This is a genomic window from Micromonospora sp. NPDC023966 (genome assembly GCF_040639095.1).
Classification (GTDB): domain Bacteria; phylum Actinomycetota; class Actinomycetes; order Mycobacteriales; family Micromonosporaceae; genus Micromonospora.
Genome location: NZ_JBEZZJ010000001.1, coordinates 735,832 through 828,057, shown reverse-complemented (window position 1 = coordinate 828,057; position 92,226 = coordinate 735,832). Strand labels below are relative to the sequence as shown.

Below are 92,226 nucleotides of genomic sequence, written 5' to 3'. Positions count from 1 at the left end.
CAGGTCGAACGCTGGTTCGGCTACCTCACCCAACAGAAGATCCGCCGCGGCGCCCACAAGAGCGTCCAAAGTCTCGAGGCCGACATCCGGGCGTGAATCGCCGACTAGAGGGTTTTGACCTGGCCGCCGTCGAGGGTGAATTCGGCGCCGGTGGTGTTCGCGGACCGGGCCGAGGCGAGGAACAGTACGAGGTCGGCGACCTCCGCCGCTTCGCTGATCCGGCCGCTGCTGATTCCCATGCTCTGCGGTACGACCTCGTCGAGCGCCTGCTGCACAACTGTGGCCCGCGCCTCAGCCGCAGTGCATACCGTCCCGCCGCAGTGGGCGACGCCAGCCGGCTCAGCCTCGAAGGAAGCCCTGCAACAGGGCGATAAGCTCGCTCGGCCGCTCCTCGAACAGCCAGTGGCCGCAGTCCTCCACCACCTTGCCGGTGACCGTGTCGGCGTACCCGCGGACTTGGTTGGCCACCTGCTCGCCAAGGCTCGCCCGGGCACCTACGGCCAGAACCGGCATCGACAGCTTCGTTGACCGGTATGCCGCGTTGTCCGCCACGTCCTGCCCCAGCGACCGGAAGTAGGCGAAACTGGCCCGTAGGTGATCGGGGTCGCGCAGATGCCGGGCGAATTCCTCGATGTCGTCCGGGCCGATGCTGCCCTTGTTGACCATCTGCGAGTCGGTGAAGCGCTCCACCCAGAGCGCCTCCCGGCCACTGACCAACTGCTCCGGCAGGCCGTTCGTGAGGCTGAAGAAGCCGAAATTCCACACACCCGGCCCAGCGGCCGTCAGGGCCGGAATCGTGTAGATGCTCTCGTCCGGGATCGGCGCCTCGGTGAGGACCAGCCGAGATACCGCCTCGGGGTAGGCGGCGGCGTAGGCGTAGGCGACCATCGTCCCCAGGTCGTGCCCGACCAGCCGGATGTCGTCGGCCACGCCGAGGCCGGTGAGCAAGCCATGCAGGTCCGCAGCGAGGGTCTTCTTGTCGTACCCGCCCGGCGGGGCGTCGCTGTCGCCGAAGCCGCGCAGGTCCGGCGCGATCACCTCGAAGGAACGGCCCAACTCGGGCAGGACATGCCGCCACATCCGCCAACACTGCGGATAGCCATGCAGCAACACCAGCACCGGCCCGCTACCACCCCGTACATAATTCAGGCTGACCTCGCCGACGCGCGCCCGCCGCTCGGTGAACCCACCCGAAACCACACCCTCGCCCATCGCCGCTCCCTCCGCCGTGAGACGCCTCGACTACCCGGCGGCGGCAGGGCTACCCGTCAACCGTCGCCGATGACCCGCGCCCGCCATGCACTCACCACCCTGCTGAGCCTCACCGACGCAGCCGAGGAATCCCGTGGCCACCTCGCCGTGCTGATCACCGAGGCGTGCGCCAAGGCGGTGATGCATGACGATCCCGAAGGCACCGTCGACATCACCATCGTCATCGACGACGATGCCTGCCTGCTCGAGGTCGGCAACCGCGGCAGTACCCCAACGGCGCGGGACTCGACGCCGAGCTCTCCCGGCGGCCGGGGTGGAAAGGGATCCGACGAGCAGGAGTACGGCTGGCAGGGCCGAGGTGGTTCGCGTTGGCGGGCCAGCGGCTCACCGCCCGCCGGCGACCTCACCCGTCAGTGGTCCGGTCAGTCGCGTTGCCGGGTCCCATCCTGCTGCTTCTGGTTCTGTCGCAGAGCTTCCTCGAGTTGGTCTTCGAGGATGATGATCCGGCAGGCGGCCTCCAGGGCGGTGCCCTGGTCGACCATCTCCCGGGCCCGGGCGGCCAGGCGCAGCTGGTAGCGGGAGTAGCGGCGGTGCCCACCGGCAGAGCGGTGCGGGTTGATCAATTTCGCCTCGTCCAGGCGGCGCAGGAAGTCCTGCGTGGTGCCGAGCATCTCCGCGGCCTGGCCGATGGTGTAGGCCGGGTAGTTCTCGTCGCCGAACATGTCGTCGGGGTTCTGCCCCATGCCACCTCCACGTCGAGGGCCCCGGCGCGTATGCGCCGGGGCCCAGGGTTACGGGTCAGAACACCATCTACCGACAGGAACGTCGGCTTGTCGTATCCGCACCAGCCGCAACCGGCGGTTTCGGGTGCGGGGATCGCATATGCGTGACCGGAGACCACCTCTCGTTCGATGGAAACTGCGGTGTCCGCCCGGCCTGACATGACGGCCGACGGCGGGCGATCCAACGGTGTACGGCCCTCCCTTTCCTCTGCCACTTCTTTCCCTTGCTGACGTACGGTCCGCCGGTGCCGGAGCCCACGCGACTTCATGGCCCCCACACGTACGGCGAACAACAGCTGGAGCCCCGCAAGAGCATTGGCCCCACCTGCACCCCGGGCGCGCATGACGCCGGGACTGACATGCTCCTACTGCCTCTCGGGAGGGAACGATGAAGACTGTTCCTCTCCTGCCGCCTGTCGTGACCTCACGGCCGGACGGCCCCGTCTGCGTCTTGACGGATCTTTCCTCTCGACTCGAAGAAGAGTATGCCACACCGCAGAGGATGTCTAGCCGTGACAGCCCAGATTTACTGGTCGCCGACCGTCAGGATGGCTGACCCGTCGCATGGCCGTGACGGCTCTTCCGCCCGCCGGGAATCTGCGTGGAGCCCGAAGCGGCATGGGTGGCGATCAGAGCAGGCCCGCAGGTCCACCTGCTGATCTCTAGCAAGCGGCCACAGCAGTTGGCCGGTGCGACCAACACCAGAACACGGACACCGAGTGGTCGCAGGTAATCGCGCTGCGACGGCACGCATTTGCAGAGAGCGAGCGAGTGGCCCGGGACGCTCCAGCCGTCTCCTGTGGTCAGGTCCTCGGTGTGTTAACGGTGCCGGACCGGTCACGCCAGGCACAATCAAGAACCTTGATGTGAGCAAGAGGTGCTCCTTCGGAGGTGCCCGTTGTCGCGGTGTCCAGGCCGACTGGCTCGGTGGGCGCTGCGCGGCGCGCTCCTGTGCGGCGGCTTCGTCGGCGCATGGGGCCTGTGCAGCGCCGTTGCGCCTGACGCGGCTCAGGCTGCCGAACCGACTCGGCCCCGCGTGTTGGACAACCTGCTCGACGATGCCAGGACGATCGTCGGGGAAACCCTGATCCGTCCGATCCACCTGTCGACGACTTCGACCGCCGGGAGCGATGGCGCACCCGGCATCGGTGGCGGCACGCCGGCGGCGGATACCGACCGGCCGGCTGCGGGCGGGCAACCGGTACGCCGGGCGGTGCCCCCGTCGGACGGGACGGGGATCGCCGAGGCGATCACCCCGGTGACCCGTTCGGTCGGGGACCTGGCGTCTCCGGTCCTGGCGAAGGTCGCCTCGGCACCGCTCGTGGAGCCGGTCGTCGAGGCCGTCCGGCCCGTGGCCGAGCCCATCATCGACCTGCTGCCTCCCGTGCTGGCCCCGGTGCTCGACCTGACCGAGCCGGTCTTCGGCGAGCCCGAGGCGCCTTCCGCTCCTCCCGCCGGGCCGGTCGTCGGCACGCCCGCGCCGGCCGGTGACGCGCCGGCGACCGGCGGCACGTCCCCGGTGACCGCCCGCCCTGCCCCGCCGATCGTCGGGGTCCCCCCGCAGGCCACGTCACCTCGGCTGACGCACCGTGCGGCAGGTCGCGATGTGGTGCCACCAGGGGCCGCCGCATGGCGGAGTCCGTGGCCGGGCGAGCCCGACCACACCTCCGGCGTGACGCCCGCCGCACCTGCCACCACGGCGGGTGCTGGTGCCAGTGCCGGCGCACCCGGCGGCCCCGCCGAGGGTTCTACCGGTTCCTGGGAGCCGGAGCTGCGGGTTCTCGGCTGCCACCCGGCTCGCAGCGACGAGCTGGTGGACCGTTCGAGCCGGCCGGACCCCAGACCCGCCTGACACCGCTCGGTCTGATGGGCGAACGGGCGGAACCCCACCGGGAACGGCGAAAACTTCGCCTGCGCCCCCGGCCGATGACCGCGGCGAGGGCCGTCACCCGGCCGGCTGACCCGCCATCGCCGCTGGCTCCCTGACCCGCCACCACGACGCCCGCCCTCGGCCTGCGTCCTCTCCCCGCGCACCCGGGCATCGCCCGGGCTGCGGGAGGTCCCGCCGCTGGCGCGATGACGCCACTGCGGGGCCGACCCTGCCAACCCTCGGCACCAGCCGTCCACGAACCAACCGCATCCGTCACCCAGGAGCACTCCGTGAACCACGCCCTGCCTGTCTGCCGTGCGAGATGGCACGACATCGCCGACATCGTCGATCTCGTCGTCGGTCCCTTCGCCGGCAGCGCCACCGGCGCATGGCTCGTGCCCGACGTACGCCGCCGCCGGGACGTCCTCACCGCCGTCATCCGCCTGTGGATTGAACACGCCCTGCTCTCCGGCGAGGCGTATCTCCTGCAGGATCACTCCGCCGCCGCCGTCTGGCTGCACCAGTACGGCCCCACGCACGCGCCCACCAACTACGGCGAACGCCTCGCGGTCGCCTGCGCCGACTACCTGGAGCGCTTCCTGCACCTCGACGACGTCCTGGCGGCACACCGGCCTGCCACCCCGCACAACCACCTGGCATTCTTCGCGGTCACCCCGAAGCCCCACCGCATCAGACGCGCCAGTTCCCTGCTCGCCGCCAGCAACGCCCGCATGGGTCAGGCCCTGCTCCCCACCTACACGGAGGTGACCAGCACGGCGGATCGAGACCTGTACGCCCGCCACGGCTACGTCACGCATGAGCCCTTCGAGCTCCCCGACGGCACCACGACCTACCCGATGTGGCGAAGCCCGGCGCTGCGCCAACCCGGCCGCGTCCCGGCCAGGCCGGCGATCTGCCCGTACGCGGCGATGTCGGCGTAGGTGGACGTCTCGCAGGGACGCAGCGCAACGCCCGGGGCTGCGGGCCGCGGCGGAACCGGCGGCGGGGGAGGTGTACGGCCGGCTCACGGAGGTAGGAATTTCCGCGGGTCAAAAGGTGCCGCGCTACGAGTTCCCCCAGCTACGCCAGCACGTGCCGGCCGAGCGGCTGCGGAGCGCCGCGCCGTACGCGCCGCGGAGGCCACCGCGCCGACCCGGCCGCATCCGAGCGCCCAGTCGGCCAAGGGCAACCTGGCCGCCGGTCCCGCGCTCGCGGTCGCCGACCGGGTCCGCGACGCGCTCCGCAAGCCGTCCGCCCGTTGACCAGACCACGCGCTCAGGAACCAGGAAGGACAGGACGTTGAGCGGCGACCAGTACGAGCAGCAGGACCCCCGGGAGCAGTACCGGGGACCGGACGAGCAGACCGGCGGCCAGCAGTCGGCGCCCGGCACGACCCGCGAGATGCCCGACGAGCCCGACCACGGCGAGGAGAGCTACCAGGGGAGCGGCCGGCTGACCGGGAAGCGGGCGGTGATCACCGGGGGTGACTCCGGCATCGGCCGGGCGGTCGCGATCGCCTTCGCGCGGGAGGGCGCCGACGTGCTCATCGCGTACCTGCCGGAGGAGGACGACGCGCGGCAGACTGCGCGGCTGGTCGAGAAGGCCGGCCGCAGGGCGGTGACCGTCCCGGGCGACATCCGCGACGAGGCGCACTACGGCGAGATCATCTCCCGCGCGGTCAGCGAGTTGGGTGGCCTGGACATCCTGGTCAACAACGCGGCGTACCAGATGGCGCAGCCGGGCGGCATCACCGACATCACCACCGAGCAGTTCGACCGGGTCCTCAAGACCAACCTGTACGCGATGTTCTGGCTCTCCCGGGCCGCCGTGCCGCACATGCGGCCCGGCTCCACGATCATCAACACCGCGTCGATCCAGGGCTACCAGCCCTCCCCCGACCTGCTCGACTACGCCACCACCAAGGCCGGCATCGTGGCCTTCACCAAGGGCCTCGGCGAGGGCCTGGCCGAGAAGGGCATCCGGGTCAACGCCGTCGCGCCCGGACCGGTCTGGACCCCGCTGATCCCGGCCACCATGCCGGAGGAGAAGGTCGAGTCGTTCGGCAAGGACGTCCCGCTGGGTCGGGCCGGCCAGCCGGCCGAACTCGCCCCGGCCTACGTCTTCTTCGCCTCGCAGGAATCCAGCTACATCACCGGCGAGGTGCTCGGCGTCACCGGCGGCAAGCCGCTGGCCTGACGCTCGCGCCACGATCGGACCGTCCACGCCTCGGCGTGGGCGGCCCGATCGGGTTGCCGGTCAGGAGAGACGGCCGCTCCTGCCCCGCCCGCGCAGCCTCCGTGCGACATCCAGAGCCAGCGCGCGGGCCCCGGACACCGTCCGGGCGAGGTGGGTCCGGTTCTGGTGGACGTACGCGGAGATCAACGCGACGAGGAAGCCCAGCCCGGTGAGCCAGGCCAGCCACTCCCCGACCGAGGCCAGGAGCGGAAGGGTCACGAACAGGCACACGAACCCCGACAGCGGGAAGACCAGTTGCAGCCCGAATTCGTACAGTAGCGACCGGGAGCCCTTCTGCTGCGCGTAGAAGTCGTCCCACCGGAAGACCCGATCGTCGCCGGCGCACTCCACGGCGACCGGCCGGAGCACGTCGCGGATGTAGCTGTTCGCCGCATCCCGGTCCCGCCGGCGCCGGAGGATGGTGATCCCGGAGATCGCCGCCAGCACCGGCACCGCGAGCAGCAGGCGGGGGTCGGCCCGGTTTGCGACCACGAACCCCAGGATCACCCCCACCACGGTCAGGTAGGCGCCGACGAGAGCGTGCGACGCCGAGGATTTCTGCGCCATGACGCCTCGAATCGCGTTGTATTCCGCGACGAGCAGGTTCGTGCGGTTGTCGGCGTGAGCGGCCGCCACGGGATGGGTCGGATGCGCCGCTTCGCCGCCCGGTGGAGCACCTCGCTGACGAATCACGTCATTCCACGTCACGCATCGATGATGGCAATCCTCCACAACCATCCGCCCGACGGGCCCGAGGAGACCTTCGTGCGAAGCCCGGCGTGGCGGGACCACCGGAGCCCGGTGGTCCCGCCGGTTTCTACGCGGGCACCACGTCGAGCCGTGGGCCGGCGGGTTGCCCGGCCCCGGCCAGGGCCAGCAGGGTCTGCCCGGTGGCGTCGTCGACGACGGCGACCCGTACCGCTTCGGGTTCGGCGTCGACCAGCGGAACCGCGAAGACCGCGGTGGCGGGCCGGCCCTGGTAGCGGGCGGCGTGGCCGACGAAGCGCCACTCGCCGTCGTCCCAGTGCTCGCGGACGTCGGAGCGGAGCAGCGGCGCCACCCGCCGGTAGGAGTCGCTGAGCTGGACCTGCTGCACGGTGGCGAGCAGCGGCAGCCCGGTCCCGCCGCGCAGCGGGTTGGTCAGCCGGGCACGCAGCCGGCGCAGCGGGAGCAGCCAGGCGGCGTCCAGTTCGGGCGAGAGCACCACCAGGGCCGCCGCCTCGGCCAGCAGCGCGGCGCCGCCGGCGAGCGGGTGGTCGGCGAGCGCGGCGGGCCAGGCGCCGGGCACCAGGGTGGCCAGCCCGGCCGCCGCCACCAGCAGCCCGGCCCGGCCGAGGCTGCGACCGGAGATCGGGGTCGGACGGCTGCTCAGGCAGCCGCACGAGGAGGTGGGTGCGGCCCGGCGGGCGTACGCCAGGTAGCCGAGGAAGCCGACGGCCAGGGCGGTCGCGGCGGCGGTCTCCAGCCGCAGGGCGGGCGGCAGCACGAGGAGCGCGCCGAGGGTCAGCTCGACGCCCCCGAGCAGCCGGTACGCGGGCAGCGCGCGGCGTTCCCCGAGCAGGGGGACGAGCCCGGAGCGCCGGGCGGCCGCCGCGGCGTGCCGGTGGAGAAGTTTGACGCGGGCGGACCAGATCAGCACCGCGCCGACGACCAGCGGTTGCAGCGCCGCGATCAGGTCGATCATGGGTTCTCCCCTCGGGTGGGGCCGACGGGTGACGCCCGGGCGGCACGGGTGGCGCGCCGCCCGGGCGTGACCCGGTCAGGCGGCGGCGTAGACGGTGGCGATGTCGATCTCGTTGGTGTCGGGGTGCCAGGCGCCGAGCACCTGGACGTGCCGGCCGACCCGGAGCAGGGACAGGTCGCTGATGGCCGGGGTGCCGTTGTAGACCGCGGCGGACCGGCCGGGCACGACGTGGGCGACGATGCGCTGGCCCTTGTGGTCGAGGTGCAGCAGGTTGCGGCCGACGGCGGCGATGTGCGCGTGCAGGTTGACGATGTTGACCCAGACCGAGTCGGCGGCGAGCGTGCCGTCGGGCAGGCGGACGCCGCGGGCGTAGAGCCCGTCGCCGATGGCGACCTGGTCGAAGGTGGTCGGGTGCAGTTTCCAGATGCTCGTGCCGTCGGTGATCCGGATCGAGTGCAGCACGGTGTCGGAGCCGGTGACCAGCAGCAGGTGGCCGGAGATCTTGCTGATCCGGCCCTCGACGAAGTTCGGGTCGGGCGCGCCGGGTTCGACGGTCGCCGGCTCGGCGGCGAAGGCCGCCTCGGGGGCGAGCGAGCCGAGTCCGGTGGCGCCCACCACGCCGCCGAGCGCGGCGGTGGCGAGGAGGCGGCGGCGGTCCAGGGTCTGGGGCATGGCGGAACCCTCCCGTTCAGACGGTGTCGACCGAGCAGGGCCGCAGCCCCACGGAGAGACTGCCGATCGCACTGAACGCCGCGGGCGTCAGGTCGATGATCCGGTTGCTGCCGCAGGCCGAGCCGCAGCAGGTGCGCTCGCCGCAGAACAGGTCCGTCTGCGGGCCGCAGTCGGCGATGGTGGTGCCGACCCGGGCGCCGTTGCAGAGGTTGGTGGTGTAGTGCCGGAAGCCGCAGCCGCGCCGGCTCATGCTGAGGCCGCAGGTGTCCGGATGGGTGATGGCCCAGCACGCGTCCGAGGTGTTCGGCCAGGCGTGCTGGTAGTTGCCCGACCTGCAGGTGCCGCAGGCGCCGCCCCCGGCGGTGCCGCACGGTCCCCAGGCGGTGCCGCAGCAGAACCACGACACTTCGCCTCGTATGGCCGCCATGGATACCTCCTTCCCGATCGTTGATCTACAACGATGGATGTCGATATAGATGGCGATTGTTGTGACGAAAACCATCCACGTCAACAGGCGGGCCGAAGATTTCCTACGGGCGGAATTCCTCCGCCGGGTCAGCGTCCGGCGGGAACCACGTACGGGAAGGAGGTGGCGCGGGCGTCCTTGGTGACGTCGGAGGTGAGGCCGGAGGTTATCCCGGTGTTGAGCACCAGGGAGAACATCACCTCGGGCGCGTTGTCGGCCATGGTGCGCCCGTTGCGGGCGGCGAACCCGTAGTTCGCCGGGGTGCCGACCTGGTAGGACAGCAGGTCCGGGTAGACCTCGCGGGCCACGCTCCAGCCGTACGCCCCCGGGTCCGGCGCGGTGCCGTTGGCCGCCACCACCCGGGCGACCGTCGAGGCGATCTCCTCGCCGTCGGCCCGCAGGTCCTCACAGGGGTGACGGGTGTTGGCGGGGTTGGAGAAGTCGGTGTCGGTGGGCCAGAAGATCGGCCACATCATCGGGTGGCCGGCGCGGTTGATCTGCCGCCACCCCCCGGCGTCGGTGGCCAGCTTGGTGGCCGCCCAGACGCCGATCCGGGTGCCGTCGCCGAGCATCGGCTCGTCCCGGGACACCTCGAGCACGATCGAGTCGACGGTGGTGCCGGCGAAGCTGTTCTTCGCGTTCTCCGGCCGCCAGGCGGAGCGGTCCAGCCGGGCGCCGTTCTTGAAGGCGTCGTTGACGGTGGCGAGCTGATCCAGGTCGATGTAAAAGGGGTCGGTGATCCGCCCGGCCCAGACCCGGAGGTTGCCGCCGGTCACCTCCTCACCCGTGCGCCCCTGGGCGACCATCGTTCCGGTGGCGCCGTCGTCGCGGGCCTCGGCGCCGGTGAGGGCGTGCACCGTGAGCTCCTGCCGGCCCTGGCCGTCGAGTTCGCCGAAGGCCACCCGGTAGGTCAGCTCCTCCATCTCGCTGCCGTCGACGTGGACCTTGAACTCGTACCGCGCCTCGTGGTGGAAGCCGGGCTTGATGTCGGCCCGGGTCACCGAGCTGTTGACGTCCATCACCAGCACGGTCCCGCGCTCGCCGTCGAAGACGAAGAGGTCGTTGAGGTAGAGCTGGCCGCTCTGGGCGGCGAGCGGGGTGTCAAGGTGGTGCGACATGGCTGTCTCCCGGATCAGCGGCTCGGCACGGCAGGCCCGAGCCTATCCGGGCAGAACAACCCAAAAGCTCCAATCCGAACTTTCTGTCCGGACCGTCGATGGGTTACCGTCGGCGGGTGACCCCGGTGGAGGCCGCGGCGGCCGCGTACGCCCAGTGGCTCACCCCTGCCCTGCCGCTCTACGGCAACGACCACGAGCGGGCCGACTTCGCTCCCTGAGGCGCCCCGGCACCGGACGCCTCCTTTCCCCGTCACGTCGCACCGGGAGCGATGCCTCATGTCCGTCGACCGTTCCGGGATCCGGGCGGTGCTGCGCGCACCCCAGGTCCTCCGGGTCCTCCTCAGCAGCCAGGTCGGCCGGCTGCCCACCGCCAGCGGGCCGCTGGCCCTGCTCCTCTTCGCCCGCCAGTCGTTGAGTCTGGCCGCCGCCGGGCTGCTGGTCGCCGCGTACACCGCCGGGATGGCGGTGGGCACGCCGCTGCTCGCCCGGGCCGTGGACCGCTGGCGGCAGCCGCCCGTGCTGTGGGGCGCGGCGATCCTCTCCGGCCTCGGGTTCGGCGCGGTGGCGCTGACCGGCGGCCACGTCACCGGCGCCGTGCTCGGCGCGGCCGTGGCCGGACTGGGCACGCCGCCGCTGGAGGCGTGCCTGCGTACCCTCTGGCCCGCCCTGCTCCCGCCCACCACCGTGCCCACGGCCTACACGCTGGACATCGCCGTGCAGGAGGTGATCTTCGTGGTGGGCCCGCTGGTCACCCTCCTCGCGGTGACCCTGGCCGGCCCGCCCGCCGGCCTGGTCGCCGCCGGGGTGTTGCAGCTCGCCGGCACCGCGGCGTACGCGCTCAGCCCCGCCGTCCGCGCCTGGCGCGGCGTGCCGGCGGCCCGGCACTGGGCGGGCCCGCTGCGCGTACCCCGGTTCACCGTGCTGATGGCCGGCGTGGTCGGCGTCGGCGCGGCGGTCGGCAGCATCGCGGTGGCGGTGACCGGCTACGCCGAGACGGCCGGCGACCGGCGGCTCAGCGGGTGGCTGCTCGCGGCGCAGGCGGCCGGCGCGCTGGCCGGGGGCCTGCTCTACACCCGGGCCCGGCCGGGCGGGCCCGGGCGGCTGCCGCTGCTGGCCGCCGGGCTCACGGTCGGCTACCTGCCGTTGCTGCTCGCCCCCGGCCCGGCCCCGATGGCCGGCCTGCTCGTGGTCAGCGGGTTGGCGCTGCCGCCGGTGCTGACCGCCATCTTCCTCACCGCCGAGCGGCTCGCCGAGCCCGGCACGGTGGCCGAGGCGTTCGCCTGGGTGAGCACGGCGTTCGTGGTGGGCAGCGCCGCCGGCTCCGCGCTCGCCGGCCCGCTGGTGTCGACCGACCTCCGGTACGGGCTGGCGATCGCCCCGGCCGCCGCGCTGCTCGGCACGGTGGTGCTCTGGGCGGTGTCGCGCGCCGACGGGTCGCGACGGCCGGAGAACGGTCCCGAGCCCGGAGCCGAGGTCTACGCTCGGTCCTCATGAGACCCGCGCGTCCGGGGACCGGCAATCCGGCGCCGGCCGACCGGGTGACCGCTGTCGAGGTCTTCTTCGACCTCGTGTTCGTCTTCACGTTGACCCAGCTCACCCGGGTGCTGGAGGAGGATCTGTCGCCGGACGGGCTGGGCCGGGTGCTGCTGCTCTTCGGCATCCTGTGGTGGATGTTCGACGGGTACGTGTGGCTGGCCAACCACGTGCCGCCCCGGGTGCCCGCGCAGAAGTTGCTGCTCTTCGTGGGGATGGTCGGTTTCCTGCTCGCCGCGGTCGCGGTGCCGGACGCCTTCGACGGCACCGGGCTGCTCTTCGGCGTCGGTTACCTCTTGGTGATCACCGTCCACCTGCTGCTGTTCACCCGGGCCGACATCGGTCCGGCACTGGCCCGGCTCGCCGGGTACAACCTGGGGTCGACCCTGCTGGTGGTCGTGGGCGGCTCCGTCGACGGCGTCGCCCGGTACGCGTGCTGGCTCGCCGCGCTCGCGCTCCAGTCGGTCGTCCCGTACCTGGTGCCCCGGTTCTCCTGGGTGCGCGTGCTGCCCGCGTTCCGGCTCCAGCCGGGACACTTCGTCGAGCGGCACGGGCTCCTGGTGATCATCGCGCTGGGCGAATCCGTGGTGGCCATCGGGATGGGCGTGGACACCAACCACCTCGCGGTCGGCTTGGTGGCCGTCATCGCCCTGGCGCTGGCGCTGCCGGCCGCCCTGTGGTGGACGTACTTCACCGACACGCCGGCGGAGGAGGTGCGGTTGGCGGCGACCGGCACGGAGCGCGCCCGGCTGGCCCTCCGGCTGGGCTTCGCCCACGTTCCGCTGCTGCTGGGCATCGTGGTGGCCGCGGCCGGCATTCACGCCGCGGTGGCCCACCCGGGGCAGCCGGCCGACCGGGGCTCGGCGCTGGCGCTGGCCGGCGGCGTGGCGCTGTACCTGGCCGGGATCGTGGCCCTGCGTCGCTCGCTGCACGCCGCTCCGGTGCTCAGCCGGCTGGTCACCGGCGCGGCCGTGCTCGCCACCATCCCGGTCGGTACGCGCCTGAACGCCGGCGTGCAGCTCAGCGCAGTGGTGCTGGTGCTGGTCGTGATGCTGGTGGTCGACCGGCGGCGGCACGCCATGGCGACCGAAGCTCCGCCCGGTCGGTGAGTGCGGCAGGTCAGGCCGCCGCGCGGCTGATCGCCGGGTCCGCAGCCTCCGCTCCGGCAGGGCTGTGCGTTGTCCGGCTGGTCGGCGTAGTGTCGCTGCCGGGTCAAGACATGCGCCCTCCGCCCGCTCGCGGCACACCCGCCAGGAGCGAACACTGAGTGTCACCACCGGAGCGCCATGTCAGAGCACCTCCCACCCTGCGGTCACCACCGCGTCCCCATCGCGGCCGGATCTTCGCGCCCGGACGAGGCCGTCCTGTGGCTGGCCTGCACCGCGTCGGGAGCCGTCACCCGGATCAGCGTCGCCGGTGAGATCGACATGAGCAACGCCCATCTGCTCGTCGAACTCGTGGAGTCCCTCGTCCGCCCGCCGCCGGTCGCGGTGGAGGTGGACCTGTCGGAGGTCACCTTCTTCTGCGCCCACGGCATCAGCGCCCTGCTACGGGCCCGGCGACTGCTGGCCGACCGGGGTGGGCGGTTGACGGTGCGGAACCCGTCGGCGATCGTCCGCCGCGTCCTCGGCATCACCGATGCACTGAGGGAGTTGGAGGTCGTCCCGGCCGTCGTCCGGCCACGGGCGGACGGCCACGCGAGGGCACCCGGCGCGGGTCACGCCATCGGCAGCAGCGGCTCGGCGACCGGCACCTCGCACCACACCACCTTGCCGGGCGGTTCCGGGTAGGAACCCCATTCGACGCTCAGCGTGTCGACCAGCCACAGGCCCCGGCCACCGATCGCGGTCAGGCGCGGCCGGGTGAGCAACGGCGGGCGCGGACTGGAGTCGGTCACCTCGAGGCGTACCCGTTCGCGGTGCAGCCGGAGTGCCAGGCGCAGCGGCGGCCGGCCGTGCCGCACCGCGTTCGCGATCAGTTCGCTGGCCACCAACTCCGTGGTGTCCGCGACCTGGAGCCCCACCTCCCACCGCCACAGCTGTTCGCCGACGAAGCGGCGCCCCTCGGCGCAGGCCGTACCGGCGTTGGGCAGGTCGGCGAGGACGGCGACGCGCAGGGCCGGTCCGGACGGCGGCGGGTCTGACGGCAACGTCGGTCCAGAGGCGGAACGTGGCGGTGGGCGGCCTGCCTCGACGGCGCTCAGCGCATTGCCACCAAATGGTGGCCCACCCGACAAGTGTGGCACGTCGCGGCCGGGCCCGCCGTCGGCCGCCGCTCCGGCGGTCGATGGGTACACCCCGGCACAGGTGCTCGGCGGAGGAGGTGTTCGCCATCCTGGCGCGGGTGTCGCAGGACTCCAACCGGAAGCTACGGGAGGTCGCCGAGTCGCTGGTCGACCGCGCGGTGAACGGGCCGCGGGACTGACCGCGGCACCAGGGTCAGCGCCGCACCTCGCGCCAGCCCGTGCCGCTGCCGCGCCACGCACCGGCCAGGATGCTCGCCGAGCCCCGGCTCGGGCACTCCTGGATCTTCGACCGGCCGGCGGCGCCGCCGATCTGAGCCTGCACTTCCCACCGGTGCCCGTCCGTGCGGATGTAGACGTCACGGCGCCCACGCGGGGCGCTGACCCCGTTCCACCAGTGCTCCTCGACCATCACGTGGTGACGGTATCTCAGCAGCCGACCGGCCCGCATCTGCCGGTACGGGCCGGATTGCCGGCTCAGCCGTCGAGGCGGCGGACCATGTTCATGATCGTCTCGACCTGGGCGCCACCTTTGATCGGATAGTTCGAAGCGCCGAGGTAGCCCCACCAGTCCCAGCAGCCGTTCGGGTTCACCCCGCTGGCGACCGCCTGCGGATAGAGCACGATGAGTCGATTGGTGTCGGCGTACTGGTTGAGGTTGGCCCGGTCGACGAAGGCCGTGCCGACCTTCGCGTACCCCTGAGCGCAGCCGTGCAGGGCGACCAGCAGCCGGCAGGTGGTGCCGGCGGCGCAGGCGCTCGGCACGTACGCGAAGCCGTTGGCGTCCATGCTGAGCCCGTTGGCCCAGCCGTTGGTGGCGAAGGTGTCCTGACCGAACCGGATCAGGGTGCCGCCCAGCGGGCCGGTGTTCGGCGGAGAGACCGAGCCGAGCAGCTTGCCGAGGAGGGCGCCCTGCGGGTCTGTGCCGCAGTCGGCGAGGAACGGCGAGGCGGTGGCCGTGCAGCCGACCGTGCCGTACGGGGTGACCCACGAGTGGCCGGCCGCGCCGCCGGAGTCGTAGCGGACGCTCGCCCCGAAGTCCTGGTAGTAGCGGACCAGGTCGTCGGTGACCGATTTCTTCACGGTGCTGTCGTTGTTGCCGTGGTAGACGTACACCGGTTGGCCGGCGAGGTTGCCGGTGCCGTCCACCCAGCCGTAGGACGCCCAGGTGCGGGTGTAGCTCTCCAGCGTGGCGACGTGGGTGGGGTAGAGGTTGTCGCCGCAGCCGTAGAGGGCCTGGGAGACGTTGTTCTGGGCGCAGTAGTAGGGCCCGGCCGCGAAGATCGCGGCGCCCCGGATCCGCGCCGAGTACGCGACCTGGAGCTGGGTGGCCAGGTAGCCCCCGGAGGAGACCCCGGCGACGTACACGGCGGAGATCGGGTAGGTGCGCAGCGAGCCGGTGACCGGGGTCCTGGTGTAGGGCGTGCCGGCGGCCCGGGCGGCGACGCCGCCGGGCAGGACCAGGAGGAGGGCCGCGGCGAGGATGGTGGCGGCTTTCCACGGTGTCTTCATGGCGTTCTCCCGTCGGAGCGCCGGCGGGACGGCCGGCATGCCGGCACGTTAACGTGACATAGACCACAGCAGATATCCGGGCGCCCGACACCTCGCGGACGGCGGCGGTGTGGCCGGCCCACGGTCGTTTCCGCCCCCGCTACGTCGGGTACGCGCCGACCATGCCCGAGGGCCACCTCATCCACCGGTACGCGCGGGAGCAGCACGACGCGCTCGCCGGAGCCGACGTCACGCTCTCCAGCCCGCAGGGCCGCTTCGACCCGGCCCCCTACGCGGGCCGCCCACTGCGGGCCGTCGAGGCGGACGGCAAGCACCTGCTCTACCACTTCCCCGACGCGCCCCTCCTGCACGTGCACCTCGGCCTGCGCGGACTGTTCCTGCGCTACGACGACCCGACGGTGCCGCCGCGCCCCGGCACCCGGCTGCGGCTGGCCGGCCCGGCGGTGGCGTACGACCTCATCGCGCCGATCCGCTGCGAGCCGCTGCCGGCGGACGCGGAGCGCGCGCTGCGGGCGTCGCTCGGACCGGACCCGCTGCGCGCCGACGCCGACCCGGCCGAGGCGGTCCGCCGGCTGATCGCGACCGGGGCGCCGGTGGGCGCCGCGCTGCTCGACCAGGCGGTCTGGGCCGGCATCGGCAACGCCTGGCGGGCCGAACTGCTCTTCCTGGCCGGGCTGGACCCGGACGCGCGGTCGGTCGGCGCCGCGGCGGCGGAGCGGCTGTGGCGGCTCGCCGTCGTTCACCTCGCGCTCGGGCGGGACCTGGGCCGGGTGGTCAGCGATCCGGCCGCGCCGGACGAGCGGTGGGTGTACAAGCGGGAGCGCTGCCGCCGCTGCGGCAGCCCGGTGCGGAGCTGGCAACTGGCTGGCCGGACCGCGTACGCCTGCCCGGTGGACCAACCCGCCGGTTAATTCGGTTGGCGGCCGGCGGGCCGGTGGCTAGCCTCGCCGCCAATGTCACTCCGACTGCCTAAAGAGGGTGTTCTGGTGCCCGTGCCGAGCCTCCACCGTCTCGTTCCGACATCCGCACCCTTGTTCTGGAGTGACCGCATTGGATCTGCCACGTAGCTTCACCATCCGCGAGGGCGACCTCCGGATCCTCAACCCGTTCGACGACGCCAAGCTCGCCACCCTGGGCCGGGCGATCAAGCTCCGACCCGGCGCGTCGATCCTCGACCTGTGCAGCGGCAAGGGCGAGCTGCTCTGCACCTGGGCCCGGGACCACGGCGTGACCGGCACCGGGGTCGACCTGAGCAGCGCCTTCACCGCCGCCGCCCGGGCGCGCGCCGCCGAACTGGGCGTCGCCGACCGGGTCCGGTTCGTGCACGGCGACGCCGCGACCCACGTACCGGAGCAGCGCTACGACCTGGCCGCCTGCGTCGGGGCGACCTGGATCGGCGGGGGTGTCCCCGGCACCCTGGACATCCTGGAGCGCGGCCTGCGCCCCGGGGGGATGGTCCTGGTCGGTGAGCCGTACTGGCGGCTCGACCCGCCCGACGAGGAGACCGTGGCCGGCTGCCACGCCCGCTCGCGGGAGGAGTTCCAGGACCTGCCGGGCCTGGTCGGGCTCTTCGGTGAGTGCGGCTGGGACCTGGTCGAGATGGTCCTCGCCGACCAGGACAGCTGGGACCGGTACGCCGCCGCGCACTGGCTCAACCTGCGCCGCTGGCTCGACGCGAACCCCGACGACGAGCTGGCCGGGGAACTGCGCCGGGAACTGACCGAGGATCCGCTGCGGCACGTCCGCTACCAGCGGGAGTATCTGGGCTGGGGCGTCTTCGCCCTGCTCCGCCGCTGACCGGCCGGACCGGCTCCCGCCCCGCGGGCGGGAGCCGGTCCGGATCGGCATAGCGGACGGCTACGCAGGGTAGAGGCAGATCATGGGACAGCTGCGCACGTCGCCGCCACCGCCGCGGGCCGCCGAGCTGGAGCAGTGGGTGCTCGCCACGGCCGAGGAACTGCGCGAGCTGCGGGCCCTGCTGCGCGACGCGCTGACCCGGCACGGCCTGGTCCAGGGCGAGGACCTCGACGAGGTGCCCCACCTGGTGGTGCTCGTCGCCACCGAACTGGCGACCAACGCGCTGCGGCACGGCCAGCCGCCGACCATCGTCACCCTGCTCGCGGCCGACGACTACTTCCTGCTCGACGTGGCGGACCACGACCTGAGCACGGTCCCGGGGTTGGACGACATCCACCCGCTCGACTCGGGCGGGCGCGGGCTGATGCTGGCCCAGTCGGTCTCGCTGGACGTCGGCTGGTACGCCACCGACGAGACCAAGAACATCTGGGCCTCGTTCCCCCGCTGACCGTTCACGAATTGCTTAACAAATTGTTCTCCACTTAATGTGAGCTGCTTTACACCGTCCGCAGTGGACGGGCCGTAGGGTCCTCTTCGAACCGCCCGGGAGAAGACCCTCCCGCCGGTTGTCCCGAAAGACCGCGGGAGATCCCCGCGACTATTCGCAAAGGACCTGAACAGATGCGTAAGCTCACCCGATCCGTCCTGCTGGCCGGCATCGCCGGGGCCGTCCTGGCCCCGTCCACCGCCCACGCCGCGACCCCGGAGCCCACCACCGCGCTGCTGGGCACGTACGGCTTCGGCCGCGCCGCGGTCATCGGCGAGGCCGGCCGGACCGCCGGCACTTGGGAGGCGTTCTCCGTGCGGTCGGGCTTCGCGGGCGACGACCTGATCGTCACCTACCGGCCCCGCACCACGGCGTACCCGACGGAGAAGCAGGTCTACACCGCCGCCTTCGACCAGGTGCCCGACGCCCAGGCCGAGTGCCGGCAGGTCGGCGCCGAGGGCGTCGCGCGCCGGGTCTGGGTGTCGTTCCGCTGCCGGACCGGCTTCGCCCCCAGCTACACCCTCTTCGTGCGCTGACGCCGCCGCGTCAATTCCTTCCCGTAATTTCGCCGGCCCCCGGCGAATTGCGCCGGGGAATCGTTCCGACAGCCGCCGGCACACCCACCGGCGATGCTTTTCCCCAGCGCCACCACAAAGCCGGTGGCACCATCAGGAGTAGTTGATGAAGCGCATTTTCTCCCGGACCCTCGGTGCCCTGGCGGGCACCGGCATCGCCCTGGTCGTGGCGGCCCCGCCCGCCGCCGCCGCGGACGACACGTTCCAACTGGCCGCCGGCAGCGCCACCGCCTACGGCACCTACCAGCTCATGATGAGCATCCCCGAACGCCCGGTCCCGCCCGTCGCGGTCGACGGGACCCTCGCGGTCAACCACCGCGGCCGGTGCGCCGTCGTCCAGATCGCCTACAACGGTCCGGCGGACGGCATCGAGTGGCGCACGGTGAACAGCCTCTGCGGCCGCGGCAGGACCACCTTCCAGGGCCGTGCGGACCACCTGCGGGGTGGCTTCCTGCCGAGCCTGCGGCTCTGCGCCGGCCGGACGATGGCGCAGGCCGAGCGGGGTGACCGCTGCGACGTCCACGCTCCGGCGTCGCAGAGCTGACGTCTCAGTGCCAGGGCCGTTCCGCGCCGCCGCCACAGGTGCGGAACGGCCCTGGCCGGGGGTGGTTCCCGCCTCAGGCTCGCGCGGACGCCGACGACGGGCAGTCGAGCCGGCTGCGCAGATCGCTCATCTGGTGGGCGAGCTGACGGCCCGTGGGGGTCTGCGGCGGCGTGGCGCGGTAGGTGTCGTCGAGCGTCACCACCAGATCACACAGGTTCTGCACCGAGTGCCGGGCGACCGCGTTCGCGTACACCATGGACGAGATGGTCGCGACCAGGGCGAAGAGGAACGACACGATCATGACCCGCGTGGTACGGGATCCCAGGTGCCACTGCTGGGCCGTCATGTCACTCCCCCCTTCCGCAGGGCGGCGGCGATGGCGATGGTGGCGGCCGTGAGTCCGGCCAGTGAGATGGTGACGGCGAATCGGTCGTATCGCTGACGCCATTGCGCCGCAGCGACAGGAGCCCAACCCCCGCGGGAATCCCGAGGATGGTCACGTACGTCCCCAGGAGAACGGCGTTGGCCTGACCGGGCGGCACGATCGTCGTCTGATGGACGATTCCGCCGAGCCCCACGAGGATGCAGCCGCCATCGAGGAACATCCTCATGGCTCGCTCTGCTTTCATCTTCCACAGCCCTTAACCCTTCCGTCGCCACCGCTGCCGTACACCCGTCGGCACGAGACGGGACGAACGGCAGCCGGCTCACCGGAGCTGGTACGCCTGGCGCTGTCCCGCTGCCGCTGAGGCCAGCCGGCGACGGTGGACTGTCCCAGGCGACGCACTGCGTCGGGCGCTCCTCAACCGTAGCCACGGTGGCGGGTAAAACCCCAGGTCAGAGGCACTATCTGCAATTTGCGTCCGATGGTGCGGGGGCCGTCTGGCCGCGATTTCCCCCGGTCAGTTCTCCGCCGGGATCGGGTCGTCGTACTGGCCGGACGGGCCACTGTGCAGCGTGCCGTCCACCCGGGGCCACGCGTTCGGGGCGCAGCCGTGCAGGCCGAGCGTCTGCTGCTCCATCACCGGCGCTGGGCCGCCGGCCCGTGGGCAGAGTTCGTGGCCCCGACCGAGCCGGTGCCCCACCTCGTGGTTGAGCAGGTACTGCCGGTAGAGGCCGAGGTCGGGGAAGTACGGTACGCCGTGCACCCAGCGGGCCACATTGATCACCACCTGGTCGCCGTTGCGGCAGGAGGTGTAGTGGTCGGTCGTGTCGGCGCAGAGCCGGCCCCGGGTCACCGGCGTGGTCAGCAGCACGGTGAAGTCGGCCCGATCCTCGCGCCCCACCCGTTGCAGCCGCCACCGGCCGTCGCCGGTCCAGCCGCGCGGGTCGGCCAGGTCGCCGCCACCTCCCGGGCGAAGCGCTCCACGTCGACGTTGCCGATGCCCTCCTCGACGGCCACCCGGTAGCGGAGCAGCTCGCCACCCCGGCCGGCCACCGCGCCGACCCCGGTGGCGGTGCGGAAGCCGCCCGTACCCCGGGCCGGGTAGCTGATGCCGGGCGGCACCCGGCCGGCGGCCGGGACCGGCGACGCGACGGGCGTGGCCACCGCCGGGCGGGCGGGCCCGGCGGCCGGTGCGCTCGCCCGCACGCCGGCCGCGACCAACAGGTCCGGATGGCGCCGGGCCGCGTACCCGGCGAGGCCGGCCGCGACCAGCAGCACCACCACGAACAGGGTGCCCGCGCGGGACGCCCGCCGCCGACGGTGCAGACCCCGGTCCCGCCCGCCCCGCCCGCCCACGCCGATCTCCGTCCGTCGCGCCGCCCCGCTCGGTCAGGAGTACGGACGCCGGGTCCGGACGGATGAACGGTGAGCGCGCTCACCGGTCGCGGCAGGGCCCGCGCCGGTACCGTTCGTTCCCGGGTGCGCGACCCGCCACCTGCCGCCAGAGAGGGAGCTCACCCGTGCCCGATGCCGAGCAGGTGCTCGCCGACGCCCTCGCGGCGGCGCGCGGCACCGACGTACGCGCGGCCGAGCGGGCCCTGGACCGGCTGGTGGTCGGCGACCCGCCGGCGGTGGACGCGGCCCTGCTCGCCCGGCTGACCCGCGGCGTAGCGCGGCTCTGGTCACGCGGCTGGCAACCCGTCGACCTGGAGCGGATCGCCACCCGCCGGCTGACCCTCCGGGGCGCCCGGCTGCTCCGGGACGTGCTGGCCGCGCAGCGGCGTGCGATGCCCGAGCCGGTCCCGTCCTGGTTCGACGACCAGCTCGCCGAGCTGGGCGCGCGGTGGGACGGCGACCCGGGCTGGCTGGACCGGCGCGCCGAGGGCGACCGGATCAGCGCGCTGCGGGACGCCGTCGACGCGCTCGCCCTGGTGGCGGGGCTCCCGCCCATCGCGGTGCTCCGTCCGCCGCCCGGCGGACCGGCCGCCGCCCCGCGCGCCGCCGCCCCGGCCACCGGGTCACGGATGCTCGACCGGGTACGCGCGCTGCTGGCCAAGGCCGAGTCGACCACCTTCCCCGCCGAGGCGGAGGCGCTCACCGGCAAGGCCCAGGAGCTGATGGCCCGGCACAGCATCGACGCCGCCCTGCTCGACGCCGCCGCCGAGCGACCCGACCGGCCCAGCGGCGTGCGGCTCGGCACCGACGCCCCGTACGCGGCGGCGAAGGCGCTGCTCATCCAGGAGGTGGCGGCGGCCAACCGCTGCGAGTCGATCTGGTCCGACGACCTGGGCTTCGCCACCGTGCTCGGCTTCCCGGCCGACCTGGTCGCCGTCGAGCTGCTGCACACCTCGCTGCTGGTGCAGGCCACCGCCGCGATGCTGCGCGGCCGGGGCGAGCGCCGCGCGGGCAGCGGCCGACGGACCAAGAGCTTCGACGAGTCCTTCCTCAACGCGTTCGCGCTGCGGATCGGGGAGCGGCTGCGGACGGCCACCGCGGCGGCGGCCGAGGAACGGGCCGACGACCGGCTGCTCCCGGTGCTCGCCGCCCGCTCCGACGCCGTCCGCGAACGGATCGACGAGCTCTTCCCCGGCGTCACCCGGCACCGGCTCCAGGTCCGCGACGCGGAGGGCTGGACCTCGGGCACCACGGCCGCCGACCGCGCCTCGCTCGACGCCGGCGCCCCGACGCGCCGCCCGCTGCGCGGAGGCCGCTGACATTTTCCTCGGGAAAGATGTCGGATCAGACGAGCCGGCTCCGACCCGTCTGCGAGAGGCGCCACCGCCGGTGGCCCCGACCCGAGGAGTTGACCGTGAAGTACATGCTGCTGATCTGGAACCGGCCCGGCTTCGTGGAGGAGCTGTCCGAGGAGGAGCGGAACGCGATCTTCGGCGAGGTCGACGTGATCATGAAGGAGCTGACCGAGTCCGGCGAGCTGGTCGGCGGGGAGGCGCTGGCCCACCCGTCGCAGACCCGCACCGCCCGGCCCGCCGCCGGGGGCGTCGAGATCACCGACGGGCCGTTCGTGGAGAGCAAGGAGCAGTTCGCCGGCTACCTGACGGTCGACTGCGAGACCCCGGAACGGGCCGCCGAGATCGCCGCGAGCTGGCCGGACGTGCGGCACGGCTTCGGCGTGCTGGAGGTGCGGCCGGTGATGGAGCAGGCCGGGACGGAGATGTGACCGAGCGGGCGGTCGAGGACCTGCTGCGGACACTCGCGCCGCAGGTCCTCGGCGTGCTCGTGCGCCGGCACGGCCAGTTCTACGCCTGCGAGGACGCCGTCCAGGAGGCACTGCTCGCCGCCGCCACCCAGTGGCCGGCGCAGGGCGTGCCGGACCATCCCCGCGCGTGGCTCGTCACCGTGGCGACCCGCCGGCTCACCGACGAGTGGCGCAGCGAGCGCGCCCGCCGGGACCGCGAGGTCGCGGTGGCGGTCCGGGAACCGGCGTACGCGGCGGTCGCCCCGGCCGCCGACGAGGAGCCGCCGAGCGGGGACGACACGCTGAAGCTGCTCTTCCTCTGCTGCCACCCGGCGCTCACGGTCAGCGCTCAGGTGGCGCTGACCCTGCGGGCGGTGGGCGGGCTGAGCACCGCCGAGATCGCCCGGGCCTACCTGGTGCCGGAGGCCACGATGAGCCAGCGGATCCGCCGGGCCAAGCAGCGGATCGAGGCCGCCGGAGCCCGGTTCGCCATGCCCTCGTCGGCCGACCGCGACGCGCGGCTGCACGCCGTGCTGCACGTCCTCTACCTGGTCTTCAACGAGGGCTACACCGCCTCCAGCGGGGCGGAACTGCACCGCGCCGAGCTGACCCGGGAGGCGATCCGGCTGGCCCGGGAGCTGCGCCGGCTGCTCCCCGACGACGGCGAGGTGGCCGGGCTGCTGGCCCTGATGCTGCTCACCGACGCGCACCGGGCGACGCGCACCGGCCCGGGCGGTGAGCTGATGCCGCTGACCGAGCAGGACCGCACCCGCTGGGACCGGGCCGAGATCGAGGAGGGCGTCGCCCTGGTGACCGAGGCGCTGACCTGGTCGGCCCCCGGGCCCTACCAGGTGCAGGCCGCCATCGCAGCGGTGCACGCCGAGGCGCCCACCGCGGCCGACACCGACTGGCGGCAGATCGTCGCCCTCTACCGGGTGCTGGCCCGGCTCGCCCCGAACCCGATGGTCACGCTCAACCAGGCCGCCGCGGTGGCCATGGTGGACGGCCCCCGGGCCGGGCTCGCGCTGCTGGCGCCGCTGGACGCCGACGAACGCACCGCCGGGCATCACCGGCTCGCCGCGGTCCGCGCCCACCTCCTCGAACTGGCCGGCGACCGCGACGACGCCCGGACCGCCTACCTGGCCGCCGCCCGGGCCACCACCAGCCTGCCCGAACGGCACTACCTGGAGGTACGCGCCGCGCGGCTGGCCACCGACCGATGAGTTACGCCGACCGGAAGGGTCCACCGGACATGGGACAGGTCACCAGTCAACTGTCGGTGTCGCTCGACGGATACGTCGCGGCGCCAGGGCAGAGCCGGCAGGATCCGCTCGGTCGGGGCGCCCTGCGCCTGCACGAGTGGTTCTTCTCCACCGAGAGCTGGCGCGAGCAGCACGGGCTGGCCGGCGGGGAGCGGAACATCGACGCCGAGGTGGTCGACGAGATGACCGCGGGCATCGGGGCGTACGTGATGGGGCGTCGGATGTTCGGCGGCGGCGAGGGCCGCTGGGATCCGGACTGGACCGGCTGGTGGGGCGAGGACCCGCCGTTCCGGGTGCCGGTCTTCGTGCTGACCCACTACCCGCGCGAGCCGCTGGTCATGCGGGGCGGTACGGAGTTCCACTTCGTCAGCGACGGCATCGAGGCCGCGCTGGCGCGAGCCCGGGCAGCGGCGGGCGACCTCGACGTGGCCGTGGCGGGCGGGGGCGGCGCGGTGCGGCAGTATCTCGCCGCCGGGCTGCTCGACTCGCTCTGGCTGCACGTGGTGCCGATCGTCCTGGGCGGCGGCACGCCACTCTTCGACGGTCCCCTCGACGTGCCCCTGCAACCGGCGAAGGTGGTGGCCGCCCCCACGGTCACCCACATCCGCTACCAGGTCACGCGCTGACCCCTCTCGCTGCTCCGCTCCTCGGCCGGCTGCCGACCGTCCGAGAGCTCAGAACAGCCGCCCGCGATAAGGGTGGGCCCTGCCCCACTTCTCCTCCCAGCGCAGCAGCGCCGCCTGCCACTCCGGCAGGTCCGGCCGGTACTCGCGGACCAGCGGACGCTCGGGAAGAGTCACCAGGAAGGACCAGTAGTCCTCCAACGCCTGCTTCACCTCGTCGACCGGGTACTCACCGTGCTCGTGCTCCAGCCAGGAGTTCTGAATCACGATGCCGGATGAGGCGAAGGAGACCTCGTAGTTCTCACTGCTCCACTCCTCGAACGGCGGGCGGCCGTTCGACACGTCGTCAATCATCGCCAAGCCGTCGAGACAGACGAGGAAGTGCCGCGAGACGTCCGCGATCAGCCAGGCCCCCAGCGTCTCGTGGCGCTTGTCGTCCACGCGGAACACCGGGAGGTTGAACTGATCGAGCGAGAACGTGATGAAGCTCAAGGTATTCCTTCCGCAGATCAGACGACGGGCCACCCGTGGGTGAACCCACCGGCGCCATCGTAGAAGCCTTCGATGGTCAGGCCGCGGTACGTGCCACGCCACATGTTCCCGCCCGCGGGAACCGCGTTGTTGAAGGCTCCGGGGACCGCTGCGTCCACCTCCGCCGGAGTCCAGTGGTCGGGATAGAAGGAGCTGACGCCGTTGTTGCCCGCCTTGGGCTTCCACTCTCCGTGTGGTGGGTTCCGCGTCGGGTCGAAGAACTCGGGTTCCGCCTCGTACGCCCCGGTTCGCGGATCCCGGTTGACGGTGCCGGGCTTGAGCCGGCGGCCCGGGAAGTCCTGGCCGCCCGGCCGGTAGTGATAACCCGACCCCTTCGGGTGCCCGGGCTTCACGTGCCCGCCGAAGACGTGGTCCCGGAAGTGGGCGTTCATCCGCCCCGGGCGATTGCGCTTGTTGGCGCGCTTCAGGTATTTCAGCGCCGCGCGCATCAGGCGGCCGCTGGCCTTCCCCGATCCCTTGGCCATCAGCCCGTCACCCGTCGAGGAGTTTCCAGATGACCTCTTGGACGAGGTTGCCGACGATGGTCCGGGCCAACTGCTGGAAGATCGGGATTTCCAGGAGCGAGGCGCCGAAGGTGACCGCCGCCGTGGCGATCGCCTGGGCGATCTCGATGGCCAGGATGACCAGTTGCACGATCACGGCGATCTTCAGGGCGAGCACGATCGCGCCGCAGATGATCAGCCCGGTGCCGGTGAGCACCGCGGCGGTCACCCCGTCGCGCAGGCTGTCGGCGGGGCTGTCCTCCCGGTTCCACCAGGACTGGAAGGCGGTGATGTCCTGGCCCGTGTGACTGGACCAGACGGTGGCGGCCCCGGTGTTCGCCTCGGCCACCACGCCGGACAGGGTGCCGGAGAAGCGGATCCAGGCGTTGCCCATCTCGAAGAGCTTGACCTCGTCGGCCTCCGGCCAGGTGTAGCCGAGGATGCCGAGCAGCGAGCGCAGCTCGCCGGGTAGTTCGAGCCCCACCGTCAGCCTCCCAGCGCCTGCCGCAGCCCGTCGAAGCCCTGTTTGATGGCGGCCTCGACCTCGGCGTACCGGGCGGCCATGTCGGTGAGGTCGGTGCCGGCGGCGGCGATCTCCTCAAGGGCGCTGTCGAAGCACTCGAAGGCGAACGCGGAGACCTCGTCGTGAGCGGCGCCGATGAGCGAACCGATGTCGTCGGAGCCCCAGGGCCGGCCGAAGGCGGCCAGCTCGGCCTGGAACGCCGTCATGGCCTGGCTGAACCGGGTGGCCACGTCGCCCAGCGCGCGCCCGGAGCCGCCCAGCCCGTCCGGGTCGACCTCGATGGCCATCACCGGCCGCCCTGACGGGACAGCCGGTCCTGGGCCTCGACCAGCGCGTCGGTGAAGGCGGTGAGCTGCCGGCCGGCGTCCTCCTGGATCCGGCGCAGCTGCTCGCCGAGCGAGCCCAGGTCGACCTCGCCGGACACCGCGGCGGTCGCCTTCTCCTGGAGGTCGGCCAGCGCCGCGTTGACCGCCCCGCTGATCTCCTCGGCCAGGGATTCACTCGGCAGCCGCATCACCCGAGGATCGAGGATCAGCCCGGTGATCCGCCCGGGCGGACCGGCGGTCACCCGGACCAGGCCATCGGCCGCCTCGCCGACCCCCTCAGGGGGCGGGGGCGCCTCGCCGTCGGCGCCGGCCGTGAATCGCCCCAGCGCGGACATGGTCTCGGACAGCACGCGGCCGAGACCGGACGGATCGACGGGGTGGGCCATGCCGAGCTCCTCCGGGGTCGAGGTCGTCTCGCATGCTACGCACTCCGCGCCAACCACGGTGACCCGTAGTGCGCGACTGTGGACAGTGTGATGTGGACGACCCCGGCCGTCAGGCGCGGCACTCCCGGGTGAGCCGCTGCGGGATCTCGACGAACGTGGAGCTGAGCCACTTCACCGGGGTCGACGACTTCGCCCCGGCCTCGATCCGCCGGGCGGCGTCGCCGACCAGCGCCTTGATCTCCGGGTCCTCGGCCCGGGTGGCCTGCCGGCGTACGTCGTCGGCCAGGTCCGCGAGGTCGGCCTTGACCTCGTCGTTGATCTGCTCGGGGGTGAGCTGCCGGCGGGTCGCCGCCGCGGAGTCGGCGGCGATCTCCTTACTCTTGGCGATGATCAGTTTGTCGACCTCGGCGCAGACGGCGGCGGTGTTCGCCGCGGTGACCGGCGAGGGCGCGGCGGTGGCCGTGGGCGCGGGCGTGGGCACGGCGGTGACGGTGGGCGCGGCGGTCGGCTCGCCGGCCGGCGCCGCGCTCTCCTCCCCCGTGGGCTGGCAGGCCGCGGCGAGCGCGGTCATCGTCACCAGGGCGGCGGTGCGAATCGCGGTGGTACCGGACATCGTTCTCCCGTGCGTTCGGCGGCCGTTGTCCCGGCCTGCTCCGGCGGTGACGGCGCGCGGCGGGGGATCACCGCCACGCGCAGCACGCCGGGCCGGCAGGGCTCTGCCGGCCCGGCGACACGTACGACAGTAGGTCAGCTCTTGAACGCGTCCTTGATCTTTTCGCCGGCCTGCTTGATGTTTGCGGCGGCCTGGTCGTTGCGGCCCTCGGCCTCGAGGCGCTCGTCGTCGGTGGCGCGGCCGACGCCCTCCTTGACCTTGCCGGCGGTGTTCTCGGTCGCGTTGTCGATCTTGTCGTCGATACCCATGGGAACCTCCACTCAGCAGTTTCCTGACCAGGTGGAGGTACCCGGGCCGCCACCCGCTCAACCACACCGCCCGGGTGAACGGACGGCGCCGCCGGCCCCGGGGAGACCGGGACCGGCGGCACGCGACCGGTCAGCCGACCGGGCGGAAGCCGCGCAGCCGGAGGCTGTTCGCCACCACGAAGACCGACGAGAAGGCCATCGCGGCGCCGGCGATCATCGGGTTGAGCAGGCCGGCGGCGGCCAACGGCAGGGCGGCCACGTTGTAGGCGAAGGCCCAGAACAGGTTGCCCTTGATGATCGCGAGGGTCCGCCGGGAGAGCCGGATGGCGTCCACGGCGGCCATCAGGTCGCCCCGGACCAGGGTCAGGTCGGACGCCTCGATGGCCACGTCGGTGCCGGTGCCCATGGCCAGCCCCAGGTCGGCCCGTGCCAGCGCGGCGGCGTCGTTGATCCCGTCGCCCACCATGGCGACGGTCCGCCCCTCGCCCTGGAGCCGCTCGACCACGGCCACCTTGTCGGCCGGCAGCACCTCGGCGATCACCTCGTCGATGCCGACCTCGGCGGCCACCGCCTTCGCCACCGTGGCGTTGTCGCCGGTGAGCAGCACCGGGGTCAGCCCCAGCTCGCGCAGCCGGGCGACGGCCGCCCCGCTGGTCGGCTTCACCGCGTCGGCCACCGCGAGGACGCCGCGGGCCCGGCCGTCCCAGCCGGCCAGGACCGCCGTCCGGCCGGCGGCCTCCGCGCCGGTCGCCGCCCGCACGACCTCCTCGGGTACGTCGAGACCGCGCTCGCGCAGCAGCCGGAGCCGTCCGACCACCACCTCGCGGCCGTCGACCGTGCCGGTGACGCCGAGGCCCTCGGCGTTGGCGAAGCCGGTGACCGCGGGCAGCGGTCCCGCCTCGGCGGCGCCGTCGGCGACGGCGCGGGCGATCGGGTGCTCGGAGGCGCCCTCCAGCGCGCCGGCCAGCCGGAGCAGCTCGGCGGCGTCCGTACCCTCGGCGGGCAGCACGTCGACCAGGGTCATCTTGCCGGTGGTGACGGTGCCGGTCTTGTCCAGCACCACGGTGTCGACCTGGCGGGTGGACTCCAGCACCTCCGGCCCCTTGATCAGGATGCCGAGCTGGGCGCCCCGCCCGGTGCCGACCAGCAGCGCGGTCGGGGTGGCGAGGCCCAGCGCGCACGGGCAGGCGATGATCAGCACCGCCACCGCGGCGGTGAACGCGGCTGTCGTCCCGGCCCCGCTGCCGAGCCACCAGCCCAACGTGCCGGCTGCCAGGGCGATCACGATCGGCACGAAGACCCCGGAGATCCGGTCGGCGAGCCGCTGCACGGCCGCCTTGCCGGTCTGCGCCTGCTCCACCAGCCTCGCCATCTGGGCGAGCTGAGTGTCCCCGCCGACCCGGGTGGCCCGGACGACGAGCCGGCCCCCGGCGTTGACGGTGGCGCCGACCACGGTGTCGCCCGGCGCCACCTCGACCGGCACGGACTCGCCGGTGAGCATGCTGGCGTCGACCGCCGAGGTGCCCTCCTCGACCAGGCCGTCGGTGGCGACCTTCTCCCCCGGGCGGACCACGAACCGGTCCCCGACGACCAGCTGGTCCACCGGGATCCGGGTCTCCTGCCCGCCGCGCAGCACCGCCACGTCCTTGGCGCCCAGCTCCAGCAGGGCGCGGAGGGCGGCGCCGGCGGTCCGCTTCGACCGGGCCTCGAAGTAGCGGCCGGCGAGGATGAACACGGTCACCCCGGCCGCGGCCTCCAGGTAGATGTTGCCGGCCCCGTCGGTACGGGTGATGTCGAAGCGGAACGGGTGGGTCATCCCGGGCATGCCGGCGTCGCCGAGGAAGAGCGCCCAGAGCGACCAGCCGAACGCGGCCAGCGTGCCGAGCGAGACCAGGGTGTCCATGGTCGCCGCGCCGTGCCGCAGGTTGATCCAGGCGGCCCGGTGGAACGGCAGCCCGCCGTACGCCACCACGGGGGCGGCCAGGGTCAGCGACAGCCACTGCCAGTAGTCGAACTGCCAGGCCGGCACCATGGCCAGCACGATCACCGGCACGGTCAGCACGACCGACACCCACAGCCGGGTACGCAGCCCGCGCAGCTCGTCCACCGGCTCCGCGGTCGCCTCGGTCATCGCCTGGCTGGGCGGCGGCGGGACGACGGCCGTGTAGCCGGTCTTCTCCACAGTGGCGATCAGGTCGGCCGGGGCCACCTCGTCGGCGTAGCGGACGGTGGCCTTCTCGGTGGCGTAGTTGACCGTGGCCTCGACGCCGTCCATCCGGTTGAGCTTCTTCTCGATCCGGGCGGCGCAGGAGGCGCAGGTCATGCCGCCGATCGCGAGCTCGATCAGGTTCGGCGCGACCGGCAGGGACTTCGCGGTCGATGTCATCGCGGCACCTCCGGTCAATTGTGCCCGTGCCCCGGGGTGCCGTGGCCGGCATCCGGGGTCGGTGCGGTCGTGGGGGCCGGCGCGGTGGGCGCCGGCGCGGTCTGGTCCCCGGCCACAACGGTGAACTCCGCGGTGTGCACCGCCTCGCCGTGCCGGAAGTCCAGGTAGAGACGGTACGTGCCGACCGAGGGCACCTCGGCGGCGAAGGTGACCGCCGGCCCGGCCGGGGTCCGCCCGTCGCCGGGCGTGCCCTCCGGGTGCACGTGCAGGTACGCCAGGTCGCCCTGGCGCAGGGCCACCAGGTGCCCGTACGCCCCCAGGTAGGGCTGGAGGTCGGTGACCGGTCGGCCGTTGCGGCTGACGGTCAGGGTGAGCCGGCTGGTCCGGCCGGGCTGGGGCGCGCCGCTGAGGGTGACCGTGTAGCCGTCGACCGTGGTGCTGGTCGCCGGCGCGGGCAGCGGCCGGGAGTCCAGCGCGCCGGGGACGGTGACGTCGACCCCGAGCGTGAGCGGCTCGCCGCCGGTCGGGGTGAAGTCGGCGAACGCCCGCCAGACGCCGGGCCCGGCGAGCGGCGAGGCGACCCGCCAGGTGCCGTCGGCGGCCAGCTCCGGGTGGACGTGCCGGAAGCCGGAGAGGTCGCGGCGGGCGACGATCAGGTGCATGCGCTTGTCGTGCGCGACGTCGTAGGAGGTGACGGGCCGGCCGTCCGGGCCGGTGATCCGGAAGGCGAACTCGCCCGCCGGTGCGGTCACCGGCTGGAGCGTGTAGCCGCGCTCGGAGACGAGCAGCCCGCCGGGCAGGTGGGGGGTGGCGGTGGCCGCGTGGCCCCCGTCGCCGTGGTCGGATCCGGCGGAGTCGTGGCCGGCGTCGGTGGCGTCGTGGCGGGTCTCGGCGGCCGGGGTGACGGGGCCGGCCAGGTGACCGACCCCGTACGCCGTGCCGAACACCGCCGCGAGCCCGAGGGCGAAGCCGCTCAGCTTCGTCGCCGTGTTCATCGTGGTACCTCGGTTTCTTCGGGTCCGCGGACCCGTCACGCCCCGACGAGGTCGTAACCGGCCTCGTCCACGGCGGCGCGGACGGTGTCCGTGTCCAACGGGCTCTCACTGGTGACGGTGACCCGGCCGGAAGCCAGGTCGACCTGGATGTCGGTGACGCCCGGCAGCGCGCTCACCTCGGTGCTGACCGAGTTGACGCAGTGCCCGCAGGTCATGCCCTGCACCTGGTACGTGGTGGTGAGCATCGTGCATCTCCCTTCCCGCGCCTCTCATCCTATACCCCCGGGGGGTAGTCGGAGGAGAGACGGCTCCCACTCTGGCGTTACCGTTACCCGGTGGGGGTATCGGCCACAGCGAGGACCGTACCATACCCCCGAGGGGTACGCTATCCTTGGCGTCATGACCGCACCGACGACCCCGACCCGGGGCTACACCGCCAGCAAGGACCAGCTGCTCGCGCGGCTCCGCCGCATCGAGGGCCAGGTCCGCGGCATCGAGAAGATGGTCGAGGACGACCGCTACTGCATCGACGTGCTGACCCAGATCTCCGCCATCCAGGCCGCGCTCGACAAGGTAGGCCTCGGCCTGCTGGACGGGCACGCCCGGCACTGCATGCACGAGGGCGCCGCCGAGGGCCGCGCCGACGAGATGGCCAGCGAGATGATGGCCGCCGTCGGCCGCCTCATGAAGCGCGGCTGACCCGCACCCGGTAAACCGGCCGGCCCGGTGACACGTATCCCGTCGCGAATCGTTGGGAGAGACGCCATGGGCGCCGACCACACCCGTCCCGCTCCGTCCGCCCCGCCGGGGGTACGACGGATTTTGGTCGCGACGGTGGTGCCGCTCTTCGTGATCACCGTGGTCGCCGCGCTGGTGCTCTGGCCCCGGCAGGACCGGGACCCCGCGGACGCGCCCGCCCTGCCCCGCTACCACGGCACCGTGACCCGGGTGGTGACCGAGCCCTGCCCGCCGACCCCGGAGGCGCCGGAGGGCGGTCCGGGTGGCTCCGCCGGGCCGTGCGGGACGGTGACCGTCGCGGCCGAGCAGGGTCCGGACGCCGGCCGGCAGGTCGAGACGCCGCTACCGGCCGGCCCCGGCGCGCCCAGGGTCGAGGTCGGCGACAAGGTCGTCCTGGTCGAGCTGACCGACCCGGCCGACCCGGCGGTCAAGAGCTACAACATCGCCGAGCACCAGCGCGGCACACCGCTGGTCTGGCTGGCGGTGCTCTTCGCCGTGGCGATCGTGGCGTTCGGCCGCTGGCGCGGCCTGGCCGCGCTGGGCGGGCTGGTGGCGAGCTTCGCCATCCTGCTCGGCTTCGTGCTGCCCGGGATCGGCGCCGGCCAGTCGCCGCTGCTGATGGCGATCGTGGGCGCCGCGCTGATCATGTTCGTGGTGCTCTACCTGACCCATGGCGTCACCACGCAGACCTCGGTGGCGGTGCTCGGCACGCTCGGCAGCCTGGTGCTGACCGGGGTGCTCGGCACCCTGGCCACGGCCGCCACCCACCTGACCGGCTTCGGCAGCGAGGACGCCACCACCCTGTCGATGTTCCAGCGCGACGTGGACCTGCACGGCCTGCTGCTGGCCGGCATCGTCATCGGCTCACTGGGCGTGCTGGACGACGTGACGGTCACCCAGGCGGCCACCGTCACCGAGTTGGCCCACGCCAACCCCGCGTTGTCCCGTCGGCAGCTCTACCGGGCGGCCACCCGGGTGGGCCGGGCGCACATCGCCTCCACGGTCAACACCATCGTGCTGGCGTACGCGGGCGCCTCGCTGCCGCTGCTGCTCCTGCTCGTCGCCGACTCCCGACCGGTGAGCGAGATCCTCACCAGCGAGTTCATGGCCCAGGAGATCGTCCGCAGTGCGGTGGCCACGCTCGGCCTGATCGCCGCCGTACCGCTGACCACCGGACTGGCCGCGGTGGTCACCGCCGCCGGGCGGCGCGGGACCACCGCGCGGCCGGCGGATCCGCCCGCGCCGCGGCCGCCGGCCGGGCGGGACGAGGCGCTGGAGGCACTCGGCGGGACGCCCGGGCCGCGCGACGGAGGGTGGCCCGGCGGCGACAGGAGCACGGAGGCCGCATGGTGACACTCCGCAGCGTGACGACGGATCCCAAACGCGATCCTGGTCACGCTGGGCGAGGACGAATTCTCGCTATTGGTCGGCTTCCGGACGTAGAACACCGGGAGGACTCTCGGGTAACCTCGCTGCCGGTCACCGCTGAAGGCGCGCACCGGCGCCAGCGGTGCCGCCGCCCAATCGCCCGCGGGCGAGCCGGGGAACCAGGTACATGGGGTGAATCCGCGCGAGCGGTAGGGGCCACTTCCGTCCCGAACCCGGCAGCTAACCCGGTCGGCGGCCGACGGAAGGGAACACTGTGACGGCACCCCTGCGCCGCTGGCTGACTCCCGTGGTGGCCGTGCTCGCCGCGCTCACCGTGCTGGCCGGGCCGACCCCGGCGACGGCGGCTCCGACCACCCCCACCCCCTCGGGCCATTCCGAGGACGACGACGACCCCCTCATCACCGAGGCCATCGACACCGCCAACCGGGCCTACCTGCAGGCCAAGGCGAAGCTGGACAAGTCGCGCAAGCGCCAGCTCCAGCTCGCCCTCGAGGTGAAGGCGGCGCAGAACGACCTCGACGCGCTGAGCCCGCAGGTGACCCAGATCGCGGCGCAGTCCTACCGGACCGGCCGGATGGGCGCCATGGCCATGCTGCTGGAGAGCAACTCGCCGGACTCGTTCGTGCAGCGGGCGTCCGCGCTGGACGAGCTGAACCTGTTCAACGCGCAGCGGCTCGCCGCCATCAACGCCGCGAAGACCCGCGCCGAGCAGGCCAAGATCGCGCTCGACGCCGAGGTGCGCGAGCAGGAGAAGCAGAAGAACGCCATGGCCCGCGAGAAGGCCGAGACCGAGAAGGCGCTGAAGCTGGTCGGTGGGCTCGGCTTCACCGGCGGCCTGGTCGCGGCCACCTCACCGGTCGCCCGGGTCGGCCCCGGCCGGACCGCCGACGGCGACTGGAAGCCGGAGTCGTGCAGCGAGGACGACCCGACCACGTCGGGCTGCATCACTCCGCGCACGCTGCACGCGTACAAGGAGGTGAAGCGGGCCGGCTTCAACCGCTTCGTGGGCTGCTACCGGCCGGGCGGGCCGTGGGAGCATCCCAAGGGCCGGGCCTGCGACTGGTCGCTGCAGAAGAGCGGCTTCTCCTCCTGGCGCACCAAGGACCAGCGGATGTACGGCAACAACGTCGCCGCCTTCCTCATCCGCAACGCCGACCGGCTGGGCATCTACTACGTGATCTGGAACCGGCAGATCTGGTTCCCGGCCACCGGTTGGAAGTCCTACAGCGGACCCTCCGACCACACCGACCACGTGCACATGTCGCTGCTCTGACGACGTACGCCGAAGAGGGCCGGCCCGCGACGCGCGGGCCGGCCTCGACGTTTTTCCGAACCGGTCAGCCGGCGAGCGCCGGGTCGGCGGGCGCGGCCGGGGCGGGCACCGGCGCGGCCGACGTGCCGGCCGGGGCCTGCGCCACCGTGCGCACCTCACCGGCACTGAGCCGGTACGACAGGCCGACCACCGTGCACCGCCCGGCGGACACCTCCTCGGCGAGCACGGCGGACCGGGCCAGCAGCGCCTCCACGGTCTGCGCGATGTGGATGTCGACGATGGCGTCGAGGTCCTCGACACCCTCCCGGGTGGCCCGGAGCAGGCTGGGCGCGACGGCGTCCACCACCGCGCCGAGGTGCCCGGGCGGCGAGTTGCCGGTGCGGACCGCCTCTCGGGCGGCCTGGACCGCGCCGCACGAGTCGTGGCCGAGCACCACCACGAGCGGGGTGCCCAGCACGGTCACCGCGTACTCCACGCTGCCGAGCACCTCGGGGCCGGCGGTGTGGCCGGCGGTGCGGACCACGAAGAGGTCACCGAGGCCGCGGTCGAAGATGATCTCGGCGGCGAGCCGGGAGTCGGAGCAGCCGACGATCACCGCGAAGGGATGCTGCCCGTCGGCGACCGCCGCCCGGTGGTCGGCGTCCTGGTTGGGATGGCGCGGGACGCCGGTGACGAACCGGCGGTTACCGGCGTAGAGCTCGGCGAGCGCCTGCTCGGGAGTGGTCAGCGGCACTGAGCCTCACCTCGTCCTCGCGCGAAAACGACCTGGTCAGCCGGCCGGCGACGGAGGCGGCCTCGCCACCCACGGTCACACGCAGCCCAACCCACGTCAAGATTTACGTGATACGCATTTCATACGTCACACCACCCTTGACGGCGGCTCCTGCCCCGGCCCCGCCGCGCACGCCCGGCCCCGCGGCGGACGCCGGCCCCGGGCGGGACCGGGAGGCGGGGCCATACCATGACCACCATGGCGACGACACCGGGCCAGAACGGGAGCGGCCGGAACTGGACGTTCCTCACCAACCACGGGCACGTGCTGCTGGCCATCGCCCGCAACCCCACCGCGCGGTTGCGGGACGTGGCCGACGAGGTGGGGGTGACCGAGCGGGCCGCCCAGGCGATCGTCGCCGACCTGGAGGCCGGTGGCTACCTCCGTCGTACCCGGGTGGGCCGGCGCAACGAGTACACGATCAACCCCAACGGGCACTTCCGGCACCCGGCCGAGGCCGATCAACAGGTGGGTGCCCTGCTCGCCCTCTTCACCGCCGACCAGGTCGCGGAGCCGGCGGCCGAGAGCTGACCGCTCCCCGCGTACGCCCGTCACCGCACGGACGGCGCGGCGACGGTAATCTCACCGCGTGCGCGACAGCTTGCGGCCGGACGGGACGACTGAGCACGTCCGTACCGGGCACCGGATCCGATCCGTCCTCTTCGGAGCGGCGGTGGCCACCCTGCTCGGCGGCACGCTGGCGGTGCCCGCACCCGCCGTTGCGGCCCCGAAGTGCGGCGGCCCGTCCGGCGGCCCCGCTCCGACGGCGGCGCCCTGGGCGCTCAACCGGCTCGACCCGGCCGCGGCCTGGCGGGTCACCAAGGGGCAGGGCGTCACCGTCGCGGTCATCGACTCCGGCGTCTCGCCCGACCACCCGCTGCTGCGCGGCCGGGTGCTCTCCGGCGAGGACTTCAACCAGCTCGCCAAGCGCGACGGGCAGTGCGACCTGGTCGGCCACGGCACCATGATCGCCGGCATCATCGCCGGGCGGGAGGGCACCGGCGCGCCGTACACCGGGATCGCGCCGGAGGCCCGGATCCTGCCGGTCCGGGTGCTGGCCGACAACCAGCGGGCCTTCGACGAGTCCATCCCGGCGGAGATCGGCCACGCCATCCGGTGGTCGGTCGACCACGACGCCGACGTGATCAACCTGTCCCTGGTGACGCTCGACGACCCGGCGCTGAAGGAGGCCGTCGACTACGCCCTCGACAAGGGCGTGATCCTGGTGGCCGCCGCCGGCAACCGGCAGGAGAACCAGCAGGACCAGCCGGCGTACCCGGCCGCGTACCCGGGGGTCATCGCGGTCGCCGGGGTGGACGAGAACGGCGGGCACGTCGGCAGTTCGGTCACCGGCGACTACGTGGACATCGCCGCGCCCGGCCTGAACATCGTCGGCCCCGCCCCGCAGGGCGCCGGCTACCGGGCCGAGCCGCAGGGCGGGACCAGCTTCGCCACCGCGTACGTCTCCGGGGTCGCCGCGCTGGTGCGGGCCGCGCACCCGGAGATCACCCCGAAGGACGTCGCGTTCCGGCTCACCCGCACCGCCGACAACCCGCCCGACGGGCACAACCCGCTGGTCGGATACGGGGTGGTCAACCCCTATCGGGCGGTGACCAGCCTGCTGGGCACCCGCACCGACCCGCCGCTGGGTGCGATGCCGGCACCGGCACCGCACGCCGACCCGCTGGCCTGGCAGCGCACCGTGGCGATCTGGGCGGCCCTGGTCGGCGCGTTGCTGGCCGGTGTCCTGCTGGCGCTGCGGCCGATCCTGGTCCGGGGTCGCCGGCGGGGCTGGCGCCCGGGCCGCCGCACCGCGCCGCAGGACGCCTGACCCAGCCGGCCCGGAAAAGCACCACGGCCCCGACCCCGGCGTGAGCCGGAGCGGAGCCGCAGCGGGTCGGTCGGGTCAGCCCCAGACCTTGGAGTTGCTCATCTCGGTGGTCATGTAGTTCTCGCGGGCGATGCCCACGGCCCCACCGATCTCGTTCAGGACCTTGTTGATGTCCCGCACGGCGACGTCCCACTGAGCCTGGTGCTGCTCGTAGGCGACGCGGTCCTGGCCCTCCCACTCGAGCTTGGTCAGCATCGAGCGCAGCGTGTCAAGCTTCTCGTCGATGGTCCGCGAGATGGCCTGCATCTGCTGGTTGCTGCTTTCGAGGACAGCGTAGTCAACCTTGATGCTCATCGATTCCTCCTCTGCCTGTCTTCGCGGATCACGGGTTGAGAGCAGAGTGGAACTTGTCCAGCATCTGCTGCTGCTCTTCGTCGTTGACCTGGTGCGTCGTGCCCGACTTGTCAAGCAGGTCGGCGATGTTGTCCATCGCCGTCAGCAGCTTGTTCGTGTCCTCGTTCCAACGCAGCATCAGGTTCTGGAAACCCGTGGACGCCCCGCCCTTCCAGGCCATGGCCAGGTCGTCGACGACGTTCCACAGCTTCTTCAGCTCACCGTCGACGTCGCTGCGCGTGGACCGCACGTCACTCGCGGCGGTGTGCAGGCTCGCTGCACTGACCTCGAACGCCATGCTTCACACCCTTCCGTCATCTCTGTGGCGGCGGATCCGCCGCGCCCCTCCCCCGCGGCAAGGCGTCACACCCCACCGACGGACACTTCAACCGAACCGTAGCGGACGACGTCCAATCCGCGCAGCCCTGCTTCCCCATGGCGCACAACGCCGTCCGACGCACCGGACCGTACGACGTGGACGGTCGCCGGCGCCAGCGGCGGCTCAGGACGGCCGTCGATACGACCTGACGTGCATCACCGCGCCGAAGACCAGGACCACCGCCAGCAGCGCCACGAACAGCCAGAGCACCGGCTTGTCGAGCGCCCGGTCGAGCACCACCGGAATCAGCGCGGCGACGCCGGTGAGCAACACCACTTCGCTGGCCCGCTTCGCCCACGCGGCGCGGGACAACTGGGCGACCAGCGCCAGCCCGATGAAGACCGGCACGGCCACCAGGAAGTACACGAAGAGCACCAGGGTCATCTCGGGCCCCTTCCCGTCACTGGTAGAACTTGGAGTCCTGCACCCAGTCGATTTTGATGTCCTTGATGTCCGGGTCCTGGCCGGTGGCCGCCCAGCCGGGTCGGGAGTCCGACACGAAGGCGAACCGGTCGTTGCCCTGGAAGCCGGCCATGACGGCGGAGAACACCGCGCTGATGTCGCCGAAGACCAGCGCCAGGATCGCCGCGCTCGCCACCATCCCGGCCACGCCGATCGCCTCGGCGATGGGCGCGGTCGGCGGGAACGCCTGGAGGGCGACCGACACGATCACCGCGATCAGGATCGGGATGAGCGCGTCGACCAGCGCGTTCACCGCGTCGTTGAAGGCGTCCCGGGCCGAGGTCAGGGTGTCCTTGTTGGCGTTGAACGCCTCGGCCAGCGAGTTGATCTCCGCACTGAGCTTGCGCAGGAAGAGGTCGAACGCGTCCCGGTCGTCGAAGTCCCACTCGCTGTCCGACGGCGGCACCTGCTCCAACGCCGCGCCGAACTGGTCGCCGCCGAGCAGCCGCGCCGCGTCGCCCCACTCCTTGATGGACTTGTTGACCTCGTCGTTGTCGAAGGTCTCCAGGTAGGCGATGGCGGCGCCCAGCGCGCCGGCGAAGACCAGCCACATCCAGTTGGCCCGGGCCGCGGGCAGCAGGCCGCGCACCGGCGCCGTCGCGGCGGCGACCGTGTGCGTGCCGGTCACCGTGCCGGCCGCGTTGGCGATCAGGATCTCTGACATCAGCTGCCCTCCCCGTCCACCCGGCCGGTCACTTGACCACCCACGGCTGGTCCGACTTCTCCCAGTTCTTCGCGGTCTGCTCCAGCTGCTCGGCTGCCCTGTGCAGGTGCTCGATGCCGGTCCTGACGTTCTTGAGGTGACCGTCCACCGAGGCGTTGTGCGCCTGCACGGTCGCGCCGCCGAAGAGGGTCAGCGCGCCGTCCGGCAGCTTCACGCTCTCCAGCAGCGTCTGCACGTTGCGCAGGTACTGGATCGGGCCGTCCGGGGCGTCGAGCTTCTTGCTCGCCTTGCGAATCGCGTCGACGTCGACCTTGTTCGCCACCGCGTCTCCTCCCTGGTCAGCGGCGCAGGCCGCGGGTCGGGTCGGTCAGGTCCACGCCGAACTGGCGGAACCAGTCCTCCGGCGTGAGGGTGCCCTCCTGCGCCCGGCGGACCAGGTCCGAGCCGCCGAGCATCTCGGCCGTCAACTCCTGCTGCCGCTCGGCGAAGGTCGCGTACGCCGCGTCGATCGCGGCCTGGAGCGACTCGGCCAGGGTGAAGCTGTCCAGCCGCATCGCCCGGGCGTTGATCTCGATGCCACCGACCTTCATGTCACCGTCGACCGTCACCCGGACCAGGCCGTCCGGGCTCTCGCCGGTGACCCGCAGCTCGGCGCGCTGCTGCTGGAACTCCGCCAGCCGGCGCTGCTGCTCCTGCGCCTGGCGCAGCAGATTCTCCATCGCGCCGCCGGCGCCGCCGTAACCCCACGAGGTGCTCACGACTGTCCTTCCCTCAGCTTGACGGTCGGGCCGACGCTACCGGACCCGGTCATCCGACGTCCGCCCCGTCAGGCCGGCTCCGTCCAGGCGGTCTGGATGAGCTGCTGGCCGTCCCGGCGGCGGACCAGGGTGCCCCGGCCCGGCGGTTGCGGGCTCGGCCGCAGGTTGCCGAAGACGGCGCCCTCCTCGCGGCTGCCGGACATCAGCAGGCCCGGCGAGTCCAGCTCGCGCAGGCGTTGCAGCACCGGCTCGTAGAGGGCCCGGGCCACGCCGCCGACCCGGCGGGTGATGATCAGGTGCAGGCCGATGTCCCGCGCCTGCGGCAGCAGCTCGTGCAGGGCGCTGAGCGGGTTGTTGCCGCCGGAGGCGACCAGGTCGTAGTCGTCCACCAGGATGTAGAGCTCCGGCCCCTTCCACCAGCTCCGGTCGCGCAGCTGGGCGGTGGTCACGTCCGGCCCGGGCAGCCTGTTCTGCAACGCGCTGCGGATCGAGCCGAGGCCCTGGCTGAAGACCTGGTTGGACGGCGCGTAGTCGAGCAGGTGGTCACCCTCCACCGCGCCCAGCAGGCCGCGCCGGTAGTCGGCGATGACCAGCCGGGCCTGGGCCGGGGTGTAGCGCTCGGCGATGCCGCGGGCGATCAGCCGCAGCAGGTTGGTCTTGCCGCACTCGGCGTCGCCGAACACGGTCAGGTGCGGCTCGGTCGTCAGGTCCAGGTAGACCGGGGCGAGCGCCGACTCGTTGACGCCGATCGGGATGCCCGGGACCGACCGGTCCACCACCTTGGCCAGCTCGCTGACCGCCAGCTTGCGCGGCAGCAGCCGCACCTTCGGCGCCGGGCGGCCCGGCCAGTTGGCCGCCACATGCCCGGCCAGGGCGACCGACGCCTCGGTGAGGTCCTCGATGTCGCGCTTGCCGTCGATCCGCGAGATCCCGGTGAGGAAGTGCAGCTTGTCGCGGGTCAGGCCGCGACCCGGCGTGCCGCCCGGCACGTTCTGCGCGGCCCGGCGGTCGATCTCCGACTCGGCCGGGTCACCGAGCCGCAGCTCCAGCTTGGTGCCGAGCAGGTCCCGCATGTTGATCCGGATCTCCGCCCACCGCACGGCGGTGACCACCACGTGTACGCCGAAACCGAGCCCGCGGTTGGCCAGGTTGGTGATGGTCTGCTCCAGCTCCTCGTACTCCTGGCGCAGCGTGTTCCAGCCGTCGACCACGAGGAAGACGTCACCGAACGGGTCGTCGGCGAACTCGCCCGCCGCCCGGCGCCGGCGGTAGCTGGCCACCGAGTCGATGCCGTGCTGGGTGAACCGGTTCTCCCGCTCGTCGATGACGGCGACCACCTCGGCCACCGTCCGGCGGACCGCCTCGACGTCCCGCCGCCCGGCCACCCCCGAGGTGTGTGGCAGCCCGTCCAGGCTGCGCAGCGCGCCACCGCCGAAGTCGAGGCAGAAGAACTGCACCTCGCGCGGGGTGTGGGTGAGCGCCAGCGAGGCCAGCATCGTGCGCAGCATGGTGCTCTTGCCGCTCAGCGAGGCGCCGACGATCACCACGTTGCCGCCGGCCCCGGAGAGGTCCACCATCATCGGGTCGCGGCGCTGCTCGTACGGGCGGTCGACGATGCCGACCGGCACGGTGAGCCGGCCGCGCCCCGGCCAGTTGGCGGTGGTCAGGCCGAACGTCGGGTGCACGGTCAGCGGGGGCAGCAGCTCGGCCAGGGCCGGCGGCTCGGCCAGCGGCGGCAGCCAGACCTGGTGTGCCGGGCGGCCCCGACCCTGGAGCCGGTCGATCAGCACGTCCAGCATGGCCACGGCCTTGCCGTCGCCGGTCTGCTCCGGCTCGGGCGCGGTCTCGGCCGGGCTCGGCAGGGCCGGCGCCGGCACGTAGTCGATGCCGTACGGGACGATCCGGCGCTGCACCTGCGCCCGGGTGGACCGCTGCACCTGCCCCGGCGCCCGGTACGGGCCGGAGACGTAGGCGGCCCGGAACCGCAGCATGGTGGTGGTGTCGGTCTTCAGGTAGCCGTGGCCCGGCGCGTTCGGCAGCTCGTACGCGTCCGGCACGCCGAGCACGATCCGGCTCTCCACCGCCGAGAAGGTCCGCAGGCCGATCCGGTACGACAGGTGGGTGTCCAGGCCCCGGAGCTTCCCCTCCTCCAGCCGCTGGGAGGCCAGCAACAGGTGGACGCCGAGCGACCGACCCAGCCGGCCGATCATCACGAAGAGGTCGATGAAGTCCGGCTTCGCGGCGAGCAGCTCGGAGAACTCGTCGCAGATGATGAGCAGGCTGGGCATCGGCTCCAGCGGCTCGCCCGCGGCCCGGGCCTTCTCGTAGTCGTAGCGCGAGACGTAGTTGCCGGCCGCCCGCAGCACCTCCTGGCGGCGGTTCATCTCACCGGCCAGCGCGTCCCGCATCCGGTCGACCAGCGGCAGCTCGTCGGAGAGGTTGGTGATCACCGCGCTGGTGTGGGGCAGCGCGTCCAGCGAGGCGAAGGTGGCGCCACCCTTGAAGTCGACCAGGACGAAGTTGAGCTCCTCCGACGAGTGGGTCACGGCCAGCGCCGCCACCACCGTGCGCAGGAGCTCGCTCTTGCCGGAACCGGTCGCGCCGATGACCAGGCCGTGCGGGCCCATGCCCTCGTGCGCCGACTCCTTGAAGTCCAGCTCCACCACGTTGCCGTCCGGCCCGAGTCCGAGCGGGATGCGCAGCCGGTCCCGGTGGCTGCGCGGCCGCCAGGTCTGCTGGATGTCCACCGTGGCCGCGTCGCCGACGCCGAGCAGGTCCGGCAGCTCCATGCTGCGGGCCAGCGGCTCCTCGGTGCTGGCGCCCTGCTGCTGGGAGAGCCGGTAGGGGGCGATCTGCCGGGCCAGCCCCTCGGCGGCCGCCATGCTGAGCCGGTCCGGCCGGCCCAGCCGGGAGGTGGCCGTGCCGCGGACCAGGTCCAGCCCGCTGCCGTCGCCGGCGTCCAGGCAGAGCAGCCAGCGGCCGGCGTCGCGGGGCACCGCGCCGGAGAGGTCGATCACCGTGGCGCCGAGCAGGCCCGGCCCCATCAGCGCGCAGGTCGACGAGACCTCGCCGCCGTCGAGCACCACCACCAGGTGCGGCGCGGTGGTGAGGGGCTTCGCCTCCGGGGCGAACCGGGGCCGGCCACCCAGCTCGTTGGCGAGCGCCGCCTCCGCCTCGGCGAGGCTGGCGAAGACCATCCGGCGCGCGCCCGCCGCGTCCGTACGCCCCGGGTGCTGGGCGTGCGGCAGCCACTTCACCCAGTCCCACACCGGCTGCCGGTCGGGCGCGGCCACCACGGCCACGAGGAGGTCGTCCGGGGCGTGGAAGGTGACCAGCTGGCCCAGCGCGGCCCGGGCCAGGTCGAGCACCGGCTCCCGGTCGCCGCGCAGCGCGACCCGGCTGAACGCGCGCAGCGACAGCGCGGTGGGCAGGTCCGGCACGCTGGAGTGGGCCCGGACGAACCGGCGCAGCGCGATCGCGCTCATCGGCTCCAGGTCCTCCACCGGCTTGGTCTCCGGCGGCACGATCTCCACGGCCAGCCGCTGCGGGCCGAGCGCGATCCGGGCCTCGCCGAAGTCGTCCTCGGTGATCCGCCGCTCCCACAGCCGGCGGGAGGCGGCGACCGACCAGAGCGCGTCCGGCTCCGGGTGCCGCCAGGTCATGGCGGCGCGCTGCTGCTCGGCGGCCCGCCGGGTGCGCTTGCGCATCTGGGCCAGGTAACGCATGTAGTCGCGCCGCTGGGCGTTCAGCTCGGCCTTGTCGTTGCCGCCGCCGAGGGTGCCGACGGCCATGCCCAGCATGGACACGCCGAACAGGCCACCGGCCACGTACGTCATCATGCCGCCGCCGCGACCGGCGTAGAGGAAGGCCATCGCGCCGACGCCGCAGAGCATCGGCAGGATCATCAGCACCTGACCCATGCCCTTGGCCTGCGGCTCCGGCAGCTCGGGCGGGGACTCCAGCAGCACCTCCCCGCGCGGCAGCGCGGGCCCCGGTTGACGCGGAAGCCGGCGGAACACCACCGTGCTCAACCTTGTCTCCTCCCCAGAAGCGGCCCTGCTCGTGTTCAGCCGACGCACCCGAGTCGTCGGGTGGGCAACCTGTGCGACCGCCATCGTAGGTAATCTCCCGGGGGCGCCGTGGACCCACGGGGGCGGCGCGGGCGGCCCGGGTGGATCGTAGGCGAGCACGAGGAGGCGACTTGTTATCGGTTTTCGCCGCAGACCCTCCTGCGTCTGTCTGTCGCCCAAAAGGGCTTGTCGGGGCGGGCTTGACGACGCCGACGTCCATAGGATGCTGCAGCCGGGCATTGAAGTGGAGCGGTGAAGGCGACGTTTTGAGACGGACTCACTTGATGGGCCTGATCCTGGAGGGCGACCGTTGCAGGTGACCCGGATCGCTTACTCCACCGGCCTCAACCCTGGTAAGTACGCAGCCTTGCTGGAGCAGGTCCGGCGGCTGGGTCGGGTACGCAGCGAGGTGTGGCAGCTGTACGGCTCGGTCGCCGGTGTCGGTTCGGGTTTGAGGGATCGGCAGGTACGCGACCAATGGTTGGCCGACGGTTCGCATCTGCAGTTCGGTGTGTTGGCAAATGCTTGGAAGGAAGCTGTTCGCGACGCGATGGGCGACATCGCGGCGAACCTGGAGGCGGCCAAGGTCGATGTGCGCCGGGCAGTCTTTCGCAGCAGGAGTGATCCAAGCGAGCGCAGACGGCTACTGGCCGCGTTAAGGGCTAACCGTTGGGCTGCTGACCCCTTTCTGACTCGCCAGCTGCGCAAGCATTGGAGGCGTGGGAAGAACCGCACGCACGATCAGATTGTGGTGCGCGCCGACCAGCACAACAGCTACTTGGACGGATACGGCCGGATGTGGTTGGCAGTTCCCGGCCTCAAGCGTCGGCAGATGGCCAGGATCCCCTTGTCCACGAGCATCGCCCCGACCGGCACACTGCGACTGATCCTGCGCGGCGGCCGGGTCGAGGTGCACTACCAGATGGACGCTTCACAGATGAGGTCGTCACAACGGCCTTGCGGCGACCAGACAATCGGCGTGGACAAGGGCTACACCGAGGCCTTGACCGACTCCGAAGGCGCTCACCACGGTGATCGGCTGGGCGAACTCCTGAGCAGCGAGTCCGACCGGTTGAAGGAGCGGAAGCGGCGTCGGGCAAAGCTGCGCTCGATAGCGAACACCGCCGCAATGCGTGGCGACCATGCGAAAGTGTGCCGAATCAAGGCCAACAACCTCGGCACCGTGAAGCGGAATCGGCAGGCCGCCCAACACCGGGCGCGGGTACGCACGGAGATCTTCACCGCGGCGCACCGGGTCGTGGACAAGGCCGCCACCGTCGTCGCCGAAGATCTCACCAAACGCTTCGCCGGGCGCAAGACGCTCGGCAAGAACATGAATCGGCGCCTTGCCGAGTGGACCCGAGGGGTCACCGCCGAGGCCCTGGCAAGCGTGTCGGAGCGCAGAGGTTCTGCGCTCGTCCACGTCAACGCTGCCTACACCTCACAAGCCTGTCACCGCTGCGGCCGGCTCGGCCGACGCAGCGGCGACCGGCTTCACTGCACCTCGTGCGGGGTGGTGTGGCAGGCCGATGTGAACGCCGCGATCAACATCCTGCAGCGAGCTGGCGACCCCGACATCGCCCTGCATACCCCGTACCAGAAGGTGAAGCAGATCCTGAAGGATAGGACCGATCGCCACCGGACCAGACTGCCGGTCCAGGACTCCAGCTCGGTGACGGCCAAGCGGAGAGCGAATTATCCGAACCGCTCAGCAAAGAGCGACTAGTAGGAAGCAGGCCACAGTGGCGACGAAGACCGCGACCGGCGGACTGAGCCGGATCACCATCGTGGCGCCGCGGACCAGGATGGATCTGGCGTTGCCGTCCGACGTGCCGCTGGCCGACCTGCTGCCCACGTTGCTGCGCTACGCCGGCGAGGACCTCGCCGACGAGGGCGTACGGCACGGCGGCTGGAGCCTGTCCCGGCTCGGCGGGCAGCCGCTCGACGGCGGCCGTACCGCCGCGCAGCTCGGCGTCCGCGACGGCGAGGTGCTCTATTTCAACCCGCGCGCCGCCGCCGCACCCGAGATCGTCTTCGACGACGTGGTGGACGCGGTCGCCACCGCGACCAACCAGCGGGCCGGCGTCTGGCAGGTCGGCACCACCCGGGCGTTCTCGGTCCTGCTCGCCGGGGCGGCGCTGGCGGCCGGCGCGGTGGCCGCGCTGTTCGCCGGGCCGCCGCAGCTGCCCGGGGCGCTCGCCGCGCTGGTGGTCGCGGTCGCGCTGCTGGTCAGCGCCGCGGTGCTCTCCCGGGCAGCCGGCGACAGCCGGACCGGCGCGGTGCTGGCCATGGGCGGCCTCGGCTACGCCGCGATCGGCGGCCTGCTGGTGCTCGCCGGCGACCGGAAGCTCACCGAGCTGGCCAGCCCGCACGTGCTGCTCGCGGCGACCGCGGTGGTGCTCTTCGGCGCGGTCGCCGCGCTGGCCGTCGGGGACCGGCTGCCGCTCTTCCTCGGCGCGGTCGGGGTGGGCGTGGCGGTCGGCTTCGGCGCCGCGCTCTGCCTGGCCTTCAGCATCGGCGCGGCGGCCGCCGCGGCGGTGGTGGCGACCGTGGCGTTCGGCGCCCTGCCCGCGCTGCCGATGATCTCCTACCGGCTGGCCCGGCTGCCGGTGCCGTCGATCCCGACCGGCCCGGACGACCTCAAGAGCGACACCGAGTCGGTGGACGGCCCGCAGGTGCTGCGCAACAGCGAGCGGGCCGACGCGTTCCTCACCGGCCTGCTCTGGACGGTCTCGGTGCTGGTGCTCGGCGGCGAGCTGGTGCTCGCCGACAACGGCCGGCTGCCGGCGGTGCTGCTCTGCCTGGTGCTGGCCCTGCTGGCGCTGCTGCGGGCCCGCCCGTTCCTCGGCCGCGGCCAGCGCACCCCGGTGCTCCTGGCCGGCACCCTCGGTCTCGGGCTGGCCGCCGCGGCCACCTTCGGCGCCGGCTCGCTCCCGGTCCGGCTCGGGCTGATCCTGGGCGGCCTGCTGGTGGTGACCGTGATCAGCCTGATCTACGGGCTCAGCGTCGCGGGCAAGCGGATCTCGCCGGTCTGGGGACGCACCCTGGACATCGTCGAGATCCTGCTGATCGTCGCCCTGGTGCCGCTGGCCGTCTGGGTCTGCGGCCTCTACGGCTGGATCGTCAACCTTCGGCCGTGACCGTGCCCATGGCGCTGCCCACCGGCGCGGTGGCGTAGACGCCCGGGCCGTGCTGGCCGTCCAGCGGGCGGGCCGGCACGCCGGAGCGGCGGGCCACGTCCCGGACCACCTTCACCAGCGCCTCGGCGTGGCCGTCCATGGCCGCCACCCGCAGCAGCGGCGGGACCTGCCGGCCGCCGGGGAGCACCACGGCCGCGACCGTGTGCGACGGGGCGGAGGTGGCGGTCACCGCGTCCACCAGCGCGCCCAGCGAGCCGTTGGGGCGGACCCGCAGGGCCAGGCAGCGCTGCGTCCAGCCGCCGCCGCGCAGGCTGGTCCAGCTCTCCACCTGGGACTCCGGGGCCAGGTCGAGCCCGGCGCCGGAGACCACCGCGGCATGCAGCTCGTCGCGGCTGAGCACCCGGTGGCCGAGCCCGGCGGCGTTGAGCGCCTTGCCGAGCCGGCCGATGCCGGCCGCGACCGTGCGGTGCACGCCGCGCATGCCGCCGCCCCGGCTGACCGTCTCGGCGCGGGCGTCGGCGATCGACAGGCGCAGCGCCACCCAGACCGTGCGGTGGGCCGCCGGGGGCGCGCCGGGCGCCGGGTACCAGACCAGGGTGTGCGAGACGACCTGGGTCTGGGTGACCGGCCCGGTGAAGTCGGCGAGCACCGCGAGCGCCCGGTCCACCGTCGCCGCCTCGATCGACCCGGCCGGCGCACCGGGCGGGCCGGTCAGCGCGACCGCGGCGAACCAGCCCCGGTCGTCCTGGCCGATGCCGAGCCGGGTGCCGCGTTCGGTCAGCTCGACGACGGACAGCTCCGGGGCCAGCGCGGCCAGCCGCGGGTCGCCGGCCGGCGCCGCGCCCCGGGCCCGGTCCCGGCGGCGGCGCAGCCGGCGGCGGAGCATGAGGTCCTCGTACCACCAGCGACCGCCCCGGCGGGCGAAGGCGGCCACCACGGCCAGGAGCGCCACCACTCCGACGACGGGGAGCAGCCAGGACGGGCCGCCGGTGGCGAACCAGACGGCGAGCGCGGCGCACTCCAGCACGACTAGCTGGCCGACGACCACCGGGCCGAGCCGGCCGTGCCGGCGCTTGTCGGCCGGGGTGACCGGTCGGTCCGCCGGCACGATGGGGGCGGTGGCCGTAAGACCGGGTGGCGCCTGGACCTGGGTCATCGCGAGCGTCCCTTCTGGACATCCTGGGCATCCGCCGGTGCGGTGCGTCGCCGGGGGGCGGGCGGGGTCCCGGTGAACCGTCGACGGCCCCTTATCGTAGGGAAGCCCGCGGCGGAGTTCGGACCTGATCGTCGCGGACCCACCCCTGCCGGAGGTTAGTCATGCGGACCCGCCGCGATCAGGTGCAGGCGTACCGCTTCGTCACCCGCCGGATCGTCTCGGCGCTGCTCTCCGGCGACCCGGAGACCAACGACCTGCCGATGCGGCGTCTCGGCATGGCGGTGTTCGGCAGCGTCATCGCCGCCGCCGTCGTGCTCGGCGGCGCGGGCGCGTACGGGCAGTTCACCAGCAACTCCGCCCCGCTGGAGCCGAACACCCTGGTGATCGAGCGGGAGACCGGCGCGACCTACGTGTTCGCCGACGACAAGCTGCTGCACCCGACGCTCAACTACGCCTCGGCCCGGCTCATCCTCAACGACGCCGCCGCGCCGGTGCGCACCATGTCCCAGGCCTCGATCAGGGACCGGCCCCGGGGTGGGGCGGTCGGCATCGTGGGCGCACCGGACGACGTGCCGGACAGGAAGTCCCTGGTGGGCCTCCCCTGGTCGGTGTGCGACGTGCCCGACCCGAACGACCCGGAGCGCTCCACCACCCGCCTGGTGATCGACCGGCCGCTGCCCGGCGGCACCCCGCTCACCGACCGGGCGGTCCTGGTCAAGGTGAACGACGCGCGCTACCTGCTCACCGGCGGCGCCCGGCTCCAGGTCGGCGACGAGCAGGCGCTGGTGGCGTTGAAGATGGCCGGCGCGGCCACCCTCACGGTCGGGCAGCAACTGCTCAACGCGCTGCCGGTCGGTCCGGCGCTGCGCAAGGCGACCATCGACGGGGAGGGCGGCCCGAGCGGGCTGACCGTGGGCGACCGCCCGGCCCGGGTCGGCCAGGTCTACCGGGCCGCCGGTCAGTACTACGTGCTGGCCAAGCAGGGCCTGGTGGCGATCGGAGAGGTGACCGCGCTGCTGATGCTCGGCCGCGGTGGCCAGGTCACCGACATCACGCCGGACCAGGCCGGCCAGCTCCTCACCGACCAGCGGCTGGAGGCCGAGGGCCTGCCGGACCGGCTGCCCACCCTGCACGAGGTCCGCGCCGGGCGGACGGTGCTCTGCGCCACGTACCGCTCCGGGCCGGCCGGCCAGCCGACCACCACGCTGGAGGTCTTCGACCAGCCGCCGGCCGAGCTGACCGCGGCGACCGGGGTGCCGGCGCGGCAGAGCAGCCGGGACGCGGTCCGCACCGCGGAGAGCGTGCTGCTGCCCGGCGGCAAGGGCGTGCTGGTGCAGGCCACCGCCGGGGAGAGCGGCAAGCCCGCGGCCGGCTCGACGGTCTACCTGATCACCGCGCAGGGGGTCCGCTACCCGCTCGGCACCGCCTCCGGCGACGCGAAGAGCGCCCTCGGCTACGGGGAGGTGACCCCGCTCGCGGTGCCCGCGTCCCTGCTGGCGCTGGTGCCGACCGGGCCGACCCTGGAGCGCGCGGAGGCGATGAACCACTTCGATCCGGGTGCGGCGGCCGGCGGTGGCGCGACGCCCGGCCCGGGCGATGCCGCCCCGGCGCAGGGCGGATGAGCGGTGCGGGCAAGGTCCGAAGTGGATCGGCCGGATGACGGGTCGCCCCGGTTGGCCCGGTTCGACTAACCTGAACGTGGCCAACGGTTCTCGACGATGACTACGGGGATGCAGCCATGACCGGGCGCACGACAGTAGACGTACTGTCCTTGGAGGACTTCCACCAGCGGCTCGAGCGCAGGCTGAGCGAGGCCGAGTCGGTGTTGAAGAAGCTCAACACCGAGATGCAGTGCCGGCCGCCGGCACTCGGCACGTTCACCGACGCCAACGACAACGCGCGTCGCTACTCCGAGACGCACCAGAGCTACGTCAACCACGTCGAGCGGTTGCGGCGGGCGATCGTGGCCGCCCAGAAGGCCACCAAGACGATCATGACGAACTACCGGACCGCCGAGGCACGCAACGCCGCCGCCGCGGCCGACATCGTCGCCGCCCTCTCCGGGCTGACCGAGGCGATGAAGCCGAAGGGAGAGGATCCGCGTGTCTGAATACACCCAGCGCTACGAGCACGTCAGCCACAAGGAGCTCTACCAGGGTGTCAACGCCGGCGACCCGAAGCAGATCGACGGGCTCAGCGCCCAGTGGACCTCGCTGAAGGGCACCCTCGACGACCTCGGCCGCGACCTGACCGCCGACCTGGACGCGCTGCTGAAGACCTGGTCGGGTGACGCCGCCCGGGAGTTCCACCGCCGGCTCAACCTCGTCGCCGACTACTCCGGCAACCTGGCCGAGGGCATGACGGGCATCCGGCAGGCGCTCGACATGATGGCCAGCGAGCTGCGCACCGCCAAGGCGAAGGCGGAGAGCCCCGAGGAGACCGACGACAACGACAAGCTGCTCTCCGGCGCCGGGAAGGGCTTCCTGGTCGGCGGCCTGCCGGGCGCGCTGGTCGGCGGCATCGTCGGCCACGAGCAGGACAAGGCCGAGCAGGAGAAGGCGCACCAGCGAATGGTGCAGGTCGTCGCCAAGCTGGCCGAGGGCTACGACTTCTCGGCGTACGGCCGGATCGTCGTGCCGGAGCCGCCGGACTCGGGGCTTCCGGATCACGGCGACCCGACGGACCCGACGCTGCGGAGCGGCCCGTCGGTGAGCACGCCGTCGGCCGGGCCGGGTGTCGGCAGCTTCGGTCCCGCGACGAACGGCACCGCGACCACCTCGGGCGTGCACCACACCGCCCCGGGCAGCGGCATGGTGGGCGGCGACACGACGGGCGGCGGCACGGCCGGCCAGCCCGGCGCGGGCACCCCGGGCACCATCGGCTCGGGCAGCACCGTCGAGCCCACCGGCACCTCGCTCGCCGGGGCCGGCCCGCTGACCGTCCCCGGCCCGACGACCGGCCTGGCGGGCGGCCCCGGGCTCGGCGGCACCAGCCCGACCCTGCCGGGTGGCGGCGGCAACTCCCTCTACGGCATGCCGGGTGTGCTCGGCACCGGGTCGCTGGCCGGCGGCGGCTCGGCGGGCTCCGGCCGGGTGGGCGGGCTCGGCGCCGAGGGCCGGTCGGCCGCCGGCACCGGCCGCCTCGCCTCCGGGCGGGGCGTGACCGTCGAGACGGAGGGCCGCTCCACCGGAAAGAGCGGCACCACCGGGCGGCCCGCCATGGCCGGCCGCAACGGGGCCCTCGGCGCGCGCGGCGGCGAGGACGACGAGTCCGACGGTCGGCTGACCTGGCTGACCGAGGACGAGATGGTCTGGTCCGACGGCGAGACGGCCCCGCCGCCGGTGCTCGGCGGCAACTGACCGCAGGCTGACGACGGCGCGGCGTCCCCACCGGGGGCGCCGCGCCGTTTCGCGTCGGGCGGGGGTCGACCGCACTCCCGGCAGGTGGAGGGTGCCGGTGCGGACGAGTCCGTCCACAGCGAATCGTGGGACGGGTCACGTCGACCGGGGAGATCGTCGAGCTGCACGATGCCGAACTGACCGATAGGTTGAAACGGTGCCGCCCGTAGCGTTCGCCCCGTCCCTCTGGACGGCCACGCTGCGCAGGATCGCCCGCACGGCGGTGACCGCTCTCGCGCTCATCGCCGGATTCACCGGCCCGGCCGCGATCCCGGGCGCCGACCACCTGCATTCGGCCGCGACTGCCCGCACGGCCGTCGACCTCCGGGTCGACGCCCCGACCGCCACCTCCGTCGACGTCGGGCCGGCCGGCCGGCGGGTCGCCGAGGGTTTCCGCGTCGGGCCCGCCGCCGCGCCGGCCGCGGACTCGCCCCTCCGGCACCCGCTCACCGCGCCGGCCCCCGCCGGGCCGTCGCACCGGGCCACGGCCGACGCCGCCGCACCGGTCGCGAGCCGGGACGTCGTGGTCGTCGCCGACCCCGGCGGGGCCGCCATCGCCCGCCGCGGTCCGCCGCGCGCCTGACCGCGCCGCCCCCCGGGTACGCCCCGCTCGACCGCGCCCTGCCGCACACCCCGTGGAGTGCCGCCGCGACCCACCGCCCTCCGCCGGGCCCCGACCGTTGACTCCGACCGTTCCACCACGAGGTGCTGGTGATGCAGACCGTCTTCTCCACCGTCCTGCCCGACGTTCCCCGGGCCGCCGTGATCTGGCTGGCCCTGCTCGCCGTGGCGGCCGTCGTGGTCGCCGCCCTGATCGTCCGCCCGAACCGGTTCCGGTCGGTGTTCGGCGACCGGATCAGCGAGGCCGCCCGGCCGAGCAGCATCGAACTGGCCGAGCAGGCCCGCGAGCAGGCCCGGGAGCAGGCCCGGTACGCGCAGGAGGTGGCGGTGGCCGCGTCCCGGGCGGCGACGACCGCCGAGCGGCGCCGGGCCGAGTGGCTGGCCGCCCAGGAGGAGGTCGAGGAGGCGTGGCGGGCGTACGAGGCGGCCGAGGAGGACGTCCGCCGGCTGGCCGCCGCCGCGGCGCTGCCCCTGCCCCGGACCGCCCGGACCCCCGCCGAGTACGTGGACCGGGAGCGCTGGCTGCACCGGGCGGCGCTGGACGCCCAGTGGCGCAAGGAGATCACCGTGGAGCAGCTCAGCGACATCCTCGGCCACCGGGGCTGGGATCCGAGCCGGCACCCGGTGGAGCAGGAACTGCTGCTGCGCCGGCTGGTCCGGGACAACCTCCGGGCCCGGCAGCAGGCCGCCCGGGAGCGGGAGCAGGCCGCCTGGAGGGCCGCGGAGCTGGCCGCCGCCGCCGCGCGCAGCCTGCGTGACGAGGCGTACGTGGCGACCCGCCCGGCCACCGCGCCGCAGTCGTCGCTGTCCCTCGTGGACCTGACCGGACCGGAGATCACCCGGGAGCTGTCGGCCCCGGCCCGGGCCGCCGAGACGACCCGCGACCTGACCCCGGTGGCCCGGGGCCGGGCGGCGGTTCCGGCGTACTGACGCCTCCGGCGGAGCTGGCCGGGTTCGGTTAGCGTGAACACGTGTCCCGTGAAGCCTGGATACTCGTCGTGCTCGCCGCCGTCGCCGCGCTGGCGACGCTGGTCGGGGCGGTGGTCCTCGCCGTCCGGGTGGTCCGCACCCGCCGCATGCTCGGCGCGCTCGGGGTCGGCGGCAAGGTCGCCTTCTACGGCGCGCTGATCTACACGATCCTGCCGGTGGACGTGCTTCCCGACCCGATCTACCTGGACGACATGGGCGTGCTGGCCGGCGCGCTGATCTACCTGGGCCGGCTGGCCGCGAAGCACCGGGCCGCGCAGCGCGGGCTGCCCGACGGGTCGGACTCCCCGCCGGGGCCGGACCGGCTGCGCCGCCCCGTGTCATGATCGGCGCGGGGCCGGCGGTCGGCCCGGCTCAGGGCAGCGAGGACGGGACATGGCGGGCGACCACCGGCTGGACCCACACGACGAGCGGGTCGCCCGGTTCTTCCGGGAGCGGCACCTCGCCACGCTGACCACCCTGCGTGCCGACGGGACCCCGCACGTCGTACCGGTGGGGGTCACCTTCGACGCGGAGGCCGGCCTGGCCCGCGTGATCACCTCCGGCGCCTCGGCCAAGGCCCGGCACGTCGCCGCGGCCGGCCCGGCGGGCACGCCCGTGGCGGTCTGCCAGCTCGACGGCCGCTGGTGGCTGACCGTGGAGGGCCGGGCGGTGCTGCGCCGCGACCCGGAGGCGGTGGCCGAGGCCGAGCGGCGGTACGCCGAGCGCTACCGCACCCCGCGTCCCAACCCGCAGCGGGTGGTCATCGAGATCGCCGTGACCCGCCTCCTCGGCAGCCTCCCCGCCCCCACCTGACCCAGCTGTCACATCGTCGGTCACCGGCTGCGCCAGATGTCCGGTTCCGCGGTGACGGGGGCCACCCGCGGAAATCGGGGCCGGCAACGGGCCGTTGCACCTCCCGTACGAGCGATACGAGCGTGCGGGCGGCAGTCCCGCCGCCCCGGTGAGCGAGCGGGGCCTGCGCCCTGGAGCGCACCAGAAACCCCGAGAGCACGCCGAGCGCCACTCCCGGTGCAGCGTCTCCCATCCGGAGACGTCAACCCCCGAATGGAGCTTCGACATGAACTCGATCTTCCGCAAGAGCATGCTGTCCGTCGCCGGCCTGTGCATGTCCGGTGGCATCGTCGCCGGCCCGGCCGTGGCGGCACACGCCGCACCGGCGCAGGCCGGTCCGAAGGCGCCGCCGGCCGCCGCCAAGGGCAAGGGCAAGGGCGAGCGCAGCGCCGGCTACCAGTACGAGCCGCAGCCGAACTTCTTCTACTGCGGCCCGGCCTCGACCCGGATCGCCCTGTCGGCGGAGGGCAAGGAGGTCAGCCAGGACGAGCTGGCCGCCAAGCTGGGCACCACCGAGAACGGCACCGACTCGGCCATCGACATCACCCGGGTGCTCAACGAGTACACCGGTGGCAAGTACAAGACGACCGAGATCCGGGACGACGCGGCCACCAAGGAGCAGGTCGAGCGCCTGCGGGCGGACGTCAAGGCCGCCGTGGACCAGGGTCGGCCGGTCGTCGCCAACATCCTGGGCGGCGCGCTGGACATCGACGGTGTCGAGCACAGCTACCCCGGCCACTACGTGACCGTGGTGCAGTACAAGGACGACGGCAACACGGTGCTGATCGCCGACCCGGCCAGCCCGAACGAGCCGACGTACTGGATGGACGTGACCGAGCTGGCCAACTGGATCGCCGGCCGCGGTTACAGCTCCTGACCGAGCGCGCAGGGCCGGTCTCCCCCGAGCGGGGAGGCCGGCCCTTTCGGCGTCCGTCCGGTCCCCGGCCCCGCTAGAGTCTGGACCGTGCGTCCGGTGATCTTCGACCTGTTCCACACCCTGGTGCCCGGCGGCGACCCGGAGCGGGACCGCGTGGTCGGCGAGATGGCGCTGATGGTGGGGGTGGAGCCGGCCGCACTGGTCGAGGCGTACCACGCCACCTGGCGGGACCGGATGACCCGCTGGGACGCCGCGGAGACGGTGCGCATCCTGGCCGGCCGGCTCGGCGGCGCGCCCACCAAGGAGCAGGTGCTCCGGGCGGCGGCGCACCGCCGGGAGCTGGCCGGTCGGCTGCTGGACGGGGTCCCGCCGGCGACCCTCGCGGTGCTGGACGCGCTGCGCGCCGACGGTCACCCGATCGGCCTGGTCAGCAACGCCACCGCGGAGACCGCCGAGGCGTGGCCGTCGACCGACCTGGCCCGCCGGTTCGACGTGGCGGTCTTCTCCAGCGACGTGGGCCTGGCCAAACCCGACCCGGCGATCTATCGGCTGGCGGCCGAGCGCCTCGGCGTCGCACCGAGCGAGTGCGTCTTCGTGGGCGACGGCGCGGACGGCGAGTTGGCCGGCGCGGCGGCGGTCGGCATGACGGTGGTCCGCACCACCGAGCACAACGACAGCGACCCGGCCTGGGTCGGCCGTGAGCTGACCGCCCTGGGCGAACTGCCCGACCTGCTCCGCGAGCCGGCCCGCGGGCGCTGACCCGGCGACGCCCTCCCGCCACGGGGACGGGAGGGCGCCGGGCGCCGGGATCAGCGGGTGAGGATCTGCGACAGCACGTCGTGCACGTGCGTGTTCGGGTGCTTGCCGGTGAACTGCTCGGCCAGCGGGCCGTATGCGGTCACCGGGACGTCGGCGCCGGTGTGGCCGCTGGTGGTCCAGTCGAGGTTGAAGGTCTGGGCGCTGCCCTTGATCGGGAACGGCCCGTCCTCGGCCGAGATGCCGTCACCGGACTCGTCGGTGGTGGCGGTGTCCTCGACGGTCAGCCCGCCGCACTCGTGGTCGCCGGTCACCACGACCAGGGTGTCCGGGTGGCCGGCCGCGTAGTTGCGTGCCACCGCCACGGCCTTCTCCAGCTCGCCGAGCGCCTGGAGCATCCGGGTGCCGTTGTTGTCGTGGGCGAACTCGTCGATGCCCTCCTCCTCGACCAGGAGGAAGAAGCCCTTCTTGTTCGTCGACAGCGTCGACAGCGCCTTCTCGGTCATCGTGGCCAGGCTGGCCGGCGGGGCGTAGACGTCGCCCTGGTCCTCGGGCCGCTGCTGGAACAGCTCCTCGTTGCCGAAGAGGCCGAGCAGCTTGCCGCCCTTGGCGGCCTGGAGCTGGGCGGCGGTGGAGACGTACTGGTAGCCCTTGGCCTTCGCCTCGGCGACCAGGTCGCCCTTGGTGCCCTTGCTGGCCTCGGACGGGTCCTGGGCCGGCTGGTCCGGGTACGCGCCGGCGTTGCCGGCCGGCAGCCACCAGTCCTCGCCGCCGCCCAGGATCACGTCCGGCCGGGTGACCTCCAGGTACTGCCGGGCGATCTCGTCCTGGACCGAGCGGTCGGCGGTGTTGGCGAAGAAGGCCGCCGGGCTGGCGTCGGTGACCTGGGCCGTGGTGACCAGGCCGGTGGCCTTGCCGGCCGCCTTGGCCTGGGCGCCGAGGGTGGGCAGCGGGTTGCCGTCCACGTCGACGCTGATCGCGCCGTTGTAGGTCTTCTCGCCGGTGGCCCAGGCGGTCGCCGCCGCGGCCGAGTCGGTGATCGGCGTCTTCGGGTCGTGCGGGCTGGTGGTGAGCTGGCCCGAGTACGGCAGCTTGTCCATGGCGAGCTGGCCGTCGAGACCGGCCAGGTAGAGGCGGGCCGCCTCGCGCTGGGCGGCGGCCATGCCGTCGCCGTTGATGAAGATGACGTTGCGGGCCTCGCCCTTCGCCGCGCCGGCGTCGGCGGCGGTGATCGGGTTGGCCAGGCTCAGTCCGGCGGCGGCCACCGCCCCGGCGACGACGGGGGCGAGCAGCCAGCGGCGGGAACGGAATGTCACGGGTGTCCTCCTGGCGGATGGAACGCTTGGCGGCCATCACGCAACCGCAGGCACAGGCCGAACAGCTGACCGGCAGATTAACGGAGGACGGCCGTTGCCGGGACTCTTGTCGCCCGGGGCAACGGCATTTCGGCTGGTTGGGCCGACCGCACCGGGGTAGTGGGCCAGGCAAGCCGTTCCGCAACCCACCGGTAAGGGGCCACCGAGATGACCGACGTACAGACGGAACGGGACGTCGTCGACGTCCTGATGACCGACCACCACGAGGTCGAGGCGATCTTCGTCGAGCTGGAGAGCCGGCAGGGCACCCCGGAGCACCGGCGGCAGCTCGCCGATGTGGTGATCGCCGAGCTGGTCCGACACGCCGTGGCCGAGGAGGCCTACGTCTACCCGGCCGCCCGCAAGTCCCTCCCCGACGGCGACCAGCTCGCCGAGCACGAGATCGCCGAGCACGCCGACGCCGAGCGGACCATGAAGGCACTGGAGTCGCTCGACCCCTCCGACCCGCGCTTCGACGAGCTGCTGGGCAAGCTGACCGCGACCATCCGGCACCACGTCCAGGACGAGGAGAACGACCTCTTCCCCCGGCTCCGCGCGGCCTGTGCCCGGGAGGAGCTGGTCGAGCTGGCCGGCAAGGTGGAGGCGGCGAAGAAGTCGGCGCCGACCCGGCCGCACCCGGCCGCCCCGGACCACCCGCCGGCGAACAGGCTGCTCGCCCCGGGCACCGGCCTGGTCGACCGGATGCGCGACGCGCTCAGCGGCCGGCCCACCTCGATGAAGGAGCTGCGCGAGAAGTCCTGACCACCGACCGCGGCGGCCACGCTCCCGGCGCGGGGGGCGTGGCCGCCGCCGGGTGTCAGGGTGTTTGCGGGTACGGGTCGAGCGGGCGCTCGAAGAAGCTCTCCAGCACCACCACGGTCTGCGTGCCGGTCACGCCCTCCACCTGGAACAGCCGGCGCAGGCTGGCCTGGAGCTGCTCGGGTGTGCCGACCCGGATCTTCACGAGCAGCGAGGCGGGGCCGGCGATCACGTGCGCCTCCTCCACCTCGGGCAGCGCGGCGAGCGCGTCCCGGGTGGACCGGTCGCCCATCCAGGCGTTCGCCTCCACCAGCACGAACGCCAGCACGCCCCGGCCGACCGCGGCCGGGTCGACGTCCACCGTGGTCCGCCGGACCACCCCCTGCTCGCGCAGCTTGCGCACCCGTTCGTGTACCGCCCCGGTGGAAAGCCCGACCGCCCCGGCCAGCGCCGCGTACGACTGGGTGGCGTCGTGTTGCAGCGCCGCGATCAGCTTCCGGTCCACGTCGTCCACGTCCGCGCCTCCGTCAGGTGTTCTACCTCGTCACTGAATGTCGTTCGGCCATGTTAGCGTCTTGCCGAACCTCAGTCACAGGTGGAGGCGGTCAGCGTGGATCGGTTCAGGACGCGTTTCGAGGTGCGGGACGAGCGGTTCCGCCGGGTCAACGGCGACGAGTGGACGGAGTGCCTCTGGACCGGGGGCCGTTGGCTGGAGGGGCCGGCCTGGTTCTCCGCCGGGCGCTATCTGGTCTTCAGCGACATCCCCAACGACCGGCTGCTGCGCTGGGACGAGACCACCGGGGCGGTCGGAGTGTTCCGCCAGCCGGCCGGCTACGCCAACGGGCACACCGTCGACCGACGCGGGCGGCTGGTGAGCTGCGAGCAGGGGCGGCGGCGGGTCACCCGGACCGAGGCCGACGGCACCGACACGGTGCTCGCCGAGCGCTGGCGCGGCCAGCGGCTGAACAGCCCGAACGACGTGGTCGAACACTCCGACGGCTCGATCTGGTTCACCGACCCGAGCTACGGCATCGACAGCGACTACGAGGGTCACCGGGCCGAGAGCGAGATCGGCGGCAACCACGTCTACCGGATCGACCCGCACGACGGCGAGGTGCACCGGGTAGCTGACGACTTCGGGCAGCCGAACGGGCTGGCGTTCAGCCCCGACGAGTCCCTGCTCTACGTGGTCGACACCCGGGCCAGGCACCTGCGCCGGTTCGCGGTGACCGAGGGCGGCGCACTGCGCGGCGGCGAGGTCTTCGCCACCTGCGACGCCGGCTCCTTCGACGGGGTACGCCTCGACGACGCCGGCCGGGTCTGGGTGGCCGCGCACGACGGGCTGCACTGCTTCGACCCGGACGGCACGCTGCTCGGCAAGCTGCACCTGCCGGAGGTGGTCGCCAACTTCACCTTCGGCGGCCCGAAGCGCAACCAGCTCTTCATCTGCGCCTCCAGTTCGCTGTTCAGCCTGCGGGTCAACGTCAACGGGGCGCGCTACCCGGGCTGGTGATCACTCCTCCGGGGCGATCCGCCGGAGGCCGTCCACGTCGGACACCACGATCGCCTCCAGCGGGCAGGACTCGGCCGCGTCCAGCACCGACTCGTCGGCGGTGATCCGCTCGGCCACCGGCCGCGACAGCCCGTCGACCAGCACGAAGTGCTGCGGCGCCACGCCGGCGCAGATCCCGGACCCGATGCACCGGGTGGGGTCGACGTGCAGCCGCCACTCCATCTCCCCGCTCACGCTTGCTCCCCCGTCCCGGCCCGGCTCACCAGGCCACCGGCATCGCCACCAGGCCCCGCACCAGCAGGCCGCTCTTCCAGGTCAGCTCCTGCACCGGCACGGCGAGCCGGAGCCCGGGCGCCCGGTCGAGCAGGGTCTCCAGCACCACCCGCAACTCCATCCGGGCCAACTGCGCGCCGACGCAGTGGTGCACGCCGTGGCCGAAGCCGAGGTGCGGGTTGACCGCCCGGGTCAGGTCCAGCCGGTCGGCGTCGGCGAAGACCGCGCCGTCCCGGTTGGCCGCCGGGATGGAGACCACCACCGGCTCGCCCGCCCGGACCAGCACTCCGCCCAACTCGACGTCCTCGGTGGCGTAGCGGGGGAAGGCGGCCGTCGCGCCCAGCGGGATGAACCGCATCAGCTCCTCGACGGCGCCCGGCACCAGCTCCGGCCGGTCCCGCAGGGTGTCCCAGGCGCCGGGGGTGGTGAGCAGGACGTACACCATGTTGGGGATCTGGGTCACGGTGGTCTCGTGGCCGGCGGCGAGCAGCCCGGCGGCGAGGGTGACCATCTCCTGCTCGGTGAGCCGGTCGGCGTTCTCGTCGCGGGCCCGGGCCATGGCACTGAGCAGGTCGTCGGTGGGTTCGACCCGGCGCCGGGCGATCAGCCCGCCCATGTAGGCGAGCAGGCTGTCGAGGTAGTGCTGCGCCAGCCCGGGATCCAGCGAGGTGGTCGAGACTATCGCCTCGGACCAGGTGTGGAACCTGTCCTGATCGGACACCGGCACGCCGAGCAGGTCGCAGATCACCCGGATCGGCAGCGGGGTGGCGAGGTGCGCCACCAGGTCGGCGGGCGGCCCGGCGGCCAGCAGCCCGTCGACCAGCTCGTCGGCCACCGCCCGGGTACGCGGGCGCAGCTCCTCCACCCGGCGCGCGGTGAACGCCTTCGCCACCAGCCGGCGCAGCCGGGTGTGCTCCGGCGGCTCCATCGAGAGGATGCCGGTCTCCTGCTGGCGCGGCGTGTTCCGGGGTTCGTCGCGACCGACCGACGCGGCCCGGCTGAACCGGGGGTCGCCGAGCACCGTCTTCACGTCGGCGTGCCGGGTGGCCAGCCAGGCGGGCTCGCCGTAGGGCAGTTGGACCCGGACCAGCGGCTGCTCGCGCAGCTCGGCGTAGCGGGCGTCCAGGTCGAGCTGGACAGGGGCGTTGAACGGGTAGCGCTGCGGGATGGTCGCCTCGGAAGTGTCGGTCACCGGCTGGCTCGCTCTCGTCCACGGCACCGCGGGCGGTGCGGGTCGACTCCGCACGACTCGACGCTGAGTCATGCCCCGACTGCGGATGGTAGCGAGATCGGTCGATGGAAACCAGAGGACTGTTCCGGTCCCGACACGACGATCCCGGGCCACCCACGCGGGACGGCCCGGGATCGCGGCGCGGTCAGCGGCCGGTGTCGCCCTCGCCGGTCCGCTGCTGCGCCATGTCGACGCCCTTGTCGATCTTCTCGTCGTACTTGCCCTCGGTTCGTTTGTCGGCCATGTCGCCGCCCTTTTCGATCCCCTGGTCGACCTGCTTGTCGTGCTTGTCGGCCAAGTCCTTGGCCTTGTCCGTGAAGTCGCTCATGCCGGTTCTCCCTTCGATACCGTGAGTGCCTTCCCTGGCGCCGGAGGCACAAACGCGCCACGTCCGAAGGCCGCCCGGGTGTCGGATTCGCGTGCGTCGGGTACCAACGGCCACGATCGAGGAGGCGACGTGGACGAGGACGCTGGAACGCCGGAATCGGCGGAGCGGAACCGGGCGGCGGGACCGCGGCAGACCTGGGCGGGCCTGCCCTGGCCGGTGCGGACGGCCGTCACCTGGAGCGCCTGCCTCGTGGTGGTCATCGCCGCGCTCTGGCTGCTCGGGAAGATCGCGGTGCTGCTGGCGCCGCTGGCCGTGGCGCTGGCCGGCACGCTCTTCCTCGCCGCGCTGCTCGACCCGGTGCTGCTCCGGCTGCGCCGGCTCCGGGTGCCACGGGCGCTCGCCGCCCTGCTCAGCGTCCTGCTGCTGCTCGGCGTCCTGGTCGGCGTCGGGGTGCTGGTGTGGAACCTGACGGCGAGCCAGTTCAGCGAGCTGAGCCAGCAGCTCGAACAGGGCCTGGAGCGCAGCCGCGACTTCGTCACCTCCAGCCTGCCGGTCACCGACGAACAGCTCGACCGCCAGATCGAGCAGATCCGGAGCGGGCTGAGCGGCAGCGCCCCCGACCCGGTCGCCGGGGCGCGGACGGCCGCCGAGGTCGCCGGCTCGATCCTGCTCGCCCTGGTGCTGCTCTTCTTCCTGCTCAAGGACGGCCGGTCGATGTGGCACTGGGTGCTGGGCCGGATGACCGGACCACGCCGCGACCTGGCCGCCGAGGCAGGCCGGGCCGGCTGGCGGACGCTCGGCGCGTACAGCCGGGGCACCATGATCATCGCGGCGATCGACGCCCTCGGCATCGGGTTGGCGCTGGTGGTGCTCCGCGTACCGCTGGCCCTGCCGCTCGCGCTGATCACCTTCCTCGGCGGGTTCGTGCCGATCATCGGCGCCACCGTGGCCGGCGCGATCGCCGTGCTCGTCGCCCTGGCCGCCAACGGCCCCACGACCGCCCTGCTCACCCTCGCCGCGGTGATCGCCGTGCAGCAGATCGAGGGCAACCTGCTGGAGCCGCTGGTGATGAAGCGGCAGGTGCAGCTGCACCCGGCGATCATCCTGGTGGTGGTCACCGCCGGCACGCTGATCGCCGGCATCGCCGGCGCGTTCGTCTCGGTGCCGATCGCCGCGGTCACCTGGCGCGTGCTGGACACCGTGCAACGCCACCGCGCCGCCCTGCCCGGCTGACCCGGCTCGCGGTCAGGCCGGGTGAGGCTGGCGCAGGTGGGTGATGAACCAGGTCCCGGCCTGGTCGGCCACCTGCTCCAGGGTGCCCGGCTCCTCGAAGAGGTGGGTGGCGCCGGGCACGATCCGCAGCTCGGCGATGTCGCCCAGCTTCGCCCGGGCCTGCTCGTTGAGCACGATCACCTGCTCGTCCAGCCCGCCGACGAGCATCAGCGTCGGGGCGCGTACCGCCGAGAGCGCACTGCCCGCCAGGTCCGGGCGGCCGCCGCGGGACACCACGGCGCCGACCTGCTCGGGCCGGGCCGCCGCGGCGACCAGGGCGGCGGCCGCGCCGGTGCTGGCGCCGAAGAGCCCGATCGGCAGCCGACCCAGGGTCGGCTCGGCGGCCATCCAGTCGACGATGGCGGCCAGCCGCTCGGCGAGCATCCCGATGTCGAAGCGCAGCTCGGCGGTGACCGCGTCCCGCTCGTCCTCCTCCGGGGTGAGCAGGTCGACCAGCACCGTGCCCAGCGCCCGCCCGTTGAACTCGTGCGCCACCGCGACGTTGCGCGGGCTGTGCCGCGAACTGCCGCTCCCGTGCGCGAACAACACCACCCCCACCGCCCCCGACGGCACGATCACATCCGCCGGCAAACCCCCGTCCGCGACGGGCACCCAGACCTCACGCGTCTCCCCCATACCCCACACCTCCGCCCCGCTCATACCCACCGACGCGGTGATCATGAGAACCGTTCTCCCCCACCGCCAACCTCATGAACACCGGGGTGGGGGCCGGGCGCGTGAGGGTTGCCTTGACGTCGGCGGCAAGGTTTAGCGTTTGGGCGGTCAGGGGCGAGCAACCTGGTGGGGCGGGTGGGATGCGGATCGGGGAGTTGGCGGAGCGGGCCGGGACGAGCACCCGGACCCTGCGGTACTACGAGTCCCAGGGGCTGGTGTGCCCGCGCCGGTCGGCGAACGGCTACCGGGTCTACGACGAGGCGGAGCTGCGCGTCGTGCACGAGATCCGGGCGCTGCTGGCGGTCGGCTTCGGGCTGGACGACATCCGGCCGTTCGTGGCCTGCCTGCGGGCCGGCAACAGCTCCGGCGACGTCTGCCCCGACTCGGTGGCGGTGCTGCGGCGCAAGCTCGCCGAGGTGGACGACTACCTCGACCGGCTCGGCGCGGTCCGCCACCAGCTGCACGACCAGCTCGCCCGCGCGATCGCCCATCGGGAGGAAACATGCCTCAGGACACGCAGCAGGGCCGACTGACCCCGGTCACCGACGAGACCTTCGCCGAAACCGTGTTGGCCGCCGACCGGCCGGTGGTGGTCGACTTCTGGGCGGAGTGGTGCCCGCCCTGCCGCCCGGTCTCCAGGCACCTGGCGGAGCTGGCCGAGGAGTTCGGCGACGCGCTGCGCTTCGTCACCGTGAATTCGGACGAGAACCCCCAGAGCACGCGGGCGTACCAGGTGATGTCGATGCCGACGATGCTGGTGTTCCGGGACGGCCAGGTGGTCGGCTCGATCGTCGGCGCCCGGCCGAAGAACCACCTGCGGCTGAGCTTCGCCCGGCACCTCGACGGTTGAGCCGGCCGGGATCGGGAAGGCGCGGGGTGACCACGGACCCCGACCGATCGCGAGGATCGTCATGGCGAAACAGGACAGGTCCCAGGAGCAGGAGCTCACCGACCAGGAACGCCGCAAACAGGAGCTGAAGGGCTCGTCGGACTGGGCGGACCGCGCCTCCGTGGCCCGCACCGCCGACGACGCGCGGGCGACGGCGCCACGCGACGCCGGCGGCCGGCCGTCCAACGGCCGCCAGTTCTGACGTACGCCCGCAAGCCCCGGTCCGCGCACCCGCGGGCCGGGGCTTCGGTCAGGTCAGGTTCTCCGGCAGGTGCATCAGGGGCGCCCGGCCCGGCGGCTGCTCCGGCTGCGACTCAGACGGGTGCGCCGGCGGCACCGGCACGGTGACCGGCTGGGCGGCGGTGACGCGAATCGTCTCGGCGTGGTGGCGCAGCTCCACCACGGTGTCCGGCCCCCCGTCGCGCAGCGAGTACGTGGTCTGGTGCGGCCGGACGTCGACCCGCAGCCGCATCGAACGCCACTGCAGGGAGAACTCCAGCCGGCTGAGCCGGCTCGGGAGCCGGGGCGAGAAGGAGAGCGTTCCGTCGTGGTCGCGCAGGCCGCCGAAGCCGGCGACCAGGGCGATCCAGGCCCCGGCCAGCGAGGCCATGTGCACCCCGTCCCGGGTGTTCTCGTTCAAATCGTGCAGGTCCATCAGCGCGGCCTCGCGCAGGTAGCGGTGGGCCAGCTCGGGGTGACCCACCTCGGCCGCCATCACCGCCTGGGTGCAGGCGCTCAGCGAGGAGTCCCGCACGGTGCGCCGCTCGTAGTAGTTGAAGTTGCGCATCTTCTCCGGGCCGCTGAACGCGTCGCCCCGCCAGTGCATGGCGAGCACCAGGTCCGCCTGCTTGACGACCTGCTTCCGATAGAGGTCGAAGTACGGGTAGTGCAGCAGCAGCGGGTACTTCTCCGGCGGGGTGTGCTCGAAGTCCCACTCCTGCAACCGGGTGAAGCCCTCCACCTGCCCGTGCACCTCGACCTCCCGGTCGTACGGGACGTGCATGGCGTGGGCCGCGTCCCGCCAGGCGGCCGCCTCCTCCTCGGTGACGCCCAGGTCGAGGGCCTGGTCCCGGTGGCGCATCGCGCACTCGGCGGCGGTGAGCAGGTTCCGCTGCGCCATCAGGTTGGTGTAGACGTTGTCGTTCTTGACCGCGGTGTACTCGTCCGGGCCGGTCACCCCGTCGATGTGGAACCGGCCGGTGCGGTCGTGGTGGCCGAGCGACCGCCACAGCCGGGCCGTCTCGACCAGCAGCTCCAGCCCGATCTCCTGTTCCACCGTGCGGTCGCCGGTGACGAGCACGTAGCGGCGCAGCGCGTCGGCGATGTCGGCGGCGATGTGGAACGCGGCCGTCCCGGCGGGCCAGTACGCCGACGACTCCGGCCCCTCGATGGTCCGCCACGGGAAGGCGGCACCCGCCAGGCTCAACGTCCGGGCCCGCTCCTGCGCCTGCGGGAGGGTGGAGTGGCGCCAGTAGAGCGCGTCCCGTACCGCGCCCGGCTGGGTGTAGGTGAGCACCGGCAGCACGAACATCTCGGTGTCCCAGAACGCGTGCCCGTCGTACCCCGGGCCGGTGAGGCCCTTGGCGGCGATCGGCCGGCGTTCCGCGCGGGCGCCGGCCTGGAGCACGTGGAAGAGGCCGAACCGGACGGCCTGCTGCACCTCCGGGTCGCCCTCCACCCGCACGTCGGCGGCGTCCCAGAACTCGTCGAGGTATTCCCGCTGCTCCCGGCGCAGCCCGTCCCACCCGTCCAGCCGGGCCGCGGCCAGCGCCGCCCCAACCTGGTCGCGCAGCGCCGGCAGCGACCGCCGGCTGGACCAGCCGTACGTCAGGTACTTGACCACCCGCAGCTTCTGGCCGGGCTTGAGCACGCACCCGATGGTGGTACGGACCCAGTCCTCGTAGCCCTCGGATTCGATGCTGATGCGCTCCGGGGCGTCCACGTCGTGCCCCATCTGGGCGGCGACCCGCAGCCCGCTGACCTTCGTGCGGTGGATGAGCAGCCCGCCGTCGTCGGTGGTCAGCTCCTCCTCGGCCTGCAACGGCGACTCGAGCACGGCGGCCACCCGGGGGTCCCGGCTCTGCGGCGGCAGCGTCTCGTTGGCCACCAGCTCGGACTGGAGGATCAGCCGCAGCGGCCCCTCCAGCGCCTCGACCTCGTAGTGGATCGCGGCGACCGCCCGCTGGGTGAACGACACCAGCCGGGTGCTGCGGACCTTCACGTCCCGGCCGGCCGGCGAGCGCCAGTGCAGCTCGCGGTGGAGGGTGCCGGCCCGCAGGTCGAGGACCCGCTCGTGGGAGAGCAGTTCGCCGTACCGGACGTCGAGCGGCTCGTCGTCGACCAGCAGCCGGAGCAGCTTGCCGTTGCTGACGTTGACGATGGTCTGCCCGGACTCGGGGAAACCGAAGCCGGCCTCCGCGTACGGCAGCGGGCGCAGCTCGTAGAAGGAGTTCAGGTAGGTGCCGGGCAGGCCGTGCGGCTCGCCCTCGTCGAGGTTGCCGCGCAGCCCGACGTGGCCGTTGGAGAGGGCGAAGACCGACTCGGACTGGGCCAGCACATCCATGTCGAGCCGCACCTCACGGACGTGCCACGGCTCGACCGGGTACGCCCGTTCCCGGATCACGCGCGCACCCCGGAGAGCAGCTCGGCCAGGTCGGTGACCACCACGTCGGCGCCGTGCGCCCGCAGGTCGTCGGCCTGGCCGACGCGGTCGACGCCGATCACGTACCCGAAGCCGCCGGCCTTCCCGGCGGCGACGCCGGCCAGCGCGTCCTCGAAGACGGCCGCGTTCGCCGGCTCCACCCCGAGCAACTGCGCGCCGGCGAGGAAGGTGTCCGGGTGCGGCTTGCCGCGCAGCCCGCGCTCGCGGGCGACGAGCCCGTCCACCCGGGCCTCCAGCAGCGGGTCCAGCCCGGCGGCGGCGACCACGTCCCGGCAGTTGGCGCTGGCTGAGACCACGGCCCGGCGCAGCCCGGCCCGGGCGGCCGCCTCCAGGTAGCGCACCGAGCCCTCGTAGACCTCGACGCCGTCGGTGTGGATCCGCTTGAGCAGGATGACGTTCTTCCGGTTGCCCACCCCGTTGACGGTTTCCGCCTCGGGCGGGTCGTCCGGCGCGCCCTCGGGCAGGGTGATCCCGCGCGAGGCCAGGAAGGAGCGCACCCCGTCGGCCCGCGGTTTTCCGTCCACGTACCGGTTGTAGTCCGGGCCGGGGTCGAACGGGCGGAACGGCTCGCCGGTGACCGCCGCGCGTGCCTGCAGGAACGCGTTGAAGGTCTCGGTCCAGGCGGCGTTGTGCACCTTGGCGGTCTGCGTGAGCACACCGTCGAGGTCGAAGAGACAGGCGGTCACGTGAGCGGGTAGGCCCAGCATTGTCTGAATCTATCCATGGCACCGGCCGGGCAAACCCGATTCGGACCTCAGCGGTTCGGGCGAAGTGTCCAGACCACGGTGAGCACCGAGGTCACGGTGCCGTCCTCGGTGCCAATCTGCACCTCGACCGGGAACTCCGGCCGCTGCCCGGCGTCCAGCTCGGCGATCACCTCGGCCGGGGTACGCCCCAGCCGGGCGGTGGCCAGGACCGGCCCCAGGGCGACCTTCTGGTAGCGGATGCTGGCGGTCACGGCCAGCGGCACGGCGCGGTCGAGCACCGGCCCGAACGCGGCGAGCACCACGGCCCCGGAGGCGGTCTCCCCGAGGGTGAACATGGCCCCGGCGTGCGGGCCGCCGACGTGGTTGTGGTGCTCCGGGGCGTCGGGGAGCCGGACCACGGCCCGGACGCCGCCCTCGGCCTCGGGGGCGACCTCGACGAATTCGATACCGAGCGTGCGGGCGAACGGCACGGCCTCCAGCAGACCGGCCGCCACCTGGCGAGAGTCGATGGACATGCCCAGACGCTACTTGTCAGTAACTTCCCGGGCAAGGGCGCCCGGGTAAGCGGGCACGGCCTGGCCGGCGGTGTTTCTTTCGGCATCGCTGCGCAGCACGCAGAACTCGTTGCCTTCGGGGTCGGCCAGCACGACCCAGCCGCTGCCGTCAGGCTCACGCCGGTCGGCGACAACGGTGGCACCCAGGGCCAGGACCCGCTCGACCTCCCGGTCGCGCGGCACGTCCGGTTGCAGGCAGATGTGCACGCGGTTCTTCACGGTCTTCGGCTCCGGCACACGCTGGAAATAGAGCCTGGCGCCGTCGGGCGGCTCGATGACGAACTCCTCGTCATCGGGCTCGAACTCCGGGTCGACCGGGCAGTCGAAGACCCTGCTCCAGAAGTGCGCCAGCTCGTACGGGTCGGCGCAGTCGAACGAGACGTTGCGGATCACGGTCCCCATCGCGCCACCCTCCGGCCGGGCGGAGAAGGGGTCAACTCAATTCTCAGCGACGCTTGGCGTACGAGACGAAGGACGCCCAGCTCGTCGGAGTGAAGGTGAGCGCCGGCCCCTGCCGGTCCTTGCTGGCACGAAGGCACCGTTCAGTCCCGGGTAGGCGCCGGCGCCTCGCGGCACCAGATGCAGGTGGACGCGCGGCCGGCGACCCACCTCGACCAGGTGCCGCAACTGTTCCCGCATGACCTTCGGGCCGCCGACCGGCCGCTCCAGCACGGTGTGGTCGAGCACGGCCACGAACTGCGGTCACCCGGACGCGCAGGAAGCCCGCCGGGGCGAAGGTCGTCAGCGCCAGCCGACGTCGATCCGGTCGCCGCGCTCGTCGAAGAAGTGCAGCGCGTCCATCCGCACCTGCACGGCGAGCGGGTGCCCCGCCGACACCGCCGGATACGGTGCCAGCCGCACGGCCAGCTCCGCCGGGCGGCGGTGGTGCCGGCCCGGGTCGGGCAGCACGCTGGTCCGGCTCCCGCTGCCGCTCGGCGCGGCGGAGACCGGGGCGTCCGCGGCCCGACCGGCGAACCGCTGCATCACCTGGCCGAACCGGCGCAGGCCGCGCTGGCCGGGGGCGGCGTTCTCCGCCGGGGAGCCCATCTCGTCGACCACGATGGCCGTGGCGCCGATGTCGAGGAAGGCCAGCGACTCGTGGCCGTGGTGCTCCAGGTAGCGGATCCGGCCGTGGAGCACGTCGCCGGCGGTGTCCGGGGCGACCGGGGTGAGCGCCTCGGCTCGCATGCCGACCACGATCCGCTCGCCGTGGTAGTGCGCCACGGCCCGGCTGCGGATGTCGTCCCAGGGCAGGTAGAGCGCCTGCTCGCCGAGATTCAGCGTGACGTACCGGTCGAGGTGGACGTAGACGGACGCCTCCAGCAGGTTCATCCGCGGGCTGCCGAGGAACGCGGCGACGTAGAGGGTGGCCGGGCGGCCGTACACCTGGGTGGGGGTGCCCACGTCCTGGAGCACGCCCTTGCGCATGATGGCGACCCGGTCGGCCATGGTCAGCGCCTCGGCCTGGTCGTGCGTGACGTAGATGGTGGTGACGCCCAGCTCGCGGGTCAGCCCGGAGATCTCGGCGCGCAACTCGGCGCGGAGGCCGCTGTCCAGGTTGGAGAGCGGCTCGTCCATGAGGAACAGGCCGGGCCGGCGCACTATCGCCCGACCCATCGCCACCCGCTGCCGCTGGCCGCCGGAGAGCTGGCTGGGCTTCCGCGCGAGCACGTCGCCGATGCCCAGCGCGCTCGCCACGTCCTGGATCCGCTCGCCGCGCCGCTCGGGCTCGACGCCGGAGAGCCGGAGCGGGAAGCCGATGTTGTCGCCGACGGTCATGTGTGGATAGAGCGCGAAGTCCTGGAAGACCATGGCGATCTTCCGGTCCCGCGGCGGCAGTTCGTTGGCCACCTCGCCGCCGAGCATCACCGCGCCCGAGGAGGGATCCTCCAGGCCGGCGACCATCCGCAGGACGGTGGACTTGCCGCAGCCCGAGGGGCCGAGCAGCACCATGAACTCGCCGTCGTTGACGTCCAGATTGATGGTGTCGACCGCGACTGTCCCGTCCTGGAACACCTTGGTGACATCCTTGAGCGCGACGGTGGTCACCGTCACCTCCCCAGCTCTCGGCCGAACCCGGGATTGACTGTGACCAGGATCATGGGGTCCGCACATCGGGTAAACGTGCGATGTTCGCATCGTGAAAGACCTATTACGTGGTATTGGCGGTCTTCCATCGGTAAGGTAACCGACGAGTAACCTCAACCGGCTCGTCCAGGAAGACCCGGCGGACCACCCGCTCGGCGGCGTGTCCGTCGTCCAGCGCACAGAACCGGGCCCGGAACCGCTGCCGGGCCTGCTCGGCGTCCGCCCCGCGCACCGCACCGCTCCGGAAAACGTCGAGCAGCCCGGGGAAGTCGACGGCGACCGCGCCCGGCGGCTCGGCGAGCAGGTTGAAGTAGACACCCCGGGCCACCCGGTAGGCGTCCCAGTCCGGCGCGTAGACCACGATCGGCCGGTCCAGCACCCCGTAGTCGAACATCGCCGAGGAATAGTCGGTGACCAGCACGTCCGCGGCCAGGTACAGGTCCTCGACCCGGTCGTGCGTGCTCACGTCCAGCACCGCGCCGTCGGAGGCGCCCCGGAGCCGCCGGTCCCGGTCGTGGAAGTAGTGGCTGCGCATCAGCAGCCGCCCGGACGGGCCGAGCACGTCGCGCATCCGGTCCGGGTCGAACGGCGGTCGCCAGCCGGGCAGGTGCTCCCGGTGGGTCGGCGCGTAGAGCACCACGTACTCGTCTGGGCCGATGCCCAGCGCCGCGCGGGCCTGGCGGCACTCCTCGGCGGTGGCGAGCGCCAGCCGGTCGTTGCGCGGATAGCCGACCTCCAGTGTGGTGTAGTCGGCCGGGTAGGCCCGCTCCCACATCTGCGTGGAGAAGCTGTTCGAGCTGACGCTGTAGTCCCACCGGTCCACCCGGTGCAGCAGCTTCGCGAAGTTCATTCCCATCGCGCCGACCGGATAGCGCTGCTGGTCCAGCCCCATCACCTTCACCGGGGTCCCGTGGTGGGTCTGGACGTGCACCGAGCCGGGTCGCTTGCGGACGAAGTCCGGGAAGTTGACGTTGTTGACCAGCCAGCGGGCCCGGGCCAGCACCCGGTAGTACTCCCGGGTGCCGGCGACGACATACTCCACGCCCGGCGGCAGCACGTTCACCCGGTCGCGGCGGACGATCCAGACGCCGCGTACCTGGGGGGCGAGGCGGCGGGCGGCGGTGTAGATCGCGGCCGGGTTGCAGGAGTAGCCCCGGTACCAGTACGCCGCGTAGACGGCGAGCGTCGGGTCGAGCGGGCGGCGCAACTCGGCCCGGTAGTACTCGCGCAGCGCCGCGTCCCGGGCCCGGCGGGCGTTCCGCCGGGCCACCGGCAGCACCCGCCGCTTGACCCGCCGGGCCGATCGCCGGGCCCGTTCCTCGACCTGGTGGACGGCCCGGAGCGCGCTGAACGTCCGCCACCGCCCGGCCGCCACCAGCCGGTGCTTCACCCCCTCCAGACCGGGCGGGACGGGGTAGCCCTCGGGCGGCAGGAAGCGGACGTAGTCGGCGTGGATCTGGGCGAAGAACGGCGGCCGCAACTCGGGGGCGATCCGCTCGCCGTTGCCGAGCACGGTCAGGTAGTGCCAGATCATCCGCTCGAACACGGCCGGGCGCAGCCCGGCCACCGCGGGCCCCCAGCGGTCCATGAGCCGGAACACCCGGTGCCACTGGGCGAAGACCTCGAAGTGCCGGTCACCCCGGGTCCGGGTGATCGCCCCGGTCCGGCGCTGCCGGTAGTTGAGGCAGACCCGGTCCAGCACGCCGACCCGCTCGGCGGCCATCAGCACGGGATAGCTGAACGAGACGTCCTCGTACCAGCCGGGTTCGAAGCGCAGCCCCTGCTCGACCAGGAACTCCCGGCGGACCAGCCGGTTCCAAGCGGTGTGCAGCAGCCGCAGGGTCTGCGGCCGGTCCCGCAGCCGGAAGGTCGCCTCGGGCGGCGGCTCGGGGAACACGTCCCGCATGGCGCTACGGGTGCCGACGTTGTTCCAGTGCGCCCGGACGTGGTCGACGATCAGCACGTCCGGGCGGGCGGCGCGGAGCCGGTCGGCCACGTGCGGCAGGCAGCCGGGGACCAGCCAGTCGTCGCCGTCGACGAACCAGACGTACTCGCCGGTGGCCCGGTCCAGCCCGATGTTGCGGGCCGGACCGAGCCCGACGTTCTCGACGAGCCGGACCGGGTGGACCCGGGGATCGCGGGCCGCGTACTCGGCCAGGATCTCGCCGCTGTCGTCCGGGGAGGCGTCGTCGATCCCGATCACCTCGAGGTCGTCGAACGGCTGCTCGAGGATCGAGTCGAGACACTCCCGCAGGTAACCCTGCACCTTGAAGGCCGGTACGACGAAGCTGATCAGGGTCATCCCGGCCGGCCCTCCGTCAGCCCGGCGAGCGGCCACCCCCGCCCACCGGCGCCGGCGCCCGTCGGGCGCGGGCGGGCAGGACCACCCAGGCAAGGACCACGCTCGCGACAAAAACCACGAGAAGGTACGTACCGAGTGTAGCCAGAGCGATGCTCGCAATTCCGGCGATTGACCCGATGGTCAGCAGCACCGAACGCCCCTCCCAACCGAGCGTGGCGGCGTGCAGCGGCGGGGCCGCCTGCCGCTTCTCCAGCCGGGCGGTCAGGTCGTAGTGGTGCAGGGTCAGCACGAAGACGTACCCGAAGATCAGCCACGGGGACACCCGCCCGGCCACCCCGACGGCGATGGCGAAGAGGTACTCCCCGGCCCGCAGCGCCGCCGGGACCAGCCAGCCCAGCGGCCCGCCGTGCGCCGCCCGCGCGCCCTGCGCCCCGCCCAGCAGGACCACCAGCCCGAACGCCACCGCCCAGGCGGGCAACCCGTGACCGGCGTGGACCGCCAGCAGCGCCCACAGCAGGAGCCCCGCCGCGCCGAGCGCGCCGGCCACCGCCAGCGCGAGCGGTGCGCGCACCACCGGCATGGTCCGGGCCAGCGGGCCGTCGTCGCGGTGCAGGCCGGTGTCGACCGTGGTCAGCACCGGCACCCGCATCCACCGCGCCCGCAGGGTGCGCAGCGCCCCGGTGTAGGCGAACGCCAGCACTCCCCACACCAGCACCGCGCAGAGCGCCACCAGCGGCCCGAACAGCGCGGCGGCCACCGCCATGAGCGCCCACCGCTCGCCGATCGGGAAGACCACGGTCCGCTTCAGCCAGTACGACACCGAGCCGGTGTCCGCCTGCACCTTGGTCGAGGCGGCGTTCAGCTTCCCGCCGAGGCCGCCCGCGTCCCCGGTCGCCGCGTGGGGGCGCCGGGCCGCCTCGTCGTGCAGCACGCCGTACCAGGTGTCGGTCATGTGGCGCACGGTCTGCAGGGTCATCGCGGCGATCGCCAGCGCCCAGCCGTAGCGGAAGCCGGCGTGCGTGGCGCCGTAACCGAGACCGGCGTAGACCAGGTATTCCTTGGCCCGGTCGGCCATCGTGTCCAGCCAGCCGCCCCAGGCGCTGAAGTGCCGGGTGTAGCGGGCCAACTGGCCGTCCACGCAGTCCAGCACGAAGCCCAGGTAGAGCAGGATCCCGCCGGCCACCAGCGCGGGCCGCCCGCCGACGCCGAAGAGCACCGCCGCGGCCACCGCGAAGGCCACCGAGATCATGGTGACCCCGCTCGGGCCCAGGCCGATCCGGGCGGCGGCCTTCGCCACGTGCGGGGACCAGGTGCTGACGAAGAACGTGGTGAAGAAGTCGTCCCGCTCCTTCACCGACAGCCTCAGCTCGGCCCTGTCCTCGTCGACCGCGGCCACGGCCGCCTGCGCCGCGGCCAGTTCCGCCGGGTCGCCGACCCGGTGCGCCACGAGCAGGCGTACCCGGTGGGCGAAGGTCAGCGTGCCGCAACCGGCCAGGTCGGCGAAGAGCCGGTCGATCCCGCCGCCGGCCGCGGTCCGGGCGGCGGCGGCCAGCGCCGGCAGGTCGGCCACGCCGACCCGCAGCGCGCCGCCGAACACCCCGGTCGCGCCCGCCGGGTCGTCCACGGCGACCACCTGGCCGCGCTCCTCGCGAACCGTCACCTGCCCGGCGGCTGGCGGATCGGTGAGCACCAGGGCCACCGTCGGCCCCACCGGGCTGGTCGCCAGGTGCTTGAGTACGGCGGTGTGCGCCACCAGGTCGGCCCCGCTGACCAGCACCGGCCCGGTGGCGGCGGCCACCAGGTCGGCCAGCTCGGACGGGTCGGCGACCACCCGCACCTCGTCCGCCCCGGCCCGCCGCCACTGCCCGGCGAGCCGGTCGGCCAGCCGCTCCCCGGCCTCGGTGGTCAGGCCCGCCGCCGGCCCGGCGGCGAGCACGATCGCGAGCGTCACCGCTGCGTCGCGCTGGTGTAGGCGTGCAGCGCCTCGTCGATCGTGCCGTCGACGGTCAGCCGCCCGGCGTCGAGGTAGAGCCCCCGACGACAGAACCGGGTGAGGTCCTTTTCGTTGTGTGACACCAGCACCAGCGTGCGCCCTTCCGCGAGGAGTCGCTCGATGGTCGCATAGCACTTCGCGCGGAACTCGGCGTCCCCGACCGCGGTCACCTCGTCCACCAGCAGCACGGGGTGCGGCAGGTGCGCGATCACCGCGAAACCCAGCCGGACCTTCATCCCCGACGAGTAGTGCCGGACCGAGGTGTCGATGGCCCGTTCCACCTGCTCACCCGCGAACGAGACGATCTCGTCGAAGTGCCGCCGCAGGTACGCCGTCGACAGCCCGTGCAGCCCGCCCACCAGGTAGAGGTTCTCCCGGCCGGTCAGGTCGCCGGAGAACCCGGCCGAGAGCTCCAGCAGCGGGGCCACCCGGCCGTGGACCCGGATCGAGCCCTCGTCGGGGATCAGCACCCCGGCGATCAGCCGCAGCAGCGTGCTCTTGCCGGTGCCGTTGCGCCCGACCACGCCGACCGTCTCGCCCGGCTCGATCCGGAACGACACGTCCCGCAGCGGCCAGAACCGGCCGGCGTCCGGGTCCCGGGCGCCCCGGTGGATGAGCAGTTCCCGCAGCCGGAGCTGGCGGCGGCGGTTGCGGACGAACCGGATGCCGAGCCCGTCCGCCTCGATGATCGCCGCCATTCACAGTTCCTTGAGCACGGCGGGTTCGAGGCGGCGGAACGACCACCAGCCGACCGCGAACACGAGCAGGCTGCCCGCCACGGTGACGGTGAGCAGCCGGGCGTCGGGGAACTCGTCCGGGTACCAGATCGCGTGGTGCAACTGGAAGATCCCGACCAGCGGATTCAGCTCGTACGCGATCTTGAGCCAGCCCGGCATGCCCGAGTCGCGGACCAGGTTCAGCGGATAGATGATCGGGGTGGCGTAGAAGAGCAGCCGGATGATCAGCCGCATGATGCGCTCGATGTCGCGCATCAGCACGTTGCCGGCCGACAGCAGCAGTGCCAGCCCCACCAGCAGGACGAACTGCACCGCCACGGCCAGCGGCAGCGCGAGCAGGTTCCAGCCGGGGTGGATCCGGCCGTGGCCGGCGTAGAGGGCCGCGATGGCGACCAGGATGGGCAGGCCGGCGGCGTACTCGGCGAACCGGCCGGTGACCCGGCCGATCGGGAAGACCTGCCGGGGCAGGTTCATCGTGGTGATCAGCCGGGACTGCCCGGTCAGCGCGTTGGTCGCCTCGGTCAGCGCCGAACTGGCCCACATCCAGGCGAAGATCCCGGTGATCAGGAAGAGCGGGTACGACCCGGCCGCCTCGCCCAGGTGCCGTCGGGTGGCGCCGGAGTAGAGCACGCCGAAGACGAACCAGTAGATCAGGCCCATGCCGAGCGGCTCGATGAGCGACCAGAAATAGCCCAGCACGGACTGCTGGTACTTCACCGCGAGATCGCGCCGGACCAGGATGCGCAGCGAGGTGCGGGCGGACCAGAGCGCGGCGACGCCGGACGTCACCGTCCCATCCTCGCCCCGACCGCCCCGGCCGGGCGCGTACGGACGCGCCGCCTCACCCCTTCGGGTTCAGCACTCGATGACGTTGACGGCGAGGCCGCCCCGCGCGGTCTCCTTGTACTTGATCTTCATGTCGGCGCCGGTCTCGCGCATGGTCTTGATGACCTTGTCCAGGGAGACGGCGTGCACCCCGTCGCCGCGCAGCGCCAGCCGGGCCGCGGTGATCGCCTTGATGCTGGCCACCGCGTTCCGCTCGATGCACGGGATCTGCACCAGGCCGCCGACCGGGTCGCAGGTGAGCCCGAGGTTGTGCTCCATGCCGATCTCGGCCGCGTTCTCCACCTGCTCGGGCGTGCCGCCCAGCGCCTCGGCCAGCCCGGCCGCCGCCATCGAGCAGGCCGAGCCGACCTCACCCTGGCAGCCCACCTCGGCCCCGGAGATCGAGGCGTTCTCCTTGAACAGCACCCCGATCGCGCCGGCTGTGAGGAGGAACCGGATCACGCCCTCCTCGGAGGCGCCCGGCACGAACCGGGTGTAGTAGTGCAGCACGGCCGGGATGATCCCGGCGGCGCCGTTGGTCGGCGCGGTGACCACCCGCCCGCCGGCCGCGTTCTCCTCGTTGACCGCGAGCGCGAAGAGGGTGACCCAGTCCATGGCGTGCAGCGGGTCGGAGGCGCCGGCCTCCGCCTCCAGGCTGCGGCGCAGCTCGGCGGCCCGGCGGCGTACCTTCAGCCCGCCCGGCAGCACGCCGTCGTGGGCGCAGCCGTTCTCGACGCACTCCCGCATGACCCGCCAGATCTCCAGCAGCCCGGCCCGTACGTCCGCCTCGCTGCGCCAGGACAGCTCGTTGGCGAGCATCACCTCGCTGATCGACAGCCCGGTGTCGGTGGTGACCTTGAGCAGCTCCGCCCCGGTGAGGAACGGGTGGCGGACCCGCGTGCTGTCCGGCTTGATCCGGTCCGCCCCGGCAGCCGCCTCGTCGACCACGAACCCGCCGCCGACCGAGTAGTAGGTGCGCGCCCGGACCTGCTCCCCGGCCGCGTCGAAGGCCGCGAAGGTCATCCCGTTCGGGTGGTACGGCAGGGAGCGGCGGCGGTGCAGCACCAGGTCCCGGTCCGGGTCGAAGTCGATCTCCTGGCTGCCGAGCAGGCTGAGCCGCCGCTCCGCGCGGATCCGCTCCACCCGCGGCCCGACCGAGTCGGTGTCAACCGTCTCCGGGGCCTCCCCCTCCAGCCCGAGCAGCACGGCCCGGTCGCTGCCGTGCCCGTGGCCGGTGGCGCCCAGCGAGCCGAACAGCTCGGCCTGCACCCGCACGACGTCGGCCAACTGCCCGTCGGCCTTGAGCCCCGCCACGAACGTACGGGCGGCCCGCATCGGCCCCACGGTGTGCGAGCTGGACGGCCCGATGCCGACGCTGAAGAGGTCGAAAACACTGATCATGGCTGCACTTCCTCGCCGTCGTCCCCGTTGTGCGGGTCCGGCCCGGTGTGTGCCGCTCCCCGGTCCGGGGGGCGGCGGGCGGCACCCGGGGTGTGGGCGCCCGACCGGCGAGCCTACCCGCCCCCGTCGCCCCCTGCCTGCGAGCGGGCCACCCCCAGCCTCGCCCGCCCCGCGTCTCCCCGCCGTCACCACCCGGCCCACGGGCTGCGTCGGGGCGGGTCCGCCGGGGTAAGCACCTACGGGTGCCCGGGTCGCCGATCCTCCTCGGGGCCGAGGGCGGGGTGGGCAGCCGTTCCTACCGTGGAACTCAGCGCGGCGGATCGCCGCAGAAGTGGGAGTACGACGATGAGTCGCAAACTGGTCCGGCCCCGCCAGGGGCGCATGCTCGCCGGCGTCTGCGCCGGCCTGGCCCAGCGGTTCGGCATGTCGGCCGGAATGGTCCGGCTGCTGTTCCTGCTGTCGCTGCTGCTGCCCGGCACCCAGGTGATCGTCTACCTGATCCTCTGGGTCCTGATGCCGAACGAGGACCGCTACCTCGCCTCCAACCGCCACTGACCCGCGCCGCCCGCCCCGGGACCACCGGGGCGGGCGCCGGCGGCGTCAGGACGCCGTGTAGGTGACGGTCACCTTCTCGTAGCCGAGGGAGCGGAGCAGCCCCTCCAGCATCTTGCGGGTGTTCTCCTCGGCCCGGGCGGTGAGGCCGCTGTCCCGGGCCGCCGCGGTGATCCGGTCCTCGGCGAGCTGGTAGACCTGCTGCTGCCGGTTGGGGTCGCCGCCGACCAGGTCGTTCAGCCGGTTGATCAGGCCGCGCTGCTCGGCGAAGACGTAGCTCTTGTCCATGTCCAGGTCGGTCTCGCCGAGCTGCGGCGCGGGCAGCTTGATCTCGACGGACTTGCCGTCGTCGGACACCACCACCGCCCCGTCGGCGATCTTGGCGAAGTCGACGTACGCCTCGATCCGGCCCGCCCCGACGAAGAGGGTGCGCTCGTTGAGCAGGAAGTCCGGCACGTTGCGCCGGTCCTTCTGCACATCGACGACCACCTGGAAGTTGCCCTCGGCGGCCACGTAGCGGCTCAGGTCGCGGATCGACTTGAGCAGCGGCGGCTGGCTCCGGTCGGTCTGCTCCTTGGCGAACGGATTGCGGAAGTCCGGCAGCAGGCCGGTCGCCTGCACGCCGAGCAGCACCACCACGGCCAGCGCGGCCGCGCCGAGCACCCAGAGCAGGCCGCGCGCCGGGGCACCGGGCGACGCCGGGCCACCGCGCCCGGGCTCTGCCGGGACGTCCGACCGGGCCCGGAGAGACTCGCCGGTCGGGTATTCCGGGAACTCCCTGGTGGGCTGGTTGATGTCACCGTCGCGGGCCATCGCCCCTCACCGTCCTCGTCAGACACATCGACTAAGAATGACGGTACGGCCACCGTGCGACAGTCGCTCGCCGAGCGACCCGATCGGGTGAATCCGCAGCTCAGGCGAAGGCGGAGAGCCCGGTCAGCCGCTGCCCGATGACCAGCTGGTGGATCTCCGAGGTGCCCTCGTAGGTGAGCACGCTCTCCAGGTTGTTGGCGTGCCGCATCACCGGGTACTCGCCGGAGACACCGTTCGCGCCGAGGATGGTCCGGCACTCGCGGGCGATGGCGATGGCCTCCCGGACGTTGTTCAGCTTGCCCACGCTGACCTGATCCGGGCGCAGCTTCCCGGCGTCGGCGAGCCGGCCCAGGTGCAGGGCCAGCAGCAGCCCCTTGTTCCACTCGACCGCCATGTCGGCGAGCTTGGCCTGGGTGAGCTGGAAGCCGGCCAGCGGCCGGCCGAACTGGGTCCGGGTGGTCGCGTAGTCCAGCGCGGTCTCCAGGCAGTCCCGGGCCGCGCCGAGCGCGCCCCAGACGATGCCGTACCGGGCCTCGGTGAGGCAGCTCAGCGGCGCCTTGAGCCCGATCGCCTCGGGCAGCCGGGCGTCCGCCGGCAGCCGCACGTCGTCGAGGGCGATCTCACCGGTCAGCGACGCGCGCAGCGACATCTTGTGCCGGATCTCCCGCGCCGTCACCCCGGCCGTGTCCATGGGTACGGCGAAGCCGCGCACCCCCTCGTCGGTGCGCGCCCAGATCACCCCGACGTCGGCGATCGGCGCATTGGTGATCCACAGCTTGCTGCCGCTGAGGATCCAGTCGTCGCCGTCGCGGCGGGCGCGGGTGGCCATCGAGGCCGGGTCGGAGCCGTGGTCCGGCTCGGTCAGCCCGAAGCAGCCGATCGCCTCGCCGGCCGCCATGGCGGGCAGCCAGCGCTGCTTCTGCTCCTCGCTGCCGTAGCGCCAGATGGCGTACATGGCCAGCGAGCCCTGCACCGAGACCAGCGAGCGGATGCCGGAGTCGCCGGCCTCCAGCTCCAGGCAGGCCAGCCCGTACGCGACGGCCGACGCGCCGGCGCAGCCGTAGCCGGTGAGGTGCATGCCGAGCAGGCCGAGCTTGCCGAACTCGCGGGCCAGCTCGCGGGTCGGGACGTGGCCGTCCTCGTACCAGCCGGCGACGTGCGGGCGTACCCGGTCGTCGATGAGCTGGCGCACGACGGCTCGGATCTGCCGCTCCTCCTCGCCCAGCGACGCGTCGATGTCCAGCAGGTCGAGAGGGGTCATGGCCTCACCTTAACGAAGACTCAGGGGCGCGTCACTCGGGCTGACCGCTGAGCACCAGCACCCGGGCGTGGATCTGGTTGCGCTGCTGGAGCGCCGCGCGCAGCGCCCGGTGGAGGCCGTCCTCGAGATAGAGGCCGCCGTTCCACTGCACCACGTGCGGGAAGAGGTCGCCGTAGAAGGTGGAGTCCTCGGCGAGGAGCTTGTCGAGCGCCAGCTCCCGCTTGGTGGTGATGAGCTGGTCCAGCCGCAGCGGGCGCGGCGGGATCTCGGCCCACTGCTTGAGCGTGAGGTTGTGCTCCGGGTAGGGACGCCCGTCCCGGACCGCCCTGAAGATCACGGCACGCTCCCCTCCCCCCGGCCGGGCTGATGATGTCGGTGCCAGCCTAGCCGCACCCGCCACACTGCGTTTTACTCCCTCATGTCGGTTTCGCTACCGCCGATACCCAGGCCGGACGCGCTGAACCGCCCCTAATTCCAGCGGCCGCGCCGGACCACCTCGTCCACCGGCCGGCGACCGCGCCGCAGGGACGGCGACCGGTGGTCGGGTGCCCGGTAACCTACCGTGATCGCGCCGATCGGGTGGTACTCCGCCGGCACGCCGAACGCCTCCCGGTACGCCCCGATCCGCTGCGGCGGGATGCCGAAGAAACAGGCGCCCAGCCCCTCGTCCACCGCCGTGAGCAGCATCAGCAGGGCGGCGAAGCCGGTGTCGACGTACCAGTAGGGCACCGGCCAGCGGTCCTCGGAGCGGTCCGCCCAGCCCTTGTCCGGCTCGGCGTAACGGTCCAGGTACGCGGCGCGGTTGGCGTGCGGCACCACGATCAGCGGGGCCTTCCGCATCCCGGCCAGCCAGCGTTCCCGGCCGCCGCCGCCCGGGGTGGCCGCCGCCCAGAACCGCTCCCGGTCGGCCGGCTCCTCCAGCACCAGGAAGCCCCAGCCCTGGGCGAACCCGGCCGACGGGGCCCGGACGGCGTGGTCGAGCAGCCGGTCCACCACGTCGGGCGGGACCGGGCGGTCCGGGTCGTAGTTGCGGACCATCCGGCGACGGCGGACGACCTCGGCGAACTCCATGCTCACGCCCCGGGCCGGATGCCCCAGGCGCCCCGCCAGGTCTGCCCGGGGGCCAGCGTGATCAGGTCCCGGCCGGAGCGGAACGCGTCCGCCGGACAGGTCATCGGCTCGATCGCCACCGAGCGGCGGTGCCGCTCCCCGGTGAGGGTGTCGCCGGTGAAGACCTGCCACCAGCCGAACTCGCCGTCGGCCCAGACGTGCACCGCGGCCGAGCCGTTCGGGGCGGCCAGGGTCACCGACGAGCCGCCGTCGGCGTCCCGGACCACGTCGCCGAAGGCCAGGTCGAGCACCGCGTCACCGATCGGGCGGGGCTCGGTGTAGTCGTACTCGGTGCCGGCCACCTCGGTCGCGGCCACCGGCAGCAGCCGGCTGTCCAGCAGCACCCGGGTGCGGCCCGGCACCCGCAGCGACAACTCGTCCACGCCGACCTTGGGCAGTTGCAGGTAGGGGTGCACGGAGAAGCCGAACGGCGCCGGCTCGCCGGACAGGTTGGTCACCTCGTGCTCGGCGCGCAGCCCGTCGGCCCCGACGCTCCACCGGCTCCGCAGCCGCAGCCCCCACGGGTAGCCCGGGCTGGGCGGCAGCTCGTAGCCGAGCGTCACGCTCTCCGGCGACTGCTCGACCAGTTGCCACCGCACCCAGTTGACCAGGCCGTGGATGGCGTTGTGCCGGGCCGGCTCGGTCAGGTCGAGCTGCAACGAGCGGTCACCGAACGTGTACGCGCCGTCCCGGATCCGATTCGGCCAGGGGGCCAGCACGTGACCGGCCGAACCGGGCGCCAGCTCGTCCGCCTCGTACCCGTCGAGGTAGTCGACCCCGTCGTGCCGGTAGGTCCGCAGGCCACCGCCGACCTCGACCACGACGGCCTCGTGGCCGCCGGCGGCAATGGTCCACTGTGTCCCGGACGGGGACGGGCGCGCGTCGGTCTCCATGCCGGCGACCTTAGTCCGTCGCCCCCACCCGGCGCGGAGCCCGCCCGGCGGCGTCCCAGCGTGCGGCCGGTCCGGCCCGGGGCGGCGCTCCGCCCCGGGCCGTCGCTCAGTCCCGCGCGCCGGCCCCGGCGGCCCGGTAGCGGAGCAGGGCCGGGAAGACCGCCACCAGCAGCACCGCGAGCACGGCCGAGGCGAGACCGCCGCCCACCATGGCGATGGTCGTGCCGGACGCGGCGGCCATCGCGCCCGCCCGCAGGTCACCCAGGCGCGGGCCGCCGGCGACCACCACCGTGTTGACGCCCTGGAGCCGGCCGCGCATCCGGTCCGGCGCGTAGATCAGCAGCATCGACTGACGCAGGGTCGCGCTCACCAGGTCGGCGGCGCCGGCCAGGCCGAGCAGCGCCACCACCAGCCAGAGCTGGCGGGCCAGCCCGGCCGCGGCGATCGCCACGCCCCAGCCGACCACGGCCACCACGAGCACGACCCCCTGCCGGCGCACCCGGCCGATCCAGCCGGAGGTGAGGCCGCCCAGCATCGCGCCGATGGCGATGGCGCTGTAGAGCCAGCCGACCGCCGCCCCGCCACCGAACCGCTCGTGCGCCAGCTCGGGGAAGAGCGCCCGGGGCATGGCCAGGATCATCGCGATCAGGTCGATGGCGAAGGAGAGCAGCAGCAGCGGCGTGGTGGCCAGGTAGCGGAGCCCGTCGACGATGCTGGCCAGCCCCGCCCGGCGCGGCGTGCCGTCGCTGTCCGGGTCCGGCTCGGGCGGCATGGCCGGCAGCCGCAGGGTGGCCCAGAGCGACACGGTGAACAGCAGCGCGTCCACCCCGTACGCGATCGGCAGCCCCACGTCGACGCGCCAGCTGGCGAAGATCAGGCCGGCGGCCAGCGGGCCGAAGACCGAGGTCGCGGTGAACGTGGTGAAGTTCAGCGTGCTGGCCGCCGGGACCAGCTCGGCCGGCACCAGCCGGGGCAGGATCGCGCTGCGGGTCGGCGAGGTGATCGCGAACGCGATCGCCTGCACCGCGACGAGGGCCAGCAGCAGCACCGGGCTGCCCACCCGCAGCACCGACTGGACCAGCAGCGCCAGGGTCGACGCCCAGAGCAGAGCACCGCCGGCCAGCAGCACCCGCCGCCGGTCCCGGGCGTCGGCGACCGCGCCGCCCCAGAGCCCGAAGACCAGCAGCGGCAGGAAGCCGGCGATGCCGAGCAGGCCGACCCAGAACGAGCCGCCGGTCAGGTCGAACATCTCCACCGGCACCGCCACGGCGGTGAACTGGAAGCCGAACATCGCCACGGCGTTGCCCAGCCACACCCGGCGGTACGCGGGCACGCCCAGCGGGCGCAGGTCGATCGCCCAGCGGCGGGCTCCCCGCGGCCGGGCCTCCTTCACCCCCGTCACGGCGCCAGCCGCTCGATCACCCAGGTGCCCCCGGTACGCCGGAACCGCAGCCGGTCGTGCAGCCGGCTGGCCCGGCCCTGCCAGAACTCCACCGTCTCCGGCCGCACCCGGAACCCGCCCCAGTGCGGCGGCGCGGGGATCTCGTCCACGTCGGCGAAGCGCTGGGCCGCCGCCCGGTACGCCGCGTCCAGCGCCGCCCGGTCCGCGACCACCCGGGACTGGCTGCTGGCCCAGGCGCCGAGCTGGGAGCCGCGCGGCCGGGCCGCGAAGTACGCCTCGGTCTCGGCCCGGTCGACCCGCGCCACCCGCCCGGTGACCGTCACCTGCCGCTGCATCGGGAACCAGGGGAAGACCAGGCTGGCCCACGGGTTGGCGGTCGCCTCGCCGCCCTTGCGGGAGTCGTAGTTGGTGTAGAACACGAAGCCGTCCGGGTCGTACCCCTTGAGCAGCACCGTGCGGCCGCTCGGCCGGCCCTCGGCGTCGGCGGTGCCGACCACCATGGCGTTCGGTTCGGGTAGCGGATGCGCCACCGCGTCGGCGAACCAGCGGGCGAACTGGGTGTGCCAGTCCGGCGCGAGATCCGATTCGGAAAGGCCCAGGTCGGCGGCGTACTCGTTACGCATCCCGGCCGGGGCAGGTGTGTCGCCCGTCACTCTCGTCGTCCCTCTCCCGGGGATGCCGGCGTCCCCCGACGCTGGCCAGGCCCCACCACCCAGTCTTCTCCAGCCCGTGAGCTTGTCCACCGGCGGGGATGTCATGTGGCGCACAGTCGCCGCGGGTCGCGGATCCGGTTACCGACCAGGCAAGATGTTCCGAACACATCCCTGAGGGTCGCCTAAGCCGCGGGCCCGATGAGCCCGCGCGGCCACCACCACCGCCGGAAGCCAGGAGACGACATGGCCGACTTCAAACCGGGCCTGGAGGGCGTCGTAGCCTTCGAGACCGAGATCGCCGAACCGGACCGCGAGGGTGGTGCGCTGCGCTACCGCGGCGTCGACATCGAGGATCTGATCGGTCAGGTCTCCTTCGGCAACGTCTGGGCGCTGCTGGTCGACGGGCGCTTCGGCCCGGGCCTGCCTCCGGCCGAGCCGTTCCCGGTGCCGGTGCACTCCGGCGACATCCGCGTCGACGTGCAGTCGGCGGTCGCCATGCTCGCCCCATACTGGGGGCTCAGCCAGCTGCTCGACATCTCCGACGAGCAGGCCCGCGAGGACCTGGCCCGGGTGTCGGTCACCGCGCTCTCCTTCGTCGCCCAGTCCGCCCGCGGCCTCGGCCTGCCGGCGGTGCCGCAGAAGGAGATCGACAAGGCGGAGACCATCGTCGAGCGGTTCATGAAGCGCTGGCGGGGTGAGCCCGACCCGCGGCACGTCAAGGCCGTCGACGCCTACTTCATCTCGGCCGCCGAGCACGGCCTGAACGCCTCCACCTTCACCGCCCGGATCGTCGCCTCCACCGGCGCCGACGCCGCCGCGTGCATCTCCTCCGGCATCGGGGCGCTCTCCGGCCCGCTGCACGGCGGCGCCCCGTCCCGGGTGCTCAGCATGCTGGAGGCCGTCGAGCGCAGCGGCGACGCCGAGGGCTACGTCAAGGGCGTCCTCGACCGGGGCGAGCGGCTGATGGGCTTCGGCCACCGGGTCTACCGGGCCGAGGACCCGCGCGCCCGGGTGCTCCGCCGCACCGCCAAGGAGCTGGGCGCGCCGCGTTTCGAGATCGCCGAGGCGCTGGAGAAGGCCGCCCTGGCCGAGCTCCAGGCCCGCCGCCCGGACCGGGTGCTCGCCACCAACGTCGAGTTCTGGTCGGCCGTGGTGCTGGACTTCGCCGAGGTGCCGGCGCACATGTTCACCTCGATGTTCACCTGTGCCCGGATGGGCGGTTGGTCCGCGCACATCCTGGAGCAGAAGAGGCTCCAGCGGCTGGTCCGCCCGTCGGCCCGCTACGTCGGCCACGCCCCGCGCAAGCCGCAGCAGGTCGAGGGCTGGGACGCCATCCCGCACGGCGTCTGATCCTCCCCGTACCCCTCACCAGGGCCCGGTCCGCGGCGGACCGGGCCCTGGCGCGTTGTGGCGCATCCCTCACCCCGGGAGTGGGACCAGCCGTCGGGGCGGCCGGCGCGGGTGCGAGTATGAAGGCCGGCAGTGCCGCCGGACCGGGCTCGGACCCGGCCCCGCCGCGCGCCCGCGCGTGGCCGCCGTCGCTCCGCGCCCGCTGAAGGGCCCTCCCCCATGCGGAAGGATCGAGAGAACCGTGGCTGACGCACCGACCATCCGGATTCCCGACGACATCAGGCCCGCCGACGGTCGCTTCGGCTGCGGGCCGTCCAAGGTCCGTCCCGCGGCGGTCTCCGCACTCGCCGACGTCGCCACCAGCTACCTGGGCACCTCGCACCGGCAGAAGACGGTCCGCGACCAGGTCGCCCGGCTGCGCCGGGGCATCGCCGAGTTCTTCTCCCTCCCCGAGGGCTACGAGGTGGTGCTCGGCAACGGCGGCACCACCGCCTTCTGGGAGGTCGCCACCTTCGGCCTGGTCCGCGACCGGGCCCAGTTCGCCAGCTTCGGCGAGTTCGGCGCCAAGTTCGCCAAGTCGGTCAAGGACGCGCCGTTCCTCGGCGAGCCGACCGTGCGCAAGTCCGAGGCCGGCAGCGCGCCGACCCTGGTCCCCGAGGCGGGCGTGGACGTCTACGCCACCCCGCACAACGAGACCTCCACCGGCGTGGCGGTGCCGATCAGCCGGGTGCCGGGCGCCGACGAGGGCTCGCTGCTGCTGGTCGACGCCACCTCCGGCGCCGGCGGCCTGGAGGTCAACGTCGGCGAGACCGACGTCTACTACTTCGCCCCGCAGAAGTGCTTCGGCTCCGACGGCGGCCTCTGGCTGGCCCTCATGTCGCCGGCCGCGCTCGCCCGGGCCACCGAGATCAAGGAGTCGGGCCGCTACATCCCTGCCTTCCTCGACCTGGTCACCGCGATCGACAACTCGCGGCTGGAGCAGACCTACAACACGCCCGCGCTGGCCACCATCTTCCTGGCCGCCGAGCAGACCGACTGGATGAACTCGCAGGGTGGGCTGGCCTGGGCGGCCAAGCGCACCGCCGAGAGCGCCGGCATCGTCTACGGCTGGGCCGAGCGCTCGGCGTTCGCCACCCCGTACGTGACCGACCCGGCGCTGCGCTCCAACGTGGTCGCCACCATCGACTTCGCCGACGGGGTGGACGCCTCGGCCATCGCCAAGGCGCTGCGCGCCAACGGCATCGTGGACACCGAGCCCTACCGCAAGCTGGGCCGCAACCAGCTCCGCGTCGCGCTCTTCCCGGCGGTCGAGCCGGCCGACGTGGAGGCGCTCACGGCGTCCATCGACTACGTGGTCGAGCGACTCTGATCGACTGGTGACGGTGGGTGGTCGTCGGGGCTCCGGCGACCACCCACCGTGATCATCGCCGCAGCTCAGTCACGACATGCCGGGTGTCGCTTCCCCCACCTACGGGTAGATGAGCGTACGGTGGTCCGAGGACGCCCGGGTGGCCGGCTCGTGGCGTGACGGCCAGCGAAGCGGGACGGAGGCAAGCCCATGCGCCCAGTACGCTTCGTCGCCCTCTCAGAGGACGGCCAGGCTCTGGTGCTCGCCGACGAGGTCGGGCGCCTGCTCGCCCTGCCCATCGACGAGCGCATCGCCTCGGCGCTGCACGCCGAGCCGGGCGCGACTCCGCTCGCGGTGGTGCCGAGCGCCGCCGATCCCACGCCGTCGCTCTCCCCGCGCGACATCCAGGCCCGGATCCGCTCCGGCGAGTCCGCCGAGGACGTCGCCCGGATCGCCGGCGTCCCGGTCGACCGCGTGCTGCGCTACGCCGGCCCGGTGCTCCAGGAGCGGGCCATGCTCGCCCAGCACGCACGGCGCACCCGGCTCAAGGGCGCCGAGAAGCCGACCCCGCTGGCCGAGGTGGTCAACGGCCGGCTCGCCCAGCACGGGATCGACACCGAGAAGATCTCCTGGGACGCCTACCGCCGTGACGACGGCACCTGGCGGATCATCGCCACCTGGCCGTCCGGCAAGGCCACCGCGCAGGCGGTCTGGGACCTCGACAAGCTTCGGCAGAACGTCACCCCGCACGACGACATGGCGCAATACCTCTGCGCCGAGCGGCCCACGCCGATCCTCGGCCAGGAGCCGGCGCCGGAGCGGGGCGGCCACGCGCTGCCCGGCCCGTCGCGCGGCGAGCCCAGCCGGGGCGGGCACGGCCTGCCGTCGCCCGGCGAGCACGCACGTCCGGGGCGGGACCCGATCCGCGCCGGCCGGGACGCGCTGCTCGCCTCGCTGGACCGGCCGCTCGGCGGCACGTCCGGTCGCGGTCTCGACACCCGCTCCCCGGCCGCCCTGGCCGGGCCCGACGCGCCCCGTCAGCGGGCGGTCGCCGGGGGCGCGGCCGCGCTGCTCGGCGGCGGCCAGGGCTCCGCGTTCGACGACGACTCGGACGCGCCGAAGGAGATCCCGGCCGTGCCGTCGCTGGCCGTGCTCCGGCCGCGGCGCACCGGTGCCGCGGCGGCGACCGGCGGCACCGGCAACGAGTCCACCGAGGCCGGTGGCAAGCCGCGCAAGCGCCTGCCGAGCTGGGACGACGTCCTCTTCGGCACCGGCCCGGCGGCCCGCGAGTCCTCCTGACGCCACGGCCACCCTGGCATGCGACGAGGCACTCTAAGTGCCCGCGTGCCAGGGTGGACCCATGGAGTACACGAACCTGGGACGCACCGGTCTATCGGTGAGCCGGCTCTGCCTCGGCACCATGAACTTCGGGCCGCAGACCGACGAGCCGGACAGCTTCGCCATCATGGACCGGGCTCTGGAACACGGGATCAACTTCTTCGACACCGCGAACGTCTACGGCTGGAAGACCGGCGAGGGCGTCACCGAGCAGATCATCGGCCGCTGGTTCGCCCAGGGCGGCGGGCGGCGGGACAAGGTCGTCCTGGCCACCAAGGTCTACGGCAAGATGGGCGACTGGCCCAACGAGCAGGGCCTGAGCGCCCGGCACATCATCCGGGCCTGCGAGGACTCGCTGCGCCGGCTGCAGACCGACACCATCGACCTCTACCAGATGCACCACATCTCCCGGACCACGCCGTGGGAGGAGATCTGGCAGGCCATGGAGACCCTGGTCGCCCAGGGCAAGGTCCTCTACGTCGGCTCGTCCAACTTCGCCGGCTGGCACATCGCCCAGGCGCAGGCCGCGGCGGGCCGCCGCAACTTCCTCGGCCTCGTCTCCGAGCAGTGCATCTACAACCTCATGACCCGGCACGTCGAGCTGGAGGTGGTCCCGGCCGCGCAGCACTACGGGCTGGGCATCATCCCCTGGTCGCCCCTGCACGGCGGGCTGCTCTCCGGGGTCATCCGCAAGATGGCCGAGGGCGGCGCGGCCCGCGGCGCCACCGGCCGGTCGGCCGACGCGCTGGCCGAGCACCGGCAGACCATCGAGGCGTACGAGAAGCTCTGCGCCGACCTCGGCCACGACCCGGCCGACGTGGCGCTGGCCTGGCTGCTCTCCCGCCCGGGGGTGACCGCCCCGATCGTCGGCCCCCGCACCATGGACCAGCTCGACCGCAACCTGGGCGCCCTGACCGTCCACCTGGACGAGCAGACCCTGGAAAAGCTGGACGAGCTCTTCCCGCCCGTGGGCAACGGTGGCCCCGGCCCGGAAGCCTGGGCCTGGTAACCCACACCCACCCCCGCCCCTCCTCCCCACGCGTCGATCTTGCAGTTCGTGCCCTTGATCCGGGCTGATTGAACCTTTTGCCCGGGCAGGAAGTGCAAGATCGCGCGGGGAGGGGCGGGGATCCCGGTCAGACGGGCCAGGCGGCCAGGCGGTCGTAGGTGGGGCGCGGGCCGGGGTGGCTGCGGACCAGGACCAACTCGTCGGCGGCCCACTCCGGGCCCAGGTAGTCATGCAGGGTCTCCCGGTCGGCGAGCACGTCGGCGCGGTCGATCCGGTCGCCGGGGCGGGCGATGGTCAGGTGGGCCCGGAAGGGCTTCTCGTCGTGCGGCAGCCGGGCCCGGCGCAGCCCGGACCGGATCAGCCGGGAGAGCACGACCAGCGCGTCGACCTCGCCCTGTACGTCCACCCAGAGAACGGTGAACCGGCCGCGCCCGAAGCTGCCCCCGCCGCCGAGCCGCAGCCGCGGCGAGCTGCCCCGGGCGTCGCGGAAGGTCTGCGCGGCCAGGCCGAGCGCGCTCTCCACATCGACCAGCCGGTCATCCGGAGTGTCGCCGAGGAAGGCCAGCGTGAGGTGGGCGTTGGCCGGGTCGGCCAGCCGGACGTTGGTGCCGGCAGCCGAGGCGGCCCCGGTCCGCAGCCGCGCCACCTGGGCGCCCAGGTCGTCGACCGCCGGCTTCGGCGGGTAGACCGCGACGAAGAGCCGCACCGGTCAGCGGTGCCGCTGGTGGTGGCCGGGGCGGGCGGCGGGCAGGGTGAGCCCGGCGGCGTGCAGGAGGCCCTCGACGCGTACCCGTTCGATCTCCCGGTCGACGCCCTCCAGCTCGGTCAGGTGCTCGGCGATGCCCAGCGCCCGGCAGGCGGCCCGCAGCCGCTCGTCGTACGCGTCGATGACCGCGCCGTGCCACACCACCGAGCGGTCGGCGGCGGCCAGCCGGTGGCCGCCGAGGCGACGCAGGTCGATGGCGAGCTGTTCCAGCGGGCGGCGGCCCTCCCGGTCGAGCTCGGTGAGGTCGATGTCCCGGGTGAGCGACTCGGCCTCGATGGCCCGGTCCAGCCGGGCGATGGTGCGGCGCTCCCGGCGCTGCTCGCGCCACTCGGCCCACCCGCAGGCCACCCGGTCGAGGATCTCGTCGGCACAGAAGACCAGCGCGAAGAGGGCCGGCAGGCAGCAGACGGCGAGGATCGCCAGCATCAGCAGCAGTCCCCGCCCCACTCCCACATATCGACGCTAAGCCCCTTCGTCTCCGCCCGCCACCCGTTTGGCGACATCCGGACGCGAATGAATGAGGAAGGACCGGTCCCCTCGGTCGGGAACCGGTCCTTCGGGCGGTCGACGGGTCACTCCGCCCCGGGCGATACCACGTAGAAGCGCGGCATGGGCAGCACTCGCATCCGCAGCCGGGCACCGGAGCGGCGCAGCTGCCAGGTGAGCGCCAGCAGCGCGGCGGCCAGGGAGATCAGGCCACCCGTCCAGATGCTCGCGCCGGCCCCGAAGGTCTCGGCCACCCAGCCGATGATCGGCGCGCCGACCGGGTTGGTGCCGAGGAAGACGAGCACCCACAGCGCCATCACCCGGCCCCGGAAGGCGGCGTCGACGCCGAGCTGGACCCGCTGGTTGGCGGCCTGGGCGAAGAAGACCATGAAGAACCCGGTGGGCAGCAGCAGCGCCACCACCAGCCAGTACGACCCGGCGAGCCCGACCAGCGTGCCGAAGCTGGCGCAGCCGACCGCCGCGCCGAGCACCAGCCACACGGAGGGGCGGCTGCGCCGCCCGGTGCCGGACAGGGCGCCGGCCAGCGCGCCGACCGCCAGCGCGGTGGTGAACAGGCCGAACGAGGCGGCGCCGGTGTTGAACACCGTCTTGGCCAGGGCGGCGAGGGTGAGCTGGAAGTTGAACAGGCTCATCCCGATCACCGACATCAGCGCCATCGGCAGAAGGATGTCAGGGCGGCGCGCGACGTACCGGAGGCCGTCGACCACCTTGGCCTGGTCGCGCTGGCCGGCCGGCGGCAGGTCCTTGCGGTACAGCTCGGCGGTACGCATCCGGACCACGTTGACCAGCGGGGCGATCGAGCTGAACGCGGTGATCAGGAAGACCGGGCCGACGTCGAAGGCGGCGATGGCCAGGCCGGCGACGGCCGGGCCGAGGATCCGGGCCGAGTTGAAGGTGGCCGCGTTGAGCGAGAGCGCGTTCGGCAGCAGTGGCATGCCGACCAGCTCGGAGACGAACGCCTGCCGCACCGGGGTCTCCACCGCGTTGAACACCCCGAGCAGGGCGGCGAACGCGAAGACGTGCCAGAGCTGCACCAGCCCGGTGACCACCAGCAGGCTCATCGCCAGCGCCAGCACGGTCCAGAAGATGTTGGCGATGAAGAGCAGCATCCGCTTGTCGTAGCGGTCGGCGAGGCGGCCGGAGATCAGGGTCAGCAGCAGGACGGGGGTGAACTGGAGCGCGGTGACCACGCCGAGCGCGGTCGCGGAGTTGCCGGTGAGGTCGAGGACGAGCCAGTCCTGGGCGATGTACATCATCCAGACGCCGATCAATTTGATCAGCTGCCCGGTGGCGAAGAGCCGGTAGTTGCGGACTCGTAGGGACTGGAACATCGTGCTCAACTTGGCCTGCACTCTAGGTGCGCCTCCTCGCGATCATGTACGCCTCATCCACAACGGACGAAGCGGACCGCGGGACGCGGGTACCAGCTCAGGCGCGAGCGATGCCCTGGAGGATCTCGGCGGCACGCTGCAGCGTGTCGCGTTCCTCCTCGGTGAGCGCGGCCAGTCGGCTGGCCAGCCACTCGTTGCGGGCCCGCTCGAACTGGTCGAGCACGGCCCGTCCCCCCTCGGTAGCCGCCAGGATGACCTGCCGTCCGTCGGTCGGATGGGGGGTGCGCTGCACGAGGCCGCGCTCCTCCAACTTCGCGACGATCTTCGTCATCGTTGGCGGCTGTACCCGCTCGGTGTCGGCCAGCTCCCGGGGTGTCAGGGCGCCCGCCAGCTTGAGGCTGGTGAGCGCCGAGAGCTGGGTGACCGTGAGGTCGCCGACCGGGCGGGCCTGTCGGACCCGCCGGTTGAGTCGGGTGATCGCATCACGCAGCTGAGGGGCCAGCTGCGCCGGTGGCACGCGTTTCGCCGTCACCGTCCGCTCCGTCACAGTAGTTAGCTTAACTAATGAGCCTGGCTAACGACATGCGATATGACCAGGCTCACCAGCGAATTCACAGCAGCACGGACTCGATCGGCCCGCGCAGGAAGTAAAGGGTGAACAGGGCGGCCACCCCGTACAGCAGGGGCTGCACCTCGCGGGCCCTGCCCTTCGCCAGCTTGAGCAGCACGTAGCTGATCACGCCGGCGCCGATGCCGTTCGAGATCGAGTAGGTGAAGGGCATCAGCACGATGGTGAGGAACGCCGGGATGGCGATCTCGTAGTCGGTCCAGTCGATGGTGCGGACCGCGGTCATCATCAGGAAGCCGACCACCACGAGCGCCGTCGACGCGGCCTCGAAGGGCACCACCACCGCCAGCGGCGCCAGGAACATGGCCAGTAGGAACAGGCCGCCGGTGACCAGGTTGGCCACGCCGGTCCGGGCGCCCTCCGCGACCCCGGCCGCG

At 73.1% G+C, this 92,226-nt stretch carries 103 protein-coding genes, 3 pseudogenes and 1 riboswitch (1 of these 107 only partly in view); of the genes and pseudogenes, 43 read left to right on the top strand and 63 right to left on the bottom strand.

Going from position 1 to position 92,226, the window contains the following annotated elements; genetic code table 11:
• Positions 1-104 precede the first annotated feature (104 nt).
• The 3 genes from AB0F68_RS04110 to AB0F68_RS04100 form a co-directional block, all read right to left on the bottom strand.
• Positions 105-275 (bottom strand): hypothetical protein, encoded by a 171-nt coding sequence (locus AB0F68_RS04110; RefSeq protein ID WP_357332845.1) that lies wholly within the window; start codon positions 273-275, stop codon positions 105-107.
• 64 nt (positions 276-339) lie between these two features.
• On the bottom strand, positions 340-1,212 hold the full coding sequence (locus AB0F68_RS04105) for an alpha/beta hydrolase (RefSeq protein WP_357332844.1): 873 nt from the start codon (positions 1,210-1,212) through the stop codon (positions 340-342).
• Positions 1,213-1,634: 422 nt separating this feature from the next.
• Complete coding sequence (locus AB0F68_RS04100) at positions 1,635-1,955, bottom strand: helix-turn-helix domain-containing protein (protein ID WP_357332843.1); 321 nt, start codon at positions 1,953-1,955, stop codon at positions 1,635-1,637.
• A gap of 1,075 nt (positions 1,956-3,030) precedes the next feature.
• Between AB0F68_RS04100 and AB0F68_RS04095 the strand changes: the two genes are divergently transcribed.
• The 3 genes from AB0F68_RS04095 to AB0F68_RS04085 all read left to right on the top strand — a co-directional run bounded on the left by AB0F68_RS04095 (position 3,031) and on the right by AB0F68_RS04085 (position 6,060).
• Positions 3,031-3,846, top strand: a complete 816-nt coding sequence (locus tag AB0F68_RS04095; RefSeq protein WP_357332842.1) for a hypothetical protein — start codon at positions 3,031-3,033, stop codon at positions 3,844-3,846.
• Positions 3,847-4,154: 308 nt separating this feature from the next.
• Positions 4,155-4,805 (top strand): hypothetical protein, encoded by a 651-nt coding sequence (locus AB0F68_RS04090; RefSeq protein WP_357332841.1) that lies wholly within the window; start codon positions 4,155-4,157, stop codon positions 4,803-4,805.
• Between the two features lie 358 nt (positions 4,806-5,163).
• Positions 5,164-6,060: an SDR family oxidoreductase gene (locus AB0F68_RS04085; protein ID WP_357332840.1), complete on the top strand. Its 897-nt coding sequence runs from the start codon at positions 5,164-5,166 to the stop codon at positions 6,058-6,060.
• 60 nt (positions 6,061-6,120) lie between these two features.
• Here AB0F68_RS04085 and AB0F68_RS04080 read toward each other — a convergent pair whose 3' ends face one another.
• The 5 genes from AB0F68_RS04080 to AB0F68_RS04060 form a co-directional block, all read right to left on the bottom strand.
• Positions 6,121-6,837, bottom strand: coding sequence for a hypothetical protein (locus AB0F68_RS04080; RefSeq protein WP_357332839.1), 717 nt, complete (start codon positions 6,835-6,837; stop codon positions 6,121-6,123).
• Positions 6,838-6,916: 79 nt separating this feature from the next.
• Positions 6,917-7,783 carry a MauE/DoxX family redox-associated membrane protein gene (locus AB0F68_RS04075; RefSeq protein ID WP_357332838.1) on the bottom strand — a complete coding sequence of 289 codons (867 nt, stop codon included), beginning with the start codon at positions 7,781-7,783 and terminating at the stop codon, positions 6,917-6,919.
• Positions 7,784-7,858: 75 nt separating this feature from the next.
• The gene (locus tag AB0F68_RS04070; protein ID WP_107078617.1) at positions 7,859-8,455 is read right to left on the bottom strand and encodes a cell wall protein; all 597 of its coding nucleotides are present in this window, start codon (positions 8,453-8,455) and stop codon (positions 7,859-7,861) included.
• A gap of 16 nt (positions 8,456-8,471) precedes the next feature.
• Positions 8,472-8,882, bottom strand: a complete 411-nt coding sequence (locus AB0F68_RS04065; protein ID WP_357332837.1) for a hypothetical protein — start codon at positions 8,880-8,882, stop codon at positions 8,472-8,474.
• 128 nt (positions 8,883-9,010) lie between these two features.
• On the bottom strand, positions 9,011-10,039 hold the full coding sequence (locus tag AB0F68_RS04060; RefSeq protein WP_357332836.1) for a DUF4331 family protein: 1,029 nt from the start codon (positions 10,037-10,039) through the stop codon (positions 9,011-9,013).
• A gap of 276 nt (positions 10,040-10,315) precedes the next feature.
• On the opposite strand from AB0F68_RS04060, the gene AB0F68_RS04055 reads away from it, so the two are divergent.
• The 3 genes from AB0F68_RS04055 (at position 10,316) to AB0F68_RS04045 (ending at position 13,362) form a co-directional block, all read left to right on the top strand.
• Entirely contained in the window at positions 10,316-11,533 is a 1,218-nt protein-coding gene (locus AB0F68_RS04055) for an MFS transporter (protein ID WP_357332835.1), read from the top strand.
• The gene (locus AB0F68_RS04050) at positions 11,530-12,681 is read left to right on the top strand and encodes a low temperature requirement protein A (RefSeq protein WP_357332834.1); all 1,152 of its coding nucleotides are present in this window, start codon (positions 11,530-11,532) and stop codon (positions 12,679-12,681) included. Before AB0F68_RS04055 ends, AB0F68_RS04050 begins: the two co-directional genes overlap by 4 nt.
• A 177-nt stretch (positions 12,682-12,858) precedes the next feature.
• Entirely contained in the window at positions 12,859-13,362 is a 504-nt protein-coding gene (locus tag AB0F68_RS04045) for an STAS domain-containing protein (RefSeq protein WP_357332833.1), read from the top strand.
• Here AB0F68_RS04045 and AB0F68_RS04040 read toward each other — a convergent pair.
• Complete coding sequence (locus AB0F68_RS04040; RefSeq protein WP_357332832.1) at positions 13,290-13,721, bottom strand: ATP-binding protein; 432 nt, start codon at positions 13,719-13,721, stop codon at positions 13,290-13,292. The two genes, AB0F68_RS04045 and AB0F68_RS04040, sit on opposite strands and share 73 nt — an antisense overlap.
• Before the next feature lie 149 nt (positions 13,722-13,870).
• Between AB0F68_RS04040 and AB0F68_RS04035 the strand changes: the two are divergent.
• Positions 13,871-13,996 (top strand): annotated as a pseudogene (locus tag AB0F68_RS04035) (ANTAR domain-containing protein); the annotation flags it as partial.
• 14 nt (positions 13,997-14,010) lie between these two features.
• Here the strand turns inward: AB0F68_RS04035 and AB0F68_RS04030 are convergent.
• Together AB0F68_RS04030 and AB0F68_RS04025 are read right to left on the bottom strand one after the other, a co-directional pair.
• Positions 14,011-14,226 carry a hypothetical protein gene (locus AB0F68_RS04030; RefSeq protein ID WP_357332895.1) on the bottom strand — a complete coding sequence of 72 codons (216 nt, stop codon included), beginning with the start codon at positions 14,224-14,226 and terminating at the stop codon, positions 14,011-14,013.
• 65 nt (positions 14,227-14,291) lie between these two features.
• Positions 14,292-15,326: a PHB depolymerase family esterase gene (locus tag AB0F68_RS04025; RefSeq protein ID WP_357332831.1), complete on the bottom strand. Its 1,035-nt coding sequence runs from the start codon at positions 15,324-15,326 to the stop codon at positions 14,292-14,294.
• A gap of 161 nt (positions 15,327-15,487) precedes the next feature.
• Here AB0F68_RS04025 and AB0F68_RS04020 point away from each other — a divergent pair, with 161 nt between their 5' ends.
• The 5 genes from AB0F68_RS04020 (at position 15,488) to AB0F68_RS04000 (ending at position 18,789) form a co-directional block, all read left to right on the top strand.
• A complete protein-coding gene (locus AB0F68_RS04020) occupies positions 15,488-16,237 on the top strand; it encodes a DNA-formamidopyrimidine glycosylase family protein (protein WP_357332830.1) in 750 nt (249 codons plus the stop codon).
• 130 nt (positions 16,238-16,367) lie between these two features.
• Positions 16,368-17,123: a class I SAM-dependent methyltransferase gene (locus tag AB0F68_RS04015; protein ID WP_357332829.1), complete on the top strand. Its 756-nt coding sequence runs from the start codon at positions 16,368-16,370 to the stop codon at positions 17,121-17,123.
• An 82-nt stretch (positions 17,124-17,205) separates the two neighbouring features.
• A complete protein-coding gene (locus AB0F68_RS04010) occupies positions 17,206-17,631 on the top strand; it encodes an ATP-binding protein (RefSeq protein WP_357332828.1) in 426 nt (141 codons plus the stop codon).
• A gap of 173 nt (positions 17,632-17,804) precedes the next feature.
• A complete protein-coding gene (locus AB0F68_RS04005) occupies positions 17,805-18,206 on the top strand; it encodes a hypothetical protein (RefSeq protein ID WP_357332827.1) in 402 nt (133 codons plus the stop codon).
• 145 nt (positions 18,207-18,351) lie between these two features.
• Complete coding sequence (locus AB0F68_RS04000) at positions 18,352-18,789, top strand: hypothetical protein (protein WP_357332826.1); 438 nt, start codon at positions 18,352-18,354, stop codon at positions 18,787-18,789.
• A 73-nt stretch (positions 18,790-18,862) separates the two neighbouring features.
• Here the strand turns inward: AB0F68_RS04000 and AB0F68_RS03995 are convergent, their stop codons facing one another.
• The 3 genes from AB0F68_RS03995 to AB0F68_RS03985 all read right to left on the bottom strand — a co-directional run bounded on the left by AB0F68_RS03995 (position 18,863) and on the right by AB0F68_RS03985 (position 20,530).
• Complete coding sequence (locus tag AB0F68_RS03995; RefSeq protein WP_357332825.1) at positions 18,863-19,090, bottom strand: hypothetical protein; 228 nt, start codon at positions 19,088-19,090, stop codon at positions 18,863-18,865.
• 601 nt (positions 19,091-19,691) lie between these two features.
• Positions 19,692-20,075, bottom strand: coding sequence for a DUF3152 domain-containing protein (locus AB0F68_RS03990; protein ID WP_357332824.1), 384 nt, complete (start codon positions 20,073-20,075; stop codon positions 19,692-19,694).
• Positions 20,036-20,530 (bottom strand): hypothetical protein, encoded by a 495-nt coding sequence (locus AB0F68_RS03985; RefSeq protein ID WP_357332823.1) that lies wholly within the window; start codon positions 20,528-20,530, stop codon positions 20,036-20,038. Before AB0F68_RS03985 ends, AB0F68_RS03990 begins: the two co-directional genes overlap by 40 nt.
• 164 nt (positions 20,531-20,694) lie before the next feature.
• Between AB0F68_RS03985 and AB0F68_RS03980 the strand changes: the two genes are divergently transcribed.
• The 4 genes from AB0F68_RS03980 to AB0F68_RS03965 all read left to right on the top strand — a co-directional run bounded on the left by AB0F68_RS03980 (position 20,695) and on the right by AB0F68_RS03965 (position 24,258).
• Positions 20,695-21,888, top strand: a complete 1,194-nt coding sequence (locus AB0F68_RS03980) for a DUF2786 domain-containing protein (protein WP_357332822.1) — start codon at positions 20,695-20,697, stop codon at positions 21,886-21,888.
• 104 nt (positions 21,889-21,992) lie between these two features.
• Positions 21,993-22,352 carry a YciI family protein gene (locus tag AB0F68_RS03975; RefSeq protein ID WP_357332894.1) on the top strand — a complete coding sequence of 120 codons (360 nt, stop codon included), beginning with the start codon at positions 21,993-21,995 and terminating at the stop codon, positions 22,350-22,352.
• Positions 22,349-23,593: a sigma-70 family RNA polymerase sigma factor gene (locus AB0F68_RS03970; RefSeq protein ID WP_357332821.1), complete on the top strand. Its 1,245-nt coding sequence runs from the start codon at positions 22,349-22,351 to the stop codon at positions 23,591-23,593. The genes AB0F68_RS03975 and AB0F68_RS03970 overlap by 4 nt, the downstream gene beginning before the upstream one ends.
• A gap of 29 nt (positions 23,594-23,622) precedes the next feature.
• Positions 23,623-24,258 (top strand): dihydrofolate reductase family protein, encoded by a 636-nt coding sequence (locus AB0F68_RS03965; protein ID WP_357332820.1) that lies wholly within the window; start codon positions 23,623-23,625, stop codon positions 24,256-24,258.
• Positions 24,259-24,306: 48 nt separating this feature from the next.
• Here AB0F68_RS03965 and AB0F68_RS03960 read toward each other — a convergent pair whose 3' ends face one another.
• The 10 genes from AB0F68_RS03960 to AB0F68_RS03915 form a co-directional block, all read right to left on the bottom strand.
• Positions 24,307-24,747: a hypothetical protein gene (locus AB0F68_RS03960; protein ID WP_357332819.1), complete on the bottom strand. Its 441-nt coding sequence runs from the start codon at positions 24,745-24,747 to the stop codon at positions 24,307-24,309.
• A gap of 17 nt (positions 24,748-24,764) precedes the next feature.
• A complete protein-coding gene (locus AB0F68_RS03955; RefSeq protein ID WP_357332818.1) occupies positions 24,765-25,271 on the bottom strand; it encodes an EndoU domain-containing protein in 507 nt (168 codons plus the stop codon).
• Between the two features lie 7 nt (positions 25,272-25,278).
• The gene (locus tag AB0F68_RS03950; protein ID WP_357332817.1) at positions 25,279-25,773 is read right to left on the bottom strand and encodes a hypothetical protein; all 495 of its coding nucleotides are present in this window, start codon (positions 25,771-25,773) and stop codon (positions 25,279-25,281) included.
• A 2-nt stretch (positions 25,774-25,775) separates the two neighbouring features.
• The gene (locus tag AB0F68_RS03945) at positions 25,776-26,099 is read right to left on the bottom strand and encodes a hypothetical protein (RefSeq protein ID WP_357332816.1); all 324 of its coding nucleotides are present in this window, start codon (positions 26,097-26,099) and stop codon (positions 25,776-25,778) included.
• The gene (locus AB0F68_RS03940; protein ID WP_357332815.1) at positions 26,099-26,524 is read right to left on the bottom strand and encodes a YbaB/EbfC family nucleoid-associated protein; all 426 of its coding nucleotides are present in this window, start codon (positions 26,522-26,524) and stop codon (positions 26,099-26,101) included. Before AB0F68_RS03940 ends, AB0F68_RS03945 begins: the two co-directional genes overlap by 1 nt.
• A 109-nt stretch (positions 26,525-26,633) precedes the next feature.
• Complete coding sequence (locus AB0F68_RS03935) at positions 26,634-27,137, bottom strand: hypothetical protein (RefSeq protein WP_357332814.1); 504 nt, start codon at positions 27,135-27,137, stop codon at positions 26,634-26,636.
• 134 nt (positions 27,138-27,271) lie between these two features.
• Positions 27,272-27,445 carry a CsbD family protein gene (locus tag AB0F68_RS03930; protein ID WP_357332813.1) on the bottom strand — a complete coding sequence of 58 codons (174 nt, stop codon included), beginning with the start codon at positions 27,443-27,445 and terminating at the stop codon, positions 27,272-27,274.
• A 130-nt stretch (positions 27,446-27,575) separates the two neighbouring features.
• Entirely contained in the window at positions 27,576-29,831 is a 2,256-nt protein-coding gene (locus tag AB0F68_RS03925) for a heavy metal translocating P-type ATPase (protein WP_357332812.1), read from the bottom strand.
• 14 nt (positions 29,832-29,845) lie between these two features.
• Positions 29,846-30,826 (bottom strand): hypothetical protein, encoded by a 981-nt coding sequence (locus AB0F68_RS03920; protein WP_357332811.1) that lies wholly within the window; start codon positions 30,824-30,826, stop codon positions 29,846-29,848.
• Between the two features lie 35 nt (positions 30,827-30,861).
• On the bottom strand, positions 30,862-31,071 hold the full coding sequence (locus AB0F68_RS03915) for a cation transporter (RefSeq protein ID WP_357332810.1): 210 nt from the start codon (positions 31,069-31,071) through the stop codon (positions 30,862-30,864).
• A gap of 154 nt (positions 31,072-31,225) precedes the next feature.
• Between AB0F68_RS03915 and AB0F68_RS03910 the strand changes: the two genes are divergently transcribed.
• The 3 genes from AB0F68_RS03910 (at position 31,226) to AB0F68_RS03900 (ending at position 34,226) form a co-directional block, all read left to right on the top strand.
• Positions 31,226-31,525 (top strand): metal-sensitive transcriptional regulator, encoded by a 300-nt coding sequence (locus tag AB0F68_RS03910; RefSeq protein ID WP_030504325.1) that lies wholly within the window; start codon positions 31,226-31,228, stop codon positions 31,523-31,525.
• A 66-nt stretch (positions 31,526-31,591) separates the two neighbouring features.
• A complete protein-coding gene (locus AB0F68_RS03905; RefSeq protein WP_357332809.1) occupies positions 31,592-32,917 on the top strand; it encodes a YibE/F family protein in 1,326 nt (441 codons plus the stop codon).
• A 154-nt stretch (positions 32,918-33,071) separates the two neighbouring features.
• A riboswitch (cyclic di-AMP (ydaO/yuaA leader) is annotated at positions 33,072-33,203 on the top strand.
• A 3-nt stretch (positions 33,204-33,206) separates the two neighbouring features.
• Complete coding sequence (locus AB0F68_RS03900) at positions 33,207-34,226, top strand: hypothetical protein (RefSeq protein WP_357332808.1); 1,020 nt, start codon at positions 33,207-33,209, stop codon at positions 34,224-34,226.
• A 64-nt stretch (positions 34,227-34,290) separates the two neighbouring features.
• Here AB0F68_RS03900 and AB0F68_RS03895 read toward each other — a convergent pair whose 3' ends face one another.
• Positions 34,291-34,959 (bottom strand): carbonic anhydrase, encoded by a 669-nt coding sequence (locus AB0F68_RS03895; RefSeq protein ID WP_357332807.1) that lies wholly within the window; start codon positions 34,957-34,959, stop codon positions 34,291-34,293.
• Positions 34,960-35,187: 228 nt separating this feature from the next.
• Between AB0F68_RS03895 and AB0F68_RS03890 the strand changes: the two genes are divergently transcribed.
• Positions 35,188-35,529: a MarR family winged helix-turn-helix transcriptional regulator gene (locus tag AB0F68_RS03890; RefSeq protein WP_357332806.1), complete on the top strand. Its 342-nt coding sequence runs from the start codon at positions 35,188-35,190 to the stop codon at positions 35,527-35,529.
• Positions 35,530-35,587: 58 nt separating this feature from the next.
• Positions 35,588-36,829 (top strand): type VII secretion-associated serine protease mycosin, encoded by a 1,242-nt coding sequence (gene mycP, locus AB0F68_RS03885; RefSeq protein WP_357332805.1) that lies wholly within the window; start codon positions 35,588-35,590, stop codon positions 36,827-36,829.
• Positions 36,830-36,904: 75 nt separating this feature from the next.
• On the opposite strand, the gene AB0F68_RS03880 is transcribed toward mycP, so the two are convergent.
• From AB0F68_RS03880 to eccCa, 7 genes are all read right to left on the bottom strand, one after another.
• The gene (locus tag AB0F68_RS03880; protein WP_357332804.1) at positions 36,905-37,183 is read right to left on the bottom strand and encodes a WXG100 family type VII secretion target; all 279 of its coding nucleotides are present in this window, start codon (positions 37,181-37,183) and stop codon (positions 36,905-36,907) included.
• A 28-nt stretch (positions 37,184-37,211) separates the two neighbouring features.
• Positions 37,212-37,520 (bottom strand): WXG100 family type VII secretion target, encoded by a 309-nt coding sequence (locus tag AB0F68_RS03875; protein ID WP_151462501.1) that lies wholly within the window; start codon positions 37,518-37,520, stop codon positions 37,212-37,214.
• Positions 37,521-37,724: 204 nt separating this feature from the next.
• The gene (locus tag AB0F68_RS03870) at positions 37,725-37,985 is read right to left on the bottom strand and encodes a hypothetical protein (protein ID WP_357332803.1); all 261 of its coding nucleotides are present in this window, start codon (positions 37,983-37,985) and stop codon (positions 37,725-37,727) included.
• Between the two features lie 16 nt (positions 37,986-38,001).
• Positions 38,002-38,727 (bottom strand): hypothetical protein, encoded by a 726-nt coding sequence (locus AB0F68_RS03865; RefSeq protein WP_357332802.1) that lies wholly within the window; start codon positions 38,725-38,727, stop codon positions 38,002-38,004.
• Positions 38,728-38,755: 28 nt separating this feature from the next.
• Positions 38,756-39,049, bottom strand: coding sequence for a hypothetical protein (locus tag AB0F68_RS03860; protein ID WP_357332801.1), 294 nt, complete (start codon positions 39,047-39,049; stop codon positions 38,756-38,758).
• 16 nt (positions 39,050-39,065) lie between these two features.
• Positions 39,066-39,485, bottom strand: coding sequence for a YbaB/EbfC family nucleoid-associated protein (locus AB0F68_RS03855; RefSeq protein WP_357332800.1), 420 nt, complete (start codon positions 39,483-39,485; stop codon positions 39,066-39,068).
• 68 nt (positions 39,486-39,553) lie between these two features.
• Positions 39,554-43,516, bottom strand: a complete 3,963-nt coding sequence (eccCa, locus tag AB0F68_RS03850) for a type VII secretion protein EccCa (RefSeq protein WP_357332799.1) — start codon at positions 43,514-43,516, stop codon at positions 39,554-39,556.
• A 355-nt stretch (positions 43,517-43,871) separates the two neighbouring features.
• Here eccCa and AB0F68_RS03845 point away from each other — a divergent pair, with 355 nt between their 5' ends.
• Entirely contained in the window at positions 43,872-45,281 is a 1,410-nt protein-coding gene (locus AB0F68_RS03845; protein ID WP_357332893.1) for a transposase, read from the top strand.
• A gap of 16 nt (positions 45,282-45,297) precedes the next feature.
• Entirely contained in the window at positions 45,298-46,695 is a 1,398-nt protein-coding gene (eccD, locus tag AB0F68_RS03840) for a type VII secretion integral membrane protein EccD (RefSeq protein ID WP_357332798.1), read from the top strand.
• On the opposite strand, the gene AB0F68_RS03835 is transcribed toward eccD, so the two are convergent.
• Complete coding sequence (locus AB0F68_RS03835; protein ID WP_357332797.1) at positions 46,679-47,851, bottom strand: type VII secretion protein EccE; 1,173 nt, start codon at positions 47,849-47,851, stop codon at positions 46,679-46,681. The genes eccD and AB0F68_RS03835 overlap by 17 nt on opposite strands.
• 161 nt (positions 47,852-48,012) lie before the next feature.
• Here AB0F68_RS03835 and eccB point away from each other — a divergent pair, with 161 nt between their 5' ends.
• From eccB to AB0F68_RS03790, 9 genes are all read left to right on the top strand, one after another.
• On the top strand, positions 48,013-49,473 hold the full coding sequence (gene eccB, locus AB0F68_RS03830; protein ID WP_357332796.1) for a type VII secretion protein EccB: 1,461 nt from the start codon (positions 48,013-48,015) through the stop codon (positions 49,471-49,473).
• A gap of 116 nt (positions 49,474-49,589) precedes the next feature.
• Positions 49,590-49,961 (top strand): hypothetical protein, encoded by a 372-nt coding sequence (locus AB0F68_RS03825; RefSeq protein ID WP_357332795.1) that lies wholly within the window; start codon positions 49,590-49,592, stop codon positions 49,959-49,961.
• Entirely contained in the window at positions 49,954-51,210 is a 1,257-nt protein-coding gene (locus tag AB0F68_RS03820) for a WXG100 family type VII secretion target (protein WP_357332794.1), read from the top strand. The genes AB0F68_RS03825 and AB0F68_RS03820 overlap by 8 nt, the downstream gene beginning before the upstream one ends.
• 196 nt (positions 51,211-51,406) lie before the next feature.
• The gene (locus AB0F68_RS03815; protein WP_357332793.1) at positions 51,407-51,832 is read left to right on the top strand and encodes a hypothetical protein; all 426 of its coding nucleotides are present in this window, start codon (positions 51,407-51,409) and stop codon (positions 51,830-51,832) included.
• A gap of 131 nt (positions 51,833-51,963) precedes the next feature.
• Positions 51,964-52,800, top strand: coding sequence for a hypothetical protein (locus AB0F68_RS03810; protein ID WP_357332792.1), 837 nt, complete (start codon positions 51,964-51,966; stop codon positions 52,798-52,800).
• 41 nt (positions 52,801-52,841) lie between these two features.
• Positions 52,842-53,183, top strand: coding sequence for a YkvA family protein (locus AB0F68_RS03805; RefSeq protein WP_357332791.1), 342 nt, complete (start codon positions 52,842-52,844; stop codon positions 53,181-53,183).
• Positions 53,184-53,232: 49 nt separating this feature from the next.
• Entirely contained in the window at positions 53,233-53,652 is a 420-nt protein-coding gene (locus AB0F68_RS03800) for a TIGR03618 family F420-dependent PPOX class oxidoreductase (RefSeq protein ID WP_357332789.1), read from the top strand.
• Between the two features lie 265 nt (positions 53,653-53,917).
• Entirely contained in the window at positions 53,918-54,568 is a 651-nt protein-coding gene (locus AB0F68_RS03795) for a C39 family peptidase (protein WP_357332787.1), read from the top strand.
• Positions 54,569-54,655: 87 nt separating this feature from the next.
• On the top strand, positions 54,656-55,327 hold the full coding sequence (locus AB0F68_RS03790) for an HAD-IA family hydrolase (RefSeq protein WP_357332786.1): 672 nt from the start codon (positions 54,656-54,658) through the stop codon (positions 55,325-55,327).
• Positions 55,328-55,377: 50 nt separating this feature from the next.
• Here the strand turns inward: AB0F68_RS03790 and AB0F68_RS03785 are convergent, their stop codons facing one another.
• Entirely contained in the window at positions 55,378-56,640 is a 1,263-nt protein-coding gene (locus tag AB0F68_RS03785) for an alkaline phosphatase (RefSeq protein WP_357332785.1), read from the bottom strand.
• Positions 56,641-56,847: 207 nt separating this feature from the next.
• Between AB0F68_RS03785 and AB0F68_RS03780 the strand changes: the two genes are divergently transcribed.
• A complete protein-coding gene (locus AB0F68_RS03780; RefSeq protein WP_357332784.1) occupies positions 56,848-57,441 on the top strand; it encodes a hemerythrin domain-containing protein in 594 nt (197 codons plus the stop codon).
• Between the two features lie 55 nt (positions 57,442-57,496).
• Here the strand turns inward: AB0F68_RS03780 and AB0F68_RS03775 are convergent, their stop codons facing one another.
• Entirely contained in the window at positions 57,497-57,952 is a 456-nt protein-coding gene (locus tag AB0F68_RS03775; protein ID WP_357332783.1) for an Lrp/AsnC family transcriptional regulator, read from the bottom strand.
• Positions 57,953-58,048: 96 nt separating this feature from the next.
• On the opposite strand from AB0F68_RS03775, the gene AB0F68_RS03770 reads away from it, so the two are divergent.
• Positions 58,049-58,951 (top strand): SMP-30/gluconolactonase/LRE family protein, encoded by a 903-nt coding sequence (locus AB0F68_RS03770; protein ID WP_357332781.1) that lies wholly within the window; start codon positions 58,049-58,051, stop codon positions 58,949-58,951.
• Here AB0F68_RS03770 and AB0F68_RS03765 read toward each other — a convergent pair whose 3' ends face one another.
• From AB0F68_RS03765 to AB0F68_RS03755, 3 genes are all read right to left on the bottom strand, one after another.
• The gene (locus AB0F68_RS03765; RefSeq protein ID WP_357332779.1) at positions 58,952-59,185 is read right to left on the bottom strand and encodes a ferredoxin; all 234 of its coding nucleotides are present in this window, start codon (positions 59,183-59,185) and stop codon (positions 58,952-58,954) included.
• Positions 59,186-59,210: 25 nt separating this feature from the next.
• The gene (locus tag AB0F68_RS03760) at positions 59,211-60,416 is read right to left on the bottom strand and encodes a cytochrome P450 (RefSeq protein WP_357332777.1); all 1,206 of its coding nucleotides are present in this window, start codon (positions 60,414-60,416) and stop codon (positions 59,211-59,213) included.
• Between the two features lie 184 nt (positions 60,417-60,600).
• Positions 60,601-60,783, bottom strand: coding sequence for an antitoxin (locus tag AB0F68_RS03755; RefSeq protein WP_357332775.1), 183 nt, complete (start codon positions 60,781-60,783; stop codon positions 60,601-60,603).
• A 129-nt stretch (positions 60,784-60,912) separates the two neighbouring features.
• Between AB0F68_RS03755 and AB0F68_RS03750 the strand changes: the two genes are divergently transcribed.
• Positions 60,913-62,016, top strand: coding sequence for an AI-2E family transporter (locus AB0F68_RS03750; RefSeq protein ID WP_357332773.1), 1,104 nt, complete (start codon positions 60,913-60,915; stop codon positions 62,014-62,016).
• A 12-nt stretch (positions 62,017-62,028) separates the two neighbouring features.
• Here AB0F68_RS03750 and AB0F68_RS03745 read toward each other — a convergent pair whose 3' ends face one another.
• Positions 62,029-62,691, bottom strand: coding sequence for a dienelactone hydrolase family protein (locus AB0F68_RS03745; protein ID WP_357332772.1), 663 nt, complete (start codon positions 62,689-62,691; stop codon positions 62,029-62,031).
• A gap of 179 nt (positions 62,692-62,870) precedes the next feature.
• Between AB0F68_RS03745 and AB0F68_RS03740 the strand changes: the two genes are divergently transcribed.
• The 3 genes from AB0F68_RS03740 to AB0F68_RS03730 all read left to right on the top strand — a co-directional run bounded on the left by AB0F68_RS03740 (position 62,871) and on the right by AB0F68_RS03730 (position 63,821).
• A complete protein-coding gene (locus tag AB0F68_RS03740; protein ID WP_091260961.1) occupies positions 62,871-63,263 on the top strand; it encodes a MerR family transcriptional regulator in 393 nt (130 codons plus the stop codon).
• On the top strand, positions 63,233-63,580 hold the full coding sequence (trxA, locus tag AB0F68_RS03735) for a thioredoxin (protein ID WP_357332769.1): 348 nt from the start codon (positions 63,233-63,235) through the stop codon (positions 63,578-63,580). Before AB0F68_RS03740 ends, trxA begins: the two co-directional genes overlap by 31 nt.
• 61 nt (positions 63,581-63,641) lie before the next feature.
• On the top strand, positions 63,642-63,821 hold the full coding sequence (locus tag AB0F68_RS03730; protein WP_357332767.1) for a hypothetical protein: 180 nt from the start codon (positions 63,642-63,644) through the stop codon (positions 63,819-63,821).
• 48 nt (positions 63,822-63,869) lie between these two features.
• Here AB0F68_RS03730 and AB0F68_RS03725 read toward each other — a convergent pair whose 3' ends face one another.
• The 12 genes and pseudogenes from AB0F68_RS03725 to AB0F68_RS03670 all read right to left on the bottom strand — a co-directional run bounded on the left by AB0F68_RS03725 (position 63,870) and on the right by AB0F68_RS03670 (position 76,888).
• The gene (locus AB0F68_RS03725) at positions 63,870-66,242 is read right to left on the bottom strand and encodes a glycosyl hydrolase family 65 protein (RefSeq protein ID WP_357332765.1); all 2,373 of its coding nucleotides are present in this window, start codon (positions 66,240-66,242) and stop codon (positions 63,870-63,872) included.
• Positions 66,239-66,988: a beta-phosphoglucomutase family hydrolase gene (locus AB0F68_RS03720; protein WP_357332763.1), complete on the bottom strand. Its 750-nt coding sequence runs from the start codon at positions 66,986-66,988 to the stop codon at positions 66,239-66,241. Before AB0F68_RS03720 ends, AB0F68_RS03725 begins: the two co-directional genes overlap by 4 nt.
• A 47-nt stretch (positions 66,989-67,035) precedes the next feature.
• Entirely contained in the window at positions 67,036-67,503 is a 468-nt protein-coding gene (locus tag AB0F68_RS03715; protein WP_357332761.1) for a DUF4442 domain-containing protein, read from the bottom strand.
• Between the two features lie 9 nt (positions 67,504-67,512).
• Positions 67,513-67,944 (bottom strand): VOC family protein, encoded by a 432-nt coding sequence (locus tag AB0F68_RS03710; RefSeq protein ID WP_357332759.1) that lies wholly within the window; start codon positions 67,942-67,944, stop codon positions 67,513-67,515.
• 43 nt (positions 67,945-67,987) lie between these two features.
• A pseudogene (locus AB0F68_RS03705) lies at positions 67,988-68,041 on the bottom strand (DUF397 domain-containing protein); the annotation flags it as partial.
• An 80-nt stretch (positions 68,042-68,121) separates the two neighbouring features.
• Positions 68,122-68,214: pseudogene (locus AB0F68_RS03700) on the bottom strand (Scr1 family TA system antitoxin-like transcriptional regulator); the annotation flags it as partial.
• Between the two features lie 69 nt (positions 68,215-68,283).
• Positions 68,284-69,591 carry an ABC transporter ATP-binding protein gene (locus AB0F68_RS03695; protein ID WP_357332757.1) on the bottom strand — a complete coding sequence of 436 codons (1,308 nt, stop codon included), beginning with the start codon at positions 69,589-69,591 and terminating at the stop codon, positions 68,284-68,286.
• Positions 69,592-69,694: 103 nt separating this feature from the next.
• Positions 69,695-71,932 (bottom strand): bifunctional glycosyltransferase family 2 protein/CDP-glycerol:glycerophosphate glycerophosphotransferase, encoded by a 2,238-nt coding sequence (locus tag AB0F68_RS03690; RefSeq protein WP_357332755.1) that lies wholly within the window; start codon positions 71,930-71,932, stop codon positions 69,695-69,697.
• A gap of 16 nt (positions 71,933-71,948) precedes the next feature.
• Positions 71,949-73,841 (bottom strand): DUF5941 domain-containing protein, encoded by a 1,893-nt coding sequence (locus tag AB0F68_RS03685; RefSeq protein WP_357332892.1) that lies wholly within the window; start codon positions 73,839-73,841, stop codon positions 71,949-71,951.
• A 38-nt stretch (positions 73,842-73,879) separates the two neighbouring features.
• Entirely contained in the window at positions 73,880-74,623 is a 744-nt protein-coding gene (locus AB0F68_RS03680) for an ABC transporter ATP-binding protein (RefSeq protein WP_357332753.1), read from the bottom strand.
• Positions 74,624-75,451 carry an ABC transporter permease gene (locus AB0F68_RS03675; protein WP_357332751.1) on the bottom strand — a complete coding sequence of 276 codons (828 nt, stop codon included), beginning with the start codon at positions 75,449-75,451 and terminating at the stop codon, positions 74,624-74,626.
• A 66-nt stretch (positions 75,452-75,517) separates the two neighbouring features.
• Complete coding sequence (locus tag AB0F68_RS03670) at positions 75,518-76,888, bottom strand: L-serine ammonia-lyase (protein ID WP_357332749.1); 1,371 nt, start codon at positions 76,886-76,888, stop codon at positions 75,518-75,520.
• A 345-nt stretch (positions 76,889-77,233) separates the two neighbouring features.
• On the opposite strand from AB0F68_RS03670, the gene AB0F68_RS03665 reads away from it, so the two are divergent.
• Positions 77,234-77,443, top strand: a complete 210-nt coding sequence (locus AB0F68_RS03665) for a PspC domain-containing protein (RefSeq protein ID WP_357332747.1) — start codon at positions 77,234-77,236, stop codon at positions 77,441-77,443.
• A gap of 45 nt (positions 77,444-77,488) precedes the next feature.
• Here the strand turns inward: AB0F68_RS03665 and AB0F68_RS03660 are convergent, their stop codons facing one another.
• The 7 genes from AB0F68_RS03660 to pdxH all read right to left on the bottom strand — a co-directional run bounded on the left by AB0F68_RS03660 (position 77,489) and on the right by pdxH (position 83,542).
• A complete protein-coding gene (locus AB0F68_RS03660) occupies positions 77,489-78,253 on the bottom strand; it encodes a DUF4230 domain-containing protein (protein WP_357332745.1) in 765 nt (254 codons plus the stop codon).
• 100 nt (positions 78,254-78,353) lie between these two features.
• Positions 78,354-79,514 carry an acyl-CoA dehydrogenase family protein gene (locus AB0F68_RS03655; protein WP_357332743.1) on the bottom strand — a complete coding sequence of 387 codons (1,161 nt, stop codon included), beginning with the start codon at positions 79,512-79,514 and terminating at the stop codon, positions 78,354-78,356.
• 31 nt (positions 79,515-79,545) lie between these two features.
• Entirely contained in the window at positions 79,546-79,851 is a 306-nt protein-coding gene (locus AB0F68_RS03650; protein ID WP_073839113.1) for a type II toxin-antitoxin system VapB family antitoxin, read from the bottom strand.
• 131 nt (positions 79,852-79,982) lie between these two features.
• Positions 79,983-80,585, bottom strand: coding sequence for a nitroreductase family protein (locus AB0F68_RS03645; protein WP_357332891.1), 603 nt, complete (start codon positions 80,583-80,585; stop codon positions 79,983-79,985).
• A 2-nt stretch (positions 80,586-80,587) separates the two neighbouring features.
• On the bottom strand, positions 80,588-81,517 hold the full coding sequence (locus AB0F68_RS03640) for an aldose 1-epimerase family protein (protein ID WP_357332740.1): 930 nt from the start codon (positions 81,515-81,517) through the stop codon (positions 80,588-80,590).
• Positions 81,518-81,623: 106 nt separating this feature from the next.
• Positions 81,624-82,919, bottom strand: coding sequence for an MFS transporter (locus AB0F68_RS03635; RefSeq protein WP_357332738.1), 1,296 nt, complete (start codon positions 82,917-82,919; stop codon positions 81,624-81,626).
• Positions 82,916-83,542 (bottom strand): pyridoxamine 5'-phosphate oxidase, encoded by a 627-nt coding sequence (gene pdxH / locus AB0F68_RS03630; protein ID WP_357332736.1) that lies wholly within the window; start codon positions 83,540-83,542, stop codon positions 82,916-82,918. Before pdxH ends, AB0F68_RS03635 begins: the two co-directional genes overlap by 4 nt.
• Positions 83,543-83,815: 273 nt before the next feature.
• Between pdxH and AB0F68_RS03625 the strand changes: the two genes are divergently transcribed.
• The 4 genes from AB0F68_RS03625 (at position 83,816) to AB0F68_RS03610 (ending at position 88,617) form a co-directional block, all read left to right on the top strand.
• The gene (locus AB0F68_RS03625) at positions 83,816-84,922 is read left to right on the top strand and encodes a citrate synthase 2 (RefSeq protein ID WP_357332734.1); all 1,107 of its coding nucleotides are present in this window, start codon (positions 83,816-83,818) and stop codon (positions 84,920-84,922) included.
• Between the two features lie 241 nt (positions 84,923-85,163).
• A complete protein-coding gene (gene serC, locus AB0F68_RS03620) occupies positions 85,164-86,291 on the top strand; it encodes a phosphoserine transaminase (RefSeq protein ID WP_357332732.1) in 1,128 nt (375 codons plus the stop codon).
• 189 nt (positions 86,292-86,480) lie between these two features.
• Positions 86,481-87,569, top strand: a complete 1,089-nt coding sequence (gene sepH / locus AB0F68_RS03615) for a septation protein SepH (RefSeq protein WP_357332730.1) — start codon at positions 86,481-86,483, stop codon at positions 87,567-87,569.
• 61 nt (positions 87,570-87,630) lie between these two features.
• The gene (locus AB0F68_RS03610) at positions 87,631-88,617 is read left to right on the top strand and encodes an aldo/keto reductase (RefSeq protein WP_357332728.1); all 987 of its coding nucleotides are present in this window, start codon (positions 87,631-87,633) and stop codon (positions 88,615-88,617) included.
• 127 nt (positions 88,618-88,744) lie between these two features.
• On the opposite strand, the gene thpR is transcribed toward AB0F68_RS03610, so the two are convergent.
• The 5 genes from thpR to AB0F68_RS03585 all read right to left on the bottom strand — a co-directional run.
• Positions 88,745-89,323: an RNA 2',3'-cyclic phosphodiesterase gene (thpR, locus tag AB0F68_RS03605; RefSeq protein ID WP_357332726.1), complete on the bottom strand. Its 579-nt coding sequence runs from the start codon at positions 89,321-89,323 to the stop codon at positions 88,745-88,747.
• A 3-nt stretch (positions 89,324-89,326) separates the two neighbouring features.
• The gene (locus AB0F68_RS03600) at positions 89,327-89,836 is read right to left on the bottom strand and encodes a hypothetical protein (RefSeq protein WP_357332724.1); all 510 of its coding nucleotides are present in this window, start codon (positions 89,834-89,836) and stop codon (positions 89,327-89,329) included.
• 119 nt (positions 89,837-89,955) lie between these two features.
• Positions 89,956-91,242 (bottom strand): MFS transporter, encoded by a 1,287-nt coding sequence (locus AB0F68_RS03595; RefSeq protein ID WP_357332722.1) that lies wholly within the window; start codon positions 91,240-91,242, stop codon positions 89,956-89,958.
• Positions 91,243-91,318: 76 nt separating this feature from the next.
• The gene (locus tag AB0F68_RS03590; RefSeq protein WP_357332720.1) at positions 91,319-91,768 is read right to left on the bottom strand and encodes a MarR family transcriptional regulator; all 450 of its coding nucleotides are present in this window, start codon (positions 91,766-91,768) and stop codon (positions 91,319-91,321) included.
• 64 nt (positions 91,769-91,832) lie between these two features.
• Positions 91,833-92,226, bottom strand: partial view of an NCS2 family permease gene (locus tag AB0F68_RS03585; RefSeq protein ID WP_357332718.1) — the 3' portion only. The gene runs 1,088 nt beyond the window's last position; 394 of the gene's 1,482 nt are visible here — the last part of the coding sequence; the start codon falls outside the window, past its right edge; the stop codon is at positions 91,833-91,835.

Excerpts from the sequence above, each read along its gene's own strand:
- AB0F68_RS04105 (WP_357332844.1), bottom strand. The coding sequence starts at position 1,212 with ATGGGCGAGGGTGTGGTTTCGGGTGGGTTCACCGAGCGGCGGGCGCGC.
- AB0F68_RS04100 (WP_357332843.1), bottom strand. The coding sequence starts at position 1,955 with ATGGGGCAGAACCCCGACGACATGTTCGGCGACGAGAACTACCCGGCC.
- AB0F68_RS04080 (WP_357332839.1), bottom strand. The coding sequence starts at position 6,837 with ATGGTTGTGGAGGATTGCCATCATCGATGCGTGACGTGGAATGACGTG.
- AB0F68_RS04075 (WP_357332838.1), bottom strand. The coding sequence starts at position 7,783 with ATGATCGACCTGATCGCGGCGCTGCAACCGCTGGTCGTCGGCGCGGTG.
- AB0F68_RS04070 (WP_107078617.1), bottom strand. The coding sequence starts at position 8,455 with ATGCCCCAGACCCTGGACCGCCGCCGCCTCCTCGCCACCGCCGCGCTC.
- AB0F68_RS04065 (WP_357332837.1), bottom strand. The coding sequence starts at position 8,882 with ATGGCGGCCATACGAGGCGAAGTGTCGTGGTTCTGCTGCGGCACCGCC.
- AB0F68_RS04060 (WP_357332836.1), bottom strand. The coding sequence starts at position 10,039 with ATGTCGCACCACCTTGACACCCCGCTCGCCGCCCAGAGCGGCCAGCTC.
- AB0F68_RS04055 (WP_357332835.1), top strand. The coding sequence starts at position 10,316 with ATGTCCGTCGACCGTTCCGGGATCCGGGCGGTGCTGCGCGCACCCCAG.
- AB0F68_RS04050 (WP_357332834.1), top strand. The coding sequence starts at position 11,530 with ATGAGACCCGCGCGTCCGGGGACCGGCAATCCGGCGCCGGCCGACCGG.
- AB0F68_RS04045 (WP_357332833.1), top strand. The coding sequence starts at position 12,859 with ATGTCAGAGCACCTCCCACCCTGCGGTCACCACCGCGTCCCCATCGCG.
- AB0F68_RS04030 (WP_357332895.1), bottom strand. The coding sequence starts at position 14,226 with ATGGTCGAGGAGCACTGGTGGAACGGGGTCAGCGCCCCGCGTGGGCGC.
- AB0F68_RS04025 (WP_357332831.1), bottom strand. The coding sequence starts at position 15,326 with ATGAAGACACCGTGGAAAGCCGCCACCATCCTCGCCGCGGCCCTCCTC.
- AB0F68_RS04020 (WP_357332830.1), top strand. The coding sequence starts at position 15,488 with ATGCCCGAGGGCCACCTCATCCACCGGTACGCGCGGGAGCAGCACGAC.
- AB0F68_RS04010 (WP_357332828.1), top strand. The coding sequence starts at position 17,206 with ATGGGACAGCTGCGCACGTCGCCGCCACCGCCGCGGGCCGCCGAGCTG.
- AB0F68_RS04005 (WP_357332827.1), top strand. The coding sequence starts at position 17,805 with ATGCGTAAGCTCACCCGATCCGTCCTGCTGGCCGGCATCGCCGGGGCC.
- AB0F68_RS04000 (WP_357332826.1), top strand. The coding sequence starts at position 18,352 with ATGAAGCGCATTTTCTCCCGGACCCTCGGTGCCCTGGCGGGCACCGGC.
- AB0F68_RS03995 (WP_357332825.1), bottom strand. The coding sequence starts at position 19,090 with ATGATCGTGTCGTTCCTCTTCGCCCTGGTCGCGACCATCTCGTCCATG.
- AB0F68_RS03975 (WP_357332894.1), top strand. The coding sequence starts at position 21,993 with ATGCTGCTGATCTGGAACCGGCCCGGCTTCGTGGAGGAGCTGTCCGAG.
- AB0F68_RS03965 (WP_357332820.1), top strand. The coding sequence starts at position 23,623 with ATGGGACAGGTCACCAGTCAACTGTCGGTGTCGCTCGACGGATACGTC.
- AB0F68_RS03955 (WP_357332818.1), bottom strand. The coding sequence starts at position 25,271 with ATGGCCAAGGGATCGGGGAAGGCCAGCGGCCGCCTGATGCGCGCGGCG.
- AB0F68_RS03945 (WP_357332816.1), bottom strand. The coding sequence starts at position 26,099 with ATGGCCATCGAGGTCGACCCGGACGGGCTGGGCGGCTCCGGGCGCGCG.
- AB0F68_RS03940 (WP_357332815.1), bottom strand. The coding sequence starts at position 26,524 with ATGGCCCACCCCGTCGATCCGTCCGGTCTCGGCCGCGTGCTGTCCGAG.
- AB0F68_RS03935 (WP_357332814.1), bottom strand. The coding sequence starts at position 27,137 with ATGTCCGGTACCACCGCGATTCGCACCGCCGCCCTGGTGACGATGACC.
- AB0F68_RS03930 (WP_357332813.1), bottom strand. The coding sequence starts at position 27,445 with ATGGGTATCGACGACAAGATCGACAACGCGACCGAGAACACCGCCGGC.
- AB0F68_RS03925 (WP_357332812.1), bottom strand. The coding sequence starts at position 29,831 with ATGACATCGACCGCGAAGTCCCTGCCGGTCGCGCCGAACCTGATCGAG.
- AB0F68_RS03920 (WP_357332811.1), bottom strand. The coding sequence starts at position 30,826 with ATGAACACGGCGACGAAGCTGAGCGGCTTCGCCCTCGGGCTCGCGGCG.
- AB0F68_RS03915 (WP_357332810.1), bottom strand. The coding sequence starts at position 31,071 with ATGCTCACCACCACGTACCAGGTGCAGGGCATGACCTGCGGGCACTGC.
- AB0F68_RS03910 (WP_030504325.1), top strand. The coding sequence starts at position 31,226 with ATGACCGCACCGACGACCCCGACCCGGGGCTACACCGCCAGCAAGGAC.
- AB0F68_RS03905 (WP_357332809.1), top strand. The coding sequence starts at position 31,592 with ATGGGCGCCGACCACACCCGTCCCGCTCCGTCCGCCCCGCCGGGGGTA.
- AB0F68_RS03890 (WP_357332806.1), top strand. The coding sequence starts at position 35,188 with ATGACCACCATGGCGACGACACCGGGCCAGAACGGGAGCGGCCGGAAC.
- AB0F68_RS03880 (WP_357332804.1), bottom strand. The coding sequence starts at position 37,183 with ATGAGCATCAAGGTTGACTACGCTGTCCTCGAAAGCAGCAACCAGCAG.
- AB0F68_RS03875 (WP_151462501.1), bottom strand. The coding sequence starts at position 37,520 with ATGGCGTTCGAGGTCAGTGCAGCGAGCCTGCACACCGCCGCGAGTGAC.
- AB0F68_RS03870 (WP_357332803.1), bottom strand. The coding sequence starts at position 37,985 with ATGACCCTGGTGCTCTTCGTGTACTTCCTGGTGGCCGTGCCGGTCTTC.
- AB0F68_RS03865 (WP_357332802.1), bottom strand. The coding sequence starts at position 38,727 with ATGTCAGAGATCCTGATCGCCAACGCGGCCGGCACGGTGACCGGCACG.
- AB0F68_RS03835 (WP_357332797.1), bottom strand. The coding sequence starts at position 47,851 with ATGACCCAGGTCCAGGCGCCACCCGGTCTTACGGCCACCGCCCCCATC.
- eccB (WP_357332796.1), top strand. The coding sequence starts at position 48,013 with ATGCGGACCCGCCGCGATCAGGTGCAGGCGTACCGCTTCGTCACCCGC.
- AB0F68_RS03825 (WP_357332795.1), top strand. The coding sequence starts at position 49,590 with ATGACCGGGCGCACGACAGTAGACGTACTGTCCTTGGAGGACTTCCAC.
- AB0F68_RS03810 (WP_357332792.1), top strand. The coding sequence starts at position 51,964 with ATGCAGACCGTCTTCTCCACCGTCCTGCCCGACGTTCCCCGGGCCGCC.
- AB0F68_RS03800 (WP_357332789.1), top strand. The coding sequence starts at position 53,233 with ATGGCGGGCGACCACCGGCTGGACCCACACGACGAGCGGGTCGCCCGG.
- AB0F68_RS03795 (WP_357332787.1), top strand. The coding sequence starts at position 53,918 with ATGAACTCGATCTTCCGCAAGAGCATGCTGTCCGTCGCCGGCCTGTGC.
- AB0F68_RS03780 (WP_357332784.1), top strand. The coding sequence starts at position 56,848 with ATGACCGACGTACAGACGGAACGGGACGTCGTCGACGTCCTGATGACC.
- AB0F68_RS03755 (WP_357332775.1), bottom strand. The coding sequence starts at position 60,783 with ATGAGCGACTTCACGGACAAGGCCAAGGACTTGGCCGACAAGCACGAC.
- AB0F68_RS03745 (WP_357332772.1), bottom strand. The coding sequence starts at position 62,691 with ATGGGGGAGACGCGTGAGGTCTGGGTGCCCGTCGCGGACGGGGGTTTG.
- AB0F68_RS03740 (WP_091260961.1), top strand. The coding sequence starts at position 62,871 with ATGCGGATCGGGGAGTTGGCGGAGCGGGCCGGGACGAGCACCCGGACC.
- trxA (WP_357332769.1), top strand. The coding sequence starts at position 63,233 with ATGCCTCAGGACACGCAGCAGGGCCGACTGACCCCGGTCACCGACGAG.
- AB0F68_RS03730 (WP_357332767.1), top strand. The coding sequence starts at position 63,642 with ATGGCGAAACAGGACAGGTCCCAGGAGCAGGAGCTCACCGACCAGGAA.
- AB0F68_RS03720 (WP_357332763.1), bottom strand. The coding sequence starts at position 66,988 with ATGCTGGGCCTACCCGCTCACGTGACCGCCTGTCTCTTCGACCTCGAC.
- AB0F68_RS03715 (WP_357332761.1), bottom strand. The coding sequence starts at position 67,503 with ATGTCCATCGACTCTCGCCAGGTGGCGGCCGGTCTGCTGGAGGCCGTG.
- AB0F68_RS03710 (WP_357332759.1), bottom strand. The coding sequence starts at position 67,944 with ATGGGGACCGTGATCCGCAACGTCTCGTTCGACTGCGCCGACCCGTAC.
- AB0F68_RS03690 (WP_357332755.1), bottom strand. The coding sequence starts at position 71,932 with ATGACCCTGATCAGCTTCGTCGTACCGGCCTTCAAGGTGCAGGGTTAC.
- AB0F68_RS03680 (WP_357332753.1), bottom strand. The coding sequence starts at position 74,623 with ATGGCGGCGATCATCGAGGCGGACGGGCTCGGCATCCGGTTCGTCCGC.
- AB0F68_RS03670 (WP_357332749.1), bottom strand. The coding sequence starts at position 76,888 with ATGATCAGTGTTTTCGACCTCTTCAGCGTCGGCATCGGGCCGTCCAGC.
- AB0F68_RS03665 (WP_357332747.1), top strand. The coding sequence starts at position 77,234 with ATGAGTCGCAAACTGGTCCGGCCCCGCCAGGGGCGCATGCTCGCCGGC.
- AB0F68_RS03660 (WP_357332745.1), bottom strand. The coding sequence starts at position 78,253 with ATGGCCCGCGACGGTGACATCAACCAGCCCACCAGGGAGTTCCCGGAA.
- AB0F68_RS03655 (WP_357332743.1), bottom strand. The coding sequence starts at position 79,514 with ATGACCCCTCTCGACCTGCTGGACATCGACGCGTCGCTGGGCGAGGAG.
- AB0F68_RS03645 (WP_357332891.1), bottom strand. The coding sequence starts at position 80,585 with ATGGAGTTCGCCGAGGTCGTCCGCCGTCGCCGGATGGTCCGCAACTAC.
- AB0F68_RS03640 (WP_357332740.1), bottom strand. The coding sequence starts at position 81,517 with ATGGAGACCGACGCGCGCCCGTCCCCGTCCGGGACACAGTGGACCATT.
- pdxH (WP_357332736.1), bottom strand. The coding sequence starts at position 83,542 with ATGCGTAACGAGTACGCCGCCGACCTGGGCCTTTCCGAATCGGATCTC.
- AB0F68_RS03625 (WP_357332734.1), top strand. The coding sequence starts at position 83,816 with ATGGCCGACTTCAAACCGGGCCTGGAGGGCGTCGTAGCCTTCGAGACC.
- sepH (WP_357332730.1), top strand. The coding sequence starts at position 86,481 with ATGCGCCCAGTACGCTTCGTCGCCCTCTCAGAGGACGGCCAGGCTCTG.
- AB0F68_RS03610 (WP_357332728.1), top strand. The coding sequence starts at position 87,631 with ATGGAGTACACGAACCTGGGACGCACCGGTCTATCGGTGAGCCGGCTC.